The following is a 115343-nucleotide window of genomic DNA, read 5'->3' as shown; positions in this document are numbered from 1 at the left end:
ATTCCGCTGCTGTTCATGGCGGACGTGGTGGGGCGCTTGTTCCGCGAGTTCGCCATCACCCTGGCGGTGGCGATCCTGATTTCCCTGGTTGTGTCCCTGACACTGACGCCGATGATGTGCGCGCGGTTGCTGAAACGTGAACCCAAGGAAGAAGAACAGGGCCGTTTCTACCGCGCCAGCGGTGCAACAATTGATTGGATGATCGCGGCTTACGGCCGTAAGTTAAAGTGGGTTCTCAAGCATCAACCGCTGACGCTGATGGTGGCGATCGGCACCCTGGCGCTGACGGTGTTCCTGTACCTGGTCGTGCCCAAGGGCTTCTTCCCGGTGCAGGACACGGGGGTTATCCAGGGCATTTCCGAGGCGCCGCAGTCGATTTCCTTTGCGGCGATGAGCGAGCGGCAGCAGGAACTGGCCAAGGTGATCCTGGCCGATCCGGCGGTGGAGAGCCTGTCGTCCTACATCGGCGTCGACGGTGACAACTCGACGCTGAACAGCGGTCGCCTGCTGATCAACCTCAAGTCCCACAGCAACCGTGACCTGAGCGCCACCGAAGTGATCGCCCGGCTGCAACCGGAACTGGACAAGCTTGTCGGCATTCGCCTGTTTATGCAACCGGTGCAGGACCTGACCATCGAAGACCGCGTCAGCCGCACGCAATACCAGTTCAGCATGTCGTCGCCCGATTCCGAGTTGCTCAGCCTGTGGAGCGGTCGTCTGGTGGACGCACTGGCGCAACGGCCTGAGTTGACTGACGTCGCCAGCGACTTGCAGGACAAGGGCTTGCAGGTCTATCTGGTGATCGACCGCGATGCAGCGTCGCGGGTCGGCGTATCGGTGTCGAACATCACCGATGCGCTGTACGACGCCTTCGGCCAGCGGCAGATTTCCACCATTTACACCCAGGCCAGCCAATACCGCGTGGTGCTGCAATCGCAGTCCGGCGAGAAGATCGGCCCGGATGCGTTGAACCAGATTCACGTCAAAACCACCGACGGCGGGCAAGTGCGTCTGTCCAGCCTCGCGCACATCGAGGAGCGGCAGGCGCAACTGGCGATCACCCACATCGGCCAGTTCCCGGCGGTGATGATGTCCTTCAACCTCGCGCCCGGCGTGGCGCTGGGGCATGCGGTGGAAATCATCGAACAGGTGCAGAAAGACATCGGCATGCCGATTGGCGTGCAGACCCAGTTCCAGGGCGCCGCCGAAGCATTCCAGGCGTCGTTGTCGAGCACCTTGCTGCTGATTCTGGCGGCGGTGGTGACCATGTACATCGTGCTCGGCGTGTTGTACGAGAGCTACATCCACCCGATCACCATTCTCTCGACCTTGCCCTCGGCGGCGGTCGGCGCCTTGCTGGCCTTGCTGTTGAGCGGCAATGACCTGGGGATGATCGCGATCATCGGCATCATTTTGCTGATCGGTATCGTGAAAAAGAACGCGATCATGATGATCGACTTCGCCCTCGACTCCGAGCGCAATCAGGGCATGGACCCGGAAACCGCGATCTATCAAGCGGCGTTGCTGCGTTTCCGACCGATTCTGATGACCACGCTGGCGGCATTGTTTGGTGCGGTGCCGTTGATGCTGGCCACCGGTTCCGGCGCGGAATTGCGCCAGCCGTTGGGCCTGGTGATGGTCGGCGGTCTGCTGTTGAGCCAGGTGCTGACGCTGTTCACCACGCCTGTGATCTATCTGTATTTCGACCGCCTTGGTCGGCGCTGGGGTCGCAAGTCTGAAGCCGCGGAAGCGGTAGAGCAGCCATGAACCTGTCCGGACCTTTCATCAAGCGCCCGGTCGCGACCATGCTGCTGAGCCTGGCGATCATGCTGCTGGGCGGCGTGAGCTTCGGCCTGTTGCCGGTGTCGCCGTTGCCGCAGATGGATTTCCCGGTGATCGTGGTCCAGGCCAGTTTGCCCGGCGCCAGCCCTGAAGTGATGGCCTCGACCGTGGCCACGCCGCTGGAGCGCTCCTTCGGCGCCATCGCCGGCGTCAACACCATGAGCAGCCGCTCGAGCCAGGGCTCGACCCGGGTGATTTTGCAGTTCGATCTGGACCGCGACATCAACGGCGCGGCGCGGGAGGTGCAAGCGGCGATCAATGCCTCGCGCAACCTGTTGCCGAGCGGGATGCGCAGCATGCCGACCTACAAGAAGGTCAACCCGTCGCAGGCGCCGATCATGGTGCTGTCGCTGACCTCCGACGTACTGGAAAAAGGCCAGCTCTACGATTTGGCCTCGACGATTCTGTCCCAGAGCCTGTCCCAGGTGCAGGGCGTCGGTGAGGTGCAGATTGGTGGCAGCTCCCTGCCGGCGGTGCGCATCGAGCTCGAACCCCAGGCGCTCAACCAGTACGGCGTGGCCCTGGACGATGTACGCAACACCATCGCCAACGCCAACGTGCGCCGGCCGAAAGGTTCGGTCGAAGACGGCCAGCGGTTGTGGCAGGTGCAGGCCAATGATCAACTGGAGAAAGCCAAGGATTACGAATCGCTGATCATCCACTACGCGGACGGCGCAGCGTTGCGCTTGAAGGATGTGGCCAAGGTCAGCGATGGTGTCGAGGACCGCTACAACAGCGGTTTCTTCAACAATGACGCGGCGGTGCTGCTGGTGATCAACCGCCAGGCCGGTGCGAACATCATCGAGACGGTCAACGAAATCAAGGCGCAGTTGCCGGCGTTGCAGGCGGTGCTGCCGGCCAGCGTCAAGCTGAACCTGGCGATGGACCGTTCGCCGGTGATCAAGGCGACATTGCACGAAGCGGAAATGACCCTGCTGATCGCCGTGGCGCTGGTGATTCTGGTGGTGTTCCTGTTCCTCGGTAACTTCCGCGCCTCGCTGATTCCGACTCTGGCGGTGCCGGTGTCGCTGGTCGGCACGTTTGCGGTGATGTACCTCTATGGGTTTTCCCTGAATAACCTGTCGTTGATGGCGCTGATTTTGGCCACCGGGCTGGTGGTGGACGACGCCATCGTGGTGCTGGAGAACATTTCCCGGCACATCGACGAAGGCGTGCCGCCAATGAAGGCCGCCTACCTCGGGGCTGAGGAAGTTGGCTTCACTTTGCTGTCGATGAACGTCTCGCTGGTGGCGGTGTTCCTGTCGATCCTGTTTATGGGCGGGATCGTCGAAAGCCTGTTCCGTGAGTTTTCCATCACGCTGGCGGCGTCCATCGTGGTCTCGCTGTTGGTCTCGCTGACGCTGACGCCGATGCTCTGCGCCCGTTGGCTCAAGCCGCACACGCCGGGGCAGGAAAACCGTTTGCAGCGCTTGAGCCAGCGGGCCAACGAGTGGATGGTCGGCAAATACGCGACCAGCCTCGACTGGGTGCTGCGTCACCGTCGGTTGACCTTGTTCAGCCTGTTCGTGACAGTCGGCGTTAACATCGCGTTGTATGTCGTTGTTCCTAAAACCTTTATGCCGCAGCAGGATACCGGTCAACTGATCGGTTTCGTGCGTGGCCACGACGGTCTGTCGTTCAGCGTGATGCAGCCAAAAATGGAAATCTTCCGCCGTGCCGTGCTCAAGGACGACGCGGTGCAAAGCGTCGCCGGGTTCATCGGCGGCACCAACGGTACCAACAACGCTTTCATGCTGGTGCGCTTGAAACCGATCAAGGAACGCAACATTTCCGCGCAGAAAGTCATCGAACGCCTGCGCAAGGAAATGCCCAAGGTCCCTGGCGCGCAATTGATGCTGATGGCCGATCAGGACCTGCAGTTCGGTGGCGGTCGTGAACAAACCACCTCGCAGTATTCCTACATCCTGCAAAGCGGCGACCTGGGCGACTTGCGCGAGTGGTACCCGAAAGTCGTCACCGCCTTGAAAGCATTGCCGGAGCTGACGGCGATAGATGCCCGCGAAGGTCGGGGGGCTCAGCAAGTGACGTTGATCGTCGACCGCGATCAGGCGAAACGCCTGGGTGTCGACATGGACATGGTCACTTCGGTGCTGAACAACGCCTACAGCCAGCGGCAGATTTCGACGATTTACGACAGCCTCAACCAGTACCAAGTGGTGATGGAGGTCAATCCGAAATACGCCCAAGACCCGATCACCCTCAAACAGGTGCAGGTGATCACCGCTGACGGCGCGCGGATTCCGTTGTCGACCATTGCCCATTACGAAAACAGTCTGGAAGACGACCGGGTCAGCCACGAGGGCCAGTTCGCCTCCGAGAGCCTGTCTTTTGACATGGCCGACGGCGTGACGGTGGAGCAGGGCACTGCGGCGATTGAGCGGGCCATCGCCAAGGTCGGCCTGCCGGAAAGCGTGATTGCGAAAATGGCCGGCACCGCCGATGCCTTCGCCGCCACCCAGAAGAGCCAGCCGTGGATGATTCTCGGCGCGCTGGTGGCGGTGTACCTGGTGTTGGGCGTGCTGTATGAAAGCTACATTCATCCGCTGACCATTTTGTCGACGTTGCCATCGGCCGGGGTCGGCGCGTTGCTGTCGATCTATGCGCTGGGCGGTGAGTTCAGCCTGATTTCGTTGCTCGGGTTATTCCTGCTCATCGGCGTGGTGAAGAAAAACGCCATTCTGATGATCGACCTGGCCCTGCAACTGGAGCGCCATCAGGGCATGGCGCCGCTGGAATCGATCCGCAGTGCCTGCCTGCAACGTCTGCGGCCGATTCTGATGACCACCCTGGCGGCGATCCTCGGCGCGTTGCCGTTGCTGTTAGGGCGTGCGGAAGGGGCGGAAATGCGTCAGCCGCTGGGCCTGACGATCATCGGCGGGCTGATCTTCAGCCAGGTGCTGACCCTTTACACCACCCCGGTGGTTTACCTCTATCTCGATAAACTGCGCCATCGCTTCAACAAATGGCGTGGCGTGCGTACCGATGCTGCTCTGGAAACTCCGCTATGACTGACCGTTCGCTTATTAATCTGGCGACGCCGCTGGCAGCCGCCCGGGGCTCGCGTTTGTTGAGCCTGGCGCTGTGCGTGGCGATGCTCAGCGCTTGCGCTGTCGGCCCGGACTACCAGCGCCCGCCAGCGGCCGCGCCGGTGCAATACAAGGAAGCGGCCGGCTGGCGTCAGGCCAGCCCGAGTGATTCCCTGGCGCGAGGTGCCTGGTGGGAGTTGTATGGCGATCAGCAGCTCAATGGCCTGATCGAAAAACTCAACAGTTCCAACCAGACCGTCGCCCAGTCCGAAGCCCAGTACCGTCAGGCCCAGGCTTTGGTGCGCAGCGCCCGGGGCGCGTTTTTTCCGACGGTGGACCTGACCGTCGGGAAAAACCGCAGCAGCCAGGGCACTGGCAGCAGCAGTTCGAGCCTGACCAGTTCCTCCAGCGGGATTCGCGACACCTACACCGCGCAGGCCGGGGTCAGTTGGGAGGCGGACATCTGGGGCAAATTGCGCCGGGGCCTTGAAGCCGACACCGCCAACGCCGAGGCCAGTTTTGCCGATCTGGCGGCGATGCGCCTCAGCCAGCAATCGGAGCTGGTGCAGAACTACCTGCAATTGCGGGTGATCGACGAACAGAAACGCCTGCTGGAAGCGACCGTCGAGGCCTATCAGCGCTCGCTGAAAATGACCGAAAACCAGTACCGCGCCGGCGTCTCCGGCAAGGACGCGGTGGCCCAGGCTCAGACCCAGCTCAAAAGCACTCAGGCGGATATGGTCGACCTGATCTGGCAGCGCGCCCAATTCGAGAACGCCGTTGCCGTATTGATCGGGCTGCCGCCAGCCGAGTTCAGCCTGGCCGAAACCAAGAACATCCCGGCGTTGCCCGAAGTGCCGCTGGGTCTGCCATCGCAGTTGCTCGAGCGCCGCCCGGACATCGCTTCGGCAGAGCGTTCGGTGATGGCGGCCAACGCCAACATCGGCGTGGCCAAGGCCGCCTACTACCCGGACCTGACCCTGAGCCTCAACGGCGGTTATAGCAGCAGCACCTATGCCAACTGGATCAGCGTGCCGAACCGCTTCTGGTCGGTGGGGCCTCAACTGGCCATGACCCTGTTTGATGGCGGCCAGCGTTCGGCCGAGGTCGATCGGAGTGAAGCGGCCTACGACGAAACTGTGGCCAAGTACCGCCAGACCGTGCTCGACGGTTTTCGCGAGGTGGAAAACTACCTCGTGCAGCTTAAGGTGCTGGAAGACGAAGCCGGTGTGCGCCAGGAAGCACTGGATGCGGCGCGTGAATCCCTGCGCTTGACGCAAAATCAATACAAGGCCGGGGTGATTGCCTACCTGGATGTGGTGGTTGTCCAGGCCACTGCGTTGAGTAACGAGCGTAGTGTGTTGAGCCTGTTGCAGAGCCGCTTGATCGCCAGCGTGCAGCTGATTGCGGCGCTGGGCGGCGGTTGGGACGGTGCGCTCCAGGTGAGCGAAAACAAATAGGACGGCCCCTGTAGCAGCTGCCGAGGCTGCGTTGTGGCGAGGGGGCTTGCCCCCGTTCGAGCGCGAAGCGGTCGTAAATACAGACGACTCGGTGTTTTTGAACCATAGCTAGGGCCGCTTCGCGCCCCAACGGGGGCAAGCCCCCTCGCCACAACGCAGGCTCGACAGCTGCTACAAGCGAACGTGTCGTCATCGGGAGTCAAACAATCGTTTCATCGGGTTGATGGCCATATGATTGCTTTTGTCAGTGCGTTCTTTGACGTAATCAGTACAATCACCCGATTTGCCCTCCCGAGAACGGAAGCAGTACGGTGGGGCGATCGCGAGAAGTCACATGCTCATCGGTAGCTATTCACCCACGCTGGTTATCATTTCGCTCTGTGTAGCGATTCTCGCCTCCTATACCGCGCTCGACCTGACCGAACGCATTGCCACCGCCAAAGGTCGGGCCGTATTCCTATGGACTGCGGGCGGCGCCTTTGCCATGGGCGTGGGCGTGTGGTCGATGCACTTTATCGGCATGCTCGCGTTCACCTTGCCCATCGACCTGGGCTACGACCTCACCCTCACGTCCCTGTCGCTGCTGACCGCGATCCTGTCTTGCGGTTTTGCCCTCTGGCTGGTCAGTCAGCCACGCCTGCCGACCTGGCAACTGGCGTTTGGCGCGCTGATCATGGGCGCCGGGATCAGTGCCATGCATTACACCGGGATGGCCGCCATGCGCATGCAGCCGGGCATCGATTACGACCCGACGCTGTTTGGCGCATCGCTGCTCATCGCCGTCGGCGCTTCCGGCGCCGCGTTATGGATCGCCTTCCGTCTGCGTCAGCACACGCCGTATGTGGGCCTGCTTCGCGCCGGTGCTGCGGTGATCATGGGCCTCGCCATCGTCGGCATGCACTACACCGGCATGGCCGCGGCGCGATTCCCCGACGGCAGTTTCTGTGGCGCCGCCATCAGCGGCTTGAACGGCAAAGGCCTCGACAATCTGGTGCTGATCACCACGCTCGCGGTGTTGAGCATCGCCTTGTTGACTTCGGTCCTCGATGCGCGTCTTGAAGCCCGCACCGCTGACCTTGCGCGCTCGCTGACCGAAGCCAACCGCGAACTGACCCAACTGGCCCTGCACGACACCCTGACCGGTTTGCCCAATCGCATGTTGCTGGCCGACCGTATCGAACAGGCCATGTCCAAAGTTCAGGAACAGGGTGGTTGCTTTGCGCTGATGTTCATCGACCTCGACGGTTTCAAACCGGTCAATGATGCCTTCGGCCACCACATGGGCGATCAGTTGTTGCGTGAGGTCGGTTTGCGCCTGCGCGAGGACATGCGCAGTCAGGACACATTGGCGCGGATCGGCGGTGATGAATTCGTACTGCTGGTGCGGCTCAGCGAGCCAAACGACGCGCTGAGCGTGGCAGCGCGGCAGGTCGGAATGATCGGCAGTTCGTTCCGGGTCGCCGAACACGACCTGCAGATTTCCGCCAGCCTCGGCATTGCGCTGTACCCGGGCAATGGCCAGACGGCCCAGGAACTGCTGATGAACGCCGACGCGGCGATGTACCACGCCAAGGGCACCGGGAAAAACGGCTACAGCTTCTTCGACGCGTCGATGAACAGCAACGCGCGCAAACAGCTGCAATTACTGCAAGACTTGCGCAATGCCCTCGATCACCAGCAGTTCAGCCTCTATTACCAACCCAAGTTCGACGCCAGCAATGGTCGCCCGGTGGGTGCCGAGGCGCTGCTGCGTTGGGAGCATCCGACCCAGGGCATGCTGCTGCCGGACAAGTTTATTGAACTCGCGGAAAAGACCGGGCTGATCATTCACATCGGTGAATGGGTGCTGAACGAAGCCTGCCGGCAGATGCGCGAATGGTACGTGCTCGGCTACACCGAGTGGCGCATTGCGGTGAACCTCTCGGCGTTGCAGTTCTGTCATGCAGGCCTGGTCAAGAGTGTCTCCAAAGCCTTGGCCACGCATCAACTGCCAGCCAACAGCCTGACCCTGGAAATCACCGAAACCACCGCCATGAGCGATGCCGATGCTAGCATGACGGTCCTTCAGGAACTCTCGGAAATGGGCGTCGACCTGTCCATCGATGACTTCGGCACCGGCTATTCGAGCTTGATGTACCTCAAGCGTCTGCCGGCCAATGAACTGAAAATCGACCGCGGTTTCGTCCGCGATCTGGAACACGACAGTGACGACGCCGCCATCGTGTCAGCCATCGTCGCCCTTGGCCAGGCGCTGGGCTTGCGCATCGTTGCCGAAGGCGTGGAAACCGGCGTCCAGCAAGACTTCCTGACCAAACTCGGTTGCAATTCGTTGCAGGGCTACCTGCTCGGGCACCCGCTGCCGGCGGATCGCTTCATGGCCGACATTGTTCGTGGGGAACGAGTGGCGACGGGCGTTGTGCCTGTAGCAGCTGACGAGCCTGCGAGGCAGCGTCCGGCAGCGAAGCTGTCGTGAAACCGGACGGCGCGGTGTATCAGGGAGAATGTGCTTGCCGGGTTTGCGACTGCTGCGCAGTCGGACGCTGCCTCGCGGGGCTCGACAGCTGCTACAGAGACGCCATTACATACGACGTTGGTAGATCACTTGACGTGAGTCCATGCAAAACCGAGCAATGGCGGTTATTCTTGGCCCCGACTGCTTACGCGTGAATGGGGAAAAGTCAGCATGGACAAAGTCATTGTCATCACCGGCGGCAGCCGCGGCATCGGCGCTGCAACCGCGTTGTTGGCCGCCGAGCTTGGTTATCGGATCTGCATCAACTATCAGTCCGACGAATCGGCAGCGCAAAGCGTGCTGGCACACGTTCGGGCACTGGGCGCTCAAGCCATTGCAGTGCGCGCCGACGTCAGCATCGAAGACGAAGTGATCAGTCTGTTCCACCGGGTGGACACCGAGCTGGGTCGAGTGACCGCGCTGGTGAACAACGCCGGCACCGTGGGCCACAAGTCCCGCGTCGACGAAATGTCTGAGTTCCGTATTCTAAAAACCCTCAAAACCAACGTTCTGGCACCGATCCTCTGCGCCAAGCACGCGATCATGCGCATGTCGCCCAAGCATGGCGGGCAGGGCGGCAGCATCGTCAATGTATCCTCGGTGGCCTCGCGTTTGGGCTCTCCCAACGAATACGTAGATTACGCGGCGTCAAAAGGCGCGCTGGACAGCTTCACCATCGGCCTGTCCAAGGAAGTGGCGGGCGAGGGCATTCGCGTCAACGCGGTGCGGCCAGGGTTTATCTACACCGACTTCCATGCGCTGAGCGGTGATCCGGATCGGGTAAGCAAACTGGAATCGGCGATTCCGATGGCCCGGGGTGGGCGGCCGGACGAAGTGGCTGAGGCGATTATCTGGTTGCTGTCGGACAAGGCTTCTTATGCAACCGGGACTTTTGTTGATCTTGGGGGCGGGCGTTAATCCTTAAGATTTGTGTTGTCCAGCCCGGCCCCTTCGCGAGCAAGCCCGCTCCCACAGGGTGTGGTGGTGTTCACAAATAATGTGTTCACATCAATCCACTGTGGGAGCGGGCTTGCTCGCGAAGAGGCCAGGCCAGACAACATCCAACTATCAGAACGACCGCACAATCCGCCCCAACGTCTCCATCGCCTTCTCCGAATCCTCATTCCACGGACTCCCATAATTCAACCGGATACAGTTCCTGAACCGCTGAGTCGGTGAAAAGATCGGCCCCGGCGCGATGCTGATGCCCTGCGCCAACGCCATCTGAAACAACTTCAACGAATCCATTTGCGGTGGCAGTTCCAGCCACAGGAAGTAGCCGCCGGCCGGTTGGCTGACGCGTGTCTGAGTCGGGAAGTAGCGGGCGATGGCGGCGAGCATGGCGCTTTGCTGCTCTTCCAGGGCGTAGCGCAGTTTGCGCAGGTGGCGGTCGTAGCCGCCGTGTTGCAGGTAGTCCGCGATGGCGGCCTGGGCCGGCATCGAGGCGCACAGCGAGGTCATCAGTTTCAGCCGTTCGATCTTCTGCGCATATCGCCCGGCGGCGACCCAGCCGATGCGGTAGCCGGGGGCGAGGCTCTTGGCGAAAGAACCGCAATGCATCACCAGCCCTTCGGTATCAAACGCCTTGGCCGGTTTCGGCGCCTGCTGACCGTAATAGAGTTCGGCGTAGACGTCGTCCTCGATCAGTGGCACCTGGTGGCCGCGCAATAACTCGACCAACTCCTGCTTCTTGGTCTCGGGCATGGTCGCGCCCATTGGGTTCTGGAAACTGGTCATGCACCAGCAGGCCTTGATCGGGTGGCGCTCCAGGGTTTGCGCGAGCACGCCCAGGTCGATACCGTCGCGAGGGTGCACCGGAATCTCGACGGCTTTGAGTTTCAGCCGTTCCAGTATTTGCAGGCAGGCATAGAAGGCCGGCGCTTCTATCGCCACCAGATCGCCGGGTTCGGTGACCGCTTGCAGGCACAGGTTCAAGGCCTCCAGCGCGCCGTTGGTGATCAGCAGCTCTTCCATTGGCAGCATCAGGCCGCCGACCATGTAGCGCAGGGCGATCTGGCGGCGCAGTTGCGGGTTGCCTGGCGACATATCGGTCACGACCATGCGCGGGTCCATGTCTCGGGCGGCGCTCGCCAGGGAGCGGGACAAGCGCTGCAACGGGAACAGGGTCGGGCTGGGAAACGCCGAGCCGAAGGGGACGGTGGTCGGGTCCTTGATCGAGTCGAGGACCGAGAACACCAGTTCGCTGACGTCGACTTCGGTGGATTCGTTGACCTGGCTGCTGATCACCGGCTCCGAGAACGGGCTCGGCGAGTGTGCATTGACGAAGTAGCCGGAGCGCGGCCGGGCGCGGATCAGGCCGCGACGTTCGAGCAGGTAATAGGCCTGGAACACAGTGGACGGGCTGACCCCATAAGTCTGGCTGGCGTAGCGCACCGACGGCACACGCTGGCCAGGGCCGAGGACCCCGGAGCGGATCAGTTCAGCGATGTCGTCGGCGAATTTTTCGTAGCGTTTCATCGAGTGCCTGGATTGAAGTTATTCAATGGGTACGCTGTTGTGGCGAGGGAGCTTGCTCCCGCTGGGGTGCGAAGCGCCCCCAGAATTTACAACTGCTACGCAGTCGAGCGGGAGCAAGCTCCCTCGCCACAGGAGCCCTGCTTTCCACAGGGCACCGCAGTCTAAGGGATCAACGGTTCATCGGCGCAACAAACCGGCTCTTGGCCACGCTATAGATGTCCGGCTCGTCACTGTCGACAATCTTGAAGCTGATCGTCTGCGAGCTGCTGCTAGGCCGTTCGGTGGTCATGGCCACTGACACCGGCACATCGACAATCTCACCCGGCGCCAGGCTCAACTCGGTCTTGCCTTGCAGCACGAAGCTTTCGCCGTCCACTAGGCTCAGTCGATAATTCTGGCGCAGTTGGGTCTTGTTGATGACCTTCAAGCTGTAGATGTTTTCGATCTGCCCCTGGCTGTTCTCGCGGAACAGGCCGCGGTCCTTGCTCACGTCCAGCGACACCATCGGCCGTTCGACCAGGGCGAGGGCAAGGGCGCCGATCATCACCAGCAGCACCGCGGTGTAACCGATCAGCCGTGGCCGTAGCAGATGAGTCTTGCCCCCTTGCAGTTCATGTTCCGAGGTATAGCTGATCAAGCCACGGGCATAGCCCATTTTGTCCATGATCGAATCGCAGGCATCGATACACGCCGCGCAGCCGATGCACTCCATCTGCAAACCGTCACGAATATCGATCCCGGTCGGGCAGACCTGCACGCACAGCTGGCAATCGATGCAATCCCCCAGGCCCACCTCGGCCGGTTTCACCTCGCGTTTGCGCGGGCCACGGTTTTCACCGCGGGCGACGTCGTAGGAAATGGTCAGGGTGTCCTTGTCGAACATCACGCTCTGGAACCGCGCATACGGGCACATGTGCATGCATACCGCTTCACGCAGCCAGCCGGCGTTGATGTAAGTCGCGCCGGTGAAGAACAGCACCCAGAACAGACTGACACCGCCCATCTGCAAGGTCAGCAGCTCTTCGGCCAGGGGCCGGATCGGCGTGAAGTACCCCACAAACGTCAGGCCGGTGAGCAAGCTGATGGCCAGCCACAGAGTGTGCTTGGCCGAGCGGCGGATCAGTTTGTTCAGGCCCCACGGCGCCGCTTGCAGCTTGATGCGCTGGTTGCGTTCGCCTTCGGTGATCTTCTCGCACCACATGAAGATCCAGGTCCAGGAACTCTGCGGGCAGGTGTAACCGCACCAGACCCTGCCAGCGAACACGGTGATCGCGAACAGGCCGAACGCGGCGATGATCAGCAGCGCCGAGAGCAGGATGAAGTCCTGGGGCCAGAAGGTCGCACCGAAGATGTGGAATTTGCTTTCGGAAAGGTCCCAGAGCACCGCCTGACGGTCGCCCCAGTTCAACCATACGGTGCCGAAGAACAGCAAAAACAGAAACCCCGCACCGCAAAGGCGCAAGGTGCGGAACAGGCCGGTGAAGCTGCGGGTGTGGATCAGGTTGTCGCTGGACTTGGCCTTTATCTTTGGACGCAAAGGCTCGTTTTTTATAAATGAGGCAGGTTCTACGGTTCGGACGGGGATTCTTTCGCTCATGGTCTTTCGCTCATCAGCCTCCATCAGGCACGAGCACTATGACCAGCGATCTGTTTGCATAACAGACTCAGGTATTGCAATAAAAAGCGGATCAGATGGGGATTGATCCGCTGCCTGCGACAACTTGATGCACCCCGTCACTACAGGGCGCAGGCGCCTATATCAGGCGCTTGCGAGGCTTGTTGATCCGGGTCAGTCAAATCACCGAATCACTGTCGGTGGCCTTCAAATGCTTACGACCGTCCACTGCGCCTGCTACGGTCAATGCGTCGGCTTCTGCTTCGGTGATGTAAACGCGCTGGCCGTTGAGCTCAACCGCCGACATGGCTTTATCGGAGTCGGTGATGATCGTGACGTCGGGGCACAGACGAATTTCTTCGCCGTTCTCGGTGATGAAAAAGCAAGTCTGGTTTTCGATGCGCACAGTCATGGAGGTGTCCTTTTTTTAGCGGGTTCTAAACTGTTAGGGCGCATCCGAGGGGCATCGTTCTGTGCAACCGATTAATGGTCGGCGCGGTCCATCCTCCCATAACAATCAATCACAAGGATTGCACCATGAACGCCTGGTGGCATGAGGTTTGGGAAACGCTGCAAGCAGAGTTCGCCGACATCGCCGATGCGTCGCAACTGACGCGCATCACCGTTCGGCTGCTGATCGCGGCGATTCTCGGCGGCATTCTCGGTTTCGAGCGTGAACAAAAGGGCAAGGCTGCCGGTGTGCGCACGCACATGCTGGTGGCCCTCGGTGCCGCATTGTTTGTGCTGGTGCCGCAGATGTCTGGCTCCCAGGCCGATGCCATGAGCCGGGTAGTGCAAGGCGTGATCGCCGGGATTGGCTTCCTCGGCGCCGGCACCATCCTGAAAAACCAGGAAGGCGATGAAGGCCACGTCAAAGGCCTGACCACCGCCGCCGGCTTATGGATGACAGCCGCCATCGGGGTTTCCGCTGGATTGGGCCGAGAGGCGACGGCGGTGTTCAGTACGTTGCTGGCGTTGGCGATTTTCAGCGTGATGCCGAGAGTCGTGAAAATGCTCGACAGGGATAAAGACGAGCAGGAGCGGCCCTGACGGATCATTACTCGGGCGCAACGATCACCGGCGGCATCGTGTTCGGTGGCTCTTCCCGGGGTGGCGGTGTGGTGCCGGGCGGCTCTTGCTCAGGCACCGGTTCTGGCTCGGTCTGCGGGATCGTCGGGGTGTCGATGTTCGGATCGGGGGTTTCGGCCGGGATTGGAATACTCATCGTTGATGCCTCCACTGGCACATGGCGTAAGTCGTGCTTAAGTGTGTTGACCGTCATCTGGGTGATTTGATTCCGCGGCAAATGGGCGTGAACTTTTCCCCGTGCTTGTCGCTCGGAACTTAAGTGCCTTCATTTCGAGACCGACGGGTTTCGTGTGAGCGACGACCAGACACAAGAGCGTCCATGGGGCGTTAAGGAGAGATGCTCGATGACTGCTGAAAAACCGACAGAGCTGAACTACAACCCTCATATGCCGCTGTCGCAGGCGCTATTGCTGCCGCGCATCGCCATTGAAAACGTCATGCCGACCCTGGATGGCGGGCAGTTCGCGGCCAAGGCCGTGGTGGGGCAGGACGTGGTGGTGACCAGCAAAGTGTTCGCTGACGGTCACGATAAGCTGGCCGTGCGCATACGCTGGCGTGCCGACGGTGACGAGGCCTGGCGGAGCGAGGTCATGACCGAGCTCGGCAATAACGGCTGGCAAGGCCAGTTCCGCGTCGAGGATCAGGGCCGCTACGTCTTCTGTATCGAAGCCTGGATCGATCAGTACGCTAGCTTTCTGTATGAAATCGAGAAAAAACACATTGCTGGCGTGCCCATCAGCCTGGAGTTGCAGGAAGGGCGAAACCAGGTGAAACAGGCCGCCGAACGCTCGGAAGGGCCGCTGAGCGAAGATCTGGCGGCGTTGCACCATGAACTGTCCGGTCTGCTCGAAGCCGAGCAGGTCGGGTTGTTTCTGCACCACCGTAGTGCTGAGCTGATGGCCCAGGCGGATCACCGCGCTTATTTGAGCCTCAGCCCCGAATTTCCGTTGGACGTCGAGCGAGAGCTGGCCCAGTTCGCCAGTTGGTATGAGTTGTTTCCGCGCTCGATCACCGACGATCCGGCCCGTCACGGCACGTTTAACGACGTGCATTCGCGACTCGCGATGATTCAGGACATGGGTTTTGACGTGCTGTACTTCCCACCGATCCACCCGATCGGTCGCAGCTATCGCAAAGGCCCGAACAACTCATTGACCGCCGGCCCCGATGATCCGGGCAGCCCCTATGCCATCGGCAGCGAAGAGGGCGGGCACGAGGCGATTCACTCTGAACTCGGCACCCGCGAAGATTTCCGTCGACTGGTGGCAGCCGCTGCGGATCACGGACTGGAAATTGCCCTCGATTTCGCGATCCAGTGCTCCCAGGACCACCCGTGGCTCAAACAGCACCCGGGTTGGTTCAACTGGCGCCCGGACGGCACGATCAAATATGCCGAGAACCCACCGAAAAAATACCAGGACATCGTCAACGTCGATTTCTATGCCAGCGATGCGATTCCGAGCCTGTGGGTCGAGCTGCGGGATATTGTGGTCGGCTGGGTCGAAGAGGGCGTGAAGATCTTCCGTGTCGACAACCCTCACACTAAGCCGCTGCCGTTCTGGCAATGGCTGATCGCCGATGTGCGGGCGTTGTACCCCGAGGTGATCTTCCTCGCGGAGGCCTTTACCACGCCAGCGATGATGGCGCGGCTGGGCAAGGTCGGTTACTCCCAGAGCTACACCTACTTCACCTGGCGCAATACCAAAACGGAACTGGCGACCTATTTCACCGAACTCAACGAGTCGCCGTGGCGCGAATGCTACCGGCCGAATTTCTTCGTCAATACGCCGGACATCAACCCTGCGTTTCTGCACGAATCCGGTCGCGCCGGTTTTCTGATCCGCGCCGCGCTGGCGACCATGGGCTCCGGCCTGTGGGGCATGTATTCGGGTTTCGAACTCTGTGAAGCCGCGCCAGTGCCGGGCAAAGAGGAATACCTCAATTCCGAGAAGTACGAGATCCGCCCACGGGACTTTACCGCGCCGGGCAACATCATCGCTGAGATCGCCCAGCTCAACCGCATTCGCCGGCAGAACCCGGCGCTGCACACGCACCTGGGCCTGACGGTCTACAACGCGTGGAACGACAACATTCTGTATTTCGGCAAGCGCAGCGCGGATGGCAGCAACTTTATTCTGGTGGCCGTCAGCCTGGATCCGAATAACGTCCAGGAAGCGAATTTCGAATTGCCGTTGTGGGAAATGGGTTTGCCGGACGATGCCAGCACCCAGGGCGAAGACTTGATGAGCGGCCATCGCTGGACCTGGCACGGCAAGTACCAGTTCATGCGGATCGACCCGGCGCATCAACCGTTCGGCATCTGGCGGATCACAACCTCTTGAAGACACCGAGCTTTCCTGTGGGATGAACTCTTGTGGCGAGGGAGCTTGCTCCCGCTGGGGCGCGCAGCGGCCCTATCTTTGATTGACAGGTTTTGCGACTGCTTCGCAGCCGAGCGGGAGCAAGCTCCCTCGCCACAGGTAGGCGTTCGGCTCAGGGGCTGCACTGAATTTAACAGGAGTTTCAAATGGCGAAAAAACCCAAGGCAGCCACCTTCATCAAGGACCCGCTCTGGTACAAGGACGCGGTGATCTACCAGGTTCACGTTAAGTCTTTTTTCGACTCAAACAATGACGGGATCGGCGACTTTCCCGGCCTTATCGCCAAACTCGATTACATTGCCGATCTCGGCGTCAACACCATCTGGCTATTGCCTTTCTATCCCTCGCCCCGGCGCGACGATGGCTACGACATTGCTGAATACCGTGGCGTCCACTCTGACTACGGCACCATGGCCGACGCCAAGCGCTTTATCTCCGAGGCGCACAAACGCGGCCTTCGAGTGATTACCGAACTGGTCATCAACCACACCTCTGACCAGCACGCCTGGTTCCAGCGTGCGCGTAAGGCCAAACCCGGTTCCGCGGCGCGGGACTTCTACGTCTGGTCCGATGACGATCAAAAATACGACGGCACCCGCATCATTTTTCTCGACACCGAAAAGTCCAACTGGACCTGGGATCCGGTCGCCGGCCAGTACTTCTGGCACCGCTTCTATTCGCACCAGCCGGACCTGAATTTCGACAACCCACAAGTCATGAAAGCGGTGCTGTCGGTGATGCGCTACTGGCTCGACATGGGCATCGACGGCCTGCGACTGGACGCGATTCCGTACCTGATCGAGCGCGACGGCACCAACAACGAAAACCTGCCCGAGACCCACGACGTCCTCAAGCAGATCCGTGCCGAGATCGACGCCAACTACCCGGACCGTATGCTGCTGGCCGAGGCCAATCAATGGCCGGAAGACACGCAGCTGTACTTCGGTGACACCGACAAAAAAGGCCTCAACGGTGACGAATGCCATATGGCGTTCCATTTCCCGCTGATGCCGCGTATGTACATGGCGCTGGCCCAGGAAGATCGCTTTCCGATCACCGATATCCTGCGCCAGACCCCGGAGATCCCGGCCAACTGTCAGTGGGCGATTTTCCTGCGCAACCACGATGAGTTGACCCTCGAAATGGTCACCGATAAGGAACGCGATTACTTGTGGAATTACTACGCGGCCGACCGTCGGGCGCGGATTAACCTCGGCATTCGTCGACGTCTCGCGCCGTTGATGGAGCGGGATCGCCGGCGCGTGGAACTGCTCAACAGCCTGCTGCTGTCGATGCCGGGCACGCCGACCATGTATTACGGCGATGAAATCGGTATGGGCGACAACATCTACCTCGGCGACCGTGACGGCGTGCGCACGCCCATGCAGTGGTCGATCGACCGCAACGGCGGGTTCTCCCGCGCCGACCCGGCGAGCTTGGTACTGCCGCCGATCATGGACCCGCAATACGGTTACCTGTCGGTCAACGTCGAAACCCAGGCCGGCGACCCGCATTCGCTGCTGAACTGGACCCGGCGCATGCTCGCCGTACGCAAACAATCCAAGGCCTTCGGGCGTGGCACGCTGAAAATGCTGTCGCCGAGCAATCGGCGGATTCTGGCCTACACCCGTGAATTCACCGGCGACGACGGCAAGCACGAAATCATCCTGTGTGTGGCCAACGTGTCCCGTAGCGCGCAAGCGGCGGAGCTCGACCTGTCGGCCTACGTCGGCATGGTGCCGGTGGAGATGCTCGGCGGTAACGCCTTTCCGCCGATCGGCCAGTTGAATTTCCTCCTGACGCTGGCGCCTTACGGCTTTTACTGGTTCGCACTTGCTGCGGAGAATCAAATGCCTAGCTGGCACGTAGAACCGGCGCAAAGCCTGCCGGACTTCACCACCCTGGTGCTGAAAAAGCGCATGGAAGAACTGCTCGAAGCGCCGTCACGCGGCACGCTGGAGCAGGGTATCTTGCCGAGTTGGCTGCAAAACCGCCGCTGGTTCGCCGGCAAGGACGCGGCCATCGAGAAGGTTAACCTGGCCTACGGTGTGCGCTTCGGCGATGCGCTGCACCCGGTGCTTTTGAGTGAAATCGAAGTCACCAGCGGCGGCCAGACCAGCCGTTACCAGTTGCCGTTCGGCTTCATTGCCGATGATCAGGTCGGGCCGGCGTTGCCCCAGCAACTTGCACTGTCTCGGGTACGACGTGGTCCTCAAGTGGGTTTGATCACCGACGCGTTCAGCCTGGAAAACTTTATCCGCGCGGTGCTGCAAGGCATGCAGGATAACGCCGTGTTGCCGTCCGATGGCGGCGAGATTTGTTTCGAGCCGACCGCCGAGCTGGCCAAGTTGGGGCTGACGGCCGAATCGGAAGTGCGCTACTTGTCCGCCGAGCAGTCCAACAGTTCGGTGGTGATCGGCAGCAGCCTGGTCCTGAAGCTGATCCGCAAGGTCGCCTCGGGTGTGCACCCGGAACTGGAAATGAGCGCGTACCTGACCAATGCCGGTTTCAGCAACATCTCGCCATTGCTGGGGTCGGTGGTTCGCCGCGACGCCAAGGGCGAAGACAATCTGCTGATGATCGCCCAAGGCTATTTGAGCAATCAGGGCGATGCCTGGGAGTGGACCCAGAACAACCTCGAACGGGCACTGCGCGACGAACTGGCGGACGCCATGTCCGAGCAGGAGCAGCACTACAACGCCCTCGGTGAGCTGAAAGACTTCGCAGGCATGCTCGGCCAACGGCTGGGTGAGATGCATCAGGTGCTGGCGGCCCCGACCGATGACCCGGACTTCGCCCCGCAGGTCACCACGCAAAAAGATGCCCTGGCCTCGGCCAAAGACGTCGCGGCGCAACTGGAGCACTCGCTGAAGTTGCTCAAACAGCATCAAAGCGAACTGAACCCGGCGGACAAAGCGCTGGTCACTCGTTTGCTGGACAACAAAAAAGCCATCCTCGGTCATGTCCAGGACCTGGGCAAAAAAGCCGTGGGCGGCTTGCGCATTCGCGTCCATGGTGACTTGCACCTGGGTCAGGTGCTGGTGATCAAGGGCGACGCTTACTTGATCGATTTCGAAGGCGAACCGGCACGGCCGCTCAGCGAGCGACGCGGCAAGCACAGCCCCTATAAAGATGTCAGCGGCGTGTTGCGCTCCTTCGATTACGCCGCGGCGATGGCGATCAACGTGCACAACGTCGACAACACCGCCGAAGCCCGAGCGGCACGGCAACGGGTCGCCGACCGCTATTTGAATGAAGCAAAACTGGCATTTGTCGACGCTTATCGGCTGGCGGCAGCTAGTCTTGCTCATGCGTGGCAAGATCCGGAAGGCGAGGACGCCGCGTTGGCGTTGTTCGGGCTGGAGAAGGCGGCGTATGAGGTGGCCTATGAGGCTGAAAATCGCCCCACGTGGCTGCCGGTGCCATTGCACGGTTTGTATGGATTATTGAGTGGGCTTAAACCCTTTTCCGATCTTGGTGGAGAGTAGTTATGAGTTTCTCGAACAAGGAACAGGGTCACGCTAAAGAAGCGCTGCTGCCCAGATCGCGGGATATCGACGCGCTGGTACGCGCTGAACATCACGACCCTTTTGCAATTCTCGGCCCTCACGGCGATGACGCAGGTGGGCAATTCATTCGGGCCTATCTGCCGGACGCGCTGAGCGTGCAGGTACTGGCCAGGGACTCCGGGGAAGAACTCGGCAACCTTGAGGCCACCCAGACGCCTGGCCTGTTTGTCGGGCACTTCGATCGGGCTCAGCCGTATCTGCTGCGCACCCGCTGGGCCGGTGGCGAACAGGTGTCCGAGGACCCCTACAGTTTTGGCCCGCTGCTCGGCGAGATGGACTTGTACCTGTTCGCCGAAGGCAATCACCGCGACCTCAGCGCCTGCCTTGGCGCGCAACTGAAGTCGGTGGACGGAGTCGACGGCGTGCGTTTCGCCGTGTGGGCGCCGAATGCCAAACGGGTGTCGGTGGTCGGTGACTTCAACAACTGGGACGGTCGTCGGCACCCGATGCGCCTGCGCCATCCCACCGGGGTCTGGGAAGTGTTCATCCCGCGTTTGCAGGCGGGGGAAACCTACAAATACGAAATCCTCGGCGCCCAGGGCATTCTGCCGCTCAAGGCTGACCCGATGGCCCTGGCCACCTCGCTGCCACCGGATACCGCGTCAAAAGTCGCCTCACCGTTGAACATCGATTGGCAGGATCAGGCGTGGATGCAGTCCCGGGGCGACCGTCATCAGCCGAGTGCGCCGCTGTCGATCTACGAACTGCACGCCGGCTCGTGGCAATGCGAACTGGACGATCTGGGTGAAGTGGCGCGCCAGTACACCTGGCACGAGCTGGGCGAGCGGCTGATTCCTTACGTGAAGGAGCTGGGGTTCACCCACATCGAACTGATGCCGATCATGGAACACCCGTTCGGCGGTTCCTGGGGTTATCAGTTGCTGTCGCAATTCGCCCCGAGCGCCCGCTACGGTACGCCGCAAGACTTCGCGGCCTTCGTCAACGCCTGCCACCAGGCGGACATCGGCGTGATCCTCGATTGGGTGCCGGCGCATTTCCCCACCGATACCCACGGCCTGGCGCAATTCGATGGCACCGCGCTGTACGAATACGGCAATCCGCAAGAAGGTTTCCATCAGGACTGGGACACGCTGATCTATAACCTGGGCCGCACCGAAGTGCACGGCTACATGCTGGCCTCGGCGCTGCACTGGCTCAAGCATTTCCACGTCGATGGCCTGCGGGTCGATGCCGTGGCGTCGATGCTCTATCGCGATTACTCGCGCAAGGCCGGGGAATGGGTGCCAAACCGTCACGGCGGGCGCGAGAACCTGGAAGCCATCGACTTCCTGCGTCACCTCAACGACGTGGTCAACCTGGAAGCGCCGGGTGCGCTGGTGATTGCCGAGGAGTCCACCGCATGGCCGGGCGTCAGCCAAAGCACGCAACAGGGTGGGCTGGGCTTTGACTACAAATGGAACATGGGCTGGATGCACGATTCGTTGCATTACATTCAGCAGGATCCGGTGTACCGCGCCCATCACCACAACGAGCTGAGTTTCGGCCTGGTGTATGCCTGGTCCGAGCGTTTCATCCTGCCGATCTCCCATGATGAAGTGGTGCACGGCAAGCACTCGCTGATCGACAAGATGCCCGGCGACCGCTGGCAGAAATTTGCCAACCTGCGGGCCTATTTGAGCTTCATGTGGGCGCATCCCGGCAAGAAGCTGCTGTTCATGGGCTGCGAATTCGGCCAGTGGCGCGAGTGGAATCACGATCAGCAACTGGACTGGTACCTGCTGCAATACTCGGAACACAAAGGTGTGCAGAAACTTGTCGGCGACCTCAATCGGCTGTACTGCGCTGAGCCGGCGATGCATGACCAGGACGACGCGCCGCAAGGCTTCCAATGGTTGATCGGCGATGATGCGATCAACAGCGTTTACGCGTTCCTGCGCTGGAGCAAGGAAGGCCGGCCGGTGTTGGTGGTGGCGAACTTCACGCCGGTGCCGCGTCAGGCCTATCGTATCGGCGTACCGTTCGCCGGGCGCTGGGGCGAGGTGATCAACAGCGATGCGGCGATGTACGCCGGGTCCAACTATGGCAACAGCGGCGGGGCGTTTACCGAGGAAGAGCCGAGCCATGGGCAGACGCTTTCGCTGGTGTTGAATCTGCCACCGTTGGCGGTGTTGATCCTGAGTCCTGAAGGTTGATCTAGAACCGCTTTCGCGGGCAAGCCTCGCTCCTACAGGTTTGGTGTCGATCATAAAAATTGCGAACGACACAGATCCTGTAGGAGCGAGGCTTGCCCGCGAAGGCGTCGGATCTGACAAAACATATCTTGACGTCAGCCAATCACCACCGCATCCGCACACCCAGACTCCCAATCAACCCGTTCAAATCATTTTCATCCACATCGCTGCTGTAATCGGCGCTGACGTACAGACTCACTGCGGGCGTGACTCTGGCCACCAGTCCCAAACCCACCTCGACCGTCGATGAATTGCGACTGCTGCTGATCTTGTCGACCTGATCAAGGGTTACCGTGTTGCCGGTGTACACGGTGTGCCACAAGTTGGTTCGCACATAGGGTTCGACCCCCAGGCCATTGATTTCGTAATTACCTTTCAACCGTGCGCCGACCCGGCCGCTCCAGGACGTCAGCTCGCTGGACGACGCATTGTTTGAGCCGGCATAGGGCGTATCCAGGGTGACGCGCTGATTGATCAACTGCGCTTGCGGTTCGACCACCCAGTTATCGCTCACGCCAATCGGAAAGCCGCCTTCCACCGACAACGTCACCGCGCTGCCTTCGGTCGCCATCCGTGCGCCCTGGTCGTTACGGCTGTACCCGTTGACCCGGCCGCCACTGGCCGTCAAATCCACGTGCCAGCCCTGTGGCCCGGTCAGGCTCCAGTAGGCGCCGAGGCTCTGGCCTTGAAGGTTAAGGGTGTCGTTGGCAGGGTCGGCGAGTGCGCGACTGGTCAACAGACCGTTGCTGTTGCCTTGTAACTGAGTCATCCCGCCGATCAGGCCGACCCGCTGGGTGTGGCCGCTACCGCTCTGCAGGGTCAGGATCGCCGGGCCTTTGAATTCGGTGCTGCCAGGGCTGGAAAAACCCTGCGCCATGAAATCGGTTTGTGCTTGTCGCGAAGCCTGCCCGTACAGCTGATCCCAGGCCGAAGGCGCGGCATCTTCGATGGTCAGGCGTGAACTTCGTGTATCGGAGGCGGCGCTGAAGTGGCCGGGGTAAGGGGCTGTGATATTGACCGTGGGCAAGGTCATTACCGGAATATCCTGGCGATACCAGGGGGTGGTTTTATCCTCTGCGGGACCTGCTTGCACCTCCATGGACGAACACAGCAGCAGTGAACTCGAGACAGTGCAAAAAGTGATTTTGATCTCTTGTTGGGTGAATGAAGTTTTCATGGGGGTCTACCTTGCAATCGCATGCCGTATCTCGCTTTGGCGTCTCTCCTACCCCGAATGAGGGGCGACCGAATGGATTGAGGCAAGCCGCTGGCCGCCCGATTTCGCGGGTGTCTGGAGGTTTGCCCCGGGTGGAGTTTCCGGGGGTAGTAACGTGAAGCTAAGAAGACCCTTGACAGGTCGTCAAGAAAATGGCCGATAAGTGGTATGTGTATTTTAGGGCTCGCAAGTGACTGATTTCCGGCACACATCTAAGTTCTTGTTTGTTCGAAAATTCGTCAAAAACCCCTCGTTCCAGAGCCTTTGGATAGCGGGCTATCGGTCTGTCTTGGCAAGGTTCAGGGCATGCTGTCCGGCGATGTCTGTGTCTCAATTCTGTCAGTAATGCAGCGCTGAAATGAGCGCAAGGTAATCCGTACCCCCGCACCGGTTTGTCTGTCTGGCGAAAAGGGCAGGCCGCAACCAGGCGGAATATTCAGCCACAAGATTCGGGCGGCTTGCCCAGCGCAGGGACTGGAGCGAAATCAATGTAAACCCAACTCAGTGTCAACTGCCTGACGTGGCGATTGCGTTGAAGAAGCCGCTGAGCAGGGAGGGGAATGACATGAACAGGACAATGTCGTGGAGCCTGTTGTTATCGCTCACCATCGCCGCGGTGTTGACCCGTCACAGATGCACTTCCACCGCCAACGGCAAGTGATCCGACAGGTGCGTCCAGGGTTTACTGCCGAGAATTCGCGGGTTGTGGCTGCTGGCGTTACGCAGGTAGATCCGGTCCAGGCGCAGCAGAGGAAAGCGCGCCGGGTACGTCTTCGCCGGGCGGCCGTTGTGGCGTTCGAATGCTTCGTGCAGGTAATCGCGCCGGGCCAGGGCGGCGTTGCCTTGCAACTGCCAGTCGTTGAAGTCGCCGGCAATGATCACCGGCGCATCGTCGGGCAGGGATTCGAGCAGTAGGCAGAGCAGTTGGAGCTGCAACTGGCGATGGCTTTCCAGCAAGCTCAAGTGAACGCAGATCGCATGGACCTCAGTGTGCCCCGGCACGTCCAGTACGCAGTGCAGCAATCCACGCCGTTCGGGGCCGGTGATCGAGACGTCGAGGTTGCGGTGTTCGCGAATCGGGTATTTCGACAGCAGGGCGTTGCCGTGATGGCCGTTGGGGTAAACGGCGTTGCGACCGTAGGCGAAATCGCTCCACATGCTGTCGGCCAGGAACTCGTATTGCGAGGTCTGCGGCCAGTCGTTGTAACGGGAAGAATGCCGATCGTGCTCGCCGACCACTTCCTGCAGGAATACAAGATCGGCTGACGTACTGCGCACCGCTTCACGCAGCTCCGGGAGGATGAAACGCCGGTTGAGGGCGGTAAACCCTTTGTGGGTGTTGACCGTCAGTACCCTCAATCGATGAATCGCCGGGGGCGAGTCCAAGGGTACTGATTCAACGGCTCGCTGCTCGGAATCGCTGGTCACGTTCACTCCTCTGAATCTGGCTGCTTAGTCATGCGACTGATTCAGCGGCGGGCAGTTCAGTTTGAGCGACACCCATCAATTGTGGGAGCGGGCTTGCTCGCGAAAGCGGTCTGACAGTCAGCACATTAGTTGAATGTCAGGCCGCCTTCGCGAGCAAGCCCGCTCCCACAGGGGCTTTGTGTTGGGTGGGAATGTCATCAGACGAAGACAACTTCATAGGGCAAGCGCATGCGCTCCAGAATCACCCGGGGCAGCAGCGGCGCGATGCCGATGGCCGGTTCGCCGTCGAGCTGGCTGGCGTAGGCGTGGGTGGCGTGGCTTTTGCGTGCGACGGTCCAGGTGTCGAGGCGTATTTTGCGCGCACGATGCCAGGGGAACAGTCCTAGATCACGGGTCGGCCAGTGCCAGGCCCAGACCGGCAGCTCGTTGAGCGTCGCACCGACCATGCTCGCAGCATGGGCGCTGGCGCGGCCGACGGCGTCATGATCCGAGGTGCCGTCTTCGCGCCAGGTACTGAACACCACGTCGCCGGGGCGCAAGTAACGGGCGATGAATTGGGTCAATTGGGTTTCACGCTTGGCCAGGGCGTTGTCGGTAAAGCCGCCGCGAATCCACTTCAGGCTGTGCATCGGCAAACCGAGCCGGCGCAAGGCTTCGACGCTTTCCTGGCCGCGAAACACACTCAGGCGCTTCTCTGACCATTGTTGCGAGCCCGGATGGCTGGCGCTGCCATCGGTGATCGAGATCAATTGCAGGGGATGACCCAAGGAAGAAAGGAGCTGAAGCAAGCCTCCACACATGACCACTTCATCGCCAGGATGCGGCGCGATCACCACGGCACGTGCGCCAGTGGGGACCAGGGTCTCGGTGTTGATGACGGGGATGTTGTCCAGTTGCAGGGCGCTGTTCCAGACCTGTCCCGGCAAGCTGCTTTCGATGAGGGAAACGGGTTTCATCGCGCTACGTCCTTGTTCTGTTTGATAGCAATGTGCAGCGCTCCATACCCTGGATTGCCGCGAGCAGAGTATTGCTCAAGTAAGGCTGTTCGTCGCGTAGCGGTGTGATCTGATCCGGTTTTTTTTAACCAGCCTGTGCCAGGTCTCGCAAATAATCGCCAAAACCACCGCGTGCGCGACTGTCCAGTCGAGCACTGGTCAGCACTTGCGGGTGATGGCTCCAGGCTATGTTTGCGCCACAGCGTTCGAGTTGCCGCACCAATTGCACATCTTCGTCACACGCCAGCGGTTCGAATCCCCCGGCGCGCTGATAGGCGTCAGCGCTGATGCCCAGATTGGCCCCATGAATATGCCGATGACCGTCGCGGGCCTGATAGTGCTGGTGATAGCGAATCTGAGCCGACTCATCGAACGACTCGTGCCACGCCTCCACCGTGACAGTGCCGCACACCGCATCGACGTCGAGGGCCAGTTGCGCCACCAGCCAATCGTGCGCCACACGGCTGTCGGCGTCGGAACAGGAAATCCAGCGTGCCCCGCGCTCCAGCAGAAACCGTGCGCCTGCGGCGCGAGCCTGACCGACATTACGCGCCTCGATCGCCAGACTGTGCACCGGGTAAGCACCGACGATCTCCGAGGACCGGTCGGTGCAACTGTCGAGCACCACCAGCACCTCGACGGTTTCACCGCCAAGCCGCTCGTGTTGCGCGGCGAGCAGGGCCGCTTCAAGGCAGTCTTCGAGCAAGTCTTCTTCGTTATGCGCGGCGATCAGAATACCAATCATCGCAAGCCCTCCAGAGCCGCCACGGAGCGTGGTTCACGACTCCAGAGTTCCAGTAGAAAATCCGCTTCCTGATGCAGGACCAGGCGCGGTAAATGCAAATGTTCGTGCAGCAAGTCATGGACCTGACGTGCATTCAACGGACAGCCGTCGATGGGCGGGCGCCAGTGGCAGGCCAGCAGTTGGCCGTCGGCGGTCAGCGATTGTCCGGCCTGTTCGATCAGGCGTTTCAGGTCGTCGGCGTCGAGGTAATAGCCGATTTCGCTAAGCACAATCAGGTCGAATTTTTCCTCTGGCCAATCCGCAGGCAAGCGACTGTGGCGGACTTCGGCGTGGTCGAACGGGCCGAGTCGGGTGCGAGCGAGCGTCACGGCTGCGGCAGCGGTGTCGCAACACAGAAGACGATTGCAGCGGCTGGCCAGCTCAAAGCTCAGCTCGCCGTTGGCGCAACCGGGTTCGAAGATCGCGCGATAGTGAGGGCGGGGCAGTGCGGCGAGGGTGATTGCGCGTTTGCGCTGTTCATACCAGCGCTGACGGAACGACCAGGGATCATCGTTGCCGGCAAACAGACCGTCGAAATATCGGTCGTCGACGCTCATACAAACACCACTTCAAACGGTTGCAACAGTCGCTCCAGCACATAGGGCGCCAGCACGGGCGGCAAGCCGACTTGCGGGTCACCCTCCAATTGGCTGGCAAACGCGTGGATCGCGTGGCGTTTGCGCGCGACCAGGTGCGGGGCGAGGAGGATTTTCCGCGCCCGGTGCCACGGCACGAAACTGTCTTCAGGTGCCGCCCAGTGCCAGGTCCATACGGGCAATTCATAGACGGTCGCACCAGCGCGTTTCGCCGCTGTGGCGCTGGCCCGGCCCACGGCTTCGTGGTCGCAATGGCCGTCCTCGCGCCACGTGGTGAATACCACGTCGTTGGGGTGCAAGTGACGTTCGATGAATTCGCTCAATTCGCTTTCTCGATCAGCCACCTGGCTGTCCTTGAATCCGCCGCGCAGCCATTTCAGGCTGTGCAGTGGCAGGCCGAGACGCCGCAAGGCTTCGACCGACTCCTGAGGCCGGACCGCGCTCAGGCGCTCCACCGGCCAGCGCTCGGAGCCGGGATGGCTGGCGCTGCCATCGGTGACCGAGATCAATTGCAAGGGTCGGCCGGCGGCGGCGAGCAATTGAAGGAAACCACCGCAGCCCAGCACTTCGTCATCCGGGTGCGGGGCGATGATCACTGCGCGGGCGCCTTCCGGCACCAGGCTCAGGATGTCGATCACCGGTAACTGCGCCAAGTGGCTGGAGGTCTGCCACCTATGAAGCGGCGTGCCCTGGCCGACGATAAGGTTGGTTTTCATAACGTCCATGTTCCGGTAATGACGGTTTGGCCGAGGGCGGCGAGGTCCCGTTCGGCGTGGCTTTGGCGCAGGAACACCGGCAGGTCGGCGATCAATCGAGCGAACTGCCGATCCTTGCAATAGGGACCTGCACCAAGGGCGTGGCCGACGTGTAACAGGACTTGTTCAGCGGCGTGTTCCACCACCGCCCGGACGCGTCGGGCCAGCAGTTCGGCGTCGTCCAGTGGAGCAGCGTCGATCATCAGTGCGCTGACCCGCAAGACCTCGGCAGCGGCATGCAGCGCACTGTCGACGGCGCCGAGGTGGGCGAGGGCGTGGGGTTCTTCACGTTGCGCGCAATGGCTGCGCAGGCGTTCGGCAATGCTCTGTGCCGCACCGTACCAGCAGGCTGCAATGCCGATGCCGCCCTGCCAGAAACCGACCCGATCCAGGTAATCGCCGCGGTAGCCGATGGCTTGTCCTTCGGCGCCTTCGAACACCACTTCGACGCTGCCAGTGGCGCCCATGCCGACGGCTTGCCAGCCCTCATCGGTAATGGTCACGCCGGGTTGATCCAGCGCCACCGCAACCAGTTGCTGGCAGTCCTGATGATCCCAGGCCGTGAGCAATGCATGACTCAACACCGTCGCGCCCGAGCACCAGGCCTTGCGTCCGTTCAGCACCACCATGTGACCTTGCGGACGGACGCGCACCCGCGCCTGTGGAGGTTCAGCGGCCCACATGCCCCACGTGCTACCCGGCGTTGGCGAGCCACCGAGTTGCTGGATGATCGCCAGCGCATCGGTATGGCCTTCGTACAATTTGCACAACCCCAGGTCATGCCCACCGACTGCGGCCAACCGCTGGAATCGCTCCAGCGTCTGGCCGCCGCCCGGCAGCGGAAGCTGATCGAGTCCAGCCTCCACCAGCGCCTGTAGGCACCGGCCTAGCGCCTGAGTATCGGCGTAGTCCGGTGGCTGGCGATCGAGAAAGGCTTGAAGGTCCATTTCACTCTTCTTCCTCATGCTGCAATTCGAACAGCAGCAGCGAACGGCCGGTGACGGAATACTCGTGCCCGAACTCGAAGCGTTCCTGCCCGCGAATCGACGGTTGATTGGTGTCGACCATGCACGTCCAGTGATAGCCGTCCGGCACTTCCGGCAAGGTGAAGTTGACGATGTCGTGGTGCGCGTTGACCACCAGCAACAGGGTCGCGTCACCGCCCTTGCGACGGATACCGGTTTCCTGGGCGCGGCCGTCCATCAACATGCCGAGGCAGCGGCCGTGGGCTTCTTCCCATTGTTCGGTGGACATTTCGCTGCCATCCGGGGCGAGCCAGGTCACGTCCTTGACGCCGATATCCTCGTTGTAATTGCCCACCAGGAAACGTCCGCGACGCAGGATCGGATAGGCCAGACGCAACTTGATCAGGCGTTTGACGAACTTGAGCAAGGCCTTGCCGTCTTCGCTCAGGTCCCAATTGACCCAGCCGATCTCGCTGTCTTGGCAATAGGCGTTGTTGTTACCTTCCTGGGTCCGGGCGAATTCGTCGCCGGCTACCAGCATCGGTGTGCCTTGGGACAGCAGCAGCGTGGCGAAGAAATTGCGCATTTGCCGCTGACGCAGTTCATTGATTTCGGGGTCGTCGGTCGGGCCTTCGACGCCGTGGTTCCAGGACAGGTTGTTGTTGCTGCCGTCCTGATTGTTCTCGTCGTTGGCTTCGTTGTGCTTGTCGTTGTACGACACCAGATCGTTAAGGGTGAAACCATCATGGGCGGTGATGAAATTCAACGAGGCGTAGGGCCGCCGACCGCGCTGATTGAACATCTCGCCGGACGCGGTCATGCGGCTGGCGAAGTCCGCGAGTTGCCCGTCATCGCCTTTCCAGAAGGCGCGCACGGTGTCGCGGAACTTGTCGTTCCACTCGACCCAGCCCGGCGGAAAACCACCGACCTGATAACCGCCGGGGCCGCAATCCCAGGGTTCGGAAATCATTTTCACCTGACGCAGCACTGGGTCCTGGCGGCAGGCTACAAGGAAACTGTGACGTTCATCAAACCCGTCGTGGTAGCGCCCGAGAATGGTCGCCAGGTCGAAGCGGAAACCGTCCACGTGCATTTCCGTGGCCCAATAGCGCAAGGAGTCGGTGACCATTTGCAGTACGCACGGGTGACTCAAGTCGAGGGTATTGCCGGTGCCGGAATCGTTGATGTAGTAGCGCTTGTCATCGGGCATCAAGCGGTAATACGAGGCGTTGTCGATGCCGCGCATGGACAGGGTCGGACCTTGTTCGTTGCCTTCGGCGGTGTGGTTGTAGACCACGTCGAGGATCACTTCCAGATTGGCCTCGTGCAGGTGCGCGACCATCTCCTTGAACTCGGCGATCTTGCCGCTGGCCAGGTAACGCGGGTCCGGGGCGAAGAACGCGATGCTGTTGTAGCCCCAGTAATTGGTCATGCCTTTGTGCAGCAGGTGCTGGTCGTTGACAAAGGCGTGGATCGGCAGCAACTCCACCGACGACACCCCGAGTTTACGAATGTGTTCCAGCACATCATCGACCATCAACCCGGCGAAGGTGCCACGCACGTTCTCGGGGACGGAAGGGTGACGCATGCTGATGCCGCGCACGTGCGTCTCATAAATGATCGTCTTGTCCCACGGCACGCTGACGCGATGGTCGTGGCCCCAGGTGTGCGCCGGGTCGATCACCTTGCACTTGGGGACAAACGGCGCGCTGTCGCGCTCATCGAAACTCAAATCGGCATCGGGATGCCCGATGGTGTAGCCGAACAGTGCTTCAGACCATTTCAGCTGGCCGACCAATTGTTTGGCGTAGGGGTCGATCAGCAGTTTGTTGTGGTTGAAGCGATGACCGTTGGCCGGGTCGTATGGGCCATAGACACGGTAGCCGTAGATCAGCCCTGGATGGGCGTCGGGCAAGTAGCCGTGGTAGATCTCGTCGGTGTATTCCGGCAGTTCGATGCGTTCGAGTTCGACCTCGCCGGTATCGTCGAAGATGCACAGTTCGACTTTGGTGGCGTTGGCGGAAAACAAGGCAAAGTTGACCCCCAGACCATCCCAGGTCGCACCCAGCGGGAAGGGCAAGCCTTCACGGATTCGCGAGGCCTCGACGTGAGGTTCTGGCGCGGCTTTCTTTGGACTGGACATAGATGCTCCTGCAAAAAGGGAATTCTTTGTAGGAGCGAGGCTTGCCCGCGAAGGCGGTGTTTCAGTCACATTCAAATCGACTGACATGCCGCCTTCGCGGGCAAGCCTCGCTCCTACAGTTTTTTCGTGGGCGAGCGAGCCCACGGTGGCCAGCGGGCTGGCCACGAGGTCAAACAGGACGCGATAGTGAGGCGTCAGACAGCAGGCGGTTTGCGCGCTGCTTTAGGCTTCTTCTCGGCAGCTTTTTCGCCAGGCGGAATCACCTTCGAGGCCGCAGCAGGCTTGGCCTTGGCTTTCGGCTCCGGGACCTTGCCATTGGCGGCTTTGGCCGCCGCAGGTTTGGCAGCCGTTTTACTGCCGGCAGCCTTGGGCGATCTTTTGGGGGCCAGGGCTTCGGCTTCAGCGAGCTTGCGCGCCATCTCCCAGTGCCGGGCTTCCTGGCCTTCGGGTTTTCCTTCCGATTCCCAGATTTGATAGGCAAATTCGCGAACGCGTTTATCGTCGGTACTCATCGCAATACTCCTGAACTGAACTCAAGCTTGGGTAAACGTTTGAATAAAGAGATTGACCGGGAAATCCCCCAGCGCGGCGCTGATGTTCAGCTCCCTGTGGTGTGTGACTGTTGTGCTTGAAAAAAGTCCCTTCAGATTTTCCTCAGAGGCGGCGAACGGTAATTTGACCCGCGTATCGCCCCAGCCCAGCGCGTCAACCCGTGGTTCGGCACTGTTTTCCAGCAGCGGGGCGCAACGTATCGGTACGATCACGATGGCCCGTTTTCCCTGATATTCGCGAGCAAAGGCCAGCACTTGGTGGGCCTGGCTGCCAACAACTTCAAGGGCTTGATACGTTCCTCGCCGAAACAGCTCCGCATGCTCGGCCCGCAGGTTCAACACCTTCTTGATCAGGGTTTGCTTGATGCGCCCGTCACGCCAGTTGGCCAACAGGTCGGGCAGATTCAACGGCACCTGCATCGTCTGTTGGCGGCTGGCGTAATCCACCGGCCGGCGGTTGTCCGGGTCCACCAGCGAGAAGTCCCAGTACTCGTTGCCCTGGTAGAGGTCCGGGATCCCTGGCACGGTCATGCGCAGCAAGGTTTGCGCCAAACCGTTAATCGCGCCGGGAGCGGCAATGGATTGAACCGCTTTGCCAAGGGCTGCGCGTAACAGCTCACCCTCCGGGCTCAGCAACAGGCGCTCGATAAAGACCTGCATGGCTTTTTCATACGGCTCGTTCGCCGCGCTCCAACTGCTTTGCAACTTGGCTTCACGCAGGGCTTTTTGTTGCCATTGCCACAGACGCTTGGTGTAGTCCTCAAGTGCGGGCTGATCGTCAACGCGCAGGTCCAGTGGCCAGCTGCCGAGAATCGCTTGATAGAGGATCAGTTCATCGCCCGCCGAGGGCATCTGATCGTCGTCACGCAAGGGCCGGGCGAGTGTTCGCCAAAGCGGGACCTGCTCGGCGTACCAGGCACTGCGTTCACTCAACACCGCCAACCGCGCGCGGGTGTCTTCGCCGCGCTTGTGGTCGTGGGTGGCGGTGGCCAGCAGGTTGTCCGGGAACTGTTCCAGGCGATTGATGCAGACGGCATGAAAATCTGTCACCGGCGCACTGAATTGCTCGGTGCTGAAGCCCACGTCATTGCGCGACAGCAGCACCGCCGAGCGATAGAACGCGGTGTCTTCCACAGCCTTGGCAGCAGCGGGTGAAGTCAGTTGCTGGAACCGCACGCAGGCATGTTTGAGGATCTTGCGCTGACGGCCCACCGGGCGTTTGCACCACGGTTCACCGCCGAGCCAGCCGGCCAGGCAATCGAGCACTGGCCAATCGGCCTCGCCGAGGGTTTGCCGGGCACCGTCCATGGCCTGCTGGAAAAACACATCGTCTTCGGCAGATCGGCCACGCGGGCTGATGTAGGTGCGGTACACCGGGAAGTGCACGATCAGTTCCTGCAACGCCCGACGAATCGCGCCAAGGGTCAGGTCGCGGGTCATCAGGTCGTCCCGGGCCACTTGCAGCAACGCCTGGGCCACACTCTCGAAGTCACCGGCCAATGAGCCGTTGAGAATCTGTTGACGCGCCAGTTGCGCTTCCTGACGGAAGTCGGCGGGCCGTTCGCTGTAGCGATTCCACAGTTCACCGAGATTTTTTGCACCGTCGGGATCGTGCTGCAGCAACGACAACTGGTTCATGAACTCGTAACCGGTAGTGCCGTCCACCGACCAGTCGCGGTGCAGGGTTTCGCCTTCACCGAGGATCTTCTCGACGTAGATTGGCAGGTGCCGGTCGGGCGACAGGGTATCGACCCGACGCCGCAGTTTGCGGCAGTAGCCACGCGGGTCGGCGAGGCCGTCGATGTGGTCGATGCGCAAACCGTCGACCAGGCCTTCAGCCACCAGTTCGAAGATTTTCGCGTGGGTTGCCTCGAACACGGCGGGACGTTCAACCCGCAGGCCGCCCAATTCGTTGACATCGAAAAAACGCCGCCAATTGATGTCATCCGCTGCCGTGCGCCAACTGGCCAGGCGATAGCTTTGGCGTTCGAGCAGGTTGTGCAGCCGTTGGAAACCTTCAGGCGTTTGCGAATCGTAGGCGCCGAGATTTTGCTGGATGCACAGCAGCAGCGCGGGGTCGCTGGCCAGTTCAAGCAGTTGCGCCTTCAACGGACCCGCCAGGCCATGGGCGTCGGTCTGGTAGCTCAAGGCACTGAAGCGGTCCGCGAGAACCCGGAGTTGTTCGTCGTCGGATCGCAGCAGTTCACCGTAGCTCGCCGGGCAGATCGGGAAATGATGTTCGTAGTGCTCGACATAAAACGCGCCACGCTGCGCATCGAAGCGCAAGGGCAGGGTGCCGTCCTGCAAGGCGACGCCGTAATCGCTACCCAGGAAAGGCAGCAGCAACTGGCCCTCCATCAACGGGTCGGGCGAGTGCCATTGAATGTCGAAGAACTCGCCGTAAGGGCTCAGGCGTCCCCATTCCAGCAAATCCAGCCACCACGGGTTATCGCCGCCACCGACGGCCATGTGGTTGGAGACAATGTCGAGGATCAGCCCCATCTTGTGTTCGCGCAGGGTTGCGACCAATCGGCGCAGGGCCGCTTCGCCACCCAATTCAGGGTTGACCGTGGTCGGGTCCACCACATCGTAGCCGTGCATGGACCCGGCACGGGCGGCGAGCAGTGGCGAGGCATAAACGTGGCTGATGCCCAGGCTGGCAAAGTACGGCACCAGCGGCACGGCTTGATCCAGCGTGAAGCCTTTATGGAATTGCAGCCGCAGGGTCGCGCGCAGCGGTTGTATTAACGGATGATTCATTGGTCACGCTCGCCAGCCTGAAGTCGCGCACAGGCGAGCAATTCCAGGCGCCGGGCGGCGTCCGGGTCATCGAGCAGCGCTTCACTGCCGCCGGGCAAGCGCCGCGACCAGTTGGGGTGCGCATCGATGGTGCCGGGCAGGTTGGCTTGCTGTTCGATGCCCAAGGCATCTTCCAGTGGCAGCAACACCAGCGGCGCGCGGGTATGACCGAGGAAGCGTACCGCCGCGTCCAGTATCTGGTCGGTCTCATGGGACTCTTCGCGGAAGTTTTGCGGGTCTTCGCTCAGCACGCGACGCAGGCCTTCACGCTCGCGTTCACGGTGTTGGCGCCATTCTATTTCACCCGTGGCATCGACCATGCCCAGTCGGGCGTTCCAGTCGATATCACGGCCATGCCACCAGCCATTGAGCGTCGGCAGGTCATGGGTGCTGGTGGTCGCGAGGGCGTTGTCCGGCCAGTCGAGAATCGATTTGAAGTGCGAATTGTCTTGTTCAAACAGCAGCACTCGCATGCCGAGGATTGCGCGCGCGATGAGTTTTTCCCGCAGGCCATCGGCGACCGTCCCGAGGTCTTCGCCCAGGACGATCGCCTGATGACGATGGGATTCAAGGCTGAGCAAACGCAGCAGGTCGTCCACCGGGTAATACAGGTAGGCGCCGTCGGCGGGCGGTGAACCGTTGGGGATCACCCACAGCCGTTGCAGGCCCATGACGTGGTCAATGCGCAAGCCGCCGGCGTGGGCGAAGTTGGCCCGGAGCATTTCGATGAACGCCCGAAAGCCGTTACGCACCAGGCCTTCAGGAGAGAACGCGGAAATGCCCCAGCCCTGGCCGGCGCGGTTGAGAATGTCCGGCGGCGCGCCCACGGTCAATGAGGCGAGCAGTTCGTCCTGGCGACTCCAGGCCTGACTGCCACCGCCGTCGGCACCCACCGCCAGATCAGCGATCAGGCCGATGCTCATCCCCGCGCTGCGGGCGGCGGTTTGCGCACGCTCCAGGCAGCGGGTGATCAACCACTGGCTGAACGCGAAGAAGCCGATGCGCCCGGCGTTCTCTTCGGCAAATTCGGCGAGGGCAGCACTGCGCGGGTCGCGCCATTGTTCCGGCCACTCGCGCCAGTCGAGGGTTTCACCCTTGGCGGCGCGGGCTTCTTGTATGGCTTCGAAGCGGCAGTGGTTTTCCAGGGCTTCACCGGCCGCGTGGCGGAAGCTGCTGAAGTCGGCATGCAACGGGTGTTCGCCCTGAACGAAGCCTTCGTACAAGGCTTGCAGCAACCGATGCTTGGCTTCGGCGGCCACGGGCCAGTCAATCAGCGGCTGTTCTTCCAGGTGTTGCAGTTCGGCAGCGAGGCCGGTGGCGTCAATCGCGGTACGCCATGCGCGCTCGCCGAGAATAGCGCCCGGTGCAGCGTAGAGGCTGTTGAGGAACAACCGGCTGGACGGTGAGTATGGGCTGTAACGCTGGGTGTCGCTGCCGAACATCGCGTGCAGCGGACTGATCGCCAACGCCTCGGCACCGCGTTCGCCGGCCACTCGGGCCAAGTCTTCCAGCGCCTGTGTATCGCCGAATCCGCCATCGCCAGGGCGACGCAGCGAGTACAACTGCACGCTGAGACCCCAGGTGCGTGGAATCGGAGTGTCGACGGCATCGCCGACGCTGTAGCAACGGGGCGGTGCCACTGCCAGGGTAAAAGATTGTCCGTCGATGCTGACGTGCTGATAACCGACCGGAACCAGGCCGGGCAGCATCGCCTCGGCATCCAGTTTCAGGTTGAGCCGTGATCCATCTTCAAGGTGGATCTCGCACGGCGTTTCCGGCTCAAAGAAATGCGCGAGGTCGAGGCTGACACCGAAGTCGGCGGTAATGAGCGGCGGCAGGTGCCGGGTCTGTTGCACTTGCTGCAATTGCAGCAGGCTGGCGTCGATTTCCTGTGCGGTGCTGGCAGGGTGGCCGAGTCCGATCAGGACGTTACGCAATACCGAGGGGGCGACTTTCTGCGGACGGCCGTTGGCGTCGATCCAGTCGACGGCCAAACCGGCACGGCTGGCCAGTATTTCCAGTTGCGCATCACTCATTGGCGCTCTCCATCCGGGGGTAGCAAGGGGGCCGCGGCCGTGAGGCTGACTAGCGCGCAATACGGGGCAAGGGTGCCCTGTTCCAACAGGCCGGCTGACTGAGGCGCAGATTCGAACAACAACCTGGCGTCGGCCTGTGGGGAGTGGACCACTGGCGTGTCGCTGAGGTTCAGGTCAATGCGCAGCTGACTACCATTGCCCAATCGCCAGCGCGCCGTCACCGCACCCTCGGCCAGCACCTCGGCCCCCAAGGCCTGAGCCCCCGGCAGATGCGGGATGATGTGGTCATGGCGAATCCGCAACAGCTGGTGATACAGGCCCTGCATGGCCGATTGCCGGGTGGCGCTCAGTTTTGGCCGCGATGCTTCAAAGGTCTGCTGCGCGTTCGGGTCGGGGATCTGTTCGCGCGTATGAGGATCAGTAAAGGCGCTGAACGCTGCAAATTCGTTACGTCGCCCTTCGCGGACCAGCTCCGCCAGTTCACCGTGGTGGCTGGTAAAGAACAGGAACGGCTCTTCGGCGGCGAACTCGTCGCCCATGAACATCAGCGGGATCATCGGTGACAGCAGCAACAGCGCGGTCGCCGCTTTCAAGGCGTCGAGGTTGGCCAGTTGATGCAGACGTTCGCCGAAGGCGCGGTTGCCGATCTGGTCATGGTTCTGCAAAAACAGCACGAACGCGCTGGGCGGCAAGTGACCGCTGGGCTCGCCCCGTGTTGTCCCGTGGCGGGTCACGTGGCCCTGAAATACGAAGCCCTGGCTCAGGCAGCGCGCCAGTTTTTCCGTGGGATTGTCGGCATAGTCGGCGTAGTAGGCGTCGGTTTCACCGGTCAGCAAAACGTGCAAGGCGTTGTGGCCGTCATCGTTCCATTGCGCGTCGAAACCTTCCTCCAACAGGCTGGCCTGGTTGTGTTCGTTCTCGACCGTCAGCCAGACATGCCGCGCCGGATCGGTCTGTTGCCGAACCCGTTGCGCCAGCTCCTGGAGAAAGTCCGGGCTCTCAATGGCGTGCACGGCATCCAGGCGCAAACCGTCGAAGCGGTACTCCAGCAACCACATCAGCGCATTGTCGATGAAAAAGTCCCGCACCTCGCGCCGCCGGAAATCGATGGCCGCGCCCCAGGGCGTGTGCTTGTCTTCGCGAAAGAAGCCCTTGGCGTAGTGATGCAGGTAATTGCCGTCCGGGCCGAAGTGGTTGTAGACCACGTCGAGAATCACCGCCAGGCCATGGCCGTGGGCGGTGTCGATCAGGTGTTTGAGTTGTTCGGGCGTGCCATAGGACGCTTGGGGCGCGTAGGGCAGAACGCCGTCGTAGCCCCAATTGCGATCGCCGGGAAACTGCGCCAGCGGCATCAGTTCGATCGCGGTGATGCCCAAGTCAACGAGGCGCGCCAGGTGCTGCTCGACCTCGCTGAAGCCGCCGAGCGCACCGACGTGCAATTCGTAGATCACCGCCTCGTTCCAGGGGCGACCGGTCCAAGTGCTGTTTTGCCAGTGATAGGCGAGTGGATCGACCACCACGCTCTGATCGCCGATATCCCCGGCCTGCGCGCGGGAGGCCGGGTCCGGCACCTCCAGCTCGCCATCAATGTTGTAGCGGTAGCGCGTACCCGCCGGGCAGCGGGTCTTGATCACGAACCAACCATCAGCCTGAGGCAGTAGCGGCAAGGATTGTCCATCTTCCAGTTCGACAGTGACGTAATACGCATCTGGCGCCCACAAGGCAAAACGCGTGTGTTCTGCGTCCAGCATGATTGCGCCGTGGGGCCAGGTCTCAAGGGTCCGTAACGGCATCGTTGAAAACCTCTTTTTACTGTTTGCCCGATTTACCCAGGGCTTTGGCGACGAGTTGTTCGTAGAGTTCGGCGTAGGGTTCAACCGCCTTGCACCAGTTGAAAGGCGCGGCCATGGCACGGCACCGCATGGCGTTGAGCAGCCCGGGGAAGGCGAACACCTTGAACGCGCGGCTCAGGGCCTCTTGATAGCTCTCGACCGTGGATTCGTCGAACAGGAAACCGGTCACGCCGTTTTCAATGGTATCGGCCAAACCGCCGGTATTGCGTGCCACCGGCAGCGAGCCGAAGCGCTGGGCGTACATCTGGCTCAAGCCGCAAGGCTCATAACGCGACGGCATCAACAGGAAATCACTGCCGGCGAACATGCGACGGGCGTCGGTTTCATTAAAACCGATACGCACGCCGATTTGCCCGGGGAAGCGCAGGGCGAGTTCCCGCATGGCTTGTTCTTCTTCCGGCTCGCCACGACCGATGATCGCGATCTGGCCACCGTTGTCGACGATGTATTCGGAGACCGCTTCGGTCAGGTCCAGGCCTTTCTGATACACCAGGCGCGAGACCACGGCGAACAGCGGGCCTTCGGAGTCTTCCAGGCCGAACAGGTCGCGGACATGGGCGGCGTTGACCGCTTTGCCGTCCCAGTCGCCGATGCCGAACGGGCAGAACAGGTGCGGGTCGGTGGCGGCGTCCCAGCTTTCATCAATACCATTGGGAATACCGCTGAGCAGGCCTTGCTGGGTCTTGGCGGCGAGAAAGCCGTCGAGACCGCAGCCGAAGGCCGGCGTGGTGATTTCCTGGGCGTAGGTGGCGCTGACGGTGGTGATGTGGCTCGAATAGGCCATGCCGGCCTTGAGGAACGACATCTTGCCGTAGAACTCCATGCCTTCCTGTTGCAAGGCATGGTTTGGAATACCGAGTTCAGGGCACGAACCCAGGCTGGTGACACCTTGATACGCCAGGTTATGAATGGTGAAGAGCGTCGGGGTGCGCTGTCCACGCCAGTGCATGTAGGCAGGCGCCAGGCCGGCTGGCCAGTCGTGGGCATGCACCAGATCCGGGCACCAGTGAATTTGTGCAAGATTGGCGGCGATATCGGCGGCGGCGAGGCCCAGGCGGGCGAAACGAATGTGGTTGTCCGGCCAGTCGCGGCCGTTGTTGGCGCCGTAGGGAGAACCTTCGCGCTCGTAGAGTTCGGGGCAGATCAACACGTAAATGACCAGACCGTCCGGCATGTCCATGCGTCCGATCTTGCAGGGTGGCAGTGCGGCATGCCCACCCAGTTCACCGATGATATGGATCGGGTTTTCACTGTGCAGCACTTGCGGGTAACCGGGGATCAGCACCCGCACATCGTGAAGGTGAGACATAGCCCGGGGCAGCGCTGCGGAAACGTCGCCCAAGCCGCCGGTCTTGACCAGATCGGCAATCTCGGAGGTAACGAACAACACTTTCTTTCTGTTCGGGTTCTGACTGGCAGCCGGTGATAGCGTTTTGGTGCCTGGTACGCTGATCGATTGGGCGCTCGGAGCATTCACGGCGCTTGATTCGCCGACCTGCTGATGAGCACGCTCTCCCTGAATATCTAAAGCCGCACTAATCATATGAATCTCCCGTGTTGTTGATCTAATTCTAGGTCTGGCACCAACGGTGATCGTGGCCAAATCCTGTGGCCGGGCGCAAACGCGCTTCGCATCGGTTAGCAAGTGCTGCCCCATGCGCTAATGCAGAAAGGGTGAAGGAGCCATTGCAAGGAATGCACCAGTCGCTGTGGCCCTACCTTTAACCTGACCCTTGGGCAGGACCGAAAGTTTCGAGTTTTTTACCACCAGATGACTGACCGGTTTTACCTCGCGAAAATGAGTCTAGGCCAGATCCTAGAGCGGGGCAGGTCAAGTGGCGAAATTGTTCGACAATCGGTTGGAAGAGGGTAAAGGCACAGCGCTTGTAGGGGGAAACGCACCGACGAAGGGCAGGTTTATTTTCCAGAATGGGTCAAAACGGGACTTGCGGGTCACGGAAGCGGGCGAATTTTGCTGGGGATTGCACCATTGCAGTGCGATATGTTCGGGATCAAGGGCCCCTTCGCGAGCAAGCCCGCTCCCACAGGATTTACGCGATTCCTTTGGGAGCGAGCCTGCTCGCGAAAAATATCAGGCGGTACGCGGTTTGCGCCCTGACACAAAATGACTCACATCATTGAACCCCGGCGTCGAGGAATGTCCCGGTGTCACTAGCGAATCAATAAACGCTTCATCTTCAGCCGTGATCTTTACCGCCTGCGCCTTGGTGTATGCATCCCACTGTTCTTCGGTGCGCGGTCCGACAATCGCCGATGTGACGGCGCTGTTGTTCAACACCCAGGCAATCGCGAACTCTACAATGCCCACGCCGCGCTCCTGGGTGTACCGCTGAATCTGCTGGGCAATGCGCAACGACTCTACCCGCCATTCGGTTTCCAGGATGCGTTTGTCAGCACGACCGGCGCGGCTGTTGGCGTCGGGTTTAACGTCCGGCGCATATTTGCCACTCAACACACCGCGCGCCAGCGGACTGTAAGGCACCACGCCCAAACCATAGTTTTGCGCGGCCGTGATCTGCTCGGTCTCGGCCTGACGGTTGACGATGTTGTACAGCGGCTGACTGATCACGGGCCGGTCGACCCCCAACTGGTCCGCCACCCGAATCACCTCGGCAATCCGCCAGCCACGGTAGTTGGACAGCCCCCAATACCGGATCTTGCCCTGGCGAATCAGATCGCCAATCGCCGACACGGTCACTTCCAGCGGCGTGTTGTGGTCTTCGCGGTGCAGGTAATAGATGTCGAGATAGTCAGTGCCCAGACGCGTCAGGCTGGCATCGAGGCCATTGAAGATATGCTTGCGGCTCAACCCGCTGCGGTTCGGCACACCGTCGACCGGGCCGAAACCGACCTTGGTCGCCAACACCCATTCGTGGCGGTTGCCGGCAATCGCTTCGCCGACGATCTCTTCGGAACGGCCGCCGGTGTAGACGTCCGCGGTGTCGATGAAATTGATGCCCTGGTCCCAGGCCTTGTCGATGATTCGCAGGGAATCTTCGGTGCTGGTCTGTTCGCCGAACATCATGGTGCCCAGTGTCAGGGTCGACACCTGTAAACCCGAATGACCCAGCGTGCGATAGCTCATGACGAAATCCTTTTACCGGTGGGAAAGCTTCAATCAAATACCAGAACGTCTGCGCGCAGAAAAGTGAATTTATCGGCAAAGTGCATGACAACGCTCTTGCAGAAACGCCTGCAACACCTTGACCCGCTCCGAGACCTGCACCCGATGCGGACACAGCAAATTGAACGGCACACTTTCGCCTTGCCAGTCATCAAACAGCGTCACCAGCCGCCCGGCCTTCACATCGGCGGCAACGTCGAGCCAAGCTTTGTAGGCAATGCCATGCCCGGCCAACACCCAGCGGCGGGCCACTTCGCCGTCATCGGTGAGGTAGTCGCCGCGCACCTCAACCTCCAACACTTCATCCTGCCGACTGAAACGCCAACTGTTATAAGGCCGGCCGTTACGCAGGTAGAGCAGGGCGCTGTGCTCGCTGAGGTCCGCCGGCGTTTTCGGCGTACCGTGGCAGGCGAGGTAATCAGGACTGGCGCAGGCCACACGACGATGCCCCGGCAGAATCGGCAACGCCACCAGCGTTGAATCGCTGGGCACCCCGAAACGCAACGCCACGTCGACGGTTTCGCGAAAGAGGTCTGAGTGGCGGTCATTGAGCAGCAGTTGCAGCTGGATATTCGGGTGCTGGCGCTTGAAATCGTCCAGCCACGGCAGCAACACATTGCGCCCGAAATCTGAAGGCGCGGCCAGTTGCAACACGCCGCTCAAGCCTTGAGTTTGATGCTTGAGCGCTTGCTCACCTTCCGCCAGCGCGGCCAGGGCCATACGCACGCTTTCCAGATAACGCCGGCCTTCTTCCGTCAGGCGCATGCTGCGCGTCGAGCGTGCGAACAGGCGGATGCCGAGGCGGGTTTCCAGGCGTTTGAGGGCGATGCTGGCGGCGGCGGGAGTGAGTTCCAAAGTGCGGGCGGCGGCGGAAATGCTCCCGGAGTCGGCGGTGCGGACGAAGATCTCCAGGTCGAGGATCGAGCTCATTGGTAAAAATCCTTTAAAGATCTGGCGTTTTTACCGGGATTTTTTGTGGATTGGCAAGGTGAGGTGCGTAATAAACAGCAATGTTTAACGGACACCTTCAGACACGTACTAAGGCTACATAACCTTGCGCCGTTGCCTACGACTGCGCCAGAATCCGCCGGCTTGTGCGCCTTGGGCCTGGGTTTTATCGTTTCCCCGTCGCTGAATATCAGTGATCGGGTTTGGTAGCCCGGCAATTAGGCGCAAAGCGTCACCATTTGAAGGCCTCTTAAGGTCTCTGTTTTATGGTGGCCATGCGCAGGGCTCCTTCGGGGGCGCCGGGTCCTAATTGCCGGTCTACCAACCCGCGTATGGCCACCACCTTCGTTTGGTAGCGAAGGTGAGGGCTCCTCAGTCTCAATTAGGAGTTTCATCTATGTTCAAACCAACACCAAACCCACCAGAAACGGATGACGTTTCCCCCTACGAATCCACCGATTCAAAAAAACTCAACGAAGCCGCCGAACGAGCGCTCGACTTCCACTTCCCGTCCAACGCCGACATCAAAGCCACCCCGAGAACCCGCAGTACTTTGTTTTCCGTGGACCCTGAGGCTACGACCGAAACCCTGGCGGTGTATCTGGTCGAAACGCTGGCGTCGGTCGATGTGATGGTTCACCAGTTGGTGGATCATCTGGAGGGTGAGTCGCGTTATGCGCTTTTGGGGATTTCGAACAGCATCATGATGGCGGAGATCACGGCGAACCGGGTGCTGGATAACTTTGGTCAGCAGGGTTAAAGCAGGTACTTAAGAGAGCACAAACCTGTGGCGAGGGAGCTTGCTCCCGTTCGGCTGCGTAGCAGTCGTAAACCGGATTACGCGGTGTGCCTGAGAGCTCGCGGTTGCAGCTGTTGGGGCGGCTTCGCAGCCCAGCGGGAGCAAGCTCCCTCGCCAAAAAAGCCTGTGTGGTTACAAAAGTGTGTCTGACCCCATAAGCGTGCGTGCATGTGCAAAATGAGAAACGGCCCGAAAGGGCCGTTTTTTGTTGATCGTTCCCACGTGCAGTAAGGGAATGCTTCCAGGGACGCACCGCGTTCCAGCTCTGGAAAGGGACGCGGAGCGTCCCGGGCGAGGGTGTCCTGAAGTTTGTGTAAACGATCATGCCTTACACCCGCAACGTCCGCGTCATGCGCAGTGCCAACATACTCCCGCAAACAATCACGCCCGCCAGTAGATAAAGCGCAGCATCGGTCGAGCCGGTGCTGTCCTTGACCCAACCCACCAGGTACGGGCTCAGGAAGCCCGCCATCTGCCCCATGGAGTTGATCAGCGCCAAACCGCCCGCCGCCGCGCCCGCGCTCAACATCGCTGTCGGCACCGGCCAGAACATCGGCAAGCCGGTGAGGGCACCCATGGTGGCGATGGTCAAACCGAGAATCGCGATGGCTGGGGTAGTCGCGAAGTTCACGGCAATCAACAGACCCACCGCGCCCATCAGCATCGGCACCACCAAATGCCAGCGACGTTCTTTGCGCAAGTCCGCCGAACGCCCGACCATCAACATGAACAGCGCCGCCAGCAGGTATGGAATCGCACTCAACCAACCGATCACCAGGTTATCGCTGAAGCCCAGGTTCTTGATGATCGACGGCAGCCAGAAGTTGATCGCGTAGACGCCGCTCTGGATGCAGAAATAGATCAGGCCGAACGCCCAGATCGCCGGGTTTTTGAACACGGCCAGCAGCGAGTCGGTGGAGGTTTTCGGTTTATTGGCCAGATCTTCGGCGTGGTCGGCTTCCAGCACCGAGCGCTCGAACGGCGTGAGCCACTTGGCATTGGCGTAACTGTCGCTGAGCAGGAAATAGGCGAGGGCGCCGAGGATCACGGTCGGAATGCCTTGCAGCAGGAACATCCACTGCCAGCCCGCCAAACCGCCCTGGCCCGCAGCGAAGTGGTTGAGGATCCAGCCGGAGAACGGGCTGCCGAGCAGACCGGACACCGGGATCGCCGACATGAACAGCGCCATGATGCGGCCTCGGCGGAAGGTCGGGAACCACTGCGAAAGATAAAGCACCACGCCCGGGAAGAACCCGGCTTCGGCCGCGCCGGTGAACAGGCGCAAGGTGTAGAACTCGGTCGGGGTGGTGACGAACAGCAGGCAGGTCGAGAGCGTGCCCCAGACGATCATCATCAGCGCGATCCAGCGCCGTGGGCCGAATTTGGTCAGGGCCAGGTTGCTCGGAACGCCGCACAGCACGTAGCCGATAAAGAAGATCCCGGCCCCGAGGCCATACACGGTTTCGCTGAATTTCAGCGCGTCGAGCATCTGCAGTTTGGCGAATCCAACGTTGACCCGGTCGAGGTAGTTGAACAGGTAGCAGATGAAGATGAAGGGGATCAAACGCAGGGTAATGCGTTTGTAGACGGCGTTTTTGTCGTCAACGATGGCCTGGGTAGCGGCGGCGCTCTGTGACATGGCGGGCTCTCTCTTTATTATGATTTTTTGCGATGCGCAGGGTAACGTTGATCGCCCAGAGAGTCTCGGCCACCCTCGGGGTTGCTGTCTTTGTGCCTGAGCACAGGGTTTGCCACCCAGCCCTGTGCGGGTGAACAACCCGTCCCATCACGCTTGCAAGGATCCCGATATGTTCGAACTCGATCACGACCTGGCCCAGGACATCGTCGACCGGGCGATGGCCATCCTGCCCTACAACGTCAACGTCATGGACAGCCAGGGATTGATTCTCGGCAGCGGCGAACCGGAGCGCATCAACACCCGCCATGAAGGCGCGCAATTGGTGTTGGCCAACGGGCGGGTGGTGGAGATCGATGCGCAGACGGCGATTCATCTCAAAGGCGTGCAGCCGGGGATCAACTTGCCGCTGCTGCTCGATCAGCGCTTGATCGGTGTGCTGGGAATAACCGGTGAACCCGAGCAACTGCGCACCTATGCCGAACTGGTGCGGATGACCGCCGAGATGTTGGTGGGCCAGCGTAATCAACAGGCCGAGCAGCAATGGCGGCGTCAGCGTTGCGATGATCTGCTGGCGTTGCTGCTGAGTGAGGCGGGGGATTCGCCGCGCTTGCTGGATGAAGCGCAGCAGTTGGGCCTGAAACCGCAAATGACGCGGGTGCCTTATCTGTTCGAGTTGGGCATGGAACACGGTCCCGGGCAGACGGTGGATGCGCTCAGTGCCTGGCTGACTTCGCGTTACCCGGACAGTTGGTGCGTGAGTTCGGCGAAGTCGTCGTTGCTGTGGTGCCGACCGGCGAGTCAGGCGATCGAGAATGAACGGCTGCTGGAAAAACTCGACGGCCTGGGCTGGAACATTTTGCGCATAGCCGTGGGTGGGCAGGCGGATGGGTTGTCCGGGCTGCGTCGTTGTTATCGACGGGTCGGCGACTTGTTGGCGTATGGGCGCGATGTGTTGCCGCGTTCGCGTTTGCTCACGCTCACCCGTTATCGGTTGCCGGTGATGCTGTGGCGGCATCGCAACGATGACGCGCTGGATGAGCTGCTCAAACCCCTGCGCAAAGTCATCGCCAAGGACGGCAACGGCCAACTGCTGGCGACGTTACGCAGCTGGTGCGAGCACGACGGGCAGAGTCAGGCATGTGCGGATGCGCTGGGGATTCATCGCAACAGTTTGCGCTATCGGATGGAACGGATCGCCGAGTTGAGCGGGGTTGATCCGCTGAAACTGGATGGCATGCTCGCACTGTATCTTGGTGTCCAACTTCTCCCGCAAACCGACTGACCGAACCCCGTTTCTGTAGCAACTGCCGAGCAACGCGAGGCTGCGTTCGGCTGCGTAGCAGTCGTGAAATCATGCACTGCGGTGTGTCAGATAAATCGCGCCTGCCGGGTTTACGACTGCTTCGCAGCCGAACGCAGCCTCGCGCTGCTCGGCAGCTGCTACAACAAATGTGTAGGCCGGGAGGTTTTGTAGAAATGAACAATAAACGCCACCCCCGCTTGTGCAGCGGACCGGCGTTATTGTTCAGGGCTGCTGGCAGCATGGAATGCATTGGAACTGGAGAATTCGCATGAAAATCGTCATCGCCCCCGATTCGTTCAAGGACAGCCTGAGTGCCCAGGGTGTGGCCGATGCCATTGCCCTCGGTCTGGCGCAGGTCTGGCCTGATGCGCAACTGGTCAAATGCCCGATGGCCGACGGCGGCGAAGGCACGGTCGAGTCGATTCTCGCAGCGTGCGAAGGTGAATGGCGCCGGACGCCCGTTCGCGGTCCGCTCGGGGCCAGGGTCGATGCGGCCTGGGGCTGGTTGCCGCACACCCACACCGCGATCATCGAAATGGCTGAGGCCAGCGGCCTGCAGTTGGTGCCGCCGGGGCAGCGCGATGCGTGCGTCAGCAGCACGTTTGGCACCGGTGAACTGATTCGTGCCGCGCTGGATGCCGGTGCGCAACGGGTGATCCTGGCCATCGGCGGCAGTGCCACCAACGATGGCGGCGCCGGAGCGATGCAGGCGCTGGGTGTGAAGTTGCTGGACGCACAAGGACAAGCGCTGGCCCCGGGTGGTCTGGCGTTGTCGCAACTGGCTTGCATCGACCTCAGTGCAATTGATCCGCGCGTGGCCGAGGTGCGCTTCGACATCGCTGCCGACGTCAACAATCCCCTGTGCGGTCCGCACGGTGCTTCCGCGATTTTTGGACCGCAGAAAGGGGCCTCGTCCGAGCAAGTCCGGCAACTGGATGCTGCCCTTGGACACTTCGCCGAGCTGTGTGCCCGGGCCTTGGGCAAAGACGTCAAGGACGAACCGGGCAGCGGCGCGGCGGGCGGTTTGGGGTTCGCGGCGAAGGCGTTTCTGGACGCGCAATTCAAGGCCGGCGTGGACGTCGTCGCCGAGTTGGTCGGGCTGGCTGAAGCCGTGAAGGGCGCCGACCTGGTGATCACCGGAGAAGGGCGTTTCGATGCACAGACCTTGCGCGGCAAAACACCGTTTGGCGTGGCGCGTATAGCCCGGGAGCAGGGCGTGCCAGTGATTGTGATCGCGGGGACCTTGGGTGAGGGTTATCAGGATCTGTATGAACACGGCATTGATGCCGCGTTTGCCTTGGCCAACGGGCCGATGACGCTCGAGCAGGCCTGTACTGAGGCACCGCGGTTGTTACGTGATCGGGCCAGTGATATTGCGCGGGTCTGGCGCTGCGCAAAGGCATGACGCCTGACTCCCCAGTCGCGAGCAGCCAGCCAAAAAGCAGGCTTGTCTACTGTCATATCTGACAGTAGGCGGGAGGTTTTTTGCTGCGTAGGCTCCGAAGTTTCAGATTGCGACAGGGATTTTCGCATGTCATCGGCTCTTCCATCCCTCAAGGGGACAATCGCACTGATTACGGGTGCGAATCAGCCGTTTGCCAGGCTTTGTGCGCGGGCATTGGCAAAGCAAGGCGCTCAGGTCGTGTTGCAGGCCAGTCAGCAGGAAGCGTTGGACCACGCCGTAACCTCTTTGCAGCGTGACGGCTGCCAGGCGCTCGGGCTGCGTGTCGACAGCACCGATCAGGAGTCAATAGCGCAGGCATTTGATGACATCGAGCGCAACCTGGGGCCGGTCAGTCTGTTACTCAACCATGCAGAAAACCGGTGGCCGATCGGTAAAGCCTGGATAGCCGATGGCGATCCTGAATGGCGTGTCGTGGACACGCATATGCTGGGCAGCAAGGCATGGTGTGAACAAGCGTTAACTCGAATGAGCCTCCACGGCACCGGCAGGATCATCAACAGCCTGCAGATGGTCGGTGCACAGCAGGGGTTTCCCTCGGCGTTTACCGTCGCGAAGTTCAAGTTGACCGGTTTCACTGAAGATCTGGCGGTTCGCGCCGCGCCTCGCGGCGTCCGGACGTTCGCCTTCTACCCCGGCTTGATTGATAACAGTGGTCTGCTGACGGACTTGATGACGCCATGCCCGGTCACCGGCAGTTCTATGCAGGGGGCGCGTCGCGAAATGGACGGCTCGCAAAAAGGGGTGGGACGGGTGCTCGAACTGGCAGCGGGATGCTATGACGCGCTAAATGGCCAATATCTGACCATTTACGACGATCTCTACGCCATGGAGTGCGCCGAACGCCAGAGCTATGCCCAAGCGCTGAATGCATGGCTCCTGAAGCGCAACGATTCGAAATGAACGGTTCAACAGGTGTTCCGTAAGTGGGTCACCTCTGAAGCATTGAAAATATTTCTCTGCATGCCCTGCAAGAAGCCTCATCCCCAGCCGATACACCTAATAGGCGCACACAAACCTATTACAACAGTGGCGCCCGGCTGAAATCGTGCGTGCCCCAACGCCCGCCACTCCGCCATCACCGCAAGGACGCTCGCCGACTCAATCACCCGAGTATCGTCCTATGTCCCTGCGTAATCTGAATATCGCACCTCGAGCCTTCTTGGGGTTTGCCTTCATTGCCTTGCTTGTCATCGTTCTGGGTGTGTTTGCGGTCAATCGCATGTCGATCATCCGCCAGTCCTCGATCGACATGGGCAGTACCCAACTGCCCAGCGTCGGCTTCTTGGGCAATGTCACCGAAAACATCCTGCGCATGCGCATCTTGTCGTTCCGGATTCTGGTCAACCGCGAGCCGGCCAGTTTGCAGGAAGCTGAAACCCGGATTGCCGTGCTCACCGACAAGGCGCGCAAGGCCCAGGCCAGCTATGCCGAGTTGCCGGCGGGCCCGGACGAAGCGGCGCTGTATAAGGTATTCAGCGCGACGCTGGATAAATACATGCAAGCGCAACGCGAGATGCTGGACCTGTCGCGCCAGAACAAGGTGGAGGAGATGCGCACCTTGATCAATACGCGGATCAAGGAAGGCACCGACCAGATGGGCGAACAGCTCAATAAACTGGTGGCGTACAACCAGGATGGCGCCAAGGCCGCCGGTGTTATCGCGGAAGAAAATTACAACACCGCCGTGAACGGCATCATTGCGGTGTCGGTGGTCGCTTCGCTCATGACTGTGCTGCTGGCCTGGCTGCTGACCCGCAGCATCGTCACGCCGCTCAATCGCGCAGTGCAGGCGGCGCAAACCATTGCCGGTGGCAACCTGACTAAACCCATCGAGATCGACGGCAAGGACGAACCGGCGCGCTTGCTCGGTGCCTTGTCCGTCATGCAAGACAACCTGCGCAGAACCATCGAACAGATCGCCGGTTCGGCGACGCAACTGGGGGCCGCTGCTGAAGAATTGAGCACCGTGACCCAGGAAGCGTCGCGCGGCCTGCAACAACAGAACAACGAAATCGAACAAGCCGCCACGGCGGTCAACGAAATGACCGCCGCCGTGGAAGAGGTTGCGCGCAACGCCGTGTCGACCTCCGAAGCCTCGAACCAGTCGACCCAGGCCGCCCGCGAAGGCCGTGACCGCGTGGTGGAAACCGTCGACGCGATCCAGACCATGACCCATGACGTGCAAAACACTTCGTTGATGATTGAAGGCCTGGCCGCTCAGGGCCGCGACATCGGCAAAGTGCTGGACGTGATCCGTGCCATCGCTGAACAGACCAACCTGTTGGCGCTCAACGCGGCGATCGAAGCGGCCCGCGCCGGTGAAGCCGGACGTGGTTTTGCCGTGGTGGCGGACGAAGTCCGGGCCCTGGCCCATCGCACCGCGCAATCGACGCAGGAAATCGAAAAAATGGTCGCCGGCATCCAGAACGGCACGGGCGAAGCCGTCTCGTCGATGCAGCAAAGCAATCAGCGCACCCAGAGCACGTTGGAGATGGCCCGCGCCGCTGGTGTGGCACTGGAACAAATCACCCAATCGATCCACTTGATCAACGAACGCAACCTGGTGATCGCCAGCGCGTCGGAAGAACAGGCGCAGGTGTCCCGCGAAGTCGACCGCAACCTGGTGAACATCCGCGACCTCGCCACTCAGTCCGCCGCGGGTGCCAATCAGACCAGCGCCGCGACCCATGAACTGTCACGCCTGGCGGTCGATTTGAATGCGATGGTGGCGCGTTTCGTGATTTGAGATAGGGTTGAGACTGGGAGTCCGCGCGCGACAGGAGAATCACATGCGCTATTCAGCCTTGACCCAACGAATCGCCGGCGATGGAGCGGCAGCCTGGCAGATTCATGACCGAGCGCTGGAACTGCGCGAGCAAGGAATCGATGTGCTGCTGTTGTCGATCGGCGATCCGGATTTCGACACGCCGCCGCCCATCGTGCAGGCGGCCATCGACAGCTTGCGGGCCGGTGACACGCACTACCCGGAGGTGCGCGGCAGTCGCGGATTGCGCAGCAGCATCGCGCGCCGCCATCGACAGCGAAGTGGTCAGGCGGTGGACGCCGATCATGTGATCGTGTTTCCGGGGGCGCAGTGTGCGGTGTATTCGGTTGCGCAATGCCTGCTCGATCCCGGCGATGAGGTGATCGTCGCCGAACCGATGTACGTGACCTATGAAGGCGTGTTCGGCGCTTGCGCGGCCAAGGTGGTGCCGGTGGCGGTGCGGCCGGAGAACGGCTTTCGCGTTGACCCGGCAGATGTGGCGGCGCTGATTACGCCGAAAACCCGCGTCCTGTTGCTCAACAGTCCGAACAATCCGTCGGGTGCAAGCCTGTCCTTGAAGACCTGGCAAGCGCTGGCGGCGTTGTGCGTGCGCCATGATCTGTGGCTGATCAGTGACGAGGTCTACAGCGATCTGTTGTTCGAGGGCGAACACATCAGCCCGGCAAGCCTGCCGGGGATGGCCGAGCGCACCGCGACCGTCAATAGCCTGTCCAAGTCCCACGCCATGAGCGGCTGGCGCGTGGGTTGGTCCATCGGCCCGAAAATGCTGGCCGAGCACCTGGTGCATTTGTCGTTGTGCATGCTGTTCGGCATTCCCGATTTTGTGCAGAAAGCCGCGCAAGTGGCGCTGGATGACGACCTGCCGGAAGTGGCGCTGATGCGTGAGGAATATCGCCTGCGTCGCGATCTGGTGTGCGCGAGGTTGAGTGGTTGCCCGGGGATTCGCCCGATCCGGCCGGATGGCGGGATGTTTGTGATGGTGGATGTACGGCCGACCGGACTGTGCGCCCAAGGCTTCGCCGAGCGTTTGCTCGAAGGGTATGGCGTTTCGGTACTGGCGGGGGAGGCGTTCGGGCCGAGTGCGGCGGGGCATATCCGCATCGGGTTGGTGGTGGATCAAGTGAAACTGGCGGATGCCTGCCGGCGGATTGCCTTGTGTGCGGCGGATTTGCTGGAAGCGCGGCGGGCCTGACAGTTTTGTGTGTGAGTGCCGGCCTCTTCGCGGGCAAGCCTCGTTCCTACAGGATCGGCGAAACCCACAGGAGCGAGGCTTGCCCGCGAAGGCTGACTAACAGACACCGAAATCCTGACGCCCGGACCACGCCCCGACATTCACCAGATTCTTCGGCCGCTCCCCAGCCAACGCCATCAGCAGATTATCCACCGCACACCTGGCCATCGCCTCCCGCGTCTCATGCGTCGCCGACCCGATATGCGGCGTCGCTACCACGTTGTTCAGCTTTAACAACGCCGAATCAAGATTAAGCGGCTCATGCTCGAACACATCCAGCCCCGCAGCACGAATCTGCCCCGCGCGCAGCGCTTCAATCAGCGCCGCTTCATCCACCACTTTGCCCCGGGAAATATTGATGAAGATGCTCTCGGGGCGCATCAAGGCAAATTCCTCAGCGCCGATCAACCCTTCGGTCTCAGCCGTCAGCGGCAAAGTCAGGCAAATGAAATCGGCCTGTTGCAACAGCTCCGCCAGGCTGCGGTACTGAGCATTGAAGCGTTGCTCAACCGCCGGTTTCGCTGAGTGGCTGTGATAGATCACCGGCATGCCAAAGCCAAAATGGCCGCGCTGCGCCAACGCCTCGCCAATCCGCCCCATGCCGATGATGCCCAGGGTCTTGCCGTGCACGTCGGTGCCGAAATGCACCGGGCCGATGTTTCGGTTCCACTGACCGGCACGCACCCTATTCGCCAGCTCCACCACCCGCCGGGCTGTCGCCAGAATCAGCGCAAACCCCGTGTCCGCCGTGGTTTCCGTCAGCACGTCGGGCGTATTGCTGAGCAGGATGCGCCGCTCGGTCAGGTAATCGATGTCGTAGTTGTCGACGCCCACGGAGACGCTGGCGATGGCCCGCAGATCGGGCGCCAGATCGAGCAATTCGGCGTCCAGCTTCAGACTCGCGCCGAGCAAGCCGTGGGCACGGGGCAGGGCGGAGCGCAGTTGTTCGATGCCCTCCGGGTTGAGGTTGTCGATCAGTGTCACGTCGGTGTGCTCATGCAGGCGAGCCATCAACAGCGGCGAGAGTTTCTTGTACAGCACGACCTGCTTTTTCATCGTCATCTTCTCAACTTCAAATTCAAGGGTGAGCCGTCACTGGCCGTGGCGCAGCGGCCTTGGTCACGACCCGGTCACTGGCGCCGGGCTTGAGGAAAATCGTCAACACCACCGAGAGCATCAACGCGCCGCTCATCAACAAGTAAGAAGCGCCGGGCGAGCCGGTGGAGCTGTTCAGGTAGCCAACCAGATAGGAACCGCCAAACGAACCCAGCGCGCCCATGCTGTTGATCAGCGCCATGGCCCCGCCCGCAACGTTGGCCGGGAGGATTTCCGGAACGATGGCGAAAAACGGTCCGTAAGGCGCATACATGCAGGCACCGGCGATCACCAGCAGGGTGTAGGACCACCAGAAATGTTCGGCGCCCAAGGCGTAGGAACCGTAGAACGCAATCTTCTGGGGCTTGATTAGCGTTAGAAAATAAGTGCTTTATAAACAATAAATTAAAACACGCTTATCGAATCGTTAGTTCAGGTCGTAGGTTAGGGGGAGTAGATGGAGCTTCTGTGGGCTAGTGAGTCCTTGGTGATTGGCGGTCGACCATATCCAGGCTTTCCGATTTTGCTTTGGGACACCATGGACAGTTGTGTGCCTGCCAACGAGTTCATGCGCCACTTTTTATTGCGGGGAGCCATTGGGTCGCGGAAATCTTGGCCAAGCACGGGGCGTGCACTTTACGACTTTTTCAGTTTCCTTCAGACACATGACCTCGACTGGCGCGATGTGGAGCGTGGCGAGGCCAAGAGTGTTGTCGCGGGTTACCGGGACTACTGCTTGGTGGAGTGTCAGTTGGCTCGATCAACGACCCGTCAACGACTTCACTATGTATGCAAATTCTACGAGTACGCTCAGCAGCAGGGATGGGTGAGTAGACTGCCGTTTGGTTATGAGGAGCGGAAGGTCAGACGGCCCACCGGCTTTCTGGCACACATCAATGCCAGCGGCGGAAAGGCAATGGTGAACGACGTCATGCCGCGTCAGCATCGGGTGCTGCCGAAGTTCCTCAGCATGGATGATATTAAGGAGTTGCTGGGGGCGGCGGAAAATCCGCATCACCGAATGATGATTCGACTTGGACTTCAGACGGGCCTGCGGCGGGCGGAAATCGCCTCTTTTCCGTTGGCGTATGTCTTCGATCCGGACAAAGCCGGCAGGCACGAGCACAACTTTCGGATTCGCCTAGATCCGCACGATGGTCATGGAATACGCACGAAGGGAAGCAAACCGCGTGACATTTTTATCAGTCGACGCTTTCTCGCGGATCTGCACCGATATGTCGTGCAGGTTCGTGGTGAACGGGCGTCACTGAGTCGTACTCAGCACAGATCGCTGTTCTTGAATCAGTCTGGTGAACCCTACGCCGATGATGGTAAACGCATCGAGCGCATTGTCCGAGAAATTGGCAAGCGTGCGGAGATCAAGGTTCATACGCACATGCTTCGCCACACCTACGCGACCCATACGCTGGTCGCCCTTCAGCGCAATGGCAGCAGCCTAGAACCGCTCGTGTTTGTGCAGCGGCAGCTCGGTCATAGTTCGATCCAGACGACGATGGTGTACCTGCACTTGGTCAACGAACTGGCCGACAACGCCGTGCTGGCTTACGACGATGAACTGTCTGACGACTTGGGAGTTGTTTAATGGGGAAGCGCAAGATCTTCTTAAAGACCGACCTCAGTATCCCGCAAGTCGAGCATAGTCACGACGCGAACGGGTCTGTCATTGTTCTCCCAGAGGTGATTCCACCTGTCCGCACAAGGGTCGACTTCGGAAGGAATGCCACTCGCTCGCGCGGCATCGACTTCGCTTTCTGGTATGGCGTGGGTATCGATTCGATTACCTATGCCTGCCAGCGACAGACGGAACGCTTTCTAGCCCAGCAGGACACTGGGGTCGAAGCGAGCTCCGTAGCAAGCTTCTGTAAAGGCGGGTTACGCCACTTCCTCAACTACATGATTTTGCGTGCAACCGCGCTCAGCCGTGAGTTGACCCTGAACGACATCGATCGTGCATTGATTGACGATTTTCTTGGCTACCTTGCTGGATTGGGCATTACCACGCTTAGCCAGAGTACTCACTACACCGGTATGAAGTGTGTCCTTCACGCGTTGGGCCGCAGAGGGATAATTTCGTTGGTCACCACAGGGGACGATGCGACATTTCCGCGAAACCCGTTCCCAAACAGTGGCAAGAGTAAGGGTGAAACGCCCCTACCGAAACGCCAGCGACAAGCGTTCACCTCAGCATTGAAACAGGCGATCCTGCCAATCTGGAATGAAGACGCCTTTGTGACTGGTGAGCTACTGGCTTATGCCTTGTTGACCGTTGCGCTGCACACCGGGCGTAACGCCACGCCGCTGCTGGAGATGGGGCACGATTGCCTGCGCGCTCACCCCAAAGACAACAGTGTCTTTTTGGTTCTCTGGAAGCGCCGCGGACACAGCAGCAGTAAAGTGGCTCTGCGCGCAGAGAGCGCCACTGAGCGTCGGCTGGAGTCGACCCCAACCATCAAAACCAACATTGAACGTCTGATCCGCCGTGTCCTTGCTCACAGTGAAACGCTGCGTGCGGAGGCTCCGAACGACATCAAGGATTGCGTTTGGCTGTATCGCGTGCACCGTGGTCCAGGCGTCGGCACGGTCATTGTCCTGACGGATTCAGCGTTGAAACTAGCGAGCAAAAAATTGGTGACTGATTATGGACTCCTCGATACGGATGGTCAGCCGCTTCGCATCAACATCTCTCGACTACGTAAAACGTTTGCCAACCGAATATTCGAATTGCTCGCGGGTGACCTGATGACCACGGCCATCGCTCTTGGTAACACACCACAGGTGGCCGGACGAAATTACTTGGCACCTAGCGCAGACGCGAGGCGCAACTGGCAGTTTATGGGCGAGATAATGGTTCAGGAATTACTCAGCCGGACCATTGGCGCTACTTACAAAACAACCCCAATGGGGCGCTGTGGTGATCCGGTGAACGGCCAATATGCGCCAAAACGTGAGGGGGAAGCGTGCTTCTCCTTCCTCAACTGTCTGCGATGCAAACATTACGCGGTCACGGGAGACGATTTGCACCGGCTATTTAGTTTTTACTTCCGTGTGTTTGCGGAGCGTACCCGCATGAACAAGCGGCGTTGGGCGCAGGAATACGCGCATATCCCTCGATTGATTGACGACTATATCGTGGCTGAAGGGCTGCGGCGTGGAACCTTCAAATCGCCCGCCGTTGAAGCCGCTCGCGAGCAGGCACGCCGCAATCCTTACCCGTTTTGGTCGTCCGATGTAGTGGAAAGTCTGGAGATGTTTGCATGAGCAAAAGCAATGTGACCATGTTGCCCTGGGCAAGTATCGAACTACAGCCAGGGGATATACGTGAGTTGCCCGAGAGCGACCGCGAAGCACTCATTGTCAGCGCCATTCATGTTGATGGCCACAGGGTCATTCTCAGTCGCTATCGCGATAACATTTGGCAGCTCGAAGGGTTGACGAGCAATGTACCGGACAACATGAGGAACTTGGACTTCAATCGAGTACCCGCTGCGTTTGTAGCGGTAATGAAGTCGCTCCTGTATCGCTACCTACGACGCGGTCGCGCAGGTCAGAAGCGTCCCGTGGCAAGTACTTTGCGCAGTGTTTTTGAAAATGTATTGCCTTTTCTGCGATATCTAAGCGCACTTAAGCTCGGTCACTTCGGCGCTGTAACGCCCATGATCTGTGCAAATTACGTCGCCGAATGTAGGGAGATCCGACAGACGCGTCGCAATCGGGGGCAGGCGCTGTCTCCGGGGGCCCTTGAACGTCGTTTTATGTCAGTCGAGGCGCTTCATGAACTCAGTCAGTACACCAACGACCCAATCCCAAGACATCCCTGGCCTGATACATCGGCGAGAGCCCTGGCCGGTAGAGCCTCCCTCAACAGTGAGGCCGGCAAAACGCCGTTGATACCAGATGAGGTGTTTTGTACTTTGTTCGAGAAGGCCTATGAACAGGTTCAGCACGGTGAGCGTCTGCTCGATCTGCGCGACACCCTCGATAGCGTCGCTGTAGCACGCAAGGGACAGGTGACCAGATCAATTCAGGAGCATAAGGTTCGCCAGCTGACGGCTCTTGGGTGGGAAGGCGGGCTTGAGGCATTCAATCAAGCGATTAAAGATTTGAGAACCGCCTCCTATATCGTTCTGGCCAGCACCTCCGGTTGCCGGAATCATGAGTTGGCCAACGTAAAAGCTGGCGCGCACCACCGTACAGAAGACGATGAAGGCACGGTCTTCCACTGGCTGCGCTCCACGTCGGAAAAAACCGATACCGGCGTGCACGACTGGATGATTCCAGAAATTGCTGTGCACGTGTTGCGCCTAATGGAACGCTGGGCCGAGCCGTATCAGGCTATGATCGATGCTGAGATCTCCGAGCGAAGAAAGCTTAATTCGAGTGATCCGCAAATCGCCACGGCGCAGAAACATCGGCATGCTCTCTTTCTCGGGGTAGCTGCCACCAAGCGTAATCAAGTTCGTACCCTCTCGGGTTCGGCATGGAACATGTGCCTCAAAGCGTTCGCCAAGAGCTGTGGTCTGAACTGGATCTTAGCCAGCCATCAATTTCGTCGTAAATTCGCCAACTATGCAGCACACAGTCAATTCGGCGACCTGCGTTATCTGCGTGAGCATTTCGCACACTGGTCCATGGACATGACCTTGGGCTACGCCATGGATCAAGATTGGGGGCAGCATCTCGATATTGAGCTGTACGAAGACATCCAGTCAGAACTCGAAGACATCAAGTCCGAGGTCGTCGGCACTTGGCTGGGGGACACACCGCTGACTGGCGGCTACGGTCGATCAATCAAGCATTGGCAGCGCGATTCGGCGAACCTCGCGATTTTCAAGAGCCACGCCTCAATGGTGACATCGATTGCTGAGAGCACCGCGATTCGAAGTAATGGTCACGCCTGGTGTACCGCCGACGATGATCGTTGCGTCGGTAACACCATGGAGCGAACGCGCTGCGGCGACTGCAACAACGCCGTGATTGGAGGTGCACACGCTGGTATCTACCAGCGCCTTTACGACAACCTGAAAAGGTTGTTGGATTGCCAAGACATTGGTGACGGTGGTCGTCAGCGCGTATTGCGCGATTTGGATCGCTGTCGTGACGTGCTTATGCAGCTTGGATACGACCCGGAGGAGAACGTAGCATGACCATTAAACGCAAGCCCTCAGACGCCCGCGAGCGGGATTTGCAACTCGCACTTGCACGCATCCTGCGCGGTCGGGCGCATAGCGGTGAATCCAAGGTCACTATCGCCGCGGTGGCGCGTGAAGCGGGTGTTTCAACCGCTCTGATTCACAATCACTACCCAACTGTCGCTGAGGCGATCCGCGAAGCTCAGGGGCGTTCAAGTCGTGCTCAGCGAGATGTGAAACATCAAGATTTTTTGGCTGAACGCGAGAAAAATCGAATGCTCCGCCAAGAGAATGAGGCGCTATGCGTAAAGATTGCCAACCTCGCCTCGATTAACGAAGTATTGATAGCCGAGACCCGAGTTCTAAAGGCAAAGCAGAGCGACCCGAAGGTAATAGATCTGTCATTCGGCAAGTTGTAATTCCGAAACTCCTCCCTCTTGAATAAAACAGAAACGCCGCATCCGTGCCGGTGCGCCGGCTCTTTGAAGTTTAATACCCCTTTTGTCCGTCATTCTCGAGCGATCTGGGCAAGTGTCCGGTGATGCGCTCCACGCTGCCTGCCACCAGTCCCAGCTCAACGTCAAGTTCGGTGCTGGTGACAACCCGCTCGGGCAGTGCATGCCCGGAACGTTTGGAGAGGATAAAACGTCGTGCGGTGCGCTGGCGGGGAAGCTGAAATACTGGACGAGCCCCCTGAAAGACAGGACACCGTTTCCCCCTTAACATAAGGGATAGGCAAACGGTTATGTATATGACTAATAGTAGCGATAAGGGTGGTGAGCTTTTGGGCCAGGAGCGGCGTCGCCGCTGGAGCCCAGAACAGAAATTGGCGATGGTTCGCGAGAGCTTGCAACCAGGACAAAGTGTTTCGGTGGTGGCCCGCCGTAATGGCGTGAATGCCAATCAGCTCTTCCAATGGCGCAAGCTTTATCAGAATGGCAGCCTCTCGGCTGTGAGTGCTGGAGAGACCGTCGTGCCGGCTTCTGAGTTGGCCGACGCACTCAAACAGATCCGTGAGTTACAGCGGATGCTCGGCAAAAAAACCATGCAGGTCGAGATCCTCCAGGAAGCTGTGGAGATCGCGCGCTCGCGAAAATGGATTGCGCACTCACCCTTGTTGCCGGGGGACGACCTGTGAAGCTGATCAGTGAAAGTCTCGGTGTAGCGCGCTCGCAGTTAACGGCTCGACTTAACCCTGCTGCTCTGCCCGACAGACGTCGACGCGTGCAGGACGATGTCGCTTTGGTCGAAGAGATTCAGGCTGAAGTCAGTGAGCTGCCCAGCTATGGCTACCGCCGTGTATGGGGGTTGCTTCGTCGTCGGCGTGAACAGCGGTGTCAGGCGCCGATCAACGTCAAGCGGGTCTATCGCGTGATGCGCGATCATCAGTTACTGCTGGGACGTCGGATTAAACAGCCCGGCGTGGCACGCCGCCATGAAGGCCGTATCGCCGTTGCCACTAGCGATACCCGCTGGTGCTCGGACGGGTTTGAGTTTCGTTGTGAAGACGGCGACAAGCTGAGCGTGACCTTTGCCCTGGACTGCTGCGACCGAGAAGCCATTGGCTGGGTGGCCAGCCCGACGGGGTACAGCGGCGACGATATCCGCGATCTGATGCTGGAGGCGGTGGAAACACGTTTCGGTGAAGAAGCGCCTCCCACCCCGGTGCAGTGGCTGAGCGATAACGGCTCGGCCTACATCGCCGAACAGACACGACTGTTTGCCCGACAGATAGGCTTGCAGCCGGTGACGACACCGGTGCGCAGCCCACAGAGCAACGGCATGGCCGAGAGCTTCGTCAAAACGATGAAGCGCGACTACGTCGCGCACATGCCCAAACCAAACCGGGAAACAGCCTTGCGCAACCTGACGATTGCCTTTGAGCATTACAACGAGGAGCATCCGCATAGCGCCTTGAAATACCGCTCACCACGGGAATTTAGGCGCTTGGCAGCGGCATCAATTTAACGGGGTATTGGTGTCCGGTTTGATAGGGGCCAGTCCAAATACTTTGCACAAGCCCTGCCGCTAGACGTCCGCTTAGGCCGCGAGTCGATACATATTAATAGGGAGTGCTAAGTTGATGCCCTCCCGTCATCTCGGCGATCATCCGTTCGTGGTCCTCGTCATCAAGCGGAATCATCGCAAGTTGTTCAAGCGAGGCGTTTTTTAAGTGAATCGTTCCAGCAAGAAAATGATTCTGGCAAATCTGGATGACTGGCGGAACGGCCATAAACATAGCTATCGCTGACTCAACTGTGTCGCTATCGAGTTGACAGGTACTTGTGTCGTTTATGGTCATTACGACACTTGGCTAAAAAAGAACACAATGGGCACCAGGACCTCTGTGTGATGGAGGCAGGTGTGGCAAACCACGTGTGTCCGAGACTGCACATCCATTGCAGCTTGGTTTGCGTGTCAAAATAGTTTTCTGAAAGGCAACGCCCACCGCGCTCCTCGGCCATGACCCTCATGGCTTTAATATTGCTGCGCATGCTGTCGTAATAGCACTGGCGACACCAGCTACCTTGCATTATGCGGGCGGGGGCGGCATCCCATGTATGACCTTGTGCACAACGCCAAGCAAGTGGCGTGATCCCATTGATGTAACGTGAAGATAAACATTCGCCACCGCTCTGCTGGGCTATGGCTTGAACCTGCTCCAGGGTGTTGCAACGGGCGTCCCTGGCACAGACCGGGCACCAACTCCCATGCTTGACCCCCGCGGGAACTGCCTCCCAGCGATGCCGTTGGTCGCACTCCCAAAGCAAAGCGGTTGCGCAATTGACATAGACATTTGACAAACAGTGTCCTCCCCGCTGAATTGCGATCTGCTGCATCGCTTCCAGCGTGTCGCGTCGCCCTAAGTTGGCACAAGTAGGACACCAACGACCCTGTTTGATAGCCGCAAACGTCGCCTGCCAGCGATGCCCCTGCTTACACCGCCATTCCAAAGGGACACGGCGCGACTCGTACTGAGTTGATAGGCAAAGCCCATCCCTCTCGCCAGCGACATGTTGCGCCATTTCCAACGTGCCGCGTCGTTGCAGGCGAGCACAGACAGGACACCAGCTCCCTCGAACAATGCGGTAAGGGTCGGCTAACCATTCATGACCGTGCGCACAGCGCCAAGACAGTCGCGTAGACGCGTGCTGATAGGCGTCTGACAGGCACCATCCTCCCCGCGACTGAGCCAACTGCTGCATACCTTCAAGGGTTTTAAGGGGCGTTTCAGTCATGTCAGTGCCTATCGGTCACACGGTGAAGAGTTGATCGAGTGCGCGCCACCGGCTGGGCTTATTCACTGCTGTTTCGAGTCGGCAGACGAGTCTGATCCGGAAGCTTTTGGTAGTACTCATGGCGATGTATCGCGGTTTCTTTCGGAGCTGTGAACCCCAAACGAACATGTTTTCCCTGGACGTCCATCAAACTGACTATTATTTCCTCACCCAAACGGAATGTCTCGCCTGGCTTGCAAGTTAGTAGCAGCATTATTACTCCTTATTTGTTATTTATTTTTGCTCGGCAAAATTCCGCTAGCTTAATTATAAGAAAGTGCTATCCGGCAAAAGGGAGGGGGCAAAAGCCCACGTAATTACCTCTCTTCTTGAACTTCAAATTTTCGATTTTACAGGTGACGTTCTTTCGGCCAGAAAAAAGCCACTACTGCGCCTATCAGGCTCAAGATAAACAAAACCTTCGCAGCCGTAAGGAGAAAGTCAAGATCATCAGTATTCCTCCCACTTCCGGTCACGGAGCCTGCAACACCGCCCAACCACAGGAAGGCACTGAGTATGGAAATGGCGAAAAGCACAGCCGCCAATATTCCCAAAAATTTACGCATCGTACTGGTCCTTTAGCTATAGAAGTTTTCGTTGGCTTGTATGGCTCATAACGCCCTTGCTGCGCTTTTAGATGAGGTCTTTCCTTCCGCGACGCACTTAATTAAATCGCCACGGTTGGATTGAATACCGTTACTCAGATTTTCGGTCTGCGATCTGGGTGCTCCGCGTCATAACCTTGTTCAGGGTGGGGTGGAAGGGGGTGGTCTTTCATAAGATCAGGGAGTGGAGGGGCAGAGATGCCGTCAACTTGTTCCAGAAGTTTAGAGTAGAAGTCATAAAGTTTTTTATCTGGGTGGAAACCAAAATTATATAATGGGTCAAGTTGCGAATCAAACGCGCCTTGTAAATTGCTTAATCCCGTAAAGCTCCCCAGCGATGCGGCGCGCTGATAATAAAACAGTGATCGAGGATAGTTTTCTTTCGCTGTTTTATAAAAACTTGCGGTTTTCTCGATGGCGTCTGGATTGTCCTGAGCTCCCGCGCAACGATAATAAAGCTCAGCCATGTCATCATCCTGCTTATCCCTAGGGAGAGCATAAGCGAAGTATTGGCCGATTTGAACTTGGGCTAAAGGACTGCCCAATTGCGCCGCTTGGAACATATACGAACTGGCCATGCGATCCGACTTCAATACCCCTAGTCCATTCTCAACCACCACGGCCCAGTTGTAATAACCCAGCGGGACTTTAAGCTTTATCATGCGCTCGTAGAGGTCCAGCATCTTGTCGGTGTTTTGCTCAACCCCCGGCTGCCCAGGCCAGCCGGTGCGATAAAGTCCTGCCAGGTTATGCATAGCCTTCCAATGGTCTTTGGCAATGGCTTTTTCGTAAAGCTCGACGATGGCACGCCAGTCTTTAACCCCTCGTGCCTTCTCCATAGCACGGCCTTGTTGAAACCAGCCTTCCGCTTCGACATTCAGCGGCGGGTTGTGGTCTTTTTCATAAGCACAGGTAAAGGTTGGATAGGCCATGGCTGGAGCTCCGCTCAACAAAAGAGAAAAAATGAGTACACCAAAGGACATGGCTTTAATCAACGGGATAGGCATATGGCGTCTCCACGTCCCAGAAACGGGTGAGATGAGCCATCAATGGCTTATTTTTGTTTTTGTTTTCCCAATTCGCATCCATTACTTCATTCCATCGTTTAAAATTTTTAGCCGCGTCACATTGCCAGCCATCTTTATTGAATGATTTGCCAGCATGTAACTTCCACAACTCGTCGCGCCATTGCAAGGCCAGATCAGGATCTGGTGCCGCCAGTCCCAATTCGGAATCGGTGTGCATACTGCGTGCGTTAATATTGGCCGAACTGAGCAAGCTGAATACATCGTCCACTATCAATAGTTTTGAATGCACATAGATGTCGCGAAAAAAAGCCCGCTGTCCTTCGAGCAGCCTGCTGCCCGGTTCTGGAGTACACGCAGTAAGCGTGGCGAGGACGACTTTGAGACCGGGAATATCTTTGAGGGTGTAAGGTTTGGGTTCATCTGTATTATCTGCCTTCGGCTTTCCGAGATCAGGAATATCTTCTGGCTCGAGCCCACCAAGACGTTTTTCTAATTCGGGGGTGACGCCCATTTTTTCCAGTTCCGCTATATCACTCTCTAGCCATTTAACTTTATTGAGCTGATTCCTCTGCACGCCGGGATTAGAACTAAGGTGCGCTTTTAGATAAGCCAAGCGGCTACGCTTTTGCAGCATCTCCTCTGTCAGATCGCGCTGAGCCTGCGGCATCAGCTGTTCCTGCCCGAGCTCTTGCAGGGTGGCATAGGTGGTACCGGAAAATTTCGGATTGTTCGGGTTGTTGGTGACCACGAACAGATACAGATCTTGGCCTCGCCCTTTGGCAAGGTAAGCCGCTGCTAGTTCACGCAATTGCTTGGCAAACGCGGGATAGCGGAAATACTGATTTTCCATATAGGCGTAGTTGCGCACGTTTCCTAAAGCGTTGTGGTACAGCTCCAGAATTGAGGTCTCTGCCCCCTCCTGTGGTTGCGTACGGCAAATCTGCGCCGTGACCGTTCCCGCGTCTCTAAAATTGATCGGCTTGATGGCCTGGCGTTGTTCGAGCAAGCCATCCTCAAACCATTTTTTGATCCAGAAGGTCTCTCGGTCCCACGCTGTGCAAAAGTTATGGTTCAGGTCATGCAGTACCGGTCCCTGCACCCGCATGGACAAATCCTGCCAGGGCCCGAAGCCGAGGCTACGCTGCGCCGTTTTGTCGTCGTACAAGTGAGCACTGGTATCCCAGTAATTGCGATGCATGTTGTGGCCCATGACGAAACCCACCGTGTTAGGGGTGTCTTCGTAGTCGACCATCACCATTTTCTGGTGGTGGCTGGCAAAAAAGGTTAGCGCCAGCATATGCCCAAAATTGACGTCCGGTGCTTCCCCTTTTATCAGTCGATAAAGGATCGCCAGTCGTCCCTTTTCCTTGGCCATCTGGGGGCCGCGCATGATCGAGTTAAGTCGGAAATTAGTTTCTGTGGAAAAATCTCGGGTACGAAACTCAACGTTCTGCATGCGGCCATCGTGCAGGCGGTTGAACCATTCCCGGGTGTATTCCTCATCATGGGGGGAATATTTGGGCGCTCCAGAACCTTTAGATGTGTTGTAACCACCCGTCCCGTTGAGTTGGGCCTCGATGTCAGCCAGCATGGTCTGCAACTCACGCTCACGCGTGGGGTTGGGTGGTAGGGAAGTAAACCCGCTACCGTCAACACGCCGTTGAGCCGCGTGCAATTTGGCCAAACGTAATTTATCCAATTCATGCTGATAATAAGTTCGCTGAGATTCCAAAGCCTGACGGTATTTGAGGTCGCTATTGGAGGCTGCGCTCCCATGGGTCATGCCGGAGCCCATTGCAGTACCTCCAGACCCCATGAGCCCATCACCGATGATGGTGTTTTCAGCGAAGTTGGCCACCGGGCTTTTCCAGATCAGGATCCGCGTCTTGACGCCGTGTCGACCTCGAACGTCCAGCATTTCACCGATCCGATCACCGTCGGGCTTGAAACGCATCGCCGGATCAAATCCCCAACTGATGATATCGATGGTTTTTTGGGCCGCGAGGATGGCATCGTAGACGGCGCCGAATGCCCGCTCACCGTTGATCAGCGGCGTGATGTGCATGCCGGTGCGCGGTGGATAAAGTGCTGTTTTGGCGTACCAGTCCATGGTCAAGGTCGTGGACTTATGCTCAGACGGCTTCAGTTGAATCACTTGTTTGCTGTAGTCAGTGGTCATTTCATTGCTCCCTGCAATCAATGGCTCTTCGGCTTGTTTGCCGGGCTCGGCGTAAACGCACGGTAGTCATCCGCCGAAACCAGCGGTTCGAGCTGATCCAGCTTTGCTTGGTAGTCGCGATAGCCCTGACGCGCTAGATGGTGCTTCTGTGAAGCAGATTCGCTGCTGTCTTCTTTGGGCTCAATTTCGAAGCGGTGACCATTCACCAGTTCGATTGCGTAGGCTTGAGTTCCGGGGGCATGTTCAAACCTGATCAAACCATCGGTACCAGTCAGCCCTTCTTGGATAACGGCTCCATCGGCGAACAAGGTATATGGCTCGTCTTTATACCCTGGCATTCCTGGTAGCGGACTCACCACCGCATTCAGTTTGTGTATGACATCCAGGGCGGGTTGCGAGACTGCGCGCGCCAAAAGGTCACCCGCTTTGTCCATATCAACGGGTAACGGAATAACCGGTAATAGTGCCGCATTCTCGGTACCTTGGCCTGGGACTCCTCCTGAATTGATCTTCACCAGTGACCCCACTACGGTAATGCCGCCAGCGTCCAACTTAATAAAACTGCCTCCGGCCTTCAGCGTGAGCTCTACTCCGGCTTCGATCACCATCTTTTGTCCGGCCTTGAGGTGGATTTCCCGACCAGCCTGAATCAGTTGAGCCGTGCCGACTTTGATGTGCTGATTCTGTCCCACCACCAGGTGGTCATCGGCTTTAAGGTCCACCTTGCGGTCGGCGTGGACGGTATGGTGTTCTTCTGCCTTGAGTTCGGTGTAGCTATTCTTTTCCACGGTGTCGTGGCGTTCGTTACCGACGCGGATTTTTTGGTCACGTTCGATGTTCTCGTCCCAGTCGCGCTGGGCATGGATAAAGATTTGCTCCTGATCTTTTTTGTCCTCAATACGTAACTCGTTGAAGCCACCACCACCGGGAGAGCTGAGGGTTTTGAAGACGCTCCGAGTCTTGTTGGCGGGCAAGTCATAGGGGACTTGGTTTTCTTTGTGATATAGGCACCCAGTTACCAGCGGTTGGTCGGGATCGCCTTCGAGAAACGTCACCAGCACTTCCATGCCGACGCGTGGGATGGCGATACCGCCGTAGTGAGCACCAGCCCAGCCGGAGGAAACACGTAGCCAGCAACTGGTCTTGTCGTCGGCTTGGCCTTCGCGGTCCCAATGGAATTGGACCTTGACCCGCCCATACTGGTCGCAGTGGATTTCTTCACCTTGGGGCCCCGTGACTTTAGCGGTCTGACTACCCAGCACGCGGGGTTTCAGGTGCTTCAGGGGCGGACGGTAAAATACGTTCCACGGTATGGCTAGGAAACGGTTGCGATAGCCTTGATGGAAGTCGTCTTTGAGAGCGCTGGTGTCGCTGGTTATCGACTCTTCCAGAACTTGGGGTTGCTTGCCTTCGTGGGTGATTTCAGTCAAAAGCCAGAGGTCATTCAACTTGCTGCGCGGGTGCTCGGAGAGTTCCAGGAAGTGGCCGCTGGCCAGTCGGGTCTGATCACCCCAGCCTTCAGCTTGCTGGTAGTCCGCTCGGTGGCGTTCTAGGGCTCGCTGACTGAGGAGCTTGCCGCGCGTGCGGTCGGTGAAACGGCCCGGATAATCGTAGTCTTCGAGTTCCGGTTCTTCCGTTTTAGATTCAGATTTGGAGCCGGCTTCCAGTAACAGGCGCGGTTTCTCGAAGTCGTAGTCGCGACGGGTGGTTCGGCTGGAGCGGGTTTCCATGCGCAAGTTAAAACCCTTGATCACCGGTTTGTCGGCTACCATGCCACTGCCCTGCACATAGGCGGTGGGTTGGCCGAGTTTCGGGAACACGGTCTGGTCATCGCCGAACACCAGCAGATGGCTCTGAGTGCTGTGCCGGAAGTGATAACTCAGGCCCTCCTCTTCAGCTAAGCGCTGGATGAAGTGCAGGTCTGACTCATCATACTGCACACAGTAATCGCGATCCGGGCACGGGGAGCCAATCTGGAACTGATAGGCGTTGCTCTGGATGCCGTGTTCTTCGAGGATCAGGGCGATGATTTTCGGCACCGAAAGCTGCTGAAAAATGCGCTGATTGATGCGGTGACGCAGGTATTCCAGTTGTGGCACGAGGGACAAACTGTAGCGGGTAAGACGCTTGCCGGAATCACCCTGTGCGACACGATAGATCTGACCGTGAATGCCGCTCCCGAGTGGATCAATTGCCAAAAAAGCCTGCTTGTGCAAAAGCTTCTCCAAATCCAGGTCCGGGTTTTCGCTAACCAACTCCAAGTCGAAACGATAGGGCTGACTGATGCCTTCGGAGCCCTTAAAAGAGAGCACTTGTAAGTCGCTTTGGAAGCCTTCAATGCTCAGGCTGAAGTGCGTTTCATTGGCTTTATTGAACATCCTTTGTTCCTTTGGGCTGCGACATAGCGTGAGCCTTGTGCGCTCACTTAATAAGCGTACAACTCGTTTTTACCGAGTCATATCCAGATGCAAATGAGGCTAAATAGCCGAGAATGGTAGCAAGTCATCAACCGTATTAATGTAGGAAAAGTCCTAAAAACCATCGGAAAGTCTGAAATGGCGAGCGACCTTTAATGTCACCTTTGTTCGGAATTTAAAAAGCGCTGATCGGGTCGCAAATCAGATCAAAGGTGGCTCCGGAAATTTGTGCAGCCCTTTAAGTAGAAAGCTGCTCCCATCGGCGTGGGAAGCGCCCGAGAAACGAATACTGAAATGAGCAGACAAGCACAACGCACCCACTGGCTAAGGTTGCTATTGCCGCGATCAAGGGCGAAGAAAATTTGGCTGAGCTGGCGCAGGAGTTCGGCGTGCATCCCAACCACTGTTTGAACCCAACTTTTAAGGTCGCAATTTGATGCTGGATGCGGTGTTCCCACTTTCGTTCTGGAGCCAACCCGTCATGATGCATCCTGATGCCAATGTATCCGTACCCCGAGCCCGTGGAATTCCGAAAATCCATCGATGGCTTGGTCACCCTCATCGGGCTGAATGGTTATCCTACCAAAGTGGTGGCATCTCAGTTACTCCATTCGCGAGTAGGGGGGAGTGACACGCACTCAGAAAAAATCTAAAAATAGTTACTTACGCTAAGATATTGAATTAATTTAATAAATTAAGAAATAACGGTTAGCTAGGGTCCAGAACTGTTGGAGGCAATCAACAGCGGCGGCCAGACGAAGCGTTTGCGCTTCTGCAGTTTGTCCGAGCCCCAGGACACCAGCAGCATGCCGATCACCGCCGCCAGATACGGCAGCGCCGAGAGCCAGCCGGCTTCGATCATGTCCATCTGCGCACCGGCCTTGAGGATCGACGGCAGCCACAATACGAAACCGTAGACACCGATGCTCCAGCAGAAAAACTGCAGCGCGAGGATGATCACTTTCGGCGAGCGGAAGGCTTCGGCGTAGTTCTTCACCGCTTTGATACCGACCTGTTCGGCGGCGAGGGCGCTTTCCAGGTCATGCTTTTCCTGGTCGGTCAGCCACTTGGCCTGGGCCGGACGGTCATCGGCCAGACGCCACCAGATAAACGCCCAGAGCACCGCCGGCAACCCTTCGATGATGAACATCCAGCGCCAGCTGTAATGCTGCACCAGATAACCTGACACCACCGACATCCAGAGCATGGTCACCGGGTTGCCGAGGATCAGGAAGGTATTGGCCCGGGAGCGTTCGGCACGGGTGAACCAGTGGCACAGATACACCAGCATCGCTGGCATTACCGCAGCTTCGACCACGCCAAGCATGAAGCGAATCACGATCAGCCAATAGGCGTTGGATACGATGCCAGTCAGTGTGGCCAAGCCGCCCCAGAGAATCAGGCTGACGAAAATCAGCTTCTTGACGCTGTGCTTCTGTGCATAGATCGCGCCCGGCACCTGGAAGAAAAAGTAACCGAGGAAAAACAGCGCGCCGAGCATTGAAGACAGGCCGGGCGTGATCATCAGGTCGGCGGCCATCCCGGAGGCGGCCGCGAAGCCGTAATTGGCGCGGTCCAGATACGCCAGGCTGTAGGTGATGAAAACGATGGGCATGATGTACCACCAGCGGCGGGTGGCGAGTGAGGCGGTTTTCATGGTGGTGCTCCTGAGCTTGTTGTTTTTGTCGCAGCAGGTAACGGGTCAAAAATCTTCAGTGACTGTGCGGGCCTCTTCGCGGGCAAGCCGCGCTCCTACAAGAGCGCCGCTGCCCTGGAGGAGCGAGGCTTGCCCGAGAACAGCGGTCTCAAACTCGACGGACATTTCAAGTCGGGTCGGCAACCCCTCCATATCCCCCCGACTCTGTACCGCACGGCTACCAATCCAGTTGGCCCGCTGCACGGCATCGGCGAAGCTGTGGTTTTCGAGCAAGGCGCTGATCATCCCGACGGCAAAGCCATCGCCAGCCCCAACCGTGTCGACCACCGTTGTCACCGGCACGCCGGCGACAAAACCCTGATCCAGCTGCGTGCGGTAATACGCGCCATGCGGCCCGAGCTTGATTGCCACCGCTTCTGCACCCTGATCGAGATAAAACGCCGCAATGTCCGCCGGGTCGTCAAACCCGGTCAGCAAACGGCCTTCACTCAACCCCGGCAGCACCCAATGGGCGAGGGCGGCGAGGCGGTTGATCTCGCTGATCATCAGTTGCTCGCTGGCCCACAGGCTCGGGCGCAGGTTCGGGTCGAAGGACACGCTGCGCCCGGCAGTGCGAATTCGGGTCATCAACTCGAAGGACATTTCCCGGGCAGACGCAGACAGCGCCGGAGGAATGCCGGTGGCGTGCAGATGTCGCGCGTTGAGCAACGACGGGGCGATCGATTGCACCGACAAATGACTCGCCGCCGAACCGCGACGGAAATACTCAACCGCCGGATCGCTGCCATCGTCGGTACGGGACTTGAGCTGAAACCCGGTCGGATGTGCCGGGTCGATGTCGACATGGCTGCAGTCCAGGCCTTCTTTTTCCAGTGTGTCAACGACAAACCGCCCCAGCGAATCGGCACCGACCCGGCTCAGCCACGCCACGTTGAACCCCAGCCGCGACAGGCCGATCGCGACGTTGCTGTCCGCACCGGCAATGCGCTTGTGGAATTGGCCGACGGTTGCCAGATCACCGTTCTGTTCAGCGACAAACATGGCCATGGTTTCGCCGAACGAGAGGATATCGAACTCAGACATGGGCACTCTCCAGGCGGGATTGACCGAGGCGGGCGAGGGTGGCGACATGGTCGGTGGTCAACTGCACCAGGTCATCGCCTTGCAGCGGATATTCCGCCGCGCGCATAACGCCTTGAGCCATGTGGCGCAACAGTTGTTCCCACAGATGCACATCGCTGGTAGCCGGCGGGATGGCGACCAGTTTGCCGTCGGCCCGACGCGCAACGGCTTTGCAATGCACGTAGCCGACATGCCGACCGAGCAGCCGCGCAGCGCTGGCGGCGGACTGGTCCTGCCATTGCCAGTTGCCGATGTCGAAGGTCATTTTGATCGGCAGTCGGTGTTGCTCGACCTCGCCGAAGAAACGTTGGAACGGCTCGATACGACCGCCGTGCAGCGTCTGGTCGTTTTCCACCAGCAGCTGCATCGGGCTTTGCGCGAGGATCCGGCTCAAGGTTTGCAAGTCGTTGTTGTCAGTGAAGTAGCCCAAAGAAACTTTCAGCCATTTGGCGCCGAACGTTTCGGCGCGCTGGAGGGTGGTGAGCAATTGAGGATTGGGTTTCGACTGGCCGGCCTGCCACAGTTCTATCGGTGAGGAATAGATGCTTTCCAGGCCATGTGACTGAGTGGCGTCGGCCAGTTGCAGCGGGTTTTCATCGGTCAGCAACTCTTCGCGCCATTCAATGCGCGTGGCACCGGCAGCCGCCAACACCTCGATAAAACTGCCTTGGCCGCGTTGGCGGACCAGATCGGCGCCGTAGCTCGACAGGCTGATGGAAACGGGTGGTTTATTCATTGTTTTGCACCTCTGAAACCGGTTTCATTTTTGTTCAAAAAAAAGGCTGCTTGAGTGATGTGGTGTTTTTCAGGGCCACTTCGCGGGCAAGCCTCGCTCCTACAGGGGGATGCGGTGCCCTTGTAGGAGCGAGGCTTGCCCGCGAAGGCGTTCTCAAACTGAAACACGCAACGCCGTCGACCCCCGCACCATCAACCGCGCCGAAAAATCCATCGTCCGCACTGGCCCGTCATCCCCGCGCAATCGCTTGAGCAAACACTCAAACGCACTCGCGCCCATCTCCGCCGTAGGCTGGGCCAGCGCCGTTATCCCGCTGCCCACCAGCGGATACCAATCCAGATCATCCAAAGCGATCAGCCCGACATCCTCGAACAGATCGCACTGCAACTCACGCAAGGCATGGGTGGCGGCCAATGCCGCAATGCCATTGGCACAGAACAACGCTTTCGGACCAGGGCCGGGGGTGTCCAGGAAGGTTTTCAACTGCGCAGTCAGCTCGCTACCGGTTTCCACCACCGCACCGGCCAGCGTCGGACGCTGCCGGATCTGCGCCTTGAAACTGCTGACCCGCTCAATCCGCGAGCTGGTGCCGTCAAATGGTTCAGTCACCATCAATACGTCGCGATAGCCGCGTTCCTGCAAGTGGGCGATGGCCATTTCAACGGCGGCCGGGTTGTCCAGACCGACCAGATCACTCTCAAGCTGCTCGACCTTGCGATCCACCAACACCATCGGCATCTCCCGATGCAGTTCGCGCAACTCATCGCGGTGGTGGCCCAGGGTGTTCACGATCAAGCCTTCGATGTTGTACGAGCGCAGCAACGCCAGGTGCTGGCGTTCCTGCTCGTCATCGCGATCGGTGTTGCACACCACCAGGCTGTAACCGTGCTGACGGCAGGCGGTTTCCACCCCGTGCATCACGGCAATCGAATAAGGGTTACGGATATCGGCCACCAGCATGCCGATCAGGCGAGTGCGGCCACGTTTAAGGCCGCGGGCCATCTGGTTGGGGCGATAGCCGAGTTGGGCAATCGCCTGCTCGATGCGCAAGGCAATGGCATCGGAGAGCAGGGCGCGGTCATCGCCGATGAAGCGCGAGACGCTGGCCTTGGAGACGCCGGCGTGTTCGGCGACGTCGAGCATGGTGACGCGGCTGCGCTGGGCGGCGGAGAAATCGTTCAAGGGACGACCTTTCTATTGTTATTGTCAGGTTCAAACGCTTATTGCTGAAACCGGTTTCAGAAGACTCCATTAATGGTCGCCCGTCAAGCAAGGCATTTTTGCCGCATGGTGCGCAACGCACAGAGATTCCGACAAACGGTCTGAATACCTGTCAGATCTGACAGTAGGCGGGTACGAAATAAGCGGGTCTAATTTCTTCCAGTCGTGCAGGAAAATTCCGAACTCGGGAGCAAAAGATGGCTTCAACAAATAGTGGCGGAATTGGAGTACTTGCCTCCCGGTTCACCGTAGAGGGGGTGGATCCAAACGACCCGGAAGCTCTGTTGCCTCCAGACGCTTCAACAAATGGTGTCTACCTGAACATCCCTCTGTGGGAATTTCCATCCGAAGGGGTCGGCAAATCCGACTTGTTGGAAATTTGGGTGCTCGAACCTGGTGTTACGGTTGAAACGCTTTTCTACAGCAATTCTTTTTTGGTTCCTGTAACCATCCCCCCACGGTTCCATTTGCCGGCACAGTATCTTCAACGCGTTGGCGAAATCAGCCTCCGGTATCGGGTGACACTGGGAGATAACGGAAACGAAGACACTTCGTTGCCACAACGTTTCACTTTAAGACGTCCGGTTCCAATCAACCTGAAGGAACCGGTTTTCCCCAATGCCACTCTCTGGGGTTACCTCAATTGCAAAACAATGCCGCCTATGTGGCAGCGGATTCAAGTTTTTATACCGCGACAACCGGGCAAGTTTAAAGGGGGTGACCAGTGCTTTCTGGATTGGGAGTCTTTCAGGAAGCTGAACGGAGTCGACGCCATTCCGAATACATTCACTCGTTTCACCAAGCGGTTGACCGAGCAAGAGGCTGTCGATGGTTTCTACTTCATACTCATGCGGTACAACAGACTTATAAAGCCCATTGATGGGCTCGGTTCGGCCTTGGTCAGATACTCCCTTTATCGTAATAACGTCCCAATGGGAAAGTCTGCCGCGGGGTTGGTAAAAATCGACCGCGTCATTTCCGGGGAGTCAGCATTTTGTGGTCCCTGATGTAATTTGAGGGGACTGCAATAGTTGTAAGTGTTTAACAGCGTTTTAAGTTGAAAGACGTCAGTGCCGGATTTTAGTTCAGGGGTAACTCCCTGATACTCGGAGCATGCAGTCAGCAGTCGCGCGGTTCTCTATCGGGCAATTACGTGTGTGGGTCAATAATCTAACTCATCGATGGGGTATACGAAAATGAATATGCAGGTTAAAACAGGTGGCGGTGTTCTGGCTCTACCACCGACCGTTCTCGACATACTGCCGGATAATCGCCTGACGTATAAGCAATTAAGAGAAGACCGACTCATCAAGGTGCAGTTGGCCGATATTGACGATAAGAGCCCAGACGGCGGCGCTAGAGTCGAACTGCATTTGTTTCCGAGAGGTCAAACCCCTGTCGAATTCGATCCCACTTTTGTCGTCGCAACCCAATTAAAAGCCAACCAGCCCGGAGGCGACTGGACATACCCAATCACGTTCGATGTATCTGTCGATAGACTGAGCGAGCGATTCGACATAAATGGCGAGTACACGGCTTATCAGCTGGCATTCATTATTTATGACGCTTTCGATAACAGTGATACCTCCGGTCCGTTTGCCGACGTTCTGGTCGACTTGACGGCGGCTTATCAACGACAACCAGGCGGGCCTAACGGTACGGGCAACAGGCCTCCTGTGCTGGTCTTGGGGCCTACCTTTCCTGCCGTCATCGACGATAATTGGTTGAATGATCCAGCCAACGCCAATGGATTGAATCTGATCATTCCCACCGCTTATCAAAAATTTGAAGCGGGCCTCGACAGGCTCAACTTCTATATTTCGACACAAACTACTTTTTCATTGATGCAGGGCCAACCAGCCGCCGTAGCAGGCTTCCCTCTGCCCGTTGGGGGCGCAATCAATATTCCACTTGCGTTTCTGACTGCCTTGGACGAGGGCACGTATTTTTACGCCTACAACATTACAGATGCACCAGGGAACATCAGCAACAACTCGCCTATTACCACTATGTTCAGACGGGTCAAGACACCGGCACCGGTACTCGAAGCACCGAAAATCCCCGTCACCGGTACCGACGGCCGTGTACCGATCACTTTCCTGACGGTGGCCTCGCCGACCAAAGCCATCATGGAAATCCAGCATCCACTTAACTCGTTACCCGGTGACCGAATCATCCCGTACATCACCTCAAACGAAGCCGGCGCACCGATCAACTTGCCTGAGCAAGTAATTCCACCCGCGGGCACCCCAGGCCCACTCAGGTTCGAACTGGAATACGACATTTTTGCCCAGCTTTTTGGAGACCCCAATGGGGCCGACGAAGTGGAGTTCGAATACTGGTTTGAACTGTTTCGCCCTACCATCACGCCCAATCCGGTCTCGCCGTCCGCATTTGGCGTAACAGACTTGGCTTATGCCGGACCGGAACAACCGAATCTGCCGGAACTGGAAAACCCTAATATTCGGCCAGTGGTGGTTCAGGGCGCAGGTACAACGCCGCCGCCTCCTAACACACTTGGTCCGGCACAGGCAGGGCTGCCGGCGACCATGAACTGGCCAGTATGGGTTGACGCCAGTCGCCCAGTAACGGGCAGGGAAATTGTAACGTTCTATTACCAGGGCAAACAGGTTGGCGATCCGGTACCTGTGCGAGTGGGCGATACAACCGTCACAACCACATTGCCTTGGGAAACGATTCGGGTTGAGGGTAACGGCACTGTCGCAGGCGGTGACGCCAGAGAGGCATATATAACCGTCGGGTACCCTGGCAGCGATAATGTGATGAAGCAGCAGGTCACGACAAAAGTCGACGTGACCGCGATCGTGATCAATTTGCCGGCACCTCAAATTATTGTTTCAGCCTTCCGGTCGGCAACTGCGTTGGTGCCGGAGCGCGTCGTTACCAGCATCAACTGTCCAAGCCTCAACCACCCGCAAGTGGCCAATGGCCCCATGCCGCCTTATCAACCGCGCCAACTGCGGATCAGGATCCGGCGCGATGCCAATATCCCGACCGGTGCCACGGTGGATCTGGTGTTTGAAGGCCGGGTAACCAACGCGGTGGGGGGGGCTGCCATCCCGAATACACGCATCACCGCCACGGCGACCATGCCGCCGACCGGGGACCTGGAGTTCAGGCTGACAAACTACACGGCGATCAGGACGATCCAGTTGCCAGCTACGGGCACACGTCCTCCAACCCGCTATGCGAATATCGAATATACGGTTAACGGGATTAAGTCTGCAGTCATAGTGCCTGTTGCGCTTTTGAACTCAAGCCTGGTGTATTGCGAGCAGGAGCGTCCTGAGCCAACTCCTTAATCGATACTTCAAGTAAATCTTCCTACTGATGGAGGCGGCACTGGTTGTCGTCTTCATCAATGGAGGTGAAGTGTTGTACGTCCTGATACGGAGCCTCGCACAACAAAAATGGATAAGTCGTACATGCAAAGAGATTTTTCCTACATATAGCTGGACAGGTAGACCGTAGTCTGGCGGCCGTTTCAGTCCGGCTCGCGCACTGTTTGAGTCGGAAACTCGTTCCTGACGGAATGCAATCGAGTAGGACTTAACTATGTGGTCAAAGACGCAACTTCCATTCTCAAAACAATCGATCGGCCTCTGGACATTTTCGTTTATGTCCCTCGTATTAAATTCTTCATTGGTTCAGGGTGCCACCGTTCCAACGGGCACCAGCCAGTCTATCGACTCCAATACTCCTCTCGAAAACTGGCAATTAGAAGCCAACGCCACACTGATCGGTTCCGGTGCCGCAACGCTCGGTATCACCAGTTCTGCGGGAGGAACGATCAACTTGACTAACTCGAGCACCACCTCTGCAGGCGAAGGTGGTTTTGCCCAGGGTATTTTCCTGACCAACGCCAACGCCACGCTGAGCAATTCAACGGTCACCAGTGTTTCGGGCATCGGCATGTCGGCCGTGCGTGGAGTCTCAAGTGTCGGCGGTTCTACAGTAACCCTGCGTGACCAGTCTGTTGTTCGAGGCTTGCAAGGCGGGATTGCGGGTAACCGTTTCAGTGAAATCAACGTTCAGAATTCGACCGTAGAAGGGACGGGCGCCAACAGTTTTGGGATTCGTTTGCTCGAGGGTGCGTTGTCTGCCAGCGGTAGCACGATTACCGGTGGTCGAAACGGCTTGACCGTGGGGACTGACACACAGGCATCAGCGATCATTCCAACAACGATCGTGCTGGACAGAACTCGGGTAGAGGGCAAGAGTGGTTCGGCCATTGTTGTCGGCATCAATGCGCCGAATTTCCCCACCGTGGCCAACATCGAAGTACGCAATGGTTCGAGCCTGATCGCGGGTAACAATACGATTCTTGAAGTCGGCCCAGGTGCCTCGGCCGGTTTTCTGGTTGATAACAGTAACTTGACTGGCAACGTCGTGGTTGCGCCAGGCAGTTCGGCCAACGTTACCTTGCAAAACAATGCGTCGTTGACCGGTGATTTACAGAACGTCACCTCTGCAACCCTCAACAATCGCGCCAGTATGACTGGCAATGTGTTGGGCGCCTCAAACGTGTTAGTCAACAATGCATCGACGGTTACCGGCAATTTTCAAGGTGTCATCAATGCAACGATCAACAATCAGAGCGTGATGACGGGAGACGTGGTGGGCGCCTCAAGTGTGGTGGTCGATCACGCATCCACGGTCAACGGCAACTTTCAAGATGTAGCCAATGTAACGATCAACAACCAAAGCGTGATGATCGGGAATATCAGGGCTGGCGCTGAAAGTGTTTCCAGCCTGACGCTGGATAACGGTGCCAACTTGACGGGGCAGGTGACTGTAGCCAACTTCTCCATCAGCAATCAGGCGCTGTGGCAAATGACCGACAGCCAGTCGGTTAACAATCTCACGCTCAACAATGGCGGCAGGGTGCGGCTTGGAGGGGATCAGGAATACTTTCAGCTGAACGTGGCCAATCTGTCGGGCAGCGGCACGTTTGAGATTGGTACCGATTTCAACAAGCGTATCAGCGGTCTGGTGAACGTCACCGAAAGCGCTGCCGGCGATCATCAGTTGCGGGTGTCCAGCACAGGCCTTGATCCGGTCATTGATTCGTCGATCAAGGTGGTGCAGAGCGTTGCAGGAAGTGCTCAGTACGCCCTCGTAAACGGTCGGGTCGATGTCGGGGCATTTACTTACCGCCTGGTCAAGGAAGGTAATGACTGGTACCTGCAACCCGATAAAACGGTAGTCAGTACTCCGACCCGTGCGGTCATGGCGATTTCCGCCGTAGCGCCTACGGTGATCTATGGCGAGACCGTTTTATTGAACAACCGGATGGGGGATCTTCGCGTCAACGGTGGGCAAACAGGGGGATGGGTCCGCTCTTTCGGTAGTCAATACAGCATCAGCAACAATGCCTACGGTAATGGTTACACCCAGAATCAGTATGGGTTTTCCATGGGGGTCGACACCCCGGTACAGATTGCAGGCGAGCGAGTATTGCTGGGTGTTTTTGCCGGCTACAGTAAGTCGAACCTCGACTTGAGTCTCGGCAGTTCCGGTGAGATCGATAGTACGTCCATCGGCCTATACGGTACCTGGCTCGGCGATAGCGGCTACTACCTGGATACCGTGGCCAAACTCAATCATTTCCGCAACGATGCAAAGGTGACGATGAGCGACGGCAGGCAAACCAAGGGTCATTACGACAACCTGGGCGCGAGTGCATCGGTCGAGTTTGGTAAACACATCGACATCATGGACGGGTATTACGCAGAAGTGTTTACCCAATGGCAAGCAGCCTCCGTGCAAGGCAAGGACTTCAGTCTGGATAATGGTTTGAAGGCTGACGCCGACACGACGCGTTCCATGCTTGGAAAGGCAGGCGTAACCCTGGGACGGGGTATGACACTGTCCAACGGTAGCGTACTGCAACCGCACATTCGGGCAGCCTTCGTTCATGAGTTCGTGAAAAACAATGAAGTACGGGTCAACGATAACAAGTTCAACAATGACCTGTCGGGCCGCCGGTTGGAAGTCGGGGCAGGGGCCTCGTGGACATTGAATGATCGCTGGCAACTCCATGCTGAACTGGATACCAGTAAAGGCGACAATGTCACTAAGGACTTTGGCGTGAACATGGGGGCTCATTACACGTTCTGAGTGTTAAATAAAAAGGGAAGCTTTGGCTTCCCTTTTTATTGCCCTTTTTGTTGATGCCAAATTGGACTATCCCGCTTTCAGTACCTGAAAGTTGCCCTTGAGAAGAAAGGTCTTTCCGTCGGTGTCTGGCAATTCGAGGTCGACTTTGAAGCTGCCCTTGACATGTTCTCCCACGGGCGCTTCCAGCCCGATGCTGCCCGAAATACCTTCGTAGATTGTGTTGTCCGCATCTTTGAAGCTGAAGCTAACATCGTCGCGACTTTTCAATGCGTATTCGCCCGCGGCGAAGTCTGCGGGAATGGAGATATGCAGCTCCCGAGCAGGCAAGCTTTTCGCTTTTGTTTTTGAGGCTGGCCGGTGGATTGCAGTAATTAACACTGCTTCAGTTTGTTTTACGCCCGCTTTGACCCTCTCGATCAGTCGGGATGTGGCAATAAACTCTGGAACTTCTTTATCAGTTGCGAAAGCAGAGGCGGTGACGTAGTTGCCGTCTGCAAAGCTGGTGCGTTTGATCACAGCGTTCATGGATTCGGTCTCCGTTACGGTAAGTAAGGTATCCAAAGGCCATGTTCGGCCCTAATCCTGGATGAACTATAAAAGCCTGTTATTGAACAGGTTGTAAACTGTCATTGTTGACAGTTTACAAGGGCTGGCAGTTGTGAAATCAATCACAAAATGATCGTGCTAGATGTCTGCTGATATGTGCTTATAGCCGCTCGCGGCTATACCGCGACCGGCAACCAGACTGAACAAAGCTACAGCACGCTCCTGCCTCTATTGAAATACGCCCGCATGGGGAAAGTGGGGGACATGACAGCGGGTCCGTAGATGATCCTGGGAGCTGATCCTCGCAAAGGCTGCGTCAAACGTCTGGAAGATTTGAGCAGCGCCTGCGGTATAGCGCCGGCGTGAAACCATAAGCCCGGATGAACCAGCGGCCCAAATGGCTCTGGTCGGCAAAGCCCTATTCCATCGCCACGGTAGCTGGTTGCTCGCCACGGGCCAGCATTCGCCGGGCCGAAGCCAGGCGCAATTGCACCAGATAGGCGTGGGGCGCCAAGCCATAGGCGGCCTTGAAGGCGCGGTCTGGCGGACGATCTTCAGTTCGCCGCCATGCAGGGCTTGAAAGGCCAGGATGGTGGCGTGGGCCAGTCGCGTATCGCTGGACAACGTGCTGGCGAAACTCAATTGGCTGTTGTCGGGCGCATTTTCGAACACCGCACTCAGTTCCCGCTGCAACCACTGCGGGTCGAGGTACAGCATGCGGTAGGTAAAGCCTGCTTCGGTGGGCGCCTCGCCATCGTGGATGTCCCCCGGCTCAAGCAAAAACACCTTGCCCGGTGTGCTCTGATGCCTGGCACGCCGGCAATTGAACTGCTGGACACCTTGCTCGGTCACGCCCACCAGGTAGCGGTCATGCCTGTGCGGATGCTAACAAATTTAACGCCCGCGCCGGGAACGATGACTAGAACGTTTGTGCAGCGGTCAGCCAAACAACCCGGCTGCGATGTTGATCGAGAACCCGAGAATGGCTGTGTTGAACAGAAAACCGATCAATGATTGCGCCAGCACAATCTTGCGCATACTCCGAGTCGCCACGCCCACATCCGACGTCTGCACCGCCACGCCGATGGTGAAAGAAAAATACAGAAAGTCCCAATAGTTGGGCGTTTCCAGTCCTTCTGCGAAACGCAACGCCAAGTCTTTGCCGTTCCAGGTGTAGAACAGACGCGCGTAATGCACGCTGAAAATCACCCCGATCAGCAGCCATGAACCGATGACCGTCAGCGCGGTGAAGCCGTAATGCAGGAGCTTGTGGGTGGTTTCCAGGTCCTTGCTGCCGGCCAGTTCAAAGGTGATGGTCGCGAGGCTGGCAAGCGCGGCAATGCACACCACGAATAACACCAGCCCGGCGTTTTCGTCTTCGATCTCGGCAATGCGCTTTACATCCGAGGCCTTGGCGCGGGCGGCGAGCCAGAACATCAGGATCAGGTAAGTCCAGACGCCGATGTTCCAGCCAATCAGGATTTTGCTGATGATCGAATCGGCCGGAGCCAGAATGCCTGCCGCAACACCGAGGGTGGCGGCGGCCGACAGGCGAGGGTGGCTGCGGGCGAGGAAGGGCATGAAGACTCACGGTCAGGGGCTTTGCAGCACCATAGCCCTGCCGTGAGTGATGCAGCAAGTGGGGGTTTTTACCTTTTATCAAAATGCTCAGGACGGACGCTTTGTGCCGTCGAAATGGAACACGCCTTTTTGCACATGGATGGTTTTTGACCCGTCGGAGAGTTCGGCTTCGAAATCGATGGAACCCGTCAAGGCTCCCTCGGATGAACCCACCGGTGGGACGGAGTTGAGCCGGAGCTTCCCGTCGATGGATAAGTAACTCCGAATCCCGGAGGCATCAAAATCGATGTGCATCGCCCGAACTTCAGCACTGTCCCGGGTGAGTGTGTATTCCTTGTTGGTCTCTAACGTATCGGCGACAAACAGGACGATGACGGCATTCGGGGAGCCGGGTTGTTTGGACCAGGCCCACCAATGCGCAACTGGAAAATTGGTGTCGTTACCAGGTCTCGCGGTCAGGTCAAACTCAACAGCGCTGTAATTTTTCGTGAGCTCGCCGTCTTGAATGTCAGCGGTGAAGCTCCCGGTCGCTTTGCGTTCCATCGACCCCATTAGGCTTGGGTCGAAGCCTTCAAGGTCGAACCCGCCTTCGGTCACAGTAACGATTTGTTCCTCTGTCTCGAACACGAAGGTGGCGGTGGCATGCTCGGTGTTTTCGTCGATGGTAAAAGTCAAACGGCCCGACGTGGCTGTGAACGCCTTGGCGCCCGGTCCATTGAGCTCCCAAAAGGTCGCCTTGACCGTCTTCGGGTTGCCAAAGTCGTCATCAATTTCATAAACCTTGTCCGTTACAGCTCCCTCATCAGGAATGATGATGTCGAGATCGAAAAAACGGAGTTCGTCTTCCTCAACGTTATGGGTGGCCATTGCATACCAGCGACCGTCACCGGGGTCTTTGTATAATTTCATTTTTTTTTCGTCGCCCACAAAATTTCCGCGCTCACCGATATATGCGGTGTACGTTCCGGTAGTGGCGTTTGGTGTACGACTGGCTGGTTTTTTCATCTGGGCATTCCTTCGCTGAGGGTTCATCTCGTGCTCAACGACGTCGTCGAGCGTTGAACCCAGCGTAAAGAGGAATGCAAACCCCGTGAACTGTAAGATCTGTCAGTTCACGGGGCTGTATTGGCTTAAAAAATGCGGTTTATAGAATGAATGGTTCAGTCCGTCTTCTTTAAACGTTTAACCCACTTCATCACCACCACAAAAAACACCGGCACAAACACCACCGCCAGCGTCGCCGTGATCATCCCGCCAATCACCCCGGTGCCGATCGCTTGCTGACTCGCCGAACTGGCCCCGGTCGCAATCGCCAACGGCACCACACCCAGAATGAATGCCAGCGACGTCATCACAATCGGCCGCAGTCGCAGGCGCGCGGCTTGCAGCGTGGCGTCGATCAAGTCATGCCCTTCGTCGTACAGGCTCTTGGCGAATTCGATGATCAGGATCGCGTTCTTCGCCGACAGGCCAATGATGGTGATCAGCCCGACCTTGAAGAACACGTCGTTGGGCATCCCGCGAAAGGTCACGGCGAGCACGGCGCCGAGCACACCCAGCGGCACCACCAGCAGCACCGACGTCGGAATCGACCAACTTTCATACAACGCCGCCAGACACAGGAACACGATCAACAGCGACAGCCCGAGCAGAATCGGTGCCTGACTGCCGGACAAGCGTTCCTGCAACGACAACCCTGTCCACTCCTGACCCAACCCTGCCGGGCCGAGCGCAACCAGCCGCTCGATTTCCGCCATGGCTTCGCCGGTGCTGTGGCCAGGCGACGGCTCGCCGGAAATGCTGATCGCCGGGTAGCCGTTATAACGGGTCAATTGCGCCGGGCCCTGGGTCCATTTCGCCTGGACAAAGGCCGACAACGGCACCATTTTTCCGGCATCGTTACGCACGTGGATCTTCAGCAGATCGGCCACCTGACTGCGCTGATCGCCTTCAGCCTGAACCACCACCCGTTGCATCCGCCCCTGATTGGGGAAGTCGTTGATGTAAGCCGAGCCGACCGCCGTGGACAGCACGTTGCCAATGTCGGCAAAGGACACGCCCAACGCGTTGGCCTGTTTGCGGTCAACTTCCAGCTGCACTTGCGGTGCTTCGGCCAGCGCGCTTTCGCGCACGTTCATCAGGATTGGGCTTTTCTCGGCGGCGGCGAGCAATTCGCTGCGCGCTTTCATCAGCGTGGCATGACCGAGGCCGCCACGGTCCTGCAAGCGAAACTCGAAGCCGCTGGAGGTGCCCAGACCGTCAACCGGCGGTGGCAGCACCGAGAAGGCCACCGCTTCTTTTATTTGGCTCAGCGCAATGTTGGCGCGGTCGGCAATCGAACTCGCCGAGTCGTCGCTGCCCCGATCCGACCAATCCTTCAACGTGGTAAACGCCAACGCGGCGTTCTGCCCGCTGCCGGAAAAACTGAAACCGAGAATCACTGTGCTGTCGCCGACGCCCGGTTCCGTGGCGTTGTGAGCTTCTATCTGCTCCACGACCTGCACCGTGCGGTTTTTGCTCGCACCCGGTGGTAGCTGAATGTCGGTGATGGTGTAGCCCTGATCCTCCACCGGCAGGAACGAGGAGGGCAGGCGACTGAAGCACAGGCCCAGGCCGATCAGTAGCACGCCGTAGATCAGCAGATAACGGCCCGTGCGTTTCAGTGCATAGGCCACCCAACCTTGATAACACTCGGTCAAACGATCGAAACCACGGTTGAACCAACCAAAGAAGCCGCTCTTTTCGTGGTGCTCGCCCTTGGCAATCGGCTTGAGCAGCGTCGCGCACAACGCCGGGGTCAAGGTCAGCGCAAGGAACGCCGAGAACAGGATCGAGGTGGCCATCGACAGCGAGAACTGTCGGTAAATCACCCCGACCGAGCCCTGCATGAACGCCATAGGAATGAACACCGCCACCAGCACCAGGGTGATGCCGATGATCGCCCCGGTAATCTGCTTCATGGCCTTGCGCGTCGCCTCTTTGGGCGACAGGCCCTCGGTGGCCATGATCCGTTCGACGTTTTCCACCACCACGATGGCGTCGTCCACCAGAATGCCGATGGCCAGGACCATGCCGAACATGGTCAGCACGTTGATCGAGAACCCCAGCGCCAACATGGTCGCAAACGTGCCCATCAGCGCCACCGGCACCACCAGCGTCGGGATCAGCGTGTAGCGGATGTTCTGCAGGAACAGGAACATCACCGCAAACACCAGTAGCATCGCCTCGCCGAGGGTGTAAACCACTTTCGTGATCGAGACTTTGACGAACGGTGAAGTGTCGTAAGGAATCTTGTATTCCACGTTCGCCGGGAAGTAGCGCGCCAGTTCATCCATCTTCGCTCGCACCAGGGTCGCGGTGCTCAGCGCATTGGCGCCCGGCGCCAACTGCACGCTGACGGCGGTGGAGGGTTTGCCGTTCAGGCGCGTGCCGAACTGATATTCCTGGCTGCCGATCTCGACCCGCGCCACGTCCTTGATGCGCACGGTGGAACCGTCGGGGTTAGCTTTGAGGACGATGTCGGCAAATTCTTCCGGCGTCGACAATTGACCTTTCACCAGAATGGTCGCGGTGATTTCCTGGGTGGTGCGTGTCGGCAAATCGCCGATGCTGCCGGCCGAGACCTGGGCGTTCTGCGCGACGATGGCGGCGTTGACGTCGGCTGGGGTCAGGTTGAAACCGATCAACTTCTGCGGGTCGATCCAGATGCGCATCGCCCGTTCGGCGCCATACAACTGGGCCTTGCCGACGCCGTCCAGACGCTTGATCTCGTTCATCACGTTGCGCGCCAGGTAATCACTGAGCGCCACATCGTCGAGCTTGCCGTCGCTGGAGGTCAGGGTGATCAGCAACAGGAAACCGGCGGAAACTTTCTCCACCTGCAAGCCTTGCTGATTGACCGCTTGCGGCAGGCGCGACTCCACCACTTTCAGGCGATTCTGCACATCGACTTGAGCCATCTCCGGGTTGGTGCCCGGCTGGAAGGTGGCCTTGATCGTCGCGCTGCCCAGGCTGCTCTGGGATTCGAAATACAGCAGATGATCGGCGCCGTTGAGCTCTTCCTCGATCAGGCTGACCACGCTCTCGTCGATGGTCTGCGCCGAAGCGCCGGGGTACACGGCGTAGATTTCGATCTGCGGCGGCGCGACGTCGGGGTATTGCGCCACCGGCAACTGAGGAATGGCCAATGCACCGGCCAGCAGGATGAATAGAGCAACCACCCAGGCGAACACCGGGCGATCGATAAAGAACTGCGGCATAAAAAGCGTCCTGCTTACTGACCAGAAACCTGGGCAAGTGGAAGAGGGGTGTTGTCGACTTGGACTTTTTCACCGGGCTTGGCGTGTTGCAGGCCTTCGGTGACGATGCGGTCGCCGGGTTTGAGGCCGCCGGTGACGATCCAGCGATCGTTCTGTACCGCGCCCAGTTCTACCGTTTGCTGGCCGACACGCTGCTCGGCGTCAATCAACAGCACTTGGGCAATACCGGCGCTGTCACGCTGAATGGCTCGCTGCGGCACGCTGATGCCTTGCTGATTGACGGCTTGTTCGAGGCGCACACGCACGAAGCTGCCCGGCAGCAAATCGAGGTCCGGGTTGGGGAATTCGCTGCGCACGATGATCTGGCCGGTGCCCGGGTCGACGGTGATGTCGGTGAACAGCAGCTTGCCCGGCAGCGGGTAGAGGCTGCCGTCATCCTGAATCAGCGTGGCTTTGGCCTGGCCCTGGCCCACTTCCTTTAGCTGGCCGGAGCGGAAGGCACGGCGCAAGTCGTTGAGTTCGCGGGTCGATTGGGTCAGGTCGGCATGAATCGGGTTCAACTGCTGAATCAGTGCCAGTGGCGTGGTTTCGTTCTGCCCGACCAGCGCACCTTCGGTCACCAGCGCACGGCCGATGCGCCCGGAAATCGGTGCAGTGACAGTGGCGTAACCGAGGTTGAGCTTCGCCCGGTCCACAGCGGCTTTGCTGGCGGCGACATCGGCGGCGGTTTGCCGGGCACTGGCTCGGGCGTTGTCGTAATCCTGGCCACTGATGGCGTTGCCTTCGATCAACTGGGCGTAACGCTGTTCCTGCAGTTTGGCCTGGAACGCGTTGGCTTCAGCCTTGCGCAGTGCAGCTTCGGCGCTGTCGAGGTCAGCCTTGAAGGGCGCCGGGTCGATACGGAACAGCACATCGCCTTTTTTGACGTCGCTGCCTTCGCGAAAGGTGCGTTGCAACACGACGCCGGCGACCCGGGCGCGGACTTCGGCAATCCGTGGCGCGGCAATCCGCCCGCTCAGTTCGCTGGTGATCGACAAGGGCCGGGCTTCGACGGTTTCGACACGAACCGTGGCCAGTGGCGCCTGCTCTTCGGCGTTCGAGGACTTGCCACAAGCGCTCAGCGTCAACGCCAGCGCCATCAGGCTGAGCTTGGCAAGCAGGTTCTTTGACATGTAATTACCCCAATAATGACTGCCCGCATCCTACGGGGAGGCGAGGAGAGTAGCGGTGAAGCTTTGTTGGTGCTGTGTGAAATTGTGTAAGGGTTTTGCTCACGGGCGTGCGGGGGCGTATATCCTTGGCCGCTTGAAACTTTTTGCGCCTGTCATGCCGCCTTCGCGGGCAAGCCTCGCTCCTACAACTAATCGCATTCCCCTGTAGGAGCGAGGCTTGCCCGCGAAGAGGCCCTAAAGGTCGCCACTGCACTTTCTGGAACACCCATGCCCAACATCCTCCTGGTCGAAGACGACACCGCGCTCTCCGAACTGATTGCCAGCTACCTGGAACGCAATGGCTATTGCGTCAGCGTGATCAGCCGTGGCGACCACGTGCGCGAGCGGGCTCGGGTCAATCCGCCGGATCTGGTCATCCTCGACCTGATGCTGCCGGGGCTTGATGGCCTGCAAGTCTGCCGCTTGCTGCGGGCGGATTCGGCCACGCTGCCGATCCTGATGCTCACCGCCCGCGACGACAGCCACGACCAGGTACTGGGCCTGGAGATGGGCGCCGACGATTACGTCACCAAACCCTGCGAGCCCCGCGTGCTGCTGGCCCGCGTGCGCACGCTGTTGCGCCGCAGCAGCCTCGGTGAACCGCAGACCGCCAACGACCGCATCCTCATGGGCAATCTGTGCATCGACCTGTCCGAGCGCACCGTGATCTGGCGCGAGCAACTGGTCGAACTGTCCAGCGGTGAATACAACCTGCTGGTGGTGCTGGCCCGGCATGCCGGCGAAGTGCTGAGCCGCGACCAGATCCTGCAACGCCTGCGCGGCATCGAATTCAACGGCACTGACCGCTCGGTGGACGTGGCGATTTCCAAGCTGCGGCGCAAGTTCGACGACCACGCGGGCGAGGCGCGCAAGATCAAGACCGTGTGGGGCAAGGGCTACCTGTTCAGCCGCTCCGAGTGGGAATGCTGAGACGATGTTCAGGATCCTGTTTCGCCTGTACCTGGTGACCATCGTCTCGTTCAGTGCGGCGATCTACCTGGTGCCGGACCTGGTGATCAAGGTGTTCCATGAACGGTTCGTCACCTACAACCTCGATTATTCGCGCGGGCTGCAAACCCTCATCGTCAAACAGTTCCACACTGTGCCCGAAACGCAGTGGCCGGCGCTGGCGAGCGAGATGGACAAGGAATTCGCCCCGCTGCGTATCGTCCTCACCCGCTATGACGACCCCGGTTTCACACTCGACGAACGCCAGCGTTTGCAGCGAGGCGAGAACGTCGTGCGCATCGGCGACTGGGGCTGGCGCACACTCGCCGTGGCGCCGCTTAACCAGCAGAGCGTTGTCGAAATGGTCGTGCCGCCGGACCCGATGGACGTCAGCCTGTTGTACTGGAGCATCAACGTCCTGATCGGCGCGACCATGCTCGCCTGCCTGTTGCTGTGGCTGCGTCCGCACTGGCGGGACCTGGAGCGCCTCAAAGGCACCGCCGAACGTTTCGGCAAAGGCCATCTCGGCGAGCGCACGCAGATTTCCCCACACTCCAACATCGGCAGCCTGGCCAACGTCTTCGACACCATGGCCAGCGATATCGAAAACCTGCTCAACCAGCAGCGCGACCTGCTCAACGCCGTTTCCCACGAACTGCGCACACCGCTGACGCGCCTGGACTTCGGCCTGGCCCTGGCGCTGTCCGACGACTTGCCGGCCGCCAGTCGCGAGCGGCTGCAAGGGCTGGTCGCGCACATTCGTGAATTGGATGAGTTGGTCCTGGAGTTGCTGTCCTACAGCCGACTGCAAAACCCGGCACAGTTGCCTGAGCAGGTCGAAGTGTCGCTGGATGAGTTTATCGACAGCATTCTGGGCAGCGTCGATGAAGAACTGGATTCGCCGGACATCGTGATCGACGTGCTGCTTCATGGGCAACTTGAGCGCTTCGTGCTGGACCCACGACTGACGGCTCGCGCCATTCAAAACCTGCTGCGCAATGCCATGCGCTATTGCGAAAAGCGCATTCAGATTGGCGTAAAGGTTTGCCCTAAAGGCTGTGAAATCTGGGTGGATGACGACGGCATCGGCATTCCCGATGATGAGCGCGAACGGATCTTTGAACCGTTCTATCGGTTGGACCGCAGCCGCGACCGCGCAACGGGCGGGTTTGGTCTGGGGCTGGCGATCAGTCGCCGGGCGCTGGAAGCGCAGGGTGGGACGCTGACGGTGGAGCCTTCGCCATTGGGTGGTGCGCGATTCCGTTTGTGGCTGCCCACTTCAGCCTGACGCACGCGATGTAGCAGATGCCCTGTGGTGAGGGGATAAATCCCCTCACCACAGGGCATCTGCTACAGGGGGTTAGCCTGGTAGTTCTGTGGAGGGAATCAATCCGACCCCAGCCACTTGCATACGCTCGATCGCCGCCGCCAATGATCCGTCCAGATCAATCGCCCGGCACGCATCCATTACCACAAACGCATTGAACCCTGCCGCCCGTGCATCCAGCGCCGAGAACATCACGCAAAAATCCAGTGCGAGTCCGACGAGGTAAACGGTGTCGATGCCGCGTTCTTTCAAATAGCCGGCCAGCCCGGTGGTGGTCGTGCGATCCGCTTCCAGAAACGCCGAATAACTGTCGATGTCCGGGTTGCAGCCCTTGCGAATGATCAGTTGCGCGTGAGGCAAGTCCAGATCCTTGTGGAACTCGGCCCCTTTCGTCGCCCGGACACAATGATCCGGCCACAGTGTTTGCGGGCCGTAAGGCAGCTCGATGACCTCGTAAGGCTTGCGGCCGGGATGGCTTGAAGCGAATGAGGCGTGGCCGGGCGGGTGCCAGTCCTGGGCGATGATGACCTGTTTGAACTGGCCACCGAGGCGGTTGATCAAGGGTACGATCAGGTCGCCCTCAGGCACCGGCAGCTGGCCACCGGGGATGAAGTCGTTCTGTACGTCGATGACCAGCAAGGCTGTGCGAGAAGCGATTGGCATGGGTAGGTTCCTCCTTGGAAAAACAGACGCCAAGCATAGGACAACTTCGCTCACACGCTAAGTCGACTTCGCAACAACTTCGCCATGCCTTCCAGTTCCGCCGCCGGGTTATGCCCGATCAGCATCCACGCATGTTCCATGTCTGCCCAATAAACCACATTCATCCTGTGTCGAATTTCATGGGCGAAATGCCGGCTGCCGATGTTTGAACGCTTGGCGCACAAGGCAATCGGGCCATGTGCCGGGTCCAGATAAGTAATCTGCGCGATAGGCATGCCGTCGTATTCGAGGATTTGCGCGCGCTTCAATTCTGACCGAGGCAAGGCCAGTTGCGCAGGCGTCAGGCTCAGGCCCAGGCGCGCGTCGATGGTCCGCAGTTGCGCCCGTTGCGAAACTTCATCGACGGGCAAGTGTTCCAGGGTTTGCGGCACGTACAGCGACATATAGTCGGCGACCAGGCCCCGCCAGTTGCTCTTTTCCTGGCTCAATTGCCAGCCAAGGAACAATCGATCTGCCACTACCCCGCTGACCACCAGGCCCGCCGCCGCAGCGAGGAACCAGCGTCGACTCATGGCCGGGCGTTCAGGCGAAGGCAAGGTGTCGAGCATCGATTGCAAGCGGTCGATGGGCGCTTGCTGGGCGAGTTCGTCGTAGGCCACTTTGAATGGCAGGCTGCTGCGGGCCAGCCATTGCAGGCGCAGGTTGAGTGTAGAGTCTTCGGCGATGGCCGTATCAATGCGGGTGCGCTGGTCGACATCAAGATGATCGTCGAGGTACGCCACCAGTTGCTCGTCTGAAGGTGTCGCGCGCTCGTTCATCGACGTTCTCCCGTAAAAGGGTTCGGTACTGTGTGCAGTGGCGGGTATTCGGCCAGTTTCACCCGGGCGGCGGCGAGGCGGCTCATGACGGTGCCGATGGGCACTTGCAGCACCTCGGCGACTTCGCGGTACGACAGGCCTTCAACGTAAGCCAGGTACACCGTTTCACGCTGGGCCTCGGGCAGGGCGTCGACCCGGCGGATGACCTGGGCGGCGAGCACATGAGTTTGCGCCACGGATTCTCCGTCAAACGACAGCTGGCTATCAGCATCGACGAGGCCCTGACCCTGGCGCACCCGCCGGGATCGCACTTCGTTGAGCCAGATCGAATGCAGAATGCTCAGCAGCCAGCGGTCCATGCGGGTGCCGGGGACAAACTGCCCGGCACGCTCCAGCGCCCGAACGCAGGTGGCTTGCACCAGGTCCTCGGCGACATGCCGCTGCCGGGACAACAGCAGGCCGTAACGCCATAAACGCGCCAAATGCTGGCCCAGTTCAGCTCGTATTGCCTGATCGCTGGCGATGGCGACCTCCGTCTGTTCGGTGTGTCAGGTTTTCGATGAGTCGCTGATGGCTTCGGCCAGGTCCTGGTATTCCTCGCACGTGCTGCCACAGATCGATTTGATCTGCTGCAACTGCTCTTGCGCCAGGTCCAGTCGACCTTTGATCACGTAGGCTTCGCCCAGGTATTCACGCACTTGCGCATACTGCGGATCAAGTTTGACCGATTGCAGGTAATAACCGATGCCTTCGTCAGTGCGCCCCAGTTTACGCGTGGCGTAGCCGCGGTAGTTCAGGGCCTTGGCCGTGTTCGGTTTCTTGAGCGCGTCGAGCAGCGCCAACGCTTCTTCGTAACGACCGTCCTTGGCTAGGCGATAAGCATAGTCGGTTCGGTCGGCGTCCGGGACCAGGCTGCTGGTTTGCATGACGCACTTCTGCGACTTGGTGTCGAAAACCTGGCCTTTGGGGCAGTTGGGCTTGGCCGGGGCGTCATCGTCGCCATTGGCCAGGGCCAGCGAACTGGACAACGCAACGGCGAGCAGCAGCGGGGCGGTGAACACAGCAAAACGGATAGTCATGGGCAATGCTCCGTAGGGAAATTCGTTTCAGTTGGTTCTTCCTGAACCCAGCGAAATACAAAACCCAGCCAATCTGGCTCAGCAGCAAGATATAAAGCACCCGTGCGCGGTCTTCGCCAATACATTTATCACGCCCTGATTGTCCGTTGGTGGTCATGGTGAGGTGGTCGCAACGTGGCGGTGAATCCGGGTTCGGGTTGTTAACGGGCAATTCTCATGGGGCGTTGATTGGAGAACACCGCAGGGTGAACAATTATTCATTTCTTTGTGACGAACATTGCGAGGAACCCTTGGATCGAGGCGCTATGCTCGACTGCACTCGTCGTCGATCGGGAGCACTGCCATGAAAGATCAGGTCCATCATTCTGCCGCTACGGGTTACAAAACGGGGGCCGACGCCTACGTTCGCGGCCGCCCGGACTATCCGCCGCAAGTGGCCGACTGGCTGAGCAATACTCTGGGCTTGAACGCGGACAAAACCGTGATCGATCTGGGCGCGGGCACCGGTAAATTCACCGGGCGCCTGGTAGCGACCGGCGCGCAGGTGATTGCCGTGGAACCGGTGCCGCAGATGCTTGAGAAGTTGTCCGACGCGTTCCCCGATGTGTTAGCGGTGAGCGGCACCGCCACGGATTTGCCGCTGCCGGATGCTTCGGTGGACGTGGTGGTCTGCGCCCAGGCCTTTCATTGGTTTGCCAGCACCGAAGCGCTGACCGAAATCGCCCGGGTCCTCAAGCCCGGCGGCAAGCTGGGCCTGGTGTGGAACCTGCGGGATGCGAAGGTGAGTTGGGTGCCGAAACTGGATGCGATCGTCAACGCGCTGGAAGGCGATACGCCGCGCTACTACACGGGAGCCTGGCGTCAGGCCTTTCCTCATCCGGCGTTCGGGCCGTTGCAGGCCCAGCATTTCAGCCATGGGCACACGGGGGCGCCGGAGGATGTGATCTTCAATCGCGTGCGCTCGACCAGTTTTATTGCGGCGTTGCCCGAGGAGCAGCGGCAAAAGGTCGATGAACAGATGCGGGCGTTGATTGCGGGGGAGCCTGAATTACGCGGCAAGGATGTGGTGACCGTGCCTTATGAAACCGTGGCGTTTGTGGCGGTGAAGGGCAGTTGGATCGACGGTGCGGCCTTCGCGGGCAAGCCTCGCTCCTACAAAGGCACCGTATCCCCGTAGGAGCGAGGCTTGCCCGCGAAGAGGCCAGATCAGACACTACAGAACCTGAGGCAGTCCCGCTTTTGGCCGAACCACTGCCTTACTCCCCCAGGCAATGCCTTGTTATAGTCCGGTCCTCATTTTTGCCCGGTAAAAGGATCACTGCCATGTCTCAGTACACCGCGTTCACCGTCGAACTGGCCGATAAAATTGCCCATGTGCAGATCAATCGCCCGGAAAAGATCAATTCGATGAACGCCGCGTTCTGGAGCGAGATCATCGAGATTTTCCAGTGGATCGACGACACCGATGAAGCCCGGGTTGTTGTACTCAGTGGCGCCGGCAAGCATTTTTCTTCCGGCATCGACCTGATGATGCTGGCCGGTGTGGCCAATGAACTGGGCAAGGACGTCGGCCGCAATGCGCGCCTGCTGCGCCGCAAGATCCTCGCCCTGCAAGCGTCGTTCAACGCCGTCGATAACTGCCGCAAGCCAGTGCTGGCGGCGATTCAGGGCTATTGCCTGGGCGGCGCCATCGACCTGATTGCTGCGTGCGACATGCGCTACGCCGCTGAGGGCGCGCAATTCTCGATCAAGGAAATCGACATCGGCATGGCCGCCGACGTGGGCACTTTGCAACGCTTGCCGCGGATCATCGGTGACGGCATGCTGCGTGAACTGGCTTACACTGGTCGCACCTTCGGCGCCGAGGAAGCGCGCAGCATCGGTCTGGTCAATCGCGTTTACAGCGACCAGGCCAGCCTGTTGGACGGTGTGATGGGCATTGCCCGCGAAATCGCCAGCAAGTCGCCGATTGCGGTCACCGGCACCAAAGAGATGATCAGCTACATGCGCGACCACCGCATCGACGACGGCCTCGAATACGTCGCCACCTGGAACGCCGCCATGCTGCAATCCACCGATTTGCGCGTGGCCATGGCCGCCCACATGAGCAAACAGAAACCCGAATTTCTGGACTGATTAAAAATGACTTCACGCTGGACCACTGCAGTACTGGACACCGATCAACCCGGCGGCTGGGCCGTGGCTCGCAGCCCCGAAGGCTTTCTGTTCGACGACAATGGCGCGCTGTTCCCTCGCGAATGGCTCAAGCGCCAGGACCTGTCGATCCTGGCCGAACATGGCATCGGTCACCTGGATGGCGAACCGGTCTATCTGCTGGAATTGCGCAGTCACAGCGATGTACCGGGCTGCAACTGGAAAGGCTTGCGGGCGTTCATGCTCGACGGCGATCACACGGTGTACAAGGTGCTCGGCTATGCCGCGCAGATTGGCACCTGGTACCGCGAGCATCGCTTTTGCGGCAACTGCGGCCAGGCCGCGACGCAAGTTCCCCGTGAGCGGGCGATGTACTGCGAGCCGTGTGATTTGCGTTATTACCCGCGCATCTCGCCCAGCATGATTGTGCTGGTGACCCGGGGCGACGAAGTGTTGCTGGCTCGTTCGCCACGCTTCGTGACCGGGGTCTACAGCACGTTGGCGGGGTTTGCCGAACCGGGCGAGTCAGCCGAGGACTGCCTGATTCGCGAGGTGCGCGAGGAGGTGCAGATCGAGGTCAAGAACATCCAGTACTTGGGCAGCCAGTGCTGGCCGTTCCCGCATTCGATGATGCTCGGTTTTCACGCCGAGTACGCCGGTGGCGAAATTGTCTGCCAGGAAGATGAAATCGAAGACGCCCAGTGGTTCAACGTGCATGAGTTGCCGCCATTACCGGCGTCGCGCTCGATTGCTCGTTACCTCATCGACGTCTACGTGGCGCGGCGGTTAGGCCACGCTGAACCAGTGCTGCCAAGCTAGCCGCACGGTCAAGCCCAGCACCACGGTGATGAACACCGGACGAATGAACTTCGCGCCGCCGCTGATGGCGGTGCGAGCCCCGAAGAACGCGCCGACCATCACCGACAGGCCCATGCTCAGGCCGATGATCCAGTCCACCTGCCCGGAAAACACGAACACCGACAGCGCCGCGATGTTGCTGACGAAGTTCATGCTACGCGCCACGCCGCTGGCCTTCACCAGGTCAATCGGATACATCAGCATACTGCTGACGGTCCAGAACGCGCCGGTGCCCGGGCCGGCCACACCGTCGTAGAAACCGAGGCTGAAGCCTTGGGTCGATTGCCACTTTTTCTTGATCGGCGCGTCGCTGTCCGGCGGCGCTTTCGGTGTGCCGCCGAACAACAGGTACAGGCCACAGGCAAACACAATCACCGGCAGCATCTTGTTCAGCCATTCGGCCGGCAGGTAATGCGCGACCACGGCGCCGGTCAGCGCACCGACCAGCGTGCCGACGATGGCGTGCACCCACTGCCTTGGATGGAACAGCTTGCGGCGATAGAAAGTGAAACTGGCGGTGGCGGAGCCGAAGGTCGAACTCAGTTTGTTGGTGCCCAGCACCAAGTGCGGCGGCAGGCCGGCGGTCAGCAACGCCGGGGTGGTCAGCAAACCGCCACCGCCGGCAATGGCGTCGATGAAACCGGCGATGAAGGCGACGAAGGCCAGAATGGCCAGGGTGGTGAGGTCAACGCTGAGTTCGAAAGGCATGGAAATCGGCTTATTTGGCGGGGTGCAGCAAGGGGCTGCGGGGAAGGGCCGATATCTTACCTAGATCCAGACTTTGCGGCGACTGGTCTGGCCCCTTCGCGAGCAAGCCTCGCTCCTACGGGATTTATGTCATCCACCCATTTTGTGATGACCACAATCCCGTAGGAGCGAGGCTTGCCCGCGAAGGCGTCCTCCCAAGCGCTACATCACTTTGGCTGCGGCCCATTCCCGATCTGCCACACAAACGGCGGCTCCGTCCCGTTGATCGTCCAGTCCCCAACGATCCGCGCCTTGTAGATCAGCGGATTATGCGACGACACCGTCCGCGCATTGCGCCAATGCCGGTCCAGCGATTTCCCCTCGCGAACATCCGAGGCCCCCAGCGCATTGAACAACTGCGTGGTCGCTCGCAGGATCAGTTCAGAAACCACGACTTGCGCCTTGGCTGATTCGATTTCCGCCGCGACATTCGCCGCCCGCTCAAGCACCCCATCACCCGAGAATCGCGCCAGGTAGGCCCGTTGCGCCGGTTGCGCAGCCTTCAAAGCACTCGCTTCAGCGGCGTACACCCACGCGGCGATGTCACCAACCACTTGCTGAACCTGCGCATCCTGGCTGACGTGCCGAGCATTGCCGTGGCTGTAAATGCGTTTGCGCTCGCTTACCTGATGAGCCACGTCGCGCAATGCCGCGCGACCGATGCCGGCCAGGGTTGCCAGCAGCACCAATTGATAGAACGCGGTCTGGTATTTGAAGCGGGTGGCAAAGTCGATCACGTTTTCGGCGTCGACGTCGGCGTCGATAAACCGCGAGGTGCCACTGCCGGTGGTGCGCTGGCCAAAACCGTCCCAGTCATCGCTCTGCACTATCCCGGGCTGGCGGGTGCGGACCGCGGCAATCACATCGCCGCCGGTGTCGCTGCGTTGGGCATACACGTCGATCCAGTCGGAAAACAGGCTGCCGGTGCTGTAGAACTTCTCGCCATTGAGCCGCCACTGGTCGCCGTGGGGCGAGACTTTGGTGATGACATCGCCGATTGCCACGCTGCCGATTTCAGTCCAGGCATTGCCGACAAGGTCACCGTCGACAAAGCGCCTGAACCACAGATCCCGGCCCGGTCCCGGCGGTGAGTTCAAGCGGTCTTCGACAAAGGCGAAATGCCCGCGCAGGGCCTGGGGCACGTTGGAATCGGCTTCGGCCAGTTCGATCAGCAACTCCAACAATTGCGGCAGGGACGCGCCGCCACCGCCATATTCCACCGGCACCCGCACGGCGCCGAAACCGGCGCCCTTGAGCCATTGAATCGGCTCGAAGGGCAGGCTGCGGGTTTGTTCGCGCTCCACGGCGCCGGCGGCGATGCGCTGGAAAATCGGCCGGAATCTTGAGGCCAATGCCTCATAGTCGGTGCCATTGGACAGAGCGTTGATTATTTGGTGTTCGGTCATGGGAGGGTTCCTTGGGCAGTGAATGCCAAGGGGGATTGCACGGACCATGCCGTGCGCTTCTGGCCAGGTTTTGCGTGGTGTTATCGATGTTCAGGTGTGCCGGACTGTTGTTCAGCCAACAGTGCATCCGCAAACTGACCCAGACCCACCGACATCTGTGGCGAGGGGGCTTGCTCCCGCTTGAGTGCGCAGCGCTCACAAATATTCTGGGGCTGCTGCGCAGCCCAGCGGGAGCAAGCTCCCTCGCCACAGTGGTCTCTCAAGAAAACTGCGCTGGCACGGTTGCTGCTCTGCCCCAAGGACTTCCCAACGTCCCGAGGACATGCCAATGAGTCAGCAAGCCGTCAAATTTGCCTACTGGGTGCCGAACGTCAGCGGCGGGCTGGTGGTCAGCAAGATCGAGCAACGCACCCACTGGGGCATCGACTACAACCGCAAGCTGGCGCAACTGGCTGAAGAGGCCGGGTTCGAATATGCCCTGACCCAGATTCGTTTCACCGCCGGTTACGGTGCCGAGTTCCAGCACGAGTCGGTCGCCTTCAGTCATGCGTTGCTGGCCGCTACGACCAAGTTGAAAGTGATCGCCGCGATCCTGCCGGGGCCTTGGCAACCGGCCTTGGCAGCCAAGCAACTGGCGACCATCGATCAGCTGACAAACGGCCGAGTGGCGGTGAATATCGTCAGCGGCTGGTTCAGGGGTGAATTTCAGGCGATTGGCGAACACTGGCTGGAACACGACGAGCGCTATCGCCGTTCAGAAGAATTCATCCGCTCGCTCAAAGGGATCTGGAGCCAGGACAACTTCACCTTTCGCGGAGACTTCTACCGCTTTGACAACTACAGCCTCAAGCCCAAGCCGCTGGGCCACCCGGAAATCTTCCAGGGCGGCAGTTCCCGCGCAGCCCGGGACATGGCCGCGAGGGTCTCGGACTGGTACTTCACCAACGGCAACACGCCTGAAGGCATCAAGGCCCAGGTCGACGACATTCGCGGCAAGGCTGCGGCTAACCATCATTCGGTGAAAGTCGGGGTGAACGCGTTTGTCATCGCTCGCGACACGGAAGAAGAGGCCCGGGCCGTGTTGGCGCAAATCATCGATCAGGCTGACCCGGATGCGGTGAACGCGTTCGGTGATGCGGCGAAACAGGCGGGCAGGGCGTCGCCAGAGGGCGAGGGCAACTGGGCGAAATCGACGTTTGAGGATCTGGTGCAGTACAACGATGGCTTCAAGACCAACCTGATCGGCACGCCGCAACAGATTGCCGAGCGCATCGTGGCGTTGAAAGCGGTGGGCGTGGACCTGGTGCTGGCGGGGTTCCTGCACTTTCAGGAAGAGGTGGAGTATTTCGGCAAGCGGGTGTTGCCGTTGGTGCGGGAGCTTGAAGCAAAAGCAGCGGCCAAACAGCAAGCCGCAGTCGCCTGAACACCAAAACCCCTGTAGGAACGAGGCTTGCCCGCGAAGGCTGATTCACAGTCAACAAATAAGTGGCCTGTTACATCGCCTTCGCGGGCAAGCCTCGCTCCTACAGGGGATCAGCGGTTACAGACCGAGGTCGGACAGGCCTGGGTGATCATCCGGGCGACGACCCAGCGGCCAGTGGAACTTGCGGTCGCTTTCCTTGATCGGCATGTCGTTGATGCAGGCAAACCGGTTGGCCATCAAACCGTTTTCATCGAATTCCCAGTTTTCGTTGCCGTAGGAACGGAACCAGTTGCCCGAGTCGTCGTGCCATTCATAGGCATAACGCACGGCGATGCGGTTGTCGGTGACGGCCCAGAGTTCCTTGATCAGGCGGTAATCCAGTTCTTTGGCCCATTTGCGGGTCAGGAAACCTTTGGCTTCTTCGCGGTTGTAGGCGAACTCGGCGCGGTTACGCCACTTGGTGTCCAGGGTGTAGGCCAGCGACACGCGTTCCGGGTCGCGGGAGTTCCAGCCGTCTTCGGCCAGGCGAATTTTTTCGATGGCTGATTCACGGGTAAACGGCGGCAATGGCGGACGAACTTCGGCGTTAGACATTTACAGTCTCCCTTTCAAATTAACGTTCAAGCAAGTTGTCGGGCTTGGTTCAAGTGTTACAGGTCCAATAACTTTCGCGCCATGCATTGCGCATTATCGGCGGCACTGTGATCACCCATCACAAGCGCTACGGTAATGGCGCCGTCGATCAGGATCAGCAGCTGTTTGGCCAGCATCTGCGGATCGGTAGCGCCATGTTCGGTGCAGAGCTCGCGCACGTAGTCGAGCAGCTTCTGTTTGTGGTCTTTGGCGACCAGGCGAACCGGGTCTAGCGGGTCGCCGGTTTCACCGCTGGTGTTGATGAACGCGCAGCCACGGAAGCCTTCAGAGGCGAACCAGGCCTTGAGCACGGTAAACAGGTTGAGCAGGCGGTCGGCCGGGGTTTCAGCCTGGTCGACTTCACTTTGGTACCACTTCATCCAGCGCACGTCGCGGCGTTGCAGGGCGGCGACGGTCAGCTCCTCCTTGTTGGCGAAGTAACGGTAGATACTTTTTCTGGAGACGCCGGCGGTTTTCACCAGAAGATCCATTCCGGTGGCGGCGATGCCACTTTTGTAGATCAACTTTTCGGTGACATCCAGAATGATGTCGCGTGTGTCGTTGCTGGTAAGTTCGTTCATGTGGCGAACAGTAGAACGATCGTTCTCCTTGGTCAAGCGGGTATTTTATTTGCCTGTTAAATTGCCTTCGCGGGCAAGCCTCGCTCCTACAGGGGAATACAATCGCCGTAGGAGCGAGGCTTGCCCGCGAAGGCGTCATTACAGACGCTCACAAGACCCAAGCGGATCCATGGTGTAAGCTCTCGGGCTATTCGGAATTGACCCATTGCGAGCCCTATGCCGTCGCTTTTCAAACGCTCTCTGCTGCCTAAACTGCGCAGTTTTCCGCTGACCGCCGATGCCGTCACCATTCTTTCCGGCGCTGCCGAGTTCCGTCGTTGCCTGCTGGAAAAAATCGCCAGTGCCACCCAACGTATCTATATCGTTGCGTTGTACTTGCAACAGGACGAGGCCGGTCAGGAAATCCTTGATGCCTTGCACGCCGCCAAACTGGCGCGTCCAGAGCTGGACGTGGTCGTGGTGGTGGACTGGCTGCGCGCTCAGCGCGGCTTGATCGGTGCCGGCAAACAGCCCGGCAACTCGGCCTGGTATCAAGAGGCGACCCGCACCCACGAAAGTGTTGTGCCGGTATACGGCGTGCCGGTGCAGACTCGCGAGCTGTTCGGCGTGCTGCACTTGAAAGGCTTTGTGATCGACGACTGCGTGATCTACAGCGGCGCGAGCCTGAACAACGTTTACCTGCACAAGTTCGACAAGTACCGCTACGACCGTTATCACCTGCTGCAGAATCACGCGCTGGCCGATTCCATGCAGCACCTGATTCAGCACGGTCTGATCGCTTCCAAAGCGGTGCATCGCCTCGACCTGCCGAACCTGCCGACCACCCGCAGCCTGCGCAACGACATTGGCGATTTGCGCAGCCGTCTCAAGCACGCGGCGTATGACACCACGGCCGGCAGCACGGTGAAGGGCGGCTTGTCGGTGAGCCCGTTGCTTGGCGTGGGTAAGAACAACCCGTTAAGCCGGGTGATCTGCGAGTTGATCGCCAGCGCTCAGCATCAGCTGACCATCTGCACGCCGTACTTCAACCTGCCATTGGCGGTGACCCGGGAAATCAACCGGGCCCTTGGCCGTGGGGTGAAAATCGACATCGTGGTCGGCGACAAGACCGCGAACGACTTCTTCATCCCGCCGAGCGAGCCGTTCAAGGTGATCGCCGCGCTGCCATATCTTTACGAGATCAGCCTGCGGCGCTTTGCCAAACGCCATCAACACAGCATCGACAGTGGAAAGTTGAACCTGCATTTGTGGAAGGACGGCGACAACACCTATCACCTCAAAGGCATGTGGATCGACCAGCGCTACACCTTGCTGACCGGTAATAACCTCAATCCACGGGCGTTCCGTCTCGACCTGGAAAACGCGCTGCTGATTGATGACCCGAAGGGCGAGTTGCTGGAGCCGCGCAGTAATGAACTGGGCGAGATTTTCCAGAACACCACGCGCATCCAGCGGTATCAGGATCTGGAAACGCTGCTGGAGTACCCGGCGGCGGTGGCCAAGTTCCTCAAACGCGTCAGTCGGGTGCGGATAGAGCGGTTGCTCTATCGTATTTTGTAAGGTTCAGTGCTGCCGAGGCTGTGGCCACAACGCCACCAGCAGCAACAGCGCAGCGGCAACCAGGTAGGGCAAGCGCGGATCGACGTCGTAGATCAACGTCGCCGCCAGCGGTCCGATGACCACCCCAAAGCCCTGCGCGGCACCAATGGAACCGGCGGTGGCGCCTTGTTCCGAGGCGTCGACCGCGTTGGCAGCCAGTGCGGCGAAGGACGGAAAGATCAGCCCCATCCCGCCCGCCGACACGAAAAAGCACAGCCATAAACCCCACGCAGCATCCGCCAGGATGCTGCAGGCAAAGCCCACGGCCGCCACCAGTGCGCCCGCGCGAATCAGCCGCAGCGGAGACCATTCGAGCCGCCGCACCAGCAGTTGCGAACAGATCAGCGCGAAACCGACCATGGTCAAGGCGATGCCAGCGGTTTGCGCCGCATCGGCCGGACTCATGCCGAGTCGGTCGAGGGCGAAGAAGCCGACGGTGATCTGCGCAATCGACACACAGAGCATCGCCACAAACGCGACGGCCATTGGGCGACGCAGTCGTGGATCGTTCAGACGAACCTTGCGCGGCGCTTGCCGCAGGTGCAGTTCCTGACCCTTGAGCTTGTAGTGCAGCACCACAAACGCCAGCAACGGCAGGATCGCCATGGCATAGAACGGCAAGCTCAGACTGAAGCGCGACAACAACGCCGCAATCGCCGGGCCGATCACCAGGCCGCAGGCGTTGGCCGCGCCCAGGGCCGCCATGGCTTTGGCGCGGTGTTGCGGCTCGATGTTGTCGGCGATCAGCGCGTTGCCGCCCACCGGAATCGCGGCATAGAACACGCCGATCAGGCCGCGTCCGATCATCAACCCGATAAACCCCAACAGCGCTGACGGCAGAAAACGCAACGAGGCATCGATGAACAGGCACAAGGCCCAGTAGGCGAGGGTGAAGCCGGCCGTGGCGATCAACAGAATCCGTCGTCGGCCATAGCGATCACTGGCCTGACCCCAGGGGCGGGCGAGCAACATCCAGATCACCCCGGACACCGTTACCGCCGCGCCGGCCTGCCAGGTGGCCAGGCCCAACACCCGGGCGATCGGCCCGATCAGGGAGACGAACGCCATCATCGACATGGAACAGGCCATGTTGGCGACCATGAGTGGGCGCAGGTCGAAGGCAGGGGTGGTCATGGTGAGTCTTCCGTGAGCTTTGTTATTGGTGGGGATGTTAGCGCGGGTTATGTGCAAGTCAGGAGGAATATTGGTGAACGTGATAATGCCTTCGCGGGCAAGCTCGCTCCCACATGGATTTTGTGTCGATCACAAATCCACTGTAGGAGCGACGGTGCGACGATTCGACCTGCTCGCGAAGGGGCCCGCTGCAACGCTACAAAAATCAGTTCAAACCCAACTTCCCACGCAACGTGGAAAGATCCTCAGCCAACGTATTCACCGGCCCCACCAACGCCTTGCGGTCGTTCTCTTTCACCTTGTCATACGTCTCAAACCCTCCCTCCTTGGTTTTATACTTCGCCAGAATCTTGTTCACGCTGGCGAAGTTCTTGTCGACCTTGGCAATAAACGCCGCGTCCTGCTTTTCGATCTGCGGACGGAACAGGTCGACGATTTTCTTCGCGCCGTCGATGTTGCCCTGGAAGTCATACAGGTCGGTGTGGCTGTAACGGTCTTCTTCCCCGGAGATCTTGGTCGCCGCGACTTCCTCCAGCAGGGCAGCGGCGCCGCCCACCACTTTTTCAGGCGGGAACGTCAGGCCGGCCACGCGGGTTTGCAGGTCTTTCACGTCTTTGTTCAAGTCATCGGCCAGATCGTCCAGACCCTGGGTGCTGTTTTCCGAGAACAGCGAATATTCAATGCGATGGAAACCGGTGAAATCCTCAGCCTTCACGCCTTTTTCGTGGTCATCGACGCGTGAGTCTATGGAGGCGTCCAGGTCACTGAACAGCTCGGCAATCGGCTCGATCGACTCGTAGAAAACCCGGGTCGGCGCGTAGAGTTTTTTAGCTGAGGCCAAGTCACCTTGTTTCACCGCGTCGGTGAATTGCTGGGTGTGGCTGGCCAGTTGATCCAGTTGCTCGGTGACGTAGATCTTGTAATCCGAAATCGGCTGCACCAGCTCCAGCGGCGCCGTCGCCGCGAATGCCGAAAGCGGGGTATTGAGCAAGCCTAGGGTCAGCAATAACGCGAGGGGCGACTTTTTCATGGGACGGTTCCGTGTTGGGTTTTCAGGTGTTGTTTTTGGGTGATGTGGCGTCAAGCAGCAAGCGACCGATGAAGTCCTTGTCGCCCGTCACACCCGGCAGGGTGAAGAAGTAACCGCCGCCGACCGGCTTGAGGTATTCCTCCAACGGCTCGCCGTTGAGTCGGGTCTGCACGGTGATGAAGCCTTTTTCCAGATCGGCCTGGTAGCAGATGAACAGCAACCCCATGTCCAACTGACCGTTCTTGTTCACGCCGTTGGAATAGTTGAACGGCCGACGCAGGATCAGGTTGGCCTGGGTCGCAGCGGTGCGCGGGTTGGCCAGGCGGATATGCGCGTCGAGTTTGGTCAGTTTGCCTTCCGGGTCTTTGGCGTAGTCGGGGACCTGGGTTTCATGCGCACCGCCCACGGGCGCGCCGGTGGCTTTGATGCGGCCGAGAATGCTTTCCTGTTCCTGCAATGGCGTGCGATCCCAGCGTTCGACGAAGTTGCGGATGATCCGCACCGCCTGATAGCTGCCATTGGCGGCCCACGCCGGTTCCTCGCTGCCCGGTTGCACCCAGACGATGCTGTCCATGGCCTTGGAGTCGTTGGAATCCGGGTTCGCCGAGCCGTCGCGAAAACCCAGGAAATTGCGTGCGCTCTGCGCCGGCACATTGGGTTTTGTCGGGGCCTGGGGCGGTACGCTGCCTTCCTGTTTCCAGCGCACCAGCAGCAGGTCCGGCAGGTTTTTCACGATGTCGCGCAGGGCGTGGATATTGGTGTCGGTGGTGTTGGCGCAGAACTGCAGACTCAGGTCGCCGTGACAGCAATCGGCTTCCAGGGCGTCATTGGGAAAACCGACCATGCGGATAAGCCGTTTGGGCTTGGCACTGGCCAGGCCGAAGCGCTCGTCAAACAGCGACTCGCCCACCGACACGGTGATGGTCAGATTGTCCGGTGCGACCACCGGGCCGAGGATGCCCGAATCCACCGGCGGCAGTTTCGGATCGACTTGAGCCACCGGGCCGCCCTGCATCAGGAAGGCGATGCGCTCGTTGAGGGTGCGGAACAGCCGCTCCAGATCCTCGCGATCACTGGCCAGCACATCAAACGACACCAGCATGCCGGACGCCGGGCGCGGGGTGACGATGCCGGTCTGGTGCTTGCCGTGAAACGCGTGGCGGTCCTCGGTCTTGTCGCTGCTCGGTGCTTCGGTGACTTGCGCGGGGCTTGCGGCCATCGCCGGGCAGCTCAGTGCGGAACCTGCCAGCGCGACACCAGCAGCGCCCATGCCCATCAATACCCGGCGACGCTGGAGGTTGAAGTGTTCTGAATCGTTCATCGTTTTGAGTCTTCTGCTTAAAGGCCGGAAAGGCCAAGGGCGGGATCGATTCCATCGAGTGCGTCGGCCAGCGCCTTGGCCTTGTTGGCGATTTGTTTACGCTGCTCGGCAGTGACCGTGTCGTAGCTCGCGTAGCCGTCCTGGACCTTCAACCCATTGAGTTCGGCGTCGAGGGCGGTGATCGCGCTGTCGATCTTCGGCAGCAACTCGGCGGCGGACTTGGTCAGCAACGGGCGCAACAGGTCGACGACTTTGCGCGCAGCGAAGAGGTTGGAGGCGAAACCGTTCAGGTTGGTGTGGCTGTAGCGTTCTTCTTCACCGCTGCTGGCACGCACATCGGCGAGGCTGTGCAGATTGCGCACGACAATACTCACCAGTTGCTCCGGCGGCAGCGACTGGGCGAGCAGTTGCTGTTTGAGCGTGGTGACGTCGCTGCTCAAGCGCAGGGCAACCGGCGCTAGGCCGTCGAGATTGCGTTGCTGGAACAGCGCGTACTCGATGCGGTGGAAGCCGCTGAAGGCCGGATCCTGCTCGCGTTTCTCGAAGTAATCGGCGCGGGCATTGATGGCGTTGTCCAGTTCAGCCAGACGCTGGGCGGCCGGGGCGATCCGTTGATAGGCGGCGCGGGCGGGCACATACAGCGCTTGTGCCTGGCTCAGATCGCCAGCCGCGATGGCCTGCTCAAGGGCGGCGACGGCTTTGATCAGCGCGCTGCTTTGGCTGCTCAGGTAGACACGAAACTCGGACAACGGCCCCACGAACGCGACCATCGACGGTTTGGCCTTGGCGGCGGCGTCGGAAGCGGCGGTCGCCGTCACGTGCAGAGTGCCGCGCGGGTTACTCAGCAGTCCACAGGTGATCGCGTAGTCGCCGGGCAGCAGGTTGGCATTGATGACCTGGCTCAGGCCCGGCGCGATGTTTTCCCGTTCTTCGACCACCAGCACGCCGTCGAGAATTTCCCACTCCACCGCCCGGTCCGAGCGATTGACGATGCGGAAACTGGCGCGGCCTGCCGGAACGGTCAGCGCATTCGGCTCGCAGCTGTGCGAGTGAATGGTCACCACCACTTCGTCATGGTGGGGCTGGCGCTTGGCCGCCGCTATTTTCGAGGCGTAGTAGAACAGGCCACCGGCGGCGATCATCACGATCACCGAACCGGCCACCGCCCAGTGCAAGGCGCGGGGAGGCGAGGCCTGGGGAGGGGCTTGATTTGGCATGGGTGCCCTTACTGGCTGGAAACGGAAGAGGGTTGTTTAGCGAGTACGGGCGCAGGGAGAAAGAACATCACCAACGCCACTACCAGATAAATCAGATAAGCCCCGAGGGTGCTGACCGTCGGCGCGTCCTGGTAACCGAACATGCCGGCCATCACCGAACCTACCGGGCCGTCCATCGGCAGCGTTGCACTGAAGTCAAAAAGCACGGTTTGCAGGTGATTCCACAGACCGGCTTCATGCAGGGCCTGCACCGAGTTGGCCAGAATGCCGGCCGCCACCACCAGGATGAACAGACCGGTCCAGCGGAAGAACGCGCCGAGGTTCAGGCGCATGCTGCCGGTGTAGATCAGGAAGCCGACAATGATTGCCAGGATCAGGCCGAGGAGGGCACCGATCGGTGCCGCCGGGCCTTCGCTCTGCTGGAATACCGCGAGCAGGAAGAACACCGTCTCCAGACCTTCCCGGGCCACGGCGAAAAACACCATGGCGATCAGTGCCGTGACCTGGTGTTTGGAGCCGGTGAGCGCGTGGTCGAGGGAGACGTGCAGTGAGTGCTTGATCGAACGCGCCACTTTGCGCATCCAGAAGACCATGGAGCTGAGAATGCCGACGGCCACCAGGCCGACCACGCCTTCAAACAGTTCCTGTTGTTTCTGCGGAAATTCGGCGCTGACCAGCTCCAGGCCACCGCCCACCAGCAAAGCCAGCGCAACGGCGAGGAACACACCAATCCATACGGCGGGCATCCACTGGCCACGGCCGGTCTGCTTCAGGTAGCTGGCGATGATGCCAACGATCAACGCGGCTTCAATGCCTTCGCGCAGCATGATCAGAAAAGGAACAAGCATTCAGCACCGACTCGGAATTAGATAGGGTGCTAAGTTGTAACATAATGACACTCATTCCCAAATGGCATTCATTGACATTTACCTGAACCTAACCTGAACAACTCTAAAGATCACCCCATCCCCTGTAGGAGCGAGGCTTGCCCGCGAAGAACGATTACGCGATTTCAGGGCAAGACCGAGTCGCCTGCTTCGCGGGCAAGTCGGATCGCCGCACCGCTCGCTCCTACAGGATTGGGTCGCTGTACGCTAATATGCCGGCACTCAAACAAGATCAAGGCCCACCTCGCTCAATGTCGGAAAAAGACACCATCGCCATTCAACTGGTGCGCGAAGCCCTGTTGCAAAGCTGCGCCCCCGGAGCCGCCACCGACGAGGTATTGAACAAGGTCGGCATCGATCCGGCGCTGCTGCAAACCAGCGATGCCCGGGTCCCGGCCACTGCATATGCGCGGCTATGGCGCTTGCTGGCCCGGCGCGGGGACGATGAATTTTTTGGCATGGACCCGCGCAAGCTCAAATCCGGCAGTCTTGAGTTTCTCTGCCGCAGCTCGATGATCCAGCCGAGCCTGGCGGCCGGCCTGATGTCAGGCCTGAGTTTCCTGTCGTTGATGCTCGAACGCATGCCCGCGCAGCTGGTTCGTCAGCAAAGCCTGGCGGAGATCGTGTTGCTGGAAGACGATCAGGACCCGCGCCGTGCCTTCACCTATTTCACTTACTGGATGATCGTTCACGGCGTTGCCTGTTGGCTGGCCGGGCGGCGCATACCGATTCTGGCCATCGAATTGCGCTGTGCGGCGCCGGACTTCTGCGATGACTATCAGGTGATGTTCTCCGAGAACCTGCGTTTCGACCGGCCCCGCACGCGGATGATTTTCTCCGCCGATTGCCTGGACCTGCCGATCAAGCGCAGCCCGGAAGAGCTCAAGCGGTTCCTGGCCCATGCGCCGGCGAATATTCTGGTCAAGTACCGCGACCCGGAAAGCCTGGCGAGCCGGATCAAGCATGATTTGCGCCAGTTGCCTGCCGAACAGTGGCCGGAGACCGAGCCTTTGGCGCAGCAACTGTGCATGTCGGCCTCGACCTTGCGTCGGCGGCTGGCGGAAGAAGGTCAGACCTATCAAGGGCTCAAGGACAGCGTGCGCAAGGAGTTGGCGATTGTGTGGCTGGCCGAACCGCACATCAGCTTCGCCGAAATCGCCACGCGGTTGGGATTTGCCGATGCGAGCTCGTTCTACAAGGCGTTTCGCAAGTGGTCGGGGTCGAATCCGGGGCATTATCGGAGTTTGATTCTTAACGAAGCCCACTGATCCGGGGTTTGGGTTGACTTGCCCGCGAAGGCGCCAGCACAGGCAAAACCTCTCTTGAACCTTGGCCAAACCAGTCAAACAACTTGATAGCTTTGACCATTGCCCCAATCCCCCCGCGGGGCGAGTATTTCTGTGGTTTTTACGGTTCCCCCAACCTAATAAAAATACAGAGGGATTCTGGCAATGCGCGAATACTTGTCTGCCACATCACAGTTCAATTATCAGCACACCGTCGACGCCGCCCTTGTCGGTGATTTGACTGCCCTCAACGCTTGCGTCGAGTGTTGCGACCGGCATGCCTTGCCGGGGCGCATTGCACTGTTCTGGGAAGGTCGCGACGGCGCCAGCGCGACGTACACCTTCAGCGACCTGCAGGACAAAGCCGCGCGGTTTGCCAACTTCCTCCTGGCCCAGGGCGTGAAAAAAGGCGACAAGGTTGCCGGCCTGCTGCCACGCAACATCGAATTGCTGATCACCGTCTTCGCCACTTGGCGCATCGGCGCGGTCTATCAGCCGCTGTTCACCGCCTTCGGCCCGAAAGCCATCGAGCACCGCCTCAGTTGCTCCGGGGCCAAAGTGGTGGTCACCGACGCGGTCAATCGCCCCAAACTCGTTGAAGTCGCCGACTGCCCGACTATCGTTACCGTCGCCGGTGCGAAAGGCCAAGGCATCGTCCGTGGCGATTACAGTTTCTGGGCCGAACTGGCCAATCATACCTCCAAGTGCGAACCGGTGTTGCTGACCGGCGAAGACCCGTTCCTGCTGATGTTCACCTCGGGCACCACCGGCCCGTCGAAAGCCCTGTCGGTGCCGCTCAAAGCCATCGTCGCTTTCCAGAGCTACACCCGCGACGCCGTGGACCTGCGCCCCGAAGATGCGTTCTGGAACGTGGCCGATCCGGGCTGGGCCTACGGCATCTATTTCGGCGTCACCGGGCCCATGGCGATGGGGCATCCGATCACGTTTTACGATGGCCCGTTCACCCTCGAAAGCACCTGCCGGGTCATCAACAAATACGGCATCACCAACCTCACCGGGTCACCAACGGCCTACCGCTTGCTGATTGCCGGTGGCGACGAATTTGCCAAGTCGATCAAGGGCAAATTGCGCATCGTCAGCAGCGCCGGTGAGCCGCTGAACCCGGAGGTGATCCGCTGGTTCGCCGACAACCTCGGCGTGGTTATTCATGACCATTACGGCCAGACCGAACTGGGCATGGTCCTGTGCAACCACCATGGCCTGGAACATCCAATCCACATAGGCGCCGCCGGTTTTGCTTCGCCGGGCCACCGCATCGTGGTGCTCGACGATGAATACAAGGAACTCGGCGTCGGCCAGCCAGGCATTCTTGCCATCGACCGCACCCAGTCGCCGATGTGCTGGTTCGCCGGATATGAAGGCGCGCCGACCAAAGCCTTCGTTGGCAACTATTACCTGAGTGGTGACACCGTCGAGTGGAACCCGGACGGCAGCATCAGTTTCGTCGGCCGCAGCGATGACGTGATTACCACTTCCGGCTACCGCGTCGGCCCGTTCGATGTGGAAAGTGCGTTGATCGAACACCCGTCAGTGATCGAAGCCGCCGTCGTTGGCAAGCCCGATCCGGAACGCACCGAACTGGTCAAAGCCTTCGTGGTGATTTGTGAGCAATACCGCCCGACACCGGAGCTGGCCGAAGAACTGCGCCAACACGTGCGCAAGCGCCTGGCGGCGCATTCGTACCCGCGTGAAATCGAATTTGTCAGCGAGTTGCCGAAAACCCCAAGCGGCAAATTGCAGCGCTTTATCTTGCGCAACCATGAAATCGCCAAGGCTCAAGAGGCCGCGGTGAAGAACGTTCAAGCTTGAATCAAGGACACAATGATGCAGATCGAAAACAAGGTTTTTCTCGTCACCGGCGGTGCCTCGGGCCTCGGTGCGGCCACCGCTGAAATGCTGGTCGCGGCCGGCGCCAAAGTAATGCTGGTGGACATGAACGCCGAGGCGGTTGCGACCCAGGCTGAACGTCTCGGCGCGCAAAGCGTAGTGGCCGACATCAGCGACGAATCAGCCGCCGAAGCCGCGGTCAAGGCGACGGTAAAAGCCTTCGGCGGCCTCAACGGTCTGGTCAATTGCGCCGGCATCGTGCGTGGCGAGAAGATCCTCGGCAAGAACGGCCCGCACGCGTTGGCCAGTTTCAGCCAGGTGATCAACGTCAATCTGATCGGCAGCTTCAATATGCTGCGTCTGGCTTCGGCGGCCATCGCCGAAACCGAAGCGGATGCTGACGGTGAGCGCGGCGTGATCATCAACACCGCCTCGGCGGCGGCCTATGACGGCCAGATCGGCCAGGCTGCGTATGCCGCGTCCAAAGGCGCAATCGTCAGCCTGACCTTGCCCGCCGCCCGTGAACTGGCGCGTTTCGGCATCCGCGTGATGACCATCGCCCCCGGCATTTTTGAAACGCCGATGATGGCCGGCATGACCCCGGAAGTCCGCGCTTCCCTGGCGGCCGGTGTGCCGTTCCCGCCACGTCTGGGCAAACCGGGCGAGTATGCCGCGCTGGTCAGGCATATCATTGAAAACAGCATGCTCAATGGCGAGGTGATCCGTCTCGACGGTGCCTTGCGCATGGCCGCCAAGTAAGGAGATTTGTCATGACTATTGCCAACGATCCCATCGTTATCGTCAGCGCTGTCCGCACCCCGATGGGCGGTTTTCAGGGCGAACTGAAAAGCCTGACCGCACCGCAACTGGGTGCTGCCGCGATTCGCGCGGCGGTCGAGCGCGCTGGTATTGCGCCTGAGTCGGTCGAAGAAGTGCTCTTTGGCTGCGTATTGCCCGCAGGGCTTGGTCAGGCACCGGCGCGGCAAGCTGCGCTGGGTGCGGGGCTGGATAAATCGACCCGCTGCACCACCCTGAACAAGATGTGCGGCTCGGGCATGGAAGCAGCGATTCTGGCCCACGACATGCTCGTTGCCGGCAGCGCTGACGTGGTTGTCGCGGGCGGCATGGAAAGCATGTCCAACGCGCCGTACCTGCTGGACCGCGCTCGCAGCGGTTACCGCATGGGCCATGGCCGCGTGCTCGACTCCATGTTCCTCGACGGTCTGGAAGATGCCTACGACAAAGGCCGCCTGATGGGCACCTTCGCCGAGGATTGCGCCGAAACCAACGGTTTCAGCCGCGAAGCTCAGGACGCATTCGCCATTGCCTCGACCACCCGCGCGCAGCAGGCGATCAAGGACGGCAGCTTCAAGGACGAGATCGTGCCGATTACCGTGACTGTCGGTAAAGAGCAGGTGCTGATCAGCAACGACGAACAACCACCGAAAGCCAAACTGGACAAGATTACCTCGCTGAAACCGGCGTTCCGCGAAGGCGGCACAGTGACAGCGGCCAACTCCAGTTCGATCTCCGACGGCGCGGCTGCATTGGTGCTGATGCGCCGTTCCGAAGCACATAAACAAGGTCTCAAACCGCTGGCGGTGATTCACGGCCACGCTGCGTTTGCCGATACCCCGGGCCTGTTCCCGGTAGCACCGGTGGGCGCGATCAAGAAGCTGATGAAGAAAACCGGCTGGTCCGTGGACGACGTCGAGTTGTTCGAAGTCAACGAAGCGTTCGCGGTGGTCAGTCTGGTGACCATGACTAAACTGGAAATCCCCCACGAGAAGATCAACGTGCACGGCGGCGCTTGCGCCCTCGGCCACCCGATCGGTGCGTCTGGTGCGCGGATTCTCGTGACCCTGCTCTCGGCCCTGCGCCAGAAAGGCCTGAAACGCGGCGTTGCAGCGATCTGCATCGGCGGCGGTGAAGCCACGGCCATGGCTGTGGAATGCCTGTACTAGGCCAACCTCACCCCTGTGGGAGCCAGCCTGCTGGCGATGAGGGTGTGTCATAAAAGTAGATATTGACTGACACGACGCCATCGCCAGCAGGCTGGCTCCCACAGAGTTTTGTGCCGTACTCCGGATTTTAAGGATTCACCATGATTCCCAACGACGAACAACTTCAGATCAGCGACGCCGCCCGGCAGTTTGCCCAGGAACGATTGAAACCGTTCGCCGCCGAGTGGGACCGCGAACACCGCTTCCCCAAGGAAGCCATCGGTGAGATGGCCGAACTGGGCTTCTTCGGCATGCTGGTGCCGGAGGAGTGGGGCGGTTGCGACACCGGTTACCTGGCCTACGCCATGGCCCTGGAAGAAATCGCCGCCGGTGACGGCGCCTGCTCGACGATCATGAGCGTTCACAACTCAGTGGGTTGCGTACCGATCCTCAAGTACGGCAACGACGATCAGAAAGAACGCTTTCTCAAGCCACTGGCCAGCGGCGCGATGCTCGGCGCCTTTGCCCTGACCGAACCGCAGGCAGGCTCCGACGCCAGCGGCCTGAAAACCCGTGCGCGTCTGGAAGGCGATCACTACGTGCTCAACGGCTGCAAGCAGTTCATCACTTCCGGGCAGAACGCCGGTGTGGTGATCGTGTTTGCTGTCACCGACCCGAGCGCCGGCAAGCGCGGCATCACGGCGCTGATCGTGCCGACCGATTCACCGGGCTACAAAGTCGCACGGGTTGAAGACAAACTCGGTCAGCACGCCTCCGACACTTGTCAGATCCTGTTCGAAGACGTGAAAGTCCCGGTGGCCAATCGACTGGGTGAGGAGGGCGAAGGTTACCGGATCGCCTTGGCCAACCTCGAAGGCGGCCGCGTCGGCATCGCCTCGCAATCGGTTGGCATGGCCCGCGCTGCGTTTGAAGCGGCCCGCGATTACGCCCGTGAGCGTGAGAGCTTCGGCAAGCCGATCATCGAACACCAGGCGGTCGCGTTCCGTCTGGCAGACATGGCGACCCAGATTGCCGTCGCCCGGCAAATGGTGCATTACGCAGCGGCATTAAGGGACAGCGGCAAACCGGCCTTGGTCGAAGCGTCCATGGCCAAGCTGTTCGCCTCGGAAATGGCCGAGAAGGTCTGTTCCTCGGCGTTGCAAACCCTTGGCGGTTACGGTTACCTGAATGACTTCCCGCTGGAGCGGATCTACCGTGACGTGCGGGTGTGCCAGATCTACGAAGGCACCAGCGATATTCAGCGCATGGTTATTTCGCGCAATCTTTAAAAAGAACCTGTAGCAGCTGTCGAGTGAAACGAGGCTGCGATCTTTTGAGGTTGTTTTAACGAGCAAGATCAACGGAACGCAGCCTCGTTTCACTCGACAGCTGCTACAGAGATCGAGCTTTTTGTAAAACAGGAGTTGGTTATGAGTTACGAAACAATTTTGCTGGAAACCCACGGTCGTGTAGGCCTGATCACCCTCAACCGTCCGCAGGCGCTGAACGCGCTGAATGCGCAGATCGTCAGCGAACTGAACCACGCCCTCGATGGCCTGGAAGCCGATTCGAACATCGGCTGCATCGTGCTGACCGGCTCGAAAAAAGCCTTCGCCGCCGGCGCCGACATCAAGGAAATGGCCGAGCTGACCTACCCACAGATCTACCTCGACGACCTGTTCAGCGACAGCGATCGCGTGGCCAACCGCCGCAAGCCGATCATTGCCGCGGTCAACGGTTTCGCCCTGGGTGGTGGCTGTGAACTGGCGCTGATGTGCGATTTCATTCTGGCCGGCGACAATGCGAAATTCGGCCAGCCGGAAATCAACCTCGGTGTGCTGCCGGGTATGGGCGGCACCCAACGCCTGACCCGCGCCGTTGGCAAGGCCAAGGCCATGGAAATGTGCCTGAGCGGACGTTTGATTGATGCGGTAGAAGCCGAGCGCTGCGGGATCGTCGCGCGAATCGTGCCGGCGGATGAACTGCTGGAAGAAGCGCTTAAAGTGGCGGCGTTGATCGCCAAGAAGTCGCTGCCGATTGCGATGATGGTCAAGGAAAGCGTCAACCGCGCGTTTGAGGTGAGCCTGTCGGAAGGTGTGCGCTTTGAGCGCCGGGTGTTCCATGCGGCGTTTGCGACGCAGGATCAGAAGGAAGGAATGGCGGCGTTTATTGCCAAGCGTGAGGCGGAGTTCATCGGTAAATAAAACGGCGTTTTCAATGACGCCTTCGCGGGCAAGCCACGCTCCTTGTATGTTGACCTTGATTCCAACGAAAGAGGTTACGCTCAAGGATTCATACAAAAGCAAGTGCGTTTCTGGGGGAGGCCGATCGCTCCTGAAGGCAGGATTTGCTCCTGACCTTGTCTGTAGAGAGGCCCCCCCGCCTCATTGCCCACCACGAAGAGTATCGAGAAGCCGACAAGTCGGACTTCGCATTACAAGGTTGCAGTGGCATGAAGTTCGAGGTCGGGGGAACCAGGGGCAATCTTACCGAAAGTCAGGGAAGTGAAAAGCATGAATATTCATATCGGCATAGACATTGGTGCGCGCACGTCTGTCATGGGATGGCGGCAGAGCGGTAAAACATCAGGCCAGTGGGACATTCAGCACACGCCCAAAGGACGTAAGGCTGCCGTGACAAAGATGTTAGGTCTCAAACCGCTGAGCGTGGTCATGGAGGCCACTGGCATTTACTACCTGGATCTTGCATTGGAGTTGCACGCTGCCGGCCTGCCGGTCTCGGTGATCAACCCCAAAAGCTTCCACAATTTTGCAAAAGTGATGCTGCAAAACAGCAAAACTGACCAGATAGACGCTCAATTGCTGGCTGAATATGGCGAGCGCATGACTCCCAGGCTTTGGGTTCCGCCTACTACCGATCAAATGACGTTGCGTGCGATTGGCCGCCATATCAATCGGCTGATTGGTCATCGAACACGAGCCAAAAACGAATTACACGCGCTACAAGCGACAGAAACGAGTGTGGAGCTGCTGATCGAGGATGAGAAAGAGGCGATTGCAGGGCTGGACACACGGATTGATCGCTTGAAGAAAGCCGCACGTGATGCCATCGCCAAATGCCCGGATCTGAGTTTGCAGTTTCGCTGCATGCTGGCGGCCCCCGGCGTTGGAGAGGCCTCAGCCATCGCCGCACTGGCTGAGCTGACGACCCTTCCGGTAACGCTTAAATCGGCGCAGGTAAGCCGCTATGCAGGCCTGGATGTCAGGTTGACCCAGTCAGGCACCAGCGTGAACCGGCCAGGGCGAATGTCCAAATGCGGTAATGCTTACTTGCGCGCAGCGATGTTCATGCCGGCGATGACGGCAATCCGTTGTGATGAGAATGTGAAGGCCTTCTACGAGGCTCTGGTAGCGCGCGGCAAGAAGAAAATGCAGGCCATCGGTGCGGTCATGCGCAAATACCTAACCGGGTTATGGGCATGCATGCGTTCCGGAGAAGAATTTAATACGGCCAAGCTTTTTAGCGAAAAACATCTCGCGAAAGCTTGACCGTGAACAGAGTATCTACAGGTTATCGGTGTTCGCATGAACGACTCGTAACCTTGTAGGAGCGAGGCTTGCCCGCGAAGCTTTTAAGGCTTCAAACCAAGTAGTGCTTCAACTCCCGGGCAATCACCATCCGCTGAATCTCGCTCGACCCTTCATAAATCTGCGTAATCCGCGCATCTCGGTAATAGCGCTCCACCGGATAATCTTCCAGATAGCCATACCCGCCATGAATCTGCATTGCCGACGAGCAGACCTTCTCGGCCATTTCCGATGCAAACAGCTTGGCCTGCGAAGCCTCGGACAGGCACGGCTTGCCGGCACTGCGCAACCGCGCCGCATGCAGGATCAGCAAGCGCGCCGCGTTCAGCCGGGTGTGCATATCAGCGAGCATATTGGCGATGCTCTGGTGCTCGATGATCGGTTTGTCGAACTGCACCCGGTCCCGCGAATACGCCAGCGCGGCTTCGAACGCCGCCCGGGCAATGCCCAACGCTTGCGCGGCGATGCCGATGCGGCCGCCTTCGAGGTTGGACAGGGCGATGGCCAGCCCCTTGCCGCGATCACCCAACAGGTTGGCTTCGGGAATCGTGCAGTTGTTTAACGTCACCGCGCAGGTATCGGAGGCGCGAATGCCCATTTTGTGTTCGGTGCGGTCGACGATAAAACCGGCGGTGTCGGTGGGTACCAGGAACGCCGAGATGCCGCGTTTGCCCAAGTCCGGATCGGTGACGGCAAACACAATCGCCAGTTTTGCCCGCTTGCCATTGCTGACGAATTGTTTGGCGCCGTTGATCACCCATTGCCCGTCGCGCAGTTCGGCGCGGGTGCGCAGGTTGTGTGCTTCGGAGCCGGCTTGCGGCTCGGTCAGGCAGAAGCAGCCGATCGCCTGGCCGCTGGCCAGATCTGGCAGCCAAGTCTGTTTCTGTTCTTCGGTGCCGTAGTTGAGCACCGGGCCGCAGCCCACGGAATTGTGGATGCTCATCAACGCGCCCGTGGCGCCGTCGCCGGCCGAAATCTCTTCCACCGCCAGGGCGTAGGCGACGTAGTCGACATAGGTGCCGCCCCATTCTTCCGGCACCACCATG

The 115343-nt window shown here is 59.4% G+C and carries 86 protein-coding genes and 4 pseudogenes (2 of these 90 cut by a window edge); 38 read left to right on the top strand and 52 right to left on the bottom strand.

Going from position 1 to position 115343, the window contains the following annotated elements:
• From ACA068_RS16205 to ACA068_RS16185, 5 genes are all read left to right on the top strand, one after another.
• Positions 1 to 1767, top strand: partial view of an MdtB/MuxB family multidrug efflux RND transporter permease subunit gene (locus ACA068_RS16205; protein ID WP_497303147.1) — the 3' portion only. 1338 nt of this gene lie to the left of the window's left edge; only the last 1767 of its 3105 coding nucleotides appear in the window; its start codon lies off the left edge, out of view; it ends in the stop codon at positions 1765 to 1767.
• Positions 1764 to 4871, top strand: coding sequence for an efflux RND transporter permease subunit (locus ACA068_RS16200; protein WP_497303145.1), 3108 nt, complete (start codon positions 1764 to 1766; stop codon positions 4869 to 4871). Before ACA068_RS16205 ends, ACA068_RS16200 begins: the two co-directional genes overlap by 4 nt.
• Positions 4868 to 6349 carry an efflux transporter outer membrane subunit gene (locus ACA068_RS16195; protein WP_497303143.1) on the top strand — a complete coding sequence of 494 codons (1482 nt, stop codon included), beginning with the start codon at positions 4868 to 4870 and terminating at the stop codon, positions 6347 to 6349. The genes ACA068_RS16200 and ACA068_RS16195 overlap by 4 nt, the downstream gene beginning before the upstream one ends.
• A gap of 334 nt (positions 6350 to 6683) precedes the next feature.
• Positions 6684 to 8822, top strand: a complete 2139-nt coding sequence (locus ACA068_RS16190; protein WP_497303141.1) for a putative bifunctional diguanylate cyclase/phosphodiesterase — start codon at positions 6684 to 6686, stop codon at positions 8820 to 8822.
• A 210-nt stretch (positions 8823 to 9032) separates the two neighbouring features.
• Positions 9033 to 9779, top strand: a complete 747-nt coding sequence (locus tag ACA068_RS16185) for an SDR family oxidoreductase (RefSeq protein WP_497303139.1) — start codon at positions 9033 to 9035, stop codon at positions 9777 to 9779.
• 150 nt (positions 9780 to 9929) lie between these two features.
• On the opposite strand, the gene mapR is transcribed toward ACA068_RS16185, so the two are convergent.
• From mapR to ACA068_RS16170, 3 genes are all read right to left on the bottom strand, one after another.
• Positions 9930 to 11339, bottom strand: a complete 1410-nt coding sequence (gene mapR, locus ACA068_RS16180) for a GntR family transcriptional regulator MpaR (RefSeq protein WP_497303137.1) — start codon at positions 11337 to 11339, stop codon at positions 9930 to 9932.
• A 169-nt stretch (positions 11340 to 11508) separates the two neighbouring features.
• Entirely contained in the window at positions 11509 to 12936 is a 1428-nt protein-coding gene (gene ccoG / locus ACA068_RS16175) for a cytochrome c oxidase accessory protein CcoG (protein ID WP_497303135.1), read from the bottom strand.
• Positions 12937 to 13132: 196 nt separating this feature from the next.
• Positions 13133 to 13366 (bottom strand): DUF3203 family protein, encoded by a 234-nt coding sequence (locus ACA068_RS16170; protein ID WP_497293594.1) that lies wholly within the window; start codon positions 13364 to 13366, stop codon positions 13133 to 13135.
• Between the two features lie 125 nt (positions 13367 to 13491).
• On the opposite strand from ACA068_RS16170, the gene ACA068_RS16165 reads away from it, so the two are divergent.
• Positions 13492 to 14004, top strand: a complete 513-nt coding sequence (locus ACA068_RS16165; RefSeq protein WP_497303133.1) for an MgtC/SapB family protein — start codon at positions 13492 to 13494, stop codon at positions 14002 to 14004.
• A 7-nt stretch (positions 14005 to 14011) separates the two neighbouring features.
• Here the strand turns inward: ACA068_RS16165 and ACA068_RS16160 are convergent, their stop codons facing one another.
• Positions 14012 to 14179, bottom strand: a complete 168-nt coding sequence (locus ACA068_RS16160; RefSeq protein ID WP_497303132.1) for a hypothetical protein — start codon at positions 14177 to 14179, stop codon at positions 14012 to 14014.
• Between the two features lie 208 nt (positions 14180 to 14387).
• Between ACA068_RS16160 and ACA068_RS16155 the strand changes: the two genes are divergently transcribed.
• The 3 genes from ACA068_RS16155 (at position 14388) to glgB (ending at position 22146) form a co-directional block, all read left to right on the top strand.
• Complete coding sequence (locus ACA068_RS16155) at positions 14388 to 16385, top strand: alpha-1,4-glucan--maltose-1-phosphate maltosyltransferase (RefSeq protein ID WP_497303130.1); 1998 nt, start codon at positions 14388 to 14390, stop codon at positions 16383 to 16385.
• A gap of 185 nt (positions 16386 to 16570) precedes the next feature.
• The gene (gene treS, locus ACA068_RS16150; RefSeq protein ID WP_497303128.1) at positions 16571 to 19912 is read left to right on the top strand and encodes a maltose alpha-D-glucosyltransferase; all 3342 of its coding nucleotides are present in this window, start codon (positions 16571 to 16573) and stop codon (positions 19910 to 19912) included.
• 2 nt (positions 19913 to 19914) lie between these two features.
• Positions 19915 to 22146: a 1,4-alpha-glucan branching protein GlgB gene (gene glgB, locus ACA068_RS16145; protein WP_497303126.1), complete on the top strand. Its 2232-nt coding sequence runs from the start codon at positions 19915 to 19917 to the stop codon at positions 22144 to 22146.
• 142 nt (positions 22147 to 22288) lie between these two features.
• Here glgB and ACA068_RS16140 read toward each other — a convergent pair whose 3' ends face one another.
• The 15 genes from ACA068_RS16140 to ACA068_RS16070 form a co-directional block, all read right to left on the bottom strand.
• A complete protein-coding gene (locus ACA068_RS16140; RefSeq protein WP_497303125.1) occupies positions 22289 to 23362 on the bottom strand; it encodes an autotransporter domain-containing protein in 1074 nt (357 codons plus the stop codon).
• A gap of 666 nt (positions 23363 to 24028) precedes the next feature.
• Positions 24029 to 24829, bottom strand: coding sequence for an endonuclease/exonuclease/phosphatase family protein (locus ACA068_RS16135; protein WP_497303124.1), 801 nt, complete (start codon positions 24827 to 24829; stop codon positions 24029 to 24031).
• Positions 24830 to 25026: 197 nt separating this feature from the next.
• Complete coding sequence (locus ACA068_RS16130; protein WP_497303122.1) at positions 25027 to 25785, bottom strand: PIG-L deacetylase family protein; 759 nt, start codon at positions 25783 to 25785, stop codon at positions 25027 to 25029.
• A gap of 124 nt (positions 25786 to 25909) precedes the next feature.
• The gene (locus ACA068_RS16125; protein WP_497303120.1) at positions 25910 to 26569 is read right to left on the bottom strand and encodes a glycosyltransferase family 2 protein; all 660 of its coding nucleotides are present in this window, start codon (positions 26567 to 26569) and stop codon (positions 25910 to 25912) included.
• Positions 26566 to 27165, bottom strand: coding sequence for an SAM-dependent methyltransferase (locus tag ACA068_RS16120; protein WP_497303118.1), 600 nt, complete (start codon positions 27163 to 27165; stop codon positions 26566 to 26568). Before ACA068_RS16120 ends, ACA068_RS16125 begins: the two co-directional genes overlap by 4 nt.
• Positions 27162 to 27920, bottom strand: a complete 759-nt coding sequence (locus ACA068_RS16115) for a PIG-L deacetylase family protein (RefSeq protein WP_497303116.1) — start codon at positions 27918 to 27920, stop codon at positions 27162 to 27164. Before ACA068_RS16115 ends, ACA068_RS16120 begins: the two co-directional genes overlap by 4 nt.
• Positions 27917 to 28906, bottom strand: a complete 990-nt coding sequence (locus tag ACA068_RS16110) for an acyl-CoA dehydrogenase family protein (protein WP_497303114.1) — start codon at positions 28904 to 28906, stop codon at positions 27917 to 27919. Before ACA068_RS16110 ends, ACA068_RS16115 begins: the two co-directional genes overlap by 4 nt.
• A 1-nt stretch (position 28907) precedes the next feature.
• The gene (gene glgX / locus ACA068_RS16105; protein WP_497303112.1) at positions 28908 to 31067 is read right to left on the bottom strand and encodes a glycogen debranching protein GlgX; all 2160 of its coding nucleotides are present in this window, start codon (positions 31065 to 31067) and stop codon (positions 28908 to 28910) included.
• A 194-nt stretch (positions 31068 to 31261) separates the two neighbouring features.
• Positions 31262 to 31579 (bottom strand): DUF2934 domain-containing protein, encoded by a 318-nt coding sequence (locus ACA068_RS16100; RefSeq protein WP_497303110.1) that lies wholly within the window; start codon positions 31577 to 31579, stop codon positions 31262 to 31264.
• A 21-nt stretch (positions 31580 to 31600) separates the two neighbouring features.
• Entirely contained in the window at positions 31601 to 34378 is a 2778-nt protein-coding gene (locus tag ACA068_RS16095; protein WP_497303109.1) for a malto-oligosyltrehalose synthase, read from the bottom strand.
• Positions 34375 to 36453: a 4-alpha-glucanotransferase gene (malQ, locus tag ACA068_RS16090; RefSeq protein ID WP_497303108.1), complete on the bottom strand. Its 2079-nt coding sequence runs from the start codon at positions 36451 to 36453 to the stop codon at positions 34375 to 34377. Before malQ ends, ACA068_RS16095 begins: the two co-directional genes overlap by 4 nt.
• Positions 36450 to 38246 (bottom strand): malto-oligosyltrehalose trehalohydrolase, encoded by a 1797-nt coding sequence (treZ, locus tag ACA068_RS16085; RefSeq protein WP_497303106.1) that lies wholly within the window; start codon positions 38244 to 38246, stop codon positions 36450 to 36452. The genes malQ and treZ overlap by 4 nt, the downstream gene beginning before the upstream one ends.
• 16 nt (positions 38247 to 38262) lie before the next feature.
• The gene (gene glgA, locus ACA068_RS16080) at positions 38263 to 39849 is read right to left on the bottom strand and encodes a glycogen synthase GlgA (protein WP_497293564.1); all 1587 of its coding nucleotides are present in this window, start codon (positions 39847 to 39849) and stop codon (positions 38263 to 38265) included.
• 549 nt (positions 39850 to 40398) lie between these two features.
• Positions 40399 to 41412, bottom strand: a complete 1014-nt coding sequence (locus ACA068_RS16075; RefSeq protein ID WP_010459960.1) for an aldo/keto reductase — start codon at positions 41410 to 41412, stop codon at positions 40399 to 40401.
• Between the two features lie 69 nt (positions 41413 to 41481).
• Positions 41482 to 42381 (bottom strand): LysR family transcriptional regulator, encoded by a 900-nt coding sequence (locus tag ACA068_RS16070; protein ID WP_497303104.1) that lies wholly within the window; start codon positions 42379 to 42381, stop codon positions 41482 to 41484.
• Between the two features lie 415 nt (positions 42382 to 42796).
• On the opposite strand from ACA068_RS16070, the gene ACA068_RS16065 reads away from it, so the two are divergent.
• Positions 42797 to 43159 (top strand): DUF6124 family protein, encoded by a 363-nt coding sequence (locus tag ACA068_RS16065; RefSeq protein ID WP_497303103.1) that lies wholly within the window; start codon positions 42797 to 42799, stop codon positions 43157 to 43159.
• A 367-nt stretch (positions 43160 to 43526) separates the two neighbouring features.
• On the opposite strand, the gene ACA068_RS16060 is transcribed toward ACA068_RS16065, so the two are convergent.
• Positions 43527 to 44837: an MFS transporter gene (locus ACA068_RS16060; protein WP_497303101.1), complete on the bottom strand. Its 1311-nt coding sequence runs from the start codon at positions 44835 to 44837 to the stop codon at positions 43527 to 43529.
• 169 nt (positions 44838 to 45006) lie between these two features.
• Between ACA068_RS16060 and ACA068_RS16055 the strand changes: the two genes are divergently transcribed.
• From ACA068_RS16055 to ACA068_RS16030, 6 genes and pseudogenes are all read left to right on the top strand, one after another.
• Complete coding sequence (locus ACA068_RS16055; RefSeq protein WP_497303099.1) at positions 45007 to 46119, top strand: sugar diacid recognition domain-containing protein; 1113 nt, start codon at positions 45007 to 45009, stop codon at positions 46117 to 46119.
• Between the two features lie 289 nt (positions 46120 to 46408).
• The gene (locus ACA068_RS16050) at positions 46409 to 47545 is read left to right on the top strand and encodes a glycerate kinase (protein WP_497303097.1); all 1137 of its coding nucleotides are present in this window, start codon (positions 46409 to 46411) and stop codon (positions 47543 to 47545) included.
• Between the two features lie 126 nt (positions 47546 to 47671).
• Positions 47672 to 48505: an SDR family NAD(P)-dependent oxidoreductase gene (locus tag ACA068_RS16045; RefSeq protein WP_497303095.1), complete on the top strand. Its 834-nt coding sequence runs from the start codon at positions 47672 to 47674 to the stop codon at positions 48503 to 48505.
• A 220-nt stretch (positions 48506 to 48725) separates the two neighbouring features.
• A pseudogene (locus ACA068_RS16040) lies at positions 48726 to 49496 on the top strand (MCP four helix bundle domain-containing protein); the annotation flags it as partial.
• On the top strand, positions 49488 to 50351 hold the full coding sequence (locus ACA068_RS16035) for a methyl-accepting chemotaxis protein (RefSeq protein WP_497310607.1): 864 nt from the start codon (positions 49488 to 49490) through the stop codon (positions 50349 to 50351). The pseudogene ACA068_RS16040 and the gene ACA068_RS16035, both read left to right, overlap by 9 nt.
• A gap of 43 nt (positions 50352 to 50394) precedes the next feature.
• Entirely contained in the window at positions 50395 to 51582 is a 1188-nt protein-coding gene (locus tag ACA068_RS16030) for a pyridoxal phosphate-dependent aminotransferase (RefSeq protein ID WP_497303094.1), read from the top strand.
• A gap of 96 nt (positions 51583 to 51678) precedes the next feature.
• On the opposite strand, the gene ACA068_RS16025 is transcribed toward ACA068_RS16030, so the two are convergent.
• Positions 51679 to 52677, bottom strand: coding sequence for an NAD(P)-dependent oxidoreductase (locus ACA068_RS16025; protein WP_497303092.1), 999 nt, complete (start codon positions 52675 to 52677; stop codon positions 51679 to 51681).
• A 22-nt stretch (positions 52678 to 52699) separates the two neighbouring features.
• Positions 52700 to 53071: pseudogene (locus ACA068_RS16020) on the bottom strand (MFS transporter); the annotation flags it as partial.
• A 102-nt stretch (positions 53072 to 53173) separates the two neighbouring features.
• Between ACA068_RS16020 and ACA068_RS16015 the strand changes: the two are divergent.
• From ACA068_RS16015 to ACA068_RS15995, 5 genes are all read left to right on the top strand, one after another.
• Entirely contained in the window at positions 53174 to 54319 is a 1146-nt protein-coding gene (locus ACA068_RS16015) for a tyrosine-type recombinase/integrase (RefSeq protein WP_497303090.1), read from the top strand.
• Positions 54319 to 55995, top strand: a complete 1677-nt coding sequence (locus ACA068_RS16010) for a site-specific integrase (protein ID WP_497303088.1) — start codon at positions 54319 to 54321, stop codon at positions 55993 to 55995. The genes ACA068_RS16015 and ACA068_RS16010 overlap by 1 nt, the downstream gene beginning before the upstream one ends.
• Positions 55992 to 57881 carry a site-specific integrase gene (locus ACA068_RS16005; protein ID WP_497303086.1) on the top strand — a complete coding sequence of 630 codons (1890 nt, stop codon included), beginning with the start codon at positions 55992 to 55994 and terminating at the stop codon, positions 57879 to 57881. The genes ACA068_RS16010 and ACA068_RS16005 overlap by 4 nt, the downstream gene beginning before the upstream one ends.
• On the top strand, positions 57878 to 58285 hold the full coding sequence (locus tag ACA068_RS16000) for a TetR family transcriptional regulator (protein WP_497303084.1): 408 nt from the start codon (positions 57878 to 57880) through the stop codon (positions 58283 to 58285). The genes ACA068_RS16005 and ACA068_RS16000 overlap by 4 nt, the downstream gene beginning before the upstream one ends.
• Positions 58286 to 58617: 332 nt before the next feature.
• Positions 58618 to 59834, top strand: a protein-coding gene (locus ACA068_RS15995; protein WP_497303082.1) for an IS3 family transposase whose coding sequence is annotated in 2 segments (ribosomal slippage) — positions 58618 to 58963 and positions 58963 to 59834 — 1218 coding nt in all. Because the reading frame shifts where the segments join, the coding sequence is not laid out codon by codon here.
• Between the two features lie 94 nt (positions 59835 to 59928).
• Here ACA068_RS15995 and ACA068_RS15990 read toward each other — a convergent pair.
• The 10 genes and pseudogenes from ACA068_RS15990 to ACA068_RS15945 form a co-directional block, all read right to left on the bottom strand.
• A complete protein-coding gene (locus tag ACA068_RS15990; RefSeq protein WP_497303080.1) occupies positions 59929 to 60168 on the bottom strand; it encodes a hypothetical protein in 240 nt (79 codons plus the stop codon).
• A gap of 995 nt (positions 60169 to 61163) precedes the next feature.
• Positions 61164 to 61358: a carbon storage regulator gene (locus ACA068_RS15985; protein ID WP_497303079.1), complete on the bottom strand. Its 195-nt coding sequence runs from the start codon at positions 61356 to 61358 to the stop codon at positions 61164 to 61166.
• A 136-nt stretch (positions 61359 to 61494) separates the two neighbouring features.
• A complete protein-coding gene (locus ACA068_RS15980) occupies positions 61495 to 61710 on the bottom strand; it encodes a hypothetical protein (RefSeq protein WP_497303077.1) in 216 nt (71 codons plus the stop codon).
• Between the two features lie 134 nt (positions 61711 to 61844).
• Positions 61845 to 62756, bottom strand: coding sequence for a tetratricopeptide repeat protein (locus ACA068_RS15975; protein WP_497303075.1), 912 nt, complete (start codon positions 62754 to 62756; stop codon positions 61845 to 61847).
• Positions 62737 to 64956: a hypothetical protein gene (locus tag ACA068_RS15970; protein WP_497303073.1), complete on the bottom strand. Its 2220-nt coding sequence runs from the start codon at positions 64954 to 64956 to the stop codon at positions 62737 to 62739. The genes ACA068_RS15975 and ACA068_RS15970 overlap by 20 nt, the downstream gene beginning before the upstream one ends.
• A 17-nt stretch (positions 64957 to 64973) precedes the next feature.
• Positions 64974 to 67334, bottom strand: coding sequence for a type VI secretion system Vgr family protein (locus ACA068_RS15965; RefSeq protein ID WP_497303071.1), 2361 nt, complete (start codon positions 67332 to 67334; stop codon positions 64974 to 64976).
• 769 nt (positions 67335 to 68103) lie between these two features.
• Positions 68104 to 69030: pseudogene (locus ACA068_RS15960) on the bottom strand (MFS transporter); the annotation flags it as partial.
• 45 nt (positions 69031 to 69075) lie between these two features.
• Positions 69076 to 70113 (bottom strand): sugar kinase, encoded by a 1038-nt coding sequence (locus tag ACA068_RS15955; RefSeq protein ID WP_497303069.1) that lies wholly within the window; start codon positions 70111 to 70113, stop codon positions 69076 to 69078.
• A complete protein-coding gene (locus tag ACA068_RS15950) occupies positions 70106 to 70888 on the bottom strand; it encodes a sugar phosphate isomerase/epimerase family protein (RefSeq protein WP_497303067.1) in 783 nt (260 codons plus the stop codon). The genes ACA068_RS15955 and ACA068_RS15950 overlap by 8 nt, the downstream gene beginning before the upstream one ends.
• Before the next feature lie 153 nt (positions 70889 to 71041).
• Positions 71042 to 72070: a LacI family DNA-binding transcriptional regulator gene (locus tag ACA068_RS15945; protein ID WP_497303065.1), complete on the bottom strand. Its 1029-nt coding sequence runs from the start codon at positions 72068 to 72070 to the stop codon at positions 71042 to 71044.
• Between the two features lie 236 nt (positions 72071 to 72306).
• Here ACA068_RS15945 and ACA068_RS15940 point away from each other — a divergent pair, with 236 nt between their 5' ends.
• From ACA068_RS15940 to ACA068_RS15930, 3 genes are all read left to right on the top strand, one after another.
• Positions 72307 to 73116 carry a hypothetical protein gene (locus ACA068_RS15940; protein ID WP_497303064.1) on the top strand — a complete coding sequence of 270 codons (810 nt, stop codon included), beginning with the start codon at positions 72307 to 72309 and terminating at the stop codon, positions 73114 to 73116.
• Between the two features lie 189 nt (positions 73117 to 73305).
• A complete protein-coding gene (locus tag ACA068_RS15935; RefSeq protein ID WP_497303062.1) occupies positions 73306 to 75432 on the top strand; it encodes a hypothetical protein in 2127 nt (708 codons plus the stop codon).
• 316 nt (positions 75433 to 75748) lie between these two features.
• Entirely contained in the window at positions 75749 to 78250 is a 2502-nt protein-coding gene (locus tag ACA068_RS15930; protein WP_497303060.1) for an autotransporter outer membrane beta-barrel domain-containing protein, read from the top strand.
• A 66-nt stretch (positions 78251 to 78316) separates the two neighbouring features.
• Here ACA068_RS15930 and ACA068_RS15925 read toward each other — a convergent pair whose 3' ends face one another.
• The 6 genes and pseudogenes from ACA068_RS15925 to ACA068_RS15900 form a co-directional block, all read right to left on the bottom strand.
• Entirely contained in the window at positions 78317 to 78775 is a 459-nt protein-coding gene (locus ACA068_RS15925; protein ID WP_497303059.1) for a hypothetical protein, read from the bottom strand.
• Between the two features lie 337 nt (positions 78776 to 79112).
• Positions 79113 to 79678 (bottom strand): annotated as a pseudogene (locus tag ACA068_RS15920) (AraC family transcriptional regulator); the annotation flags it as partial.
• Positions 79679 to 79735: 57 nt separating this feature from the next.
• The gene (locus tag ACA068_RS15915) at positions 79736 to 80377 is read right to left on the bottom strand and encodes a DUF1345 domain-containing protein (RefSeq protein WP_497303057.1); all 642 of its coding nucleotides are present in this window, start codon (positions 80375 to 80377) and stop codon (positions 79736 to 79738) included.
• Between the two features lie 87 nt (positions 80378 to 80464).
• The gene (locus ACA068_RS15910; protein WP_497303055.1) at positions 80465 to 81382 is read right to left on the bottom strand and encodes a hypothetical protein; all 918 of its coding nucleotides are present in this window, start codon (positions 81380 to 81382) and stop codon (positions 80465 to 80467) included.
• A 155-nt stretch (positions 81383 to 81537) separates the two neighbouring features.
• The gene (locus ACA068_RS15905; protein WP_497303053.1) at positions 81538 to 84636 is read right to left on the bottom strand and encodes a multidrug efflux RND transporter permease subunit; all 3099 of its coding nucleotides are present in this window, start codon (positions 84634 to 84636) and stop codon (positions 81538 to 81540) included.
• A 14-nt stretch (positions 84637 to 84650) separates the two neighbouring features.
• On the bottom strand, positions 84651 to 85808 hold the full coding sequence (locus tag ACA068_RS15900; RefSeq protein ID WP_497303052.1) for an efflux RND transporter periplasmic adaptor subunit: 1158 nt from the start codon (positions 85806 to 85808) through the stop codon (positions 84651 to 84653).
• 267 nt (positions 85809 to 86075) lie between these two features.
• Here ACA068_RS15900 and ACA068_RS15895 point away from each other — a divergent pair, with 267 nt between their 5' ends.
• A complete protein-coding gene (locus ACA068_RS15895) occupies positions 86076 to 86777 on the top strand; it encodes a response regulator (RefSeq protein WP_497303050.1) in 702 nt (233 codons plus the stop codon).
• A 4-nt stretch (positions 86778 to 86781) separates the two neighbouring features.
• Positions 86782 to 88083 carry an ATP-binding protein gene (locus ACA068_RS15890; RefSeq protein WP_497303048.1) on the top strand — a complete coding sequence of 434 codons (1302 nt, stop codon included), beginning with the start codon at positions 86782 to 86784 and terminating at the stop codon, positions 88081 to 88083.
• Positions 88084 to 88155: 72 nt separating this feature from the next.
• Here the strand turns inward: ACA068_RS15890 and pncA are convergent, their stop codons facing one another.
• From pncA to ACA068_RS15870, 4 genes are all read right to left on the bottom strand, one after another.
• Positions 88156 to 88785: a bifunctional nicotinamidase/pyrazinamidase gene (gene pncA / locus ACA068_RS15885; RefSeq protein WP_497303047.1), complete on the bottom strand. Its 630-nt coding sequence runs from the start codon at positions 88783 to 88785 to the stop codon at positions 88156 to 88158.
• Between the two features lie 50 nt (positions 88786 to 88835).
• Positions 88836 to 89603, bottom strand: coding sequence for an anti-sigma factor family protein (locus ACA068_RS15880; RefSeq protein WP_497303045.1), 768 nt, complete (start codon positions 89601 to 89603; stop codon positions 88836 to 88838).
• Positions 89600 to 90085 carry an RNA polymerase sigma factor gene (locus tag ACA068_RS15875; protein WP_255141626.1) on the bottom strand — a complete coding sequence of 162 codons (486 nt, stop codon included), beginning with the start codon at positions 90083 to 90085 and terminating at the stop codon, positions 89600 to 89602. The genes ACA068_RS15880 and ACA068_RS15875 overlap by 4 nt, the downstream gene beginning before the upstream one ends.
• A 66-nt stretch (positions 90086 to 90151) precedes the next feature.
• The gene (locus ACA068_RS15870) at positions 90152 to 90682 is read right to left on the bottom strand and encodes a tetratricopeptide repeat protein (RefSeq protein WP_497303043.1); all 531 of its coding nucleotides are present in this window, start codon (positions 90680 to 90682) and stop codon (positions 90152 to 90154) included.
• Between the two features lie 343 nt (positions 90683 to 91025).
• Between ACA068_RS15870 and ACA068_RS15865 the strand changes: the two genes are divergently transcribed.
• From ACA068_RS15865 to nudC, 3 genes are all read left to right on the top strand, one after another.
• Positions 91026 to 91859: a class I SAM-dependent methyltransferase gene (locus ACA068_RS15865; protein ID WP_497303041.1), complete on the top strand. Its 834-nt coding sequence runs from the start codon at positions 91026 to 91028 to the stop codon at positions 91857 to 91859.
• 146 nt (positions 91860 to 92005) lie between these two features.
• Positions 92006 to 92818: a crotonase/enoyl-CoA hydratase family protein gene (locus ACA068_RS15860; RefSeq protein ID WP_497303039.1), complete on the top strand. Its 813-nt coding sequence runs from the start codon at positions 92006 to 92008 to the stop codon at positions 92816 to 92818.
• Positions 92819 to 92824: 6 nt separating this feature from the next.
• Entirely contained in the window at positions 92825 to 93655 is an 831-nt protein-coding gene (nudC, locus tag ACA068_RS15855; protein ID WP_424481692.1) for an NAD(+) diphosphatase, read from the top strand.
• Here nudC and ACA068_RS15850 read toward each other — a convergent pair.
• The gene (locus ACA068_RS15850; RefSeq protein WP_497303037.1) at positions 93623 to 94402 is read right to left on the bottom strand and encodes a TSUP family transporter; all 780 of its coding nucleotides are present in this window, start codon (positions 94400 to 94402) and stop codon (positions 93623 to 93625) included. The two genes, nudC and ACA068_RS15850, sit on opposite strands and share 33 nt — an antisense overlap.
• 206 nt (positions 94403 to 94608) lie before the next feature.
• Entirely contained in the window at positions 94609 to 95847 is a 1239-nt protein-coding gene (locus tag ACA068_RS15845; RefSeq protein WP_497303035.1) for an acyl-CoA dehydrogenase family protein, read from the bottom strand.
• 328 nt (positions 95848 to 96175) lie between these two features.
• Here ACA068_RS15845 and sfnG point away from each other — a divergent pair, with 328 nt between their 5' ends.
• Positions 96176 to 97270: a dimethylsulfone monooxygenase SfnG gene (sfnG, locus tag ACA068_RS15840; protein WP_497303033.1), complete on the top strand. Its 1095-nt coding sequence runs from the start codon at positions 96176 to 96178 to the stop codon at positions 97268 to 97270.
• 117 nt (positions 97271 to 97387) lie between these two features.
• Here sfnG and ACA068_RS15835 read toward each other — a convergent pair whose 3' ends face one another.
• Together ACA068_RS15835 and ACA068_RS15830 are read right to left on the bottom strand one after the other, a co-directional pair.
• Positions 97388 to 97864 (bottom strand): nuclear transport factor 2 family protein, encoded by a 477-nt coding sequence (locus ACA068_RS15835; RefSeq protein ID WP_497303031.1) that lies wholly within the window; start codon positions 97862 to 97864, stop codon positions 97388 to 97390.
• Positions 97865 to 97920: 56 nt separating this feature from the next.
• Positions 97921 to 98484 (bottom strand): TetR/AcrR family transcriptional regulator, encoded by a 564-nt coding sequence (locus tag ACA068_RS15830; RefSeq protein WP_497303029.1) that lies wholly within the window; start codon positions 98482 to 98484, stop codon positions 97921 to 97923.
• 216 nt (positions 98485 to 98700) lie between these two features.
• Here ACA068_RS15830 and pssA point away from each other — a divergent pair, with 216 nt between their 5' ends.
• Positions 98701 to 100044 (top strand): CDP-diacylglycerol--serine O-phosphatidyltransferase, encoded by a 1344-nt coding sequence (gene pssA, locus ACA068_RS15825; RefSeq protein ID WP_497303028.1) that lies wholly within the window; start codon positions 98701 to 98703, stop codon positions 100042 to 100044.
• A 3-nt stretch (positions 100045 to 100047) separates the two neighbouring features.
• On the opposite strand, the gene ACA068_RS15820 is transcribed toward pssA, so the two are convergent.
• The 5 genes from ACA068_RS15820 to efeU form a co-directional block, all read right to left on the bottom strand.
• Positions 100048 to 101217: an MFS transporter gene (locus ACA068_RS15820; protein ID WP_497303026.1), complete on the bottom strand. Its 1170-nt coding sequence runs from the start codon at positions 101215 to 101217 to the stop codon at positions 100048 to 100050.
• A gap of 205 nt (positions 101218 to 101422) precedes the next feature.
• Positions 101423 to 102247, bottom strand: coding sequence for an iron uptake system protein EfeO (gene efeO, locus ACA068_RS15815; protein ID WP_497303024.1), 825 nt, complete (start codon positions 102245 to 102247; stop codon positions 101423 to 101425).
• 22 nt (positions 102248 to 102269) lie between these two features.
• Positions 102270 to 103568: an iron uptake transporter deferrochelatase/peroxidase subunit gene (gene efeB / locus ACA068_RS15810; RefSeq protein WP_497303023.1), complete on the bottom strand. Its 1299-nt coding sequence runs from the start codon at positions 103566 to 103568 to the stop codon at positions 102270 to 102272.
• A 17-nt stretch (positions 103569 to 103585) separates the two neighbouring features.
• Positions 103586 to 104785 carry an iron uptake system protein EfeO gene (gene efeO / locus ACA068_RS15805; RefSeq protein WP_497303021.1) on the bottom strand — a complete coding sequence of 400 codons (1200 nt, stop codon included), beginning with the start codon at positions 104783 to 104785 and terminating at the stop codon, positions 103586 to 103588.
• Positions 104786 to 104793: 8 nt separating this feature from the next.
• Entirely contained in the window at positions 104794 to 105633 is an 840-nt protein-coding gene (efeU, locus tag ACA068_RS15800; RefSeq protein WP_497303019.1) for an iron uptake transporter permease EfeU, read from the bottom strand.
• 290 nt (positions 105634 to 105923) lie between these two features.
• Between efeU and ACA068_RS15795 the strand changes: the two genes are divergently transcribed.
• The 7 genes from ACA068_RS15795 (at position 105924) to ACA068_RS15765 (ending at position 114258) form a co-directional block, all read left to right on the top strand.
• Complete coding sequence (locus tag ACA068_RS15795; RefSeq protein ID WP_497303017.1) at positions 105924 to 106940, top strand: AraC family transcriptional regulator; 1017 nt, start codon at positions 105924 to 105926, stop codon at positions 106938 to 106940.
• A gap of 183 nt (positions 106941 to 107123) precedes the next feature.
• Positions 107124 to 108788: an AMP-binding protein gene (locus tag ACA068_RS15790; protein WP_497303015.1), complete on the top strand. Its 1665-nt coding sequence runs from the start codon at positions 107124 to 107126 to the stop codon at positions 108786 to 108788.
• A 15-nt stretch (positions 108789 to 108803) separates the two neighbouring features.
• Positions 108804 to 109565: a 3-hydroxyacyl-CoA dehydrogenase gene (locus ACA068_RS15785; RefSeq protein WP_497303013.1), complete on the top strand. Its 762-nt coding sequence runs from the start codon at positions 108804 to 108806 to the stop codon at positions 109563 to 109565.
• 11 nt (positions 109566 to 109576) lie between these two features.
• The gene (locus tag ACA068_RS15780; protein ID WP_497303011.1) at positions 109577 to 110770 is read left to right on the top strand and encodes an acetyl-CoA C-acyltransferase; all 1194 of its coding nucleotides are present in this window, start codon (positions 109577 to 109579) and stop codon (positions 110768 to 110770) included.
• Positions 110771 to 110910: 140 nt separating this feature from the next.
• Complete coding sequence (locus ACA068_RS15775; RefSeq protein ID WP_109631727.1) at positions 110911 to 112038, top strand: acyl-CoA dehydrogenase; 1128 nt, start codon at positions 110911 to 110913, stop codon at positions 112036 to 112038.
• A gap of 141 nt (positions 112039 to 112179) precedes the next feature.
• The gene (locus tag ACA068_RS15770) at positions 112180 to 112953 is read left to right on the top strand and encodes an enoyl-CoA hydratase (RefSeq protein WP_497303009.1); all 774 of its coding nucleotides are present in this window, start codon (positions 112180 to 112182) and stop codon (positions 112951 to 112953) included.
• 309 nt (positions 112954 to 113262) lie between these two features.
• Complete coding sequence (locus tag ACA068_RS15765; protein ID WP_497303007.1) at positions 113263 to 114258, top strand: IS110 family RNA-guided transposase; 996 nt, start codon at positions 113263 to 113265, stop codon at positions 114256 to 114258.
• A gap of 91 nt (positions 114259 to 114349) precedes the next feature.
• On the opposite strand, the gene ACA068_RS15760 is transcribed toward ACA068_RS15765, so the two are convergent.
• On the bottom strand, positions 114350 to 115343 hold the 3' portion of the coding sequence (locus ACA068_RS15760) for an acyl-CoA dehydrogenase family protein (RefSeq protein ID WP_497303005.1). The gene runs 158 nt beyond the window's last position; the window shows 994 of its 1152 coding nt (coding positions 159-1152); the start codon falls outside the window, past its right edge; the stop codon is at positions 114350 to 114352.

The sequence above is a fragment of the Pseudomonas sp. LBUM1660 genome, assembly GCF_059695935.1.
This window is presented reverse-complemented; position numbering and strand designations above follow the sequence as displayed.

Coding starts and splice junctions, on each gene's coding strand:
- ACA068_RS16200 (WP_497303145.1), top strand. CDS start 1,764: ATGAACCTGTCCGGACCTTTCATCAAGCGCCCGGTCGCGACCATGCTG.
- ACA068_RS16195 (WP_497303143.1), top strand. CDS start 4,868: ATGACTGACCGTTCGCTTATTAATCTGGCGACGCCGCTGGCAGCCGCC.
- ACA068_RS16190 (WP_497303141.1), top strand. CDS start 6,684: ATGCTCATCGGTAGCTATTCACCCACGCTGGTTATCATTTCGCTCTGT.
- ACA068_RS16185 (WP_497303139.1), top strand. CDS start 9,033: ATGGACAAAGTCATTGTCATCACCGGCGGCAGCCGCGGCATCGGCGCT.
- mapR (WP_497303137.1), bottom strand. CDS start 11,339: ATGAAACGCTACGAAAAATTCGCCGACGACATCGCTGAACTGATCCGC.
- ccoG (WP_497303135.1), bottom strand. CDS start 12,936: ATGAGCGAAAGAATCCCCGTCCGAACCGTAGAACCTGCCTCATTTATA.
- ACA068_RS16170 (WP_497293594.1), bottom strand. CDS start 13,366: ATGACTGTGCGCATCGAAAACCAGACTTGCTTTTTCATCACCGAGAAC.
- ACA068_RS16165 (WP_497303133.1), top strand. CDS start 13,492: ATGAACGCCTGGTGGCATGAGGTTTGGGAAACGCTGCAAGCAGAGTTC.
- ACA068_RS16160 (WP_497303132.1), bottom strand. CDS start 14,179: ATGAGTATTCCAATCCCGGCCGAAACCCCCGATCCGAACATCGACACC.
- ACA068_RS16155 (WP_497303130.1), top strand. CDS start 14,388: ATGACTGCTGAAAAACCGACAGAGCTGAACTACAACCCTCATATGCCG.
- treS (WP_497303128.1), top strand. CDS start 16,571: ATGGCGAAAAAACCCAAGGCAGCCACCTTCATCAAGGACCCGCTCTGG.
- glgB (WP_497303126.1), top strand. CDS start 19,915: ATGAGTTTCTCGAACAAGGAACAGGGTCACGCTAAAGAAGCGCTGCTG.
- ACA068_RS16140 (WP_497303125.1), bottom strand. CDS start 23,362: ATGAAAACTTCATTCACCCAACAAGAGATCAAAATCACTTTTTGCACT.
- ACA068_RS16130 (WP_497303122.1), bottom strand. CDS start 25,785: ATGAAACCCGTTTCCCTCATCGAAAGCAGCTTGCCGGGACAGGTCTGG.
- ACA068_RS16125 (WP_497303120.1), bottom strand. CDS start 26,569: ATGATTGGTATTCTGATCGCCGCGCATAACGAAGAAGACTTGCTCGAA.
- ACA068_RS16120 (WP_497303118.1), bottom strand. CDS start 27,165: ATGAGCGTCGACGACCGATATTTCGACGGTCTGTTTGCCGGCAACGAT.
- ACA068_RS16115 (WP_497303116.1), bottom strand. CDS start 27,920: ATGAAAACCAACCTTATCGTCGGCCAGGGCACGCCGCTTCATAGGTGG.
- ACA068_RS16110 (WP_497303114.1), bottom strand. CDS start 28,906: ATGGACCTTCAAGCCTTTCTCGATCGCCAGCCACCGGACTACGCCGAT.
- glgX (WP_497303112.1), bottom strand. CDS start 31,067: ATGTCCAGTCCAAAGAAAGCCGCGCCAGAACCTCACGTCGAGGCCTCG.
- ACA068_RS16100 (WP_497303110.1), bottom strand. CDS start 31,579: ATGAGTACCGACGATAAACGCGTTCGCGAATTTGCCTATCAAATCTGG.
- ACA068_RS16095 (WP_497303109.1), bottom strand. CDS start 34,378: ATGAATCATCCGTTAATACAACCGCTGCGCGCGACCCTGCGGCTGCAA.
- malQ (WP_497303108.1), bottom strand. CDS start 36,453: ATGAGTGATGCGCAACTGGAAATACTGGCCAGCCGTGCCGGTTTGGCC.
- treZ (WP_497303106.1), bottom strand. CDS start 38,246: ATGCCGTTACGGACCCTTGAGACCTGGCCCCACGGCGCAATCATGCTG.
- glgA (WP_497293564.1), bottom strand. CDS start 39,849: ATGATTAGTGCGGCTTTAGATATTCAGGGAGAGCGTGCTCATCAGCAG.
- ACA068_RS16075 (WP_010459960.1), bottom strand. CDS start 41,412: ATGAGCTATCGCACGCTGGGTCATTCGGGTTTACAGGTGTCGACCCTG.
- ACA068_RS16070 (WP_497303104.1), bottom strand. CDS start 42,381: ATGAGCTCGATCCTCGACCTGGAGATCTTCGTCCGCACCGCCGACTCC.
- ACA068_RS16065 (WP_497303103.1), top strand. CDS start 42,797: ATGTTCAAACCAACACCAAACCCACCAGAAACGGATGACGTTTCCCCC.
- ACA068_RS16060 (WP_497303101.1), bottom strand. CDS start 44,837: ATGTCACAGAGCGCCGCCGCTACCCAGGCCATCGTTGACGACAAAAAC.
- ACA068_RS16055 (WP_497303099.1), top strand. CDS start 45,007: ATGTTCGAACTCGATCACGACCTGGCCCAGGACATCGTCGACCGGGCG.
- ACA068_RS16050 (WP_497303097.1), top strand. CDS start 46,409: ATGAAAATCGTCATCGCCCCCGATTCGTTCAAGGACAGCCTGAGTGCC.
- ACA068_RS16045 (WP_497303095.1), top strand. CDS start 47,672: ATGTCATCGGCTCTTCCATCCCTCAAGGGGACAATCGCACTGATTACG.
- ACA068_RS16035 (WP_497310607.1), top strand. CDS start 49,488: ATGCAAGACAACCTGCGCAGAACCATCGAACAGATCGCCGGTTCGGCG.
- ACA068_RS16030 (WP_497303094.1), top strand. CDS start 50,395: ATGCGCTATTCAGCCTTGACCCAACGAATCGCCGGCGATGGAGCGGCA.
- ACA068_RS16025 (WP_497303092.1), bottom strand. CDS start 52,677: ATGAAAAAGCAGGTCGTGCTGTACAAGAAACTCTCGCCGCTGTTGATG.
- ACA068_RS16015 (WP_497303090.1), top strand. CDS start 53,174: ATGGAGCTTCTGTGGGCTAGTGAGTCCTTGGTGATTGGCGGTCGACCA.
- ACA068_RS16010 (WP_497303088.1), top strand. CDS start 54,319: ATGGGGAAGCGCAAGATCTTCTTAAAGACCGACCTCAGTATCCCGCAA.
- ACA068_RS16005 (WP_497303086.1), top strand. CDS start 55,992: ATGAGCAAAAGCAATGTGACCATGTTGCCCTGGGCAAGTATCGAACTA.
- ACA068_RS16000 (WP_497303084.1), top strand. CDS start 57,878: ATGACCATTAAACGCAAGCCCTCAGACGCCCGCGAGCGGGATTTGCAA.
- ACA068_RS15990 (WP_497303080.1), bottom strand. CDS start 60,168: ATGACCATAAACGACACAAGTACCTGTCAACTCGATAGCGACACAGTT.
- ACA068_RS15985 (WP_497303079.1), bottom strand. CDS start 61,358: ATGCTGCTACTAACTTGCAAGCCAGGCGAGACATTCCGTTTGGGTGAG.
- ACA068_RS15980 (WP_497303077.1), bottom strand. CDS start 61,710: ATGCGTAAATTTTTGGGAATATTGGCGGCTGTGCTTTTCGCCATTTCC.
- ACA068_RS15975 (WP_497303075.1), bottom strand. CDS start 62,756: ATGCCTATCCCGTTGATTAAAGCCATGTCCTTTGGTGTACTCATTTTT.
- ACA068_RS15970 (WP_497303073.1), bottom strand. CDS start 64,956: ATGACCACTGACTACAGCAAACAAGTGATTCAACTGAAGCCGTCTGAG.
- ACA068_RS15965 (WP_497303071.1), bottom strand. CDS start 67,334: ATGTTCAATAAAGCCAATGAAACGCACTTCAGCCTGAGCATTGAAGGC.
- ACA068_RS15955 (WP_497303069.1), bottom strand. CDS start 70,113: ATGTCTGAGTTCGATATCCTCTCGTTCGGCGAAACCATGGCCATGTTT.
- ACA068_RS15950 (WP_497303067.1), bottom strand. CDS start 70,888: ATGAATAAACCACCCGTTTCCATCAGCCTGTCGAGCTACGGCGCCGAT.
- ACA068_RS15940 (WP_497303064.1), top strand. CDS start 72,307: ATGGCTTCAACAAATAGTGGCGGAATTGGAGTACTTGCCTCCCGGTTC.
- ACA068_RS15935 (WP_497303062.1), top strand. CDS start 73,306: ATGAATATGCAGGTTAAAACAGGTGGCGGTGTTCTGGCTCTACCACCG.
- ACA068_RS15930 (WP_497303060.1), top strand. CDS start 75,749: ATGTCCCTCGTATTAAATTCTTCATTGGTTCAGGGTGCCACCGTTCCA.
- ACA068_RS15925 (WP_497303059.1), bottom strand. CDS start 78,775: ATGAACGCTGTGATCAAACGCACCAGCTTTGCAGACGGCAACTACGTC.
- ACA068_RS15915 (WP_497303057.1), bottom strand. CDS start 80,377: ATGCCCTTCCTCGCCCGCAGCCACCCTCGCCTGTCGGCCGCCGCCACC.
- ACA068_RS15910 (WP_497303055.1), bottom strand. CDS start 81,382: ATGAAAAAACCAGCCAGTCGTACACCAAACGCCACTACCGGAACGTAC.
- ACA068_RS15905 (WP_497303053.1), bottom strand. CDS start 84,636: ATGCCGCAGTTCTTTATCGATCGCCCGGTGTTCGCCTGGGTGGTTGCT.
- ACA068_RS15900 (WP_497303052.1), bottom strand. CDS start 85,808: ATGTCAAAGAACCTGCTTGCCAAGCTCAGCCTGATGGCGCTGGCGTTG.
- ACA068_RS15895 (WP_497303050.1), top strand. CDS start 86,076: ATGCCCAACATCCTCCTGGTCGAAGACGACACCGCGCTCTCCGAACTG.
- ACA068_RS15890 (WP_497303048.1), top strand. CDS start 86,782: ATGTTCAGGATCCTGTTTCGCCTGTACCTGGTGACCATCGTCTCGTTC.
- pncA (WP_497303047.1), bottom strand. CDS start 88,785: ATGCCAATCGCTTCTCGCACAGCCTTGCTGGTCATCGACGTACAGAAC.
- ACA068_RS15880 (WP_497303045.1), bottom strand. CDS start 89,603: ATGAACGAGCGCGCGACACCTTCAGACGAGCAACTGGTGGCGTACCTC.
- ACA068_RS15870 (WP_497303043.1), bottom strand. CDS start 90,682: ATGACTATCCGTTTTGCTGTGTTCACCGCCCCGCTGCTGCTCGCCGTT.
- ACA068_RS15865 (WP_497303041.1), top strand. CDS start 91,026: ATGAAAGATCAGGTCCATCATTCTGCCGCTACGGGTTACAAAACGGGG.
- ACA068_RS15860 (WP_497303039.1), top strand. CDS start 92,006: ATGTCTCAGTACACCGCGTTCACCGTCGAACTGGCCGATAAAATTGCC.
- nudC (WP_424481692.1), top strand. CDS start 92,825: ATGACTTCACGCTGGACCACTGCAGTACTGGACACCGATCAACCCGGC.
- ACA068_RS15850 (WP_497303037.1), bottom strand. CDS start 94,402: ATGCCTTTCGAACTCAGCGTTGACCTCACCACCCTGGCCATTCTGGCC.
- ACA068_RS15845 (WP_497303035.1), bottom strand. CDS start 95,847: ATGACCGAACACCAAATAATCAACGCTCTGTCCAATGGCACCGACTAT.
- sfnG (WP_497303033.1), top strand. CDS start 96,176: ATGAGTCAGCAAGCCGTCAAATTTGCCTACTGGGTGCCGAACGTCAGC.
- ACA068_RS15835 (WP_497303031.1), bottom strand. CDS start 97,864: ATGTCTAACGCCGAAGTTCGTCCGCCATTGCCGCCGTTTACCCGTGAA.
- ACA068_RS15830 (WP_497303029.1), bottom strand. CDS start 98,484: ATGAACGAACTTACCAGCAACGACACACGCGACATCATTCTGGATGTC.
- pssA (WP_497303028.1), top strand. CDS start 98,701: ATGCCGTCGCTTTTCAAACGCTCTCTGCTGCCTAAACTGCGCAGTTTT.
- ACA068_RS15820 (WP_497303026.1), bottom strand. CDS start 101,217: ATGACCACCCCTGCCTTCGACCTGCGCCCACTCATGGTCGCCAACATG.
- efeO (WP_497303024.1), bottom strand. CDS start 102,247: ATGAAAAAGTCGCCCCTCGCGTTATTGCTGACCCTAGGCTTGCTCAAT.
- efeB (WP_497303023.1), bottom strand. CDS start 103,568: ATGAACGATTCAGAACACTTCAACCTCCAGCGTCGCCGGGTATTGATG.
- efeO (WP_497303021.1), bottom strand. CDS start 104,785: ATGCCAAATCAAGCCCCTCCCCAGGCCTCGCCTCCCCGCGCCTTGCAC.
- efeU (WP_497303019.1), bottom strand. CDS start 105,633: ATGCTTGTTCCTTTTCTGATCATGCTGCGCGAAGGCATTGAAGCCGCG.
- ACA068_RS15795 (WP_497303017.1), top strand. CDS start 105,924: ATGTCGGAAAAAGACACCATCGCCATTCAACTGGTGCGCGAAGCCCTG.
- ACA068_RS15790 (WP_497303015.1), top strand. CDS start 107,124: ATGCGCGAATACTTGTCTGCCACATCACAGTTCAATTATCAGCACACC.
- ACA068_RS15785 (WP_497303013.1), top strand. CDS start 108,804: ATGCAGATCGAAAACAAGGTTTTTCTCGTCACCGGCGGTGCCTCGGGC.
- ACA068_RS15780 (WP_497303011.1), top strand. CDS start 109,577: ATGACTATTGCCAACGATCCCATCGTTATCGTCAGCGCTGTCCGCACC.
- ACA068_RS15775 (WP_109631727.1), top strand. CDS start 110,911: ATGATTCCCAACGACGAACAACTTCAGATCAGCGACGCCGCCCGGCAG.
- ACA068_RS15770 (WP_497303009.1), top strand. CDS start 112,180: ATGAGTTACGAAACAATTTTGCTGGAAACCCACGGTCGTGTAGGCCTG.
- ACA068_RS15765 (WP_497303007.1), top strand. CDS start 113,263: ATGAATATTCATATCGGCATAGACATTGGTGCGCGCACGTCTGTCATG.